Origin of the sequence: Plastoroseomonas hellenica (assembly GCF_018129085.1) — a bacterium.
Lineage (GTDB): Bacteria > Pseudomonadota > Alphaproteobacteria > Acetobacterales > Acetobacteraceae > Plastoroseomonas > Plastoroseomonas hellenica.
This window is the reverse complement of the sequence record NZ_JAAGBB010000007.1, coordinates 1-109987: the sequence shown is the minus strand read 5'-3', so window position 1 is coordinate 109987 and position 109987 is coordinate 1. Positions and strand designations below refer to the sequence as shown.

General features: G+C 69.9%; 108 protein-coding genes, 1 tRNA gene and 1 pseudogene (2 of these 110 running past the window's edge). 59 read left to right on the top strand and 51 right to left on the bottom strand.

The window, feature by feature from the left end; genetic code table 11:
• Positions 1-2, bottom strand: partial view of a beta/alpha barrel domain-containing protein gene (locus GXW71_RS07875; RefSeq protein WP_211851870.1) — a 2-nt sliver only. The gene continues 1165 nt to the left of window position 1, outside the view; only 2 of the gene's 1167 nt are visible here; the start codon is cut by the window's left edge — 2 of its three bases fall inside, at positions 1-2; its stop codon lies beyond the left edge, outside the window.
• On the bottom strand, positions 1-1375 hold the 5' portion of the coding sequence (locus GXW71_RS07870) for a class II 3-deoxy-7-phosphoheptulonate synthase (protein ID WP_211851869.1). 2 nt of this gene lie to the left of the window's left edge; only the first 1375 of its 1377 coding nucleotides appear in the window; its start codon is at positions 1373-1375; its stop codon straddles the left edge of the window (only 1 of its three bases is visible, at position 1). Before GXW71_RS07870 ends, GXW71_RS07875 begins: the two co-directional genes overlap by 4 nt.
• A gap of 51 nt (positions 1376-1426) precedes the next feature.
• Positions 1427-2827 carry a glutathione-disulfide reductase gene (gene gorA / locus GXW71_RS07865; RefSeq protein WP_211851868.1) on the bottom strand — a complete coding sequence of 467 codons (1401 nt, stop codon included), beginning with the start codon at positions 2825-2827 and terminating at the stop codon, positions 1427-1429.
• 104 nt (positions 2828-2931) lie between these two features.
• Between gorA and GXW71_RS07860 the strand changes: the two genes are divergently transcribed.
• Both GXW71_RS07860 and GXW71_RS07855 read left to right on the top strand, forming a co-directional pair.
• Entirely contained in the window at positions 2932-3711 is a 780-nt protein-coding gene (locus tag GXW71_RS07860; protein WP_211851867.1) for a tetratricopeptide repeat protein, read from the top strand.
• Between the two features lie 50 nt (positions 3712-3761).
• Positions 3762-4004, top strand: coding sequence for a hypothetical protein (locus tag GXW71_RS07855; RefSeq protein ID WP_211851866.1), 243 nt, complete (start codon positions 3762-3764; stop codon positions 4002-4004).
• Positions 4005-4049: 45 nt separating this feature from the next.
• Here GXW71_RS07855 and GXW71_RS07850 read toward each other — a convergent pair whose 3' ends face one another.
• Positions 4050-5528, bottom strand: coding sequence for an NAD-dependent succinate-semialdehyde dehydrogenase (locus tag GXW71_RS07850; RefSeq protein ID WP_246526379.1), 1479 nt, complete (start codon positions 5526-5528; stop codon positions 4050-4052).
• Between the two features lie 50 nt (positions 5529-5578).
• Positions 5579-6262: a GntR family transcriptional regulator gene (locus GXW71_RS07845; RefSeq protein ID WP_211851865.1), complete on the bottom strand. Its 684-nt coding sequence runs from the start codon at positions 6260-6262 to the stop codon at positions 5579-5581.
• A gap of 79 nt (positions 6263-6341) precedes the next feature.
• Between GXW71_RS07845 and fahA the strand changes: the two genes are divergently transcribed.
• The 4 genes from fahA (at position 6342) to GXW71_RS07825 (ending at position 9650) form a co-directional block, all read left to right on the top strand.
• Complete coding sequence (gene fahA, locus GXW71_RS07840; protein ID WP_211851864.1) at positions 6342-7640, top strand: fumarylacetoacetase; 1299 nt, start codon at positions 6342-6344, stop codon at positions 7638-7640.
• A 25-nt stretch (positions 7641-7665) separates the two neighbouring features.
• Positions 7666-8454, top strand: a complete 789-nt coding sequence (locus GXW71_RS07835) for a cyclase family protein (protein WP_211851863.1) — start codon at positions 7666-7668, stop codon at positions 8452-8454.
• Positions 8455-8459: 5 nt separating this feature from the next.
• Positions 8460-9404: a Bug family tripartite tricarboxylate transporter substrate binding protein gene (locus GXW71_RS07830; protein ID WP_211851862.1), complete on the top strand. Its 945-nt coding sequence runs from the start codon at positions 8460-8462 to the stop codon at positions 9402-9404.
• A 93-nt stretch (positions 9405-9497) separates the two neighbouring features.
• Positions 9498-9650: a DUF3309 family protein gene (locus tag GXW71_RS07825; RefSeq protein WP_211851861.1), complete on the top strand. Its 153-nt coding sequence runs from the start codon at positions 9498-9500 to the stop codon at positions 9648-9650.
• Between the two features lie 121 nt (positions 9651-9771).
• Here the strand turns inward: GXW71_RS07825 and glmS are convergent, their stop codons facing one another.
• Positions 9772-11595: a glutamine--fructose-6-phosphate transaminase (isomerizing) gene (gene glmS / locus GXW71_RS07820; RefSeq protein ID WP_211851860.1), complete on the bottom strand. Its 1824-nt coding sequence runs from the start codon at positions 11593-11595 to the stop codon at positions 9772-9774.
• 3 nt (positions 11596-11598) lie between these two features.
• Entirely contained in the window at positions 11599-12900 is a 1302-nt protein-coding gene (gene glmU / locus GXW71_RS07815) for a bifunctional UDP-N-acetylglucosamine diphosphorylase/glucosamine-1-phosphate N-acetyltransferase GlmU (RefSeq protein ID WP_211851859.1), read from the bottom strand.
• A gap of 116 nt (positions 12901-13016) precedes the next feature.
• Between glmU and GXW71_RS07810 the strand changes: the two genes are divergently transcribed.
• Positions 13017-13670 carry an HAD-IA family hydrolase gene (locus GXW71_RS07810; protein ID WP_211851858.1) on the top strand — a complete coding sequence of 218 codons (654 nt, stop codon included), beginning with the start codon at positions 13017-13019 and terminating at the stop codon, positions 13668-13670.
• On the opposite strand, the gene GXW71_RS07805 is transcribed toward GXW71_RS07810, so the two are convergent.
• The gene (locus tag GXW71_RS07805; protein ID WP_211851857.1) at positions 13657-14451 is read right to left on the bottom strand and encodes a DUF3108 domain-containing protein; all 795 of its coding nucleotides are present in this window, start codon (positions 14449-14451) and stop codon (positions 13657-13659) included. The genes GXW71_RS07810 and GXW71_RS07805 overlap by 14 nt on opposite strands.
• 78 nt (positions 14452-14529) lie before the next feature.
• Here GXW71_RS07805 and GXW71_RS07800 point away from each other — a divergent pair.
• The 3 genes from GXW71_RS07800 (at position 14530) to GXW71_RS07790 (ending at position 17013) form a co-directional block, all read left to right on the top strand.
• A tRNA-Val gene (locus GXW71_RS07800) sits at positions 14530-14604 on the top strand.
• 142 nt (positions 14605-14746) lie between these two features.
• Positions 14747-16408, top strand: coding sequence for a Na/Pi cotransporter family protein (locus GXW71_RS07795; RefSeq protein ID WP_211851856.1), 1662 nt, complete (start codon positions 14747-14749; stop codon positions 16406-16408).
• A gap of 50 nt (positions 16409-16458) precedes the next feature.
• On the top strand, positions 16459-17013 hold the full coding sequence (locus GXW71_RS07790; RefSeq protein ID WP_211851855.1) for an HD domain-containing protein: 555 nt from the start codon (positions 16459-16461) through the stop codon (positions 17011-17013).
• An 11-nt stretch (positions 17014-17024) separates the two neighbouring features.
• Here the strand turns inward: GXW71_RS07790 and GXW71_RS07785 are convergent, their stop codons facing one another.
• The 3 genes from GXW71_RS07785 to GXW71_RS07775 form a co-directional block, all read right to left on the bottom strand.
• Positions 17025-17324 (bottom strand): DUF1330 domain-containing protein, encoded by a 300-nt coding sequence (locus GXW71_RS07785; protein WP_211851854.1) that lies wholly within the window; start codon positions 17322-17324, stop codon positions 17025-17027.
• Positions 17325-17434: 110 nt separating this feature from the next.
• The gene (locus GXW71_RS07780; protein WP_211851853.1) at positions 17435-18046 is read right to left on the bottom strand and encodes an EF-hand domain-containing protein; all 612 of its coding nucleotides are present in this window, start codon (positions 18044-18046) and stop codon (positions 17435-17437) included.
• Positions 18047-18150: 104 nt separating this feature from the next.
• Positions 18151-19539, bottom strand: a complete 1389-nt coding sequence (locus GXW71_RS07775) for a M20 family metallopeptidase (RefSeq protein ID WP_211851852.1) — start codon at positions 19537-19539, stop codon at positions 18151-18153.
• A gap of 149 nt (positions 19540-19688) precedes the next feature.
• Here GXW71_RS07775 and GXW71_RS07770 point away from each other — a divergent pair, with 149 nt between their 5' ends.
• The gene (locus GXW71_RS07770) at positions 19689-19985 is read left to right on the top strand and encodes a hypothetical protein (RefSeq protein ID WP_211851851.1); all 297 of its coding nucleotides are present in this window, start codon (positions 19689-19691) and stop codon (positions 19983-19985) included.
• On the opposite strand, the gene GXW71_RS07765 is transcribed toward GXW71_RS07770, so the two are convergent.
• Positions 19942-21096 (bottom strand): acyl-CoA dehydrogenase family protein, encoded by a 1155-nt coding sequence (locus GXW71_RS07765; protein WP_211851850.1) that lies wholly within the window; start codon positions 21094-21096, stop codon positions 19942-19944. The genes GXW71_RS07770 and GXW71_RS07765 overlap by 44 nt on opposite strands.
• A gap of 43 nt (positions 21097-21139) precedes the next feature.
• Positions 21140-24538, bottom strand: a complete 3399-nt coding sequence (locus GXW71_RS07760; RefSeq protein WP_211851849.1) for an indolepyruvate ferredoxin oxidoreductase family protein — start codon at positions 24536-24538, stop codon at positions 21140-21142.
• Between the two features lie 254 nt (positions 24539-24792).
• On the opposite strand from GXW71_RS07760, the gene GXW71_RS07755 reads away from it, so the two are divergent.
• The 4 genes from GXW71_RS07755 (at position 24793) to GXW71_RS07740 (ending at position 28496) form a co-directional block, all read left to right on the top strand.
• Positions 24793-26019, top strand: a complete 1227-nt coding sequence (locus GXW71_RS07755) for a cupin domain-containing protein (RefSeq protein ID WP_211851848.1) — start codon at positions 24793-24795, stop codon at positions 26017-26019.
• 48 nt (positions 26020-26067) lie between these two features.
• Positions 26068-26523, top strand: a complete 456-nt coding sequence (locus GXW71_RS07750; RefSeq protein ID WP_211851847.1) for an Lrp/AsnC family transcriptional regulator — start codon at positions 26068-26070, stop codon at positions 26521-26523.
• Positions 26524-26799: 276 nt separating this feature from the next.
• Entirely contained in the window at positions 26800-27768 is a 969-nt protein-coding gene (pdxA, locus tag GXW71_RS07745; RefSeq protein ID WP_211851846.1) for a 4-hydroxythreonine-4-phosphate dehydrogenase PdxA, read from the top strand.
• Entirely contained in the window at positions 27765-28496 is a 732-nt protein-coding gene (locus tag GXW71_RS07740; protein WP_211851845.1) for a pyridoxine 5'-phosphate synthase, read from the top strand. Before pdxA ends, GXW71_RS07740 begins: the two co-directional genes overlap by 4 nt.
• Here the strand turns inward: GXW71_RS07740 and GXW71_RS07735 are convergent.
• Both GXW71_RS07735 and GXW71_RS07730 read right to left on the bottom strand, forming a co-directional pair.
• Positions 28493-28879 carry a VOC family protein gene (locus GXW71_RS07735; RefSeq protein WP_211851844.1) on the bottom strand — a complete coding sequence of 129 codons (387 nt, stop codon included), beginning with the start codon at positions 28877-28879 and terminating at the stop codon, positions 28493-28495. The two genes, GXW71_RS07740 and GXW71_RS07735, sit on opposite strands and share 4 nt — an antisense overlap.
• Positions 28880-28892: 13 nt before the next feature.
• Positions 28893-29858: a Bug family tripartite tricarboxylate transporter substrate binding protein gene (locus GXW71_RS07730; protein WP_211851843.1), complete on the bottom strand. Its 966-nt coding sequence runs from the start codon at positions 29856-29858 to the stop codon at positions 28893-28895.
• 107 nt (positions 29859-29965) lie between these two features.
• Here GXW71_RS07730 and GXW71_RS07725 point away from each other — a divergent pair, with 107 nt between their 5' ends.
• The 14 genes from GXW71_RS07725 (at position 29966) to GXW71_RS07660 (ending at position 42908) form a co-directional block, all read left to right on the top strand.
• Positions 29966-30685, top strand: coding sequence for a lytic transglycosylase domain-containing protein (locus tag GXW71_RS07725; RefSeq protein WP_211851842.1), 720 nt, complete (start codon positions 29966-29968; stop codon positions 30683-30685).
• Positions 30686-30687: 2 nt separating this feature from the next.
• Positions 30688-31212: an A24 family peptidase gene (locus GXW71_RS07720; RefSeq protein ID WP_211851841.1), complete on the top strand. Its 525-nt coding sequence runs from the start codon at positions 30688-30690 to the stop codon at positions 31210-31212.
• Positions 31213-31462: 250 nt separating this feature from the next.
• The gene (locus GXW71_RS07715) at positions 31463-31636 is read left to right on the top strand and encodes a Flp family type IVb pilin (RefSeq protein WP_211851840.1); all 174 of its coding nucleotides are present in this window, start codon (positions 31463-31465) and stop codon (positions 31634-31636) included.
• A gap of 88 nt (positions 31637-31724) precedes the next feature.
• Positions 31725-32627, top strand: a complete 903-nt coding sequence (cpaB, locus tag GXW71_RS07710; protein WP_211851839.1) for a Flp pilus assembly protein CpaB — start codon at positions 31725-31727, stop codon at positions 32625-32627.
• Complete coding sequence (locus GXW71_RS07705) at positions 32627-34084, top strand: type II and III secretion system protein family protein (protein WP_211851838.1); 1458 nt, start codon at positions 32627-32629, stop codon at positions 34082-34084. The genes cpaB and GXW71_RS07705 overlap by 1 nt, the downstream gene beginning before the upstream one ends.
• Positions 34081-34368 (top strand): hypothetical protein, encoded by a 288-nt coding sequence (locus GXW71_RS07700; protein ID WP_211851837.1) that lies wholly within the window; start codon positions 34081-34083, stop codon positions 34366-34368. The genes GXW71_RS07705 and GXW71_RS07700 overlap by 4 nt, the downstream gene beginning before the upstream one ends.
• Positions 34368-35579: an AAA family ATPase gene (locus GXW71_RS07695; protein WP_211851836.1), complete on the top strand. Its 1212-nt coding sequence runs from the start codon at positions 34368-34370 to the stop codon at positions 35577-35579. The genes GXW71_RS07700 and GXW71_RS07695 overlap by 1 nt, the downstream gene beginning before the upstream one ends.
• Entirely contained in the window at positions 35576-36997 is a 1422-nt protein-coding gene (locus tag GXW71_RS07690; RefSeq protein WP_367617265.1) for a CpaF family protein, read from the top strand. The genes GXW71_RS07695 and GXW71_RS07690 overlap by 4 nt, the downstream gene beginning before the upstream one ends.
• Complete coding sequence (locus GXW71_RS07685) at positions 36997-37965, top strand: type II secretion system F family protein (protein WP_211851835.1); 969 nt, start codon at positions 36997-36999, stop codon at positions 37963-37965. The genes GXW71_RS07690 and GXW71_RS07685 overlap by 1 nt, the downstream gene beginning before the upstream one ends.
• Positions 37962-38879 carry a type II secretion system F family protein gene (locus tag GXW71_RS35375; protein ID WP_211851834.1) on the top strand — a complete coding sequence of 306 codons (918 nt, stop codon included), beginning with the start codon at positions 37962-37964 and terminating at the stop codon, positions 38877-38879. Before GXW71_RS07685 ends, GXW71_RS35375 begins: the two co-directional genes overlap by 4 nt.
• Positions 38880-38884: 5 nt before the next feature.
• Positions 38885-39409, top strand: coding sequence for a TadE/TadG family type IV pilus assembly protein (locus tag GXW71_RS07675; RefSeq protein ID WP_211851833.1), 525 nt, complete (start codon positions 38885-38887; stop codon positions 39407-39409).
• Positions 39396-39983: a TadE/TadG family type IV pilus assembly protein gene (locus GXW71_RS07670; protein WP_211851832.1), complete on the top strand. Its 588-nt coding sequence runs from the start codon at positions 39396-39398 to the stop codon at positions 39981-39983. The genes GXW71_RS07675 and GXW71_RS07670 overlap by 14 nt, the downstream gene beginning before the upstream one ends.
• Positions 39980-41887, top strand: coding sequence for a TadE/TadG family type IV pilus assembly protein (locus GXW71_RS07665; protein WP_211851831.1), 1908 nt, complete (start codon positions 39980-39982; stop codon positions 41885-41887). The genes GXW71_RS07670 and GXW71_RS07665 overlap by 4 nt, the downstream gene beginning before the upstream one ends.
• Positions 41888-41945: 58 nt before the next feature.
• Positions 41946-42908: a tetratricopeptide repeat protein gene (locus tag GXW71_RS07660; protein ID WP_211851830.1), complete on the top strand. Its 963-nt coding sequence runs from the start codon at positions 41946-41948 to the stop codon at positions 42906-42908.
• A 72-nt stretch (positions 42909-42980) separates the two neighbouring features.
• Here GXW71_RS07660 and rutA read toward each other — a convergent pair whose 3' ends face one another.
• Both rutA and GXW71_RS07650 read right to left on the bottom strand, forming a co-directional pair.
• Positions 42981-44057 (bottom strand): pyrimidine utilization protein A, encoded by a 1077-nt coding sequence (gene rutA, locus GXW71_RS07655; RefSeq protein WP_211851829.1) that lies wholly within the window; start codon positions 44055-44057, stop codon positions 42981-42983.
• Positions 44058-44304: 247 nt separating this feature from the next.
• Positions 44305-45894: an ABC transporter substrate-binding protein gene (locus GXW71_RS07650; protein WP_211851828.1), complete on the bottom strand. Its 1590-nt coding sequence runs from the start codon at positions 45892-45894 to the stop codon at positions 44305-44307.
• 141 nt (positions 45895-46035) lie between these two features.
• Between GXW71_RS07650 and GXW71_RS07645 the strand changes: the two genes are divergently transcribed.
• The 3 genes from GXW71_RS07645 to GXW71_RS07635 all read left to right on the top strand — a co-directional run bounded on the left by GXW71_RS07645 (position 46036) and on the right by GXW71_RS07635 (position 48829).
• The gene (locus GXW71_RS07645; RefSeq protein WP_246526378.1) at positions 46036-46461 is read left to right on the top strand and encodes a GtrA family protein; all 426 of its coding nucleotides are present in this window, start codon (positions 46036-46038) and stop codon (positions 46459-46461) included.
• A 45-nt stretch (positions 46462-46506) separates the two neighbouring features.
• A complete protein-coding gene (locus GXW71_RS07640) occupies positions 46507-47472 on the top strand; it encodes a glycosyltransferase (protein ID WP_211851826.1) in 966 nt (321 codons plus the stop codon).
• A gap of 115 nt (positions 47473-47587) precedes the next feature.
• Entirely contained in the window at positions 47588-48829 is a 1242-nt protein-coding gene (locus tag GXW71_RS07635) for a TCR/Tet family MFS transporter (protein ID WP_211851825.1), read from the top strand.
• Positions 48830-48871: 42 nt separating this feature from the next.
• On the opposite strand, the gene GXW71_RS07630 is transcribed toward GXW71_RS07635, so the two are convergent.
• The 16 genes from GXW71_RS07630 to GXW71_RS07555 form a co-directional block, all read right to left on the bottom strand.
• Positions 48872-50158 carry an ArgE/DapE family deacylase gene (locus GXW71_RS07630; protein ID WP_211851824.1) on the bottom strand — a complete coding sequence of 429 codons (1287 nt, stop codon included), beginning with the start codon at positions 50156-50158 and terminating at the stop codon, positions 48872-48874.
• Positions 50159-50304: 146 nt separating this feature from the next.
• Entirely contained in the window at positions 50305-51864 is a 1560-nt protein-coding gene (locus tag GXW71_RS07625; protein ID WP_211851823.1) for an ABC transporter substrate-binding protein, read from the bottom strand.
• Positions 51865-51913: 49 nt separating this feature from the next.
• The gene (locus GXW71_RS07620) at positions 51914-53188 is read right to left on the bottom strand and encodes an RNA polymerase sigma factor (protein WP_211851822.1); all 1275 of its coding nucleotides are present in this window, start codon (positions 53186-53188) and stop codon (positions 51914-51916) included.
• On the bottom strand, positions 53185-53559 hold the full coding sequence (locus GXW71_RS07615) for a YciI family protein (protein WP_211851821.1): 375 nt from the start codon (positions 53557-53559) through the stop codon (positions 53185-53187). Before GXW71_RS07615 ends, GXW71_RS07620 begins: the two co-directional genes overlap by 4 nt.
• A gap of 189 nt (positions 53560-53748) precedes the next feature.
• Positions 53749-54102, bottom strand: a complete 354-nt coding sequence (locus GXW71_RS07610) for an ArsC family reductase (RefSeq protein WP_211851944.1) — start codon at positions 54100-54102, stop codon at positions 53749-53751.
• Between the two features lie 5 nt (positions 54103-54107).
• On the bottom strand, positions 54108-54635 hold the full coding sequence (locus GXW71_RS07605) for a DUF1993 domain-containing protein (protein ID WP_211851820.1): 528 nt from the start codon (positions 54633-54635) through the stop codon (positions 54108-54110).
• A gap of 81 nt (positions 54636-54716) precedes the next feature.
• Complete coding sequence (locus GXW71_RS07600) at positions 54717-55574, bottom strand: alpha/beta fold hydrolase (protein ID WP_211851819.1); 858 nt, start codon at positions 55572-55574, stop codon at positions 54717-54719.
• A 114-nt stretch (positions 55575-55688) separates the two neighbouring features.
• Positions 55689-58988: an efflux RND transporter permease subunit gene (locus GXW71_RS07595; RefSeq protein WP_211851818.1), complete on the bottom strand. Its 3300-nt coding sequence runs from the start codon at positions 58986-58988 to the stop codon at positions 55689-55691.
• 9 nt (positions 58989-58997) lie between these two features.
• Positions 58998-60275, bottom strand: coding sequence for an efflux RND transporter periplasmic adaptor subunit (locus tag GXW71_RS07590; protein ID WP_211851817.1), 1278 nt, complete (start codon positions 60273-60275; stop codon positions 58998-59000).
• Complete coding sequence (locus GXW71_RS07585) at positions 60272-61609, bottom strand: TolC family protein (protein WP_211851816.1); 1338 nt, start codon at positions 61607-61609, stop codon at positions 60272-60274. The genes GXW71_RS07590 and GXW71_RS07585 overlap by 4 nt, the downstream gene beginning before the upstream one ends.
• Positions 61610-61677: 68 nt before the next feature.
• Complete coding sequence (locus GXW71_RS07580) at positions 61678-62058, bottom strand: hypothetical protein (protein WP_211851815.1); 381 nt, start codon at positions 62056-62058, stop codon at positions 61678-61680.
• 12 nt (positions 62059-62070) lie between these two features.
• The gene (locus GXW71_RS07575; protein ID WP_211851814.1) at positions 62071-62505 is read right to left on the bottom strand and encodes a hypothetical protein; all 435 of its coding nucleotides are present in this window, start codon (positions 62503-62505) and stop codon (positions 62071-62073) included.
• Between the two features lie 106 nt (positions 62506-62611).
• A complete protein-coding gene (locus tag GXW71_RS07570; protein ID WP_211851813.1) occupies positions 62612-62806 on the bottom strand; it encodes a hypothetical protein in 195 nt (64 codons plus the stop codon).
• A 312-nt stretch (positions 62807-63118) separates the two neighbouring features.
• Positions 63119-64144, bottom strand: a complete 1026-nt coding sequence (locus tag GXW71_RS07565; RefSeq protein ID WP_211851812.1) for an amino acid ABC transporter substrate-binding protein — start codon at positions 64142-64144, stop codon at positions 63119-63121.
• A 30-nt stretch (positions 64145-64174) separates the two neighbouring features.
• Entirely contained in the window at positions 64175-66061 is a 1887-nt protein-coding gene (locus GXW71_RS07560; RefSeq protein ID WP_211851811.1) for a TRAP transporter permease, read from the bottom strand.
• Positions 66061-67050, bottom strand: coding sequence for a TAXI family TRAP transporter solute-binding subunit (locus GXW71_RS07555; RefSeq protein WP_211851810.1), 990 nt, complete (start codon positions 67048-67050; stop codon positions 66061-66063). The genes GXW71_RS07560 and GXW71_RS07555 overlap by 1 nt, the downstream gene beginning before the upstream one ends.
• A gap of 230 nt (positions 67051-67280) precedes the next feature.
• Here GXW71_RS07555 and GXW71_RS07550 point away from each other — a divergent pair, with 230 nt between their 5' ends.
• Together GXW71_RS07550 and GXW71_RS07545 are read left to right on the top strand one after the other, a co-directional pair.
• Positions 67281-68306 (top strand): YeiH family protein, encoded by a 1026-nt coding sequence (locus GXW71_RS07550; RefSeq protein ID WP_211851809.1) that lies wholly within the window; start codon positions 67281-67283, stop codon positions 68304-68306.
• Positions 68306-69700, top strand: coding sequence for an MFS transporter (locus tag GXW71_RS07545; protein WP_211851808.1), 1395 nt, complete (start codon positions 68306-68308; stop codon positions 69698-69700). Before GXW71_RS07550 ends, GXW71_RS07545 begins: the two co-directional genes overlap by 1 nt.
• A gap of 21 nt (positions 69701-69721) precedes the next feature.
• On the opposite strand, the gene pdxY is transcribed toward GXW71_RS07545, so the two are convergent.
• Entirely contained in the window at positions 69722-70576 is an 855-nt protein-coding gene (pdxY, locus tag GXW71_RS07540) for a pyridoxal kinase PdxY (protein ID WP_211851807.1), read from the bottom strand.
• Positions 70577-70741: 165 nt separating this feature from the next.
• Between pdxY and GXW71_RS07535 the strand changes: the two genes are divergently transcribed.
• From GXW71_RS07535 to GXW71_RS07505, 7 genes are all read left to right on the top strand, one after another.
• Complete coding sequence (locus GXW71_RS07535) at positions 70742-72049, top strand: ABC transporter substrate-binding protein (RefSeq protein ID WP_211851806.1); 1308 nt, start codon at positions 70742-70744, stop codon at positions 72047-72049.
• Positions 72050-72195: 146 nt separating this feature from the next.
• A complete protein-coding gene (locus tag GXW71_RS07530; RefSeq protein ID WP_211851805.1) occupies positions 72196-73131 on the top strand; it encodes a branched-chain amino acid ABC transporter permease in 936 nt (311 codons plus the stop codon).
• Positions 73128-74063 (top strand): branched-chain amino acid ABC transporter permease, encoded by a 936-nt coding sequence (locus tag GXW71_RS07525; protein WP_211851804.1) that lies wholly within the window; start codon positions 73128-73130, stop codon positions 74061-74063. Before GXW71_RS07530 ends, GXW71_RS07525 begins: the two co-directional genes overlap by 4 nt.
• The gene (locus GXW71_RS07520; protein ID WP_246526377.1) at positions 74060-74881 is read left to right on the top strand and encodes an ABC transporter ATP-binding protein; all 822 of its coding nucleotides are present in this window, start codon (positions 74060-74062) and stop codon (positions 74879-74881) included. Before GXW71_RS07525 ends, GXW71_RS07520 begins: the two co-directional genes overlap by 4 nt.
• Positions 74874-75530: an ABC transporter ATP-binding protein gene (locus GXW71_RS07515; RefSeq protein ID WP_211851803.1), complete on the top strand. Its 657-nt coding sequence runs from the start codon at positions 74874-74876 to the stop codon at positions 75528-75530. Before GXW71_RS07520 ends, GXW71_RS07515 begins: the two co-directional genes overlap by 8 nt.
• 109 nt (positions 75531-75639) lie before the next feature.
• Positions 75640-75870, top strand: coding sequence for a 50S ribosomal protein L31 (gene rpmE / locus GXW71_RS07510; RefSeq protein WP_211851802.1), 231 nt, complete (start codon positions 75640-75642; stop codon positions 75868-75870).
• A 250-nt stretch (positions 75871-76120) separates the two neighbouring features.
• A complete protein-coding gene (locus tag GXW71_RS07505; RefSeq protein ID WP_211851801.1) occupies positions 76121-77176 on the top strand; it encodes an LLM class flavin-dependent oxidoreductase in 1056 nt (351 codons plus the stop codon).
• 17 nt (positions 77177-77193) lie between these two features.
• Here the strand turns inward: GXW71_RS07505 and GXW71_RS07500 are convergent, their stop codons facing one another.
• Positions 77194-78171: a Bug family tripartite tricarboxylate transporter substrate binding protein gene (locus tag GXW71_RS07500; protein WP_211851800.1), complete on the bottom strand. Its 978-nt coding sequence runs from the start codon at positions 78169-78171 to the stop codon at positions 77194-77196.
• Between the two features lie 279 nt (positions 78172-78450).
• On the opposite strand from GXW71_RS07500, the gene GXW71_RS07495 reads away from it, so the two are divergent.
• Complete coding sequence (locus tag GXW71_RS07495; RefSeq protein ID WP_211851799.1) at positions 78451-78921, top strand: Hsp20 family protein; 471 nt, start codon at positions 78451-78453, stop codon at positions 78919-78921.
• A gap of 39 nt (positions 78922-78960) precedes the next feature.
• Here GXW71_RS07495 and GXW71_RS07490 read toward each other — a convergent pair whose 3' ends face one another.
• Entirely contained in the window at positions 78961-79155 is a 195-nt protein-coding gene (locus tag GXW71_RS07490; protein ID WP_211851798.1) for a DUF1192 family protein, read from the bottom strand.
• A gap of 168 nt (positions 79156-79323) precedes the next feature.
• On the opposite strand from GXW71_RS07490, the gene GXW71_RS07485 reads away from it, so the two are divergent.
• Entirely contained in the window at positions 79324-79887 is a 564-nt protein-coding gene (locus tag GXW71_RS07485) for a DUF1013 domain-containing protein (protein WP_211851797.1), read from the top strand.
• 35 nt (positions 79888-79922) lie between these two features.
• Here the strand turns inward: GXW71_RS07485 and GXW71_RS07480 are convergent, their stop codons facing one another.
• Positions 79923-80096 carry a YdcH family protein gene (locus GXW71_RS07480; RefSeq protein WP_211851796.1) on the bottom strand — a complete coding sequence of 58 codons (174 nt, stop codon included), beginning with the start codon at positions 80094-80096 and terminating at the stop codon, positions 79923-79925.
• 184 nt (positions 80097-80280) lie between these two features.
• Between GXW71_RS07480 and GXW71_RS07475 the strand changes: the two genes are divergently transcribed.
• The 5 genes from GXW71_RS07475 (at position 80281) to GXW71_RS07455 (ending at position 84807) form a co-directional block, all read left to right on the top strand.
• Complete coding sequence (locus GXW71_RS07475) at positions 80281-80481, top strand: YdcH family protein (RefSeq protein ID WP_211851795.1); 201 nt, start codon at positions 80281-80283, stop codon at positions 80479-80481.
• A gap of 153 nt (positions 80482-80634) precedes the next feature.
• A complete protein-coding gene (gene purE / locus GXW71_RS07470) occupies positions 80635-81129 on the top strand; it encodes a 5-(carboxyamino)imidazole ribonucleotide mutase (RefSeq protein WP_211851794.1) in 495 nt (164 codons plus the stop codon).
• Positions 81126-82244, top strand: a complete 1119-nt coding sequence (locus GXW71_RS07465) for a 5-(carboxyamino)imidazole ribonucleotide synthase (protein WP_211851793.1) — start codon at positions 81126-81128, stop codon at positions 82242-82244. Before purE ends, GXW71_RS07465 begins: the two co-directional genes overlap by 4 nt.
• A 211-nt stretch (positions 82245-82455) precedes the next feature.
• Positions 82456-83481 carry an OmpA family protein gene (locus GXW71_RS07460; RefSeq protein ID WP_211851792.1) on the top strand — a complete coding sequence of 342 codons (1026 nt, stop codon included), beginning with the start codon at positions 82456-82458 and terminating at the stop codon, positions 83479-83481.
• A gap of 201 nt (positions 83482-83682) precedes the next feature.
• Positions 83683-84807 carry an OmpA family protein gene (locus GXW71_RS07455; RefSeq protein WP_211851791.1) on the top strand — a complete coding sequence of 375 codons (1125 nt, stop codon included), beginning with the start codon at positions 83683-83685 and terminating at the stop codon, positions 84805-84807.
• Between the two features lie 154 nt (positions 84808-84961).
• On the opposite strand, the gene GXW71_RS07450 is transcribed toward GXW71_RS07455, so the two are convergent.
• The 3 genes from GXW71_RS07450 to def form a co-directional block, all read right to left on the bottom strand.
• Positions 84962-85465, bottom strand: coding sequence for a hypothetical protein (locus tag GXW71_RS07450; RefSeq protein ID WP_211851790.1), 504 nt, complete (start codon positions 85463-85465; stop codon positions 84962-84964).
• Between the two features lie 162 nt (positions 85466-85627).
• Positions 85628-86206 carry a COQ9 family protein gene (locus GXW71_RS07445; protein ID WP_211851789.1) on the bottom strand — a complete coding sequence of 193 codons (579 nt, stop codon included), beginning with the start codon at positions 86204-86206 and terminating at the stop codon, positions 85628-85630.
• Positions 86206-86727 (bottom strand): peptide deformylase, encoded by a 522-nt coding sequence (def, locus tag GXW71_RS07440; protein WP_211851788.1) that lies wholly within the window; start codon positions 86725-86727, stop codon positions 86206-86208. Before def ends, GXW71_RS07445 begins: the two co-directional genes overlap by 1 nt.
• Before the next feature lie 301 nt (positions 86728-87028).
• On the opposite strand from def, the gene rpsU reads away from it, so the two are divergent.
• The 3 genes from rpsU to GXW71_RS07425 all read left to right on the top strand — a co-directional run bounded on the left by rpsU (position 87029) and on the right by GXW71_RS07425 (position 89463).
• Positions 87029-87232: a 30S ribosomal protein S21 gene (rpsU, locus tag GXW71_RS07435; protein ID WP_007006360.1), complete on the top strand. Its 204-nt coding sequence runs from the start codon at positions 87029-87031 to the stop codon at positions 87230-87232.
• Positions 87233-87462: 230 nt separating this feature from the next.
• Positions 87463-88683, top strand: coding sequence for a putative bifunctional diguanylate cyclase/phosphodiesterase (locus tag GXW71_RS07430; RefSeq protein WP_211851787.1), 1221 nt, complete (start codon positions 87463-87465; stop codon positions 88681-88683).
• 69 nt (positions 88684-88752) lie between these two features.
• Complete coding sequence (locus GXW71_RS07425) at positions 88753-89463, top strand: isochorismatase family protein (RefSeq protein ID WP_211851786.1); 711 nt, start codon at positions 88753-88755, stop codon at positions 89461-89463.
• 24 nt (positions 89464-89487) lie between these two features.
• On the opposite strand, the gene aqpZ is transcribed toward GXW71_RS07425, so the two are convergent.
• The 6 genes from aqpZ to GXW71_RS07395 form a co-directional block, all read right to left on the bottom strand.
• Positions 89488-90249 (bottom strand): aquaporin Z, encoded by a 762-nt coding sequence (gene aqpZ / locus GXW71_RS07420; RefSeq protein ID WP_246526376.1) that lies wholly within the window; start codon positions 90247-90249, stop codon positions 89488-89490.
• 220 nt (positions 90250-90469) lie between these two features.
• The gene (locus tag GXW71_RS07415; protein ID WP_211851784.1) at positions 90470-91879 is read right to left on the bottom strand and encodes an NAD(P)(+) transhydrogenase (Re/Si-specific) subunit beta; all 1410 of its coding nucleotides are present in this window, start codon (positions 91877-91879) and stop codon (positions 90470-90472) included.
• Between the two features lie 6 nt (positions 91880-91885).
• Complete coding sequence (locus GXW71_RS07410; RefSeq protein ID WP_211851783.1) at positions 91886-92278, bottom strand: proton-translocating transhydrogenase family protein; 393 nt, start codon at positions 92276-92278, stop codon at positions 91886-91888.
• Positions 92279-92290: 12 nt separating this feature from the next.
• Entirely contained in the window at positions 92291-93448 is a 1158-nt protein-coding gene (locus GXW71_RS07405; protein ID WP_211851782.1) for a Re/Si-specific NAD(P)(+) transhydrogenase subunit alpha, read from the bottom strand.
• A 174-nt stretch (positions 93449-93622) separates the two neighbouring features.
• Entirely contained in the window at positions 93623-94993 is a 1371-nt protein-coding gene (locus GXW71_RS07400; protein WP_367617264.1) for an ABC1 kinase family protein, read from the bottom strand.
• Entirely contained in the window at positions 94986-96890 is a 1905-nt protein-coding gene (locus tag GXW71_RS07395) for a M3 family oligoendopeptidase (protein ID WP_211851781.1), read from the bottom strand. The genes GXW71_RS07400 and GXW71_RS07395 overlap by 8 nt, the downstream gene beginning before the upstream one ends.
• A 113-nt stretch (positions 96891-97003) precedes the next feature.
• Here GXW71_RS07395 and GXW71_RS07390 point away from each other — a divergent pair, with 113 nt between their 5' ends.
• The 5 genes from GXW71_RS07390 to GXW71_RS07370 all read left to right on the top strand — a co-directional run bounded on the left by GXW71_RS07390 (position 97004) and on the right by GXW71_RS07370 (position 102911).
• Positions 97004-98737, top strand: a complete 1734-nt coding sequence (locus GXW71_RS07390) for an AMP-dependent synthetase/ligase (RefSeq protein WP_211851780.1) — start codon at positions 97004-97006, stop codon at positions 98735-98737.
• 336 nt (positions 98738-99073) lie between these two features.
• Entirely contained in the window at positions 99074-100456 is a 1383-nt protein-coding gene (locus GXW71_RS07385) for a CoA transferase (protein ID WP_211851779.1), read from the top strand.
• Positions 100457-100497: 41 nt separating this feature from the next.
• On the top strand, positions 100498-100680 hold the full coding sequence (locus GXW71_RS07380; protein WP_211851778.1) for a hypothetical protein: 183 nt from the start codon (positions 100498-100500) through the stop codon (positions 100678-100680).
• A 6-nt stretch (positions 100681-100686) separates the two neighbouring features.
• Entirely contained in the window at positions 100687-101019 is a 333-nt protein-coding gene (locus GXW71_RS07375; protein WP_211851777.1) for a hypothetical protein, read from the top strand.
• A 98-nt stretch (positions 101020-101117) separates the two neighbouring features.
• Positions 101118-102911, top strand: a complete 1794-nt coding sequence (locus GXW71_RS07370) for a putative bifunctional diguanylate cyclase/phosphodiesterase (protein WP_211851776.1) — start codon at positions 101118-101120, stop codon at positions 102909-102911.
• Between the two features lie 47 nt (positions 102912-102958).
• On the opposite strand, the gene GXW71_RS07365 is transcribed toward GXW71_RS07370, so the two are convergent.
• Both GXW71_RS07365 and GXW71_RS07360 read right to left on the bottom strand, forming a co-directional pair.
• Positions 102959-103228: a DUF2312 domain-containing protein gene (locus tag GXW71_RS07365; protein WP_211851775.1), complete on the bottom strand. Its 270-nt coding sequence runs from the start codon at positions 103226-103228 to the stop codon at positions 102959-102961.
• A 53-nt stretch (positions 103229-103281) separates the two neighbouring features.
• Complete coding sequence (locus GXW71_RS07360) at positions 103282-103587, bottom strand: DUF1244 domain-containing protein (RefSeq protein WP_211851774.1); 306 nt, start codon at positions 103585-103587, stop codon at positions 103282-103284.
• A gap of 143 nt (positions 103588-103730) precedes the next feature.
• Here GXW71_RS07360 and GXW71_RS07355 point away from each other — a divergent pair, with 143 nt between their 5' ends.
• Together GXW71_RS07355 and pyk are read left to right on the top strand one after the other, a co-directional pair.
• Positions 103731-105014 (top strand): glycerate kinase type-2 family protein, encoded by a 1284-nt coding sequence (locus GXW71_RS07355; RefSeq protein WP_211851773.1) that lies wholly within the window; start codon positions 103731-103733, stop codon positions 105012-105014.
• Between the two features lie 320 nt (positions 105015-105334).
• Positions 105335-106768, top strand: coding sequence for a pyruvate kinase (pyk, locus tag GXW71_RS07350; protein ID WP_211851941.1), 1434 nt, complete (start codon positions 105335-105337; stop codon positions 106766-106768).
• Between the two features lie 16 nt (positions 106769-106784).
• Here pyk and GXW71_RS07345 read toward each other — a convergent pair whose 3' ends face one another.
• The 3 genes from GXW71_RS07345 to GXW71_RS07335 all read right to left on the bottom strand — a co-directional run bounded on the left by GXW71_RS07345 (position 106785) and on the right by GXW71_RS07335 (position 109061).
• On the bottom strand, positions 106785-107042 hold the full coding sequence (locus GXW71_RS07345; protein WP_211851772.1) for a hypothetical protein: 258 nt from the start codon (positions 107040-107042) through the stop codon (positions 106785-106787).
• Positions 107043-107136: 94 nt separating this feature from the next.
• On the bottom strand, positions 107137-108219 hold the full coding sequence (gene ada, locus GXW71_RS07340) for a bifunctional DNA-binding transcriptional regulator/O6-methylguanine-DNA methyltransferase Ada (protein ID WP_211851771.1): 1083 nt from the start codon (positions 108217-108219) through the stop codon (positions 107137-107139).
• A gap of 254 nt (positions 108220-108473) precedes the next feature.
• Positions 108474-109061, bottom strand: a complete 588-nt coding sequence (locus GXW71_RS07335) for a tetratricopeptide repeat protein (RefSeq protein ID WP_211851770.1) — start codon at positions 109059-109061, stop codon at positions 108474-108476.
• A gap of 225 nt (positions 109062-109286) precedes the next feature.
• Between GXW71_RS07335 and GXW71_RS07330 the strand changes: the two are divergent.
• Positions 109287-109987 (top strand): annotated as a pseudogene (locus tag GXW71_RS07330) (hypothetical protein); the annotation flags it as partial.

Below are 109987 nucleotides of genomic sequence, written 5' to 3'. Positions count from 1 at the left end.
ATTGCGCAGCGACCGCCGGTGCGGTCCCCGGCACGCGCCGGGCCTTCAGCTCCTCCGCGATCAGGAAGGCGAGCTCCAGCGACTGCTCCGCATTCAGGCGCGGATCACAGAAGGTCGCGTAATTCGCGGAGAGGTCGGCCTCCGTCAGCTTGTGGGCGCCGCCCAGGCATTCGGTAACGTCACTGCCGGTCATCTCGACATGCACGCCGCCGGCGAAGGTGCCCTCCGCCAGATGCGCGTCGAAGAAGCGCCGGACCTCGCCGAGGATCGCGTCGAAGCTGCGGGTCTTGTAACTGCCGACCGTGGTGGTGTTGCCGTGCATCGGATCGCAGAGCCAGACCACCTCCCGCCCGGCGCGCCGCACGGCGCGCAGCAGCGGCGGCAGCTTCGCCTCGACCTTGTCCGCCCCCATGCGGGAGATGAGCGTGAGCCGCCCCTTCTCATTCGCCGGGTTCAGGATCTCGGTCAGGCGCACCAGCTCGTCGGCCTCCATGGTCGGGCCGACCTTCATGCCGATCGGGTTCCGGACGCCGCGCAGGAACTCCACATGCGCGCCCTCCGGCTGCCGGGTGCGGTCGCCGATCCAAAGGAAATGCGCGGAGCAGGCATAGGGGTCGCCGGTCGTGGAATCGACCCGCGTCAGCGCCTGCTCGTAGGGCAGCAGCAGGCTCTCATGCGAGGTGTAGAAATCCGTCTCCCGCACCTGCGGGGCGTCGGACATGCCGCAGGCCTGCATGAAGTTCAGCGTCTCGTCGATCCGGTGCGCCAGGTCGGCGTAGCGGTCGGCCAGCGGGCTGCGGGCGACGAAGCCCAGGTTCCAGCGATGCACCTGGTGCAGGTCGGCATAGCCGCCGGTCGCGAAGGCGCGCAGCAGGTTCAGCGTGCCCGCCGACTGCATATAGGCGAATTCCATCCGCGACGGATCGGGGATGCGCGCCTCCGGCGTGAAGTCCGGGCCGTTGACGATGTCGCCGCGATAAGAAGGCAGCGTCACGCCGTCCTTGGTCTCGGTGTCGGAGGAGCGGGGCTTCGCGAATTGCCCTGCCATGCGGCCGAGCTTCACCACCGGAAGGGAGGCGCCGAAGGTCAGCACGACAGCCATCTGCAGCAGGACGCGGAAGCTGTCGCGAATGGTGTTCGCGGTGAAATCGGCGAAGCCCTCGGCGCAGTCGCCGCCCTGCAGCACGAAGGCCTGACCCTCGCCGGCCCTGGCCAGCGCAGCCTTCAGCCGCCGCGCCTCGCCGGCGAAGACCAGCGGGGGGAAGCGCGCGATTTTGGCCTCCATGGCGGCCAGGGCCGCCATGTCGGGGTAATCCGGCACCTGCCGGATCGGCATCTGCCTCCAACTATCCGGGCTCCAGCCACGCGCAGTCATGGAATATCCAGGCTCCGATCGAAGGGAGGTGACCATAGCCACAGGCCAGGGTCAGGTGGAAGCGCCGGTGCCGGCGGGGCCATGCGGGGCGGGGATGCCAGCCTCCCGCGTCCGTGTCCGCAGCGTCACGAATTCCTCGGCCGCCGTCGGGTGGATGCCGATGGTGCGGTCGAAATCCTCCTTGGTGGCGCCCATGACGACGGCGATGCCGATGCCCTGCATGATCTCGGCGGCATCGTCGCCGAGCATATGCGCGCCCAGCACCCGGCGGGTCTTCTGGTCGACCACGAGCTTCATGGTGGTGCGCCGCGTCCGCTTGCTAATGGTGTGCCGGAGCGGGGTGAAACGGGAGAGATAGATGTCGACCGGGCCGCGGGCGGCGGCTTCCTCCTCCGTCAGTCCCACTGTCGCGATCGGGGGCGAGGAGAAGACCGCGGTCGGCACGTTCTCGTAGCTGGCGCGGCGCGGCGTCTTGCCGAACAGCGTGTCGGCCAGCGCGTGGCCGACAGCGGTCGCCATCGGCGTCAGGTTCAGCCGGTCGGTGACGTCGCCGATCGCGAAGATATGGGGCTGCGAGGTGGCATGCTCCGCATCGACCACCACGGCGCCGGTCGCGCTCACCGTCACGCCGGCCGCCTCGAGCCCCAGCGTCGCGGTGTTCGGCACCCGGCCGGTGGCGAAGAGCACGGTATCGGCAGCGATGACCCGTCCGCTCGAGAGCCGGAGCTGCAGCCCCTCCCCGGCCCGTTCCAGGGCTTCCGGCGTCTCGCCCCGGTGCTGGCGGATGCCGTCCGCCTCCATCGCCTCATCGAGGGCGGCGCGCATATCCTCATCGAAGCCGCGCAGCGGCCGCTCGGCACGGTAGATCAGCTCGACCTCCGAGCCGAGGCCGCGGAAGACGCCGGCGAATTCCACCGCGATGTAGCCTGAACCCACGATCGCGATGCGCTTCGGCAGCGTCTTCAGCAGGAAGACACCATCGGAATCGATGCCGAGATCGGCGCCCGGGATCAGCGGCTTCACGGTCTGCCCACCGGTCGCGATGACGATGCGCTCCGCGGTCACGCGCTTGCCGCCGACATCGAGGGTATGGGGATCGATGAAACTCGCGCGGGCATCGAAGACCGTCGCCCCCGCATTGGTCAGCAGCCGGCTGTAGATGGCGGAAAGCCGCGTCACCTCGGCATCGCGCGCGGCGGCCAGTGCGGCGAAGTCATGCGCGCCCTTGGCGATGTCCCAGCCGAAGGCGCGGGCATCATCCGCCCAGGCGCCGTATTCGGCGGCATTGACCATGATCTTCTTCGGCACGCAGCCGACATTGACGCAGGTGCCGCCCCAGAAGCGCGCCTCCGCCACCGCCACCCGGGCGCCGTATCCCGCGGCGATGCGGCCGCAGCGCACCCCGGCCGAGCCGCCGCCGATGACGAAGAGATCGAAATCATAGGCGGCCATGCTGGGCAGACTCCTGAGGATCGGCGCAGGAGATTGGGGTGCCGACGGCCCGGCGCCAAGCTTGCCTGTTTGCGAACGACTCGCAAACGAGCTATCGGCGACACATGTTCTTCCGCCCCCGCCCCGCCCCGGCGCCGCGCCGCAGCATCTCCTTCGGTGAATTGAGCGCCGCCGGCCCGGACGCCCTGGCCGCCGCCTTCAGCGCCCCGCCCGAGGAGGCCGCACCCTGGGTGGAGGCGGCCGCCAAATACGGCATGGCCAGGGCCCAGACCCTCTGGGGGCAGATGCTGCTGGACGGCCACGGGGTGCCGCAGGACAGGGACGCCGCCTTCTTCTGGTTCGGATCGGCGGCCTGGGCCGGGGAGCCGGAGGGGATGAACATGCTCGGCCGCTGCCATGAGCTGGGCTGGGGGACAGCGATCGACTTCGGGGAGGCCGTCGCCTGGTTCCGCCGCTCCGCCGAGGCCGGCTTCGACTGGGGCCAGTACAACTTCGCCAACATGCTGCTCCGGGGCGACGGCGTGGCGATGGATCGCGCCGCGGCGCTCGGCTGGTATCGCGCTGCAGCCACGCAGGGCCACGCCAAGTCGCTGAACATGGTCGCCCGCTACATGGAGGAAGGCTGGCAGATGCCGCGCGACCCGGAAGGCGCGGTGAAGCTCTATCGGCTGTCGGCCGAGCGCGGCGATTTCCGTGGCCAGTTCAACCTCGGCACTCTGCTGACCACGCTCGGCCGCATCGAGGAGGCCGCGCATTGGTTCCGGGAATCCGCGCGCCTGGCCAATGAGCCCTTCCGGCGCTCCCTGCTCACCCGGCTGGCGGACCGGCCGGAGCCGGAGATCCGGGCTGTGATTGCGGAGGTGGAGGCGATGCTCGCCCCTTGATCGAAACGATATCGATGGTCAGCTTCCGATGAGCGCCACAGGAGACGGCCATGTCCGACACCAGCCCGCCATCGCCCGACGCCGATCCGCCGGCCTCTGACGCCGAGCCTCCGCAGCAGCGGCAGTTCCGGGATTCGCTGTTGGATGCCGCGGGCAACGCGGCGCTGGAGGAGGTGCAAATGCGTATCCGGGAGACTGCACATGACGCGGCCCCGGACCATGCCGGCGATGCTGTTGCGGATTTCGTCAGCGACGCCGTTTCAGTAGTCGCCGACGTGATTTTCCCGAGCTGACCTGCTGGCCGGGACGAGAGGCGCGAGGCCCCTCGCCCCGAACCGTCAGCTCCCGATGCCGCCGAGGGCCAGGTACTTCATCTCGATATATTCCTCGATGCCGTGGCTGCTGCCTTCGCGGCCGAGGCCGGATTGCTTGAAGCCGCCGAACGGCACCTCGGCCGTCGAGATGATGCCTTCGTTGATACCGACGATGCCGTATTCCAGCGCCTCCGCCACGCGGAAGATCCGGCCGACGTCGCGGGCGTAGAAATAGGAGGCGAGGCCGAATTCGGTGTCATTGGCGAGTGCAATCGCCTCCGCTTCCGTCTTGAAGCGGAACAGCGGCGCCACCGGGCCGAAGGTCTCCTCGCGGAAGATCTGCGCGTCATGCGGCACGTTGGCGAGCACGGTCGGCTGGAAGAAATTGCCGCCGCGATCGTGGCGCTTGCCGCCGGTGACGACATTGGCGCCGCGCTTCAGCGCATCGGCGATGTGCTCCTCGACCTTGGTCACCGCATCGGCGTTGATCAGCGGGCCCTGGGTGACGCCATCCTCCATGCCGTTGCCAACCTTGAGCGCCTCGACCGCGACCTTCAGCTTGGCGGCGAAAGCGTCATAGACGCCGTCCTGCACCAGGATGCGGTTGGCGCAGACGCAGGTCTGGCCGGTGTTGCGGTACTTGGACGCCATGGCGCCCAGCACCGCCTGGTCGAGGTCGGCATCGTCGAAGACGATGAAGGGCGCATTGCCGCCGAGCTCCATCGAGGTCTTCTTGATGGTCTCCGCGCATTGCGCCAGCAGCACGCGGCCGACCTCGGTCGAGCCGGTGAAGGAGAGCTTGCGGATGATCGGGTTGGAGGTGAGCTCGCGCCCCGTCTCGCCGGAGGGCCCGGTGATGACGTTGCAGACGCCCTTCGGCATGCCGGCGCGTTCCGCGAGCACGGCGATCGCCAGCGCGCTGAACGGCGTCTGGGACGCCGGGCGGATCACGCCGGTGCAGCCTGCGGCCCAGCCGGGGCCGGCCTTGCGGGTGATCATGGCGGAGGGGAAGTTCCAGGGCGTGATCGCCGCGAAGACGCCGATCGGCTCCTTCGTCACCAGGATGCGGCGGCCCTTGGCGTTCTGCGGAATGGTCTCGCCATAGACGCGCTTGCCCTCCTCGGCGAACCACTCGATGAAGCTCGCGGAATAGACCACCTCGCCCTTCGCTTCCGCGAGCGGCTTGCCCTGCTCGGCGGTCATGATGGCCGCGAGGTCGTCGGCATTGGCGAGCATCAGGTCGTTCAGGCGGCGCAGGATGGCGCCGCGCTCCTTCGCCAGCATCGCGCGCCAGGCCGGCCAGGCCGCATTCGCGGCTTCGATCGCGCGGCGGGTCTCGACGGCGCTGAGCGCCGGGACGTGGCCGATCACCTCACCGGTCGCCGGGTTCTTCACGGCAAGCGTCTTGCCGCTGTCCGCCTGCACCCATTGCCCGTCGATGTAGTTGGCCTGCCGGAAGAGATCGGGATCCTTCAGCGGCAGCTTCGTTGTGGCATCGAGCATGGCGTCCTCCTGGTCTTGCGAGAGGAAGATAGGCGCCGCACCGCCTGCTGTCAGCCGGGTGCGGCGTCGAAGACTCGCAGCACCGCGTCCGCCGTGGTGCCGATATGCAGCGCCAGCGCGGCCGGCGCCCGTTCGGCGTCCCGCGCCAGGGTGAGCTGCATCAGCTCCTCGTGCACCGCGACGGCGCGGTCCGCGAACAGGCCCGCACTCTTCAATACGCGGCGATAGCGGGTCTTCTGCTCATAGAGCGCGTCGCAGAAAGCCTTCACCGCGACCAGCGGACAGGCGGCGATGAGCGCGCGGTGGAAGCGGTGGTGCTTCGCCTCATAGGCATCGAGCCAGGCCTCGCTCGAGGAGACGCGGCGCTCCAGCTCTCGCTTCAGCAAATGGAAGCTGGCGACGATCTCATCCTCCCAGGCGGCGTCGCCATGCTGCATCGCGAGGCGCAGCGCCTCCGGCTCCACGAGTTGGCGGGATTGCGTGATGTCGAGCAGATGCGCGCGCGTCACCGGCGGCACCGAAAAGCCGCGCTGTCCCTCCGACACCACAACGCCCTGCGCGGCCAGGCGCGACAGCGCCTCCCGCAGCGGGGTCGCGCCGATGTTGTAGCGGTCGGCCAGCATGCGCAGCCGCAGCGGGGTCGCCGGCGGCAGGATTCCAGCCAGGATGTCGGCCCGCAGCAGCCGGGCGGCCGCCTCGGTGGCGGTCGCCGGGTCGCCCATCGGCTCGGGCATGCAGACTCCCTATCGACAATTCCAATGAAATATATTTTTCTGCCTTCAACACGTCAAACATCTTCGAGGAACGTCTCCGATGCGCGATGCCGCGACCGACGCCACGCATGACCCGTCGCTCCGTTCCTGGGTCGCGGCCGCGAATGCGCCGGGGACGGATTTCCCGATCCAGAACCTGCCCTTCGGCATCTTCTCGACCCCCGGCACCGCCCCTCGGGCCGGGGTCGCGATCGGGGATGCGATCCTCGACCTCGCCGCGGCGCGAGAGGCCGGGCTGTTCGAAGGCGCGGCGGCCGAAGCCGCCGCCGCCGCGGGCCCGACGCTCAATCCCCTGATGGCGCTCGGCAACCGCGCCGCCGCCGCGCTGCGCGCGCGGCTATCGGCACTGCTGCGGGAGGGTGCGGTGCCGCTGCCGCATCTGGTACCGATGGCGGCAGCCGAGATGCACCTGCCCGCCGCGGTCGGCGCCTTCACCGACTTCTTCACCTCCTACGACCACACGCTGCGCGGCGGCCGCGCCACCCGTCCCGACAATCCGCTGCCGCCGGCCTTCCGCTGGCTGCCGATCGCCTATAACAGCCGCGCCTCCTCGCTCCGCGTCTCCGGGGAGGCGGTGCGCCGGCCGCTCGGCATCCGTGGCGAGCGCGGCGGCGGCGCCAATTTCGGCCCCTGCACCGCGCTCGACTTCGAGCTGGAATTCGCGGCCTTCATCGGCCCCGGCAACGCGATTGGGGAGCCGATCCCGCTCGGCCGCGCGCCCGACCACCTCTTCGGCTATTGCCTGCTGAACGACTGGTCGGCGCGTGACATCCAGCGCTTCGAGAGCATGCCGCTCGGCCCCTTCCTCTCGAAATCCCTCTCGACCACGATCTCGCCCTGGGTGGTGATGGCGGCGGCGCTGGCGCCCTTCCGCTGCGCGGCGGCGGTGCGGCCGGAAGGGGATCCGGCGCCCCTGCCCCACCTCTCGGACCCCTTCGACCAGGCATCCGGGCATTTCGACATCGCCATGGAGGCCTGGCTGAAGCCCGCCGGCGCCGCGCGCGCCGAGCGCATCGTCGCGACCAATTTCCGGCACATGTACTGGACGCTCGGCCAGATGCTGACGCATCACGCCAGCAATGGCTGCAACCTGCGGCCCGGCGACCTGATCGCCAGCGGCACCGTCTCCGGCCCCGAGGATCACGAACGCGCCTGCCTCTTCGAGATCACGCTCGGCAACAACCCGCTCCGCCTCGCCGACGGCACCGAGCGGATGTTCCTGGAGGATGGCGACGAGGTCACCTTCCGCGCCCGCGCCGAGCGCCCGGGCTTCGTCGGCATCGGCTTCGGCGAATGCCGCGGCACCGTCCTGCCCGCCCCGGAATGGCCCCAGGCCTGAACCATCAAAGAGGGAACGTCACCACATGGCCCGCCGCATCATCGACATCTCGGTCGCCCTGAAGGCTGGCATCGCGAGCGACCCGCCGCGCATGCTGCCGGAGATCGAGTATCACGACCACCACATGACCGCGCCGATGATGGCGCAGGAATTCGGCATCGCGATCGACCAGCTTCCGGGTGGTGAATACGCCGCCGTGGAGCGCGTGCATATCAGCACCCACAACGGCACCCATCTCGACGCGCCCTACCACTTCTTCAGCCGCATGAACGAGCGGACGGTGCCGGGCGGCGAACCCTCCTGGCGGATCGACGAGGTGCCGCTCGACTGGTGCTTCCAGCCTGGCGTCAAGCTCGACTTCCGGCATTTCGAGGATGGCTATGTCGCCACACCCGGCGATGTGGAGGCCGAGCTCAAGCGCATCGGACACACGCTGAGCCCGCTCGAGATCGTGGTCGTCAACACCCGCGCCGGCAGCCGCTACGGCGAGGCGGACTACATCCACGCCGGCTGCGGCGTCGGGAAGGCAGCGACGCTCTGGCTGCTGGAGCGCGGCGTGCGCGTCACCGGCACCGATGGTTGGAGCTGGGACGCGCCCTTCTCCCACACCAAGCGCCAGGTGCAGGCGACCGGCGACGCGTCGCTGATCTGGGAAGGCCATCGCGCCGGGCGTGAGATCGGCTACTGCCACATGGAGAAGCTCAGCAACCTCGAAAGCCTGCCCGCGGACGGCTTCACGGTCGCCTGCTTCCCGGTGAAGGTGCATCGCGGCTCCGCCGGCTGGACCCGCGCCGTCGCGATCCTGGAGGAGTGAGAGCCATGCGCCGATTGCTCCTCGCCGCCGCGCTGTCACTCGCGGCCACGCTGCCGGCAGGCGCCTACCCCGATCGGCCGATCACGCTCGTGCTGCCTTATTCACCGGGCAGTGCCGCCGATGGCTATGCCCGGGCACTCGGCGAGCATTTCCAGCGCGTGCTCGGGCAGCCGATGGTAGTCACCAACCGCGATGGCGGTTCCGGCGTGGTCGGCATGCGCTCGGTGGCGCTGAGCGCGCCGGACGGGCATACGCTCGGACTGACTCCAATGACCGCAATCGTCGTGCAGCCGCATCTGCTGCGCAACGCCGGCATCGGGCCGAACAGCTTCGCGCCGGTCTGCGGCACCAACGAAAACATCCTCGGCGCGGTGGTCAGGGCCGACAGTCCGATCCGCGACTTGCCGGGGCTGGTCGCGGAAGGGCGGCGGCGCTCCCTCACCTTCGGCAGCGCCGGCCCGAACTCGCTGCCGCAACTCGCCATCTGGCGGGTGCAGCGCGCGACCGGTGTCGAATTCACCCATGTCCCCTATCGCGGCGACCCGCCGCATCTGAATGAGCTGCTCGGCGGGCGGCTCGACTTCTCCTCGACCGTGGTCGCCTCGGCGAGCGAGCTGGTGGACAGTGGAAGGCTACGATTGATCGCCGTCTTCTCCACGCACCGGCACCCCGCCTACCCGGATGTCCCGACCGCGCGCGAGCAGGGCATCGATGCCGAGCAGCTCAGTCAGGTCGGCATCTATGCCCCGCACGGCACGCCGGAGCCAGTGCTGAACCAGCTCGAGGCGGCCTGCCGCAGTGGCGTCGACGACCCACAATTCCGCCGGGTGGCGGAGACCGGGCGGGTGGTGGTGAACTTCATGCCACGCGCCGAATTCACCGCCATGGTGCGCAGCGAATTCGGGAATTATGCGCGCATCCTGCGCGAGCTCGGCGTGCAGCCGGAGTGAAAGCTGGCAGGAGGGCTGCAACCAAAGCGACAATTCCGCCGTTCCGTCTCCGCGCCGGCACCTGGCCGGAGGAACGGAACGCGGAGGCGCCGGATGGGCACCATCCTGATCATCATCCTGATCCTGCTGCTGATCGGCGCCCTGCCGGCCTGGCCTTATAGCCGCGGCTGGGGGCCGTATCCCTCCGGCGGCCTCGGGCTGATCCTGCTGATCATCATCGTGTTGCTCTTGATGGGCAGGATCTGATCGCCCCAGAGCAGATCGCCGGAGGGCGGAATCGCCCGGAGGCGTGAATCTGCTCGCCAAGATAAACGCCAGAGCGGTTGAAACGAGCACAGCGAAGTGGAAACCGCTCTGGGATGGGCCGTCACTCGACGGTGACGCTCTTCGCGAGGTTCCGCGGCTGGTCGACGTCGGTGCCCTTCAGCACCGCGACGTGATAGGCGAGCAACTGCACCGGCATCGCATGCAGGATCGGCGCGACGAAGGGATCGACGGTCGGCAGCTCGATCACATGCTTCGCGAAGCGCCGCAGCGCCGGCGCACCCAGCGCATCGGTGAAGGCCATGATGCGGCCGCCGCGCGCCGCTGCCTCCTGCAGGTTGCTCGCGGTCTTCTCGAAGAGCGGGCCGGAGGGGCAGAGCGCGATCACGGGCACCGCGGGATCGATCAGCGCGATCGGGCCATGCTTCATCTCGCCGGCGGCATAGCCCTCGGCGTGGATGTAGCTGATCTCCTTGAGCTTCAGTGCACCTTCCATGGCGATCGGGAAGAGGTTGCCGCGGCCGAGGAACAGCACGTCCCGCGCCTGCGCCACTTCCTCCGCCAGCGCGTGGATGGTGGCGCCATCCTCCAGCAGCACGGCGGCGTGGCCCGGCAGCTCCAGCAGCGCGGCGGTCAGCGCTGCCTCCCGCACCGCATCGATCGTGCCGCGCGCCCGCGCCATGCCGATCGCCAGACACGCCAGCACCGAAAGCTGCGCCGTGAAGGCCTTGGTGGAGGCGACGCCGATCTCCGGCCCCGCCACAGTCAGCAGCGCGGCATCGCTCTCCCGCGCCATGCTGCTCTCATCGACATTGACCACGGCGAGCACGCTCTGCCCGCCGGCCCTCAGCAGCCGGAGCGCCGCCAGCGTATCCGCGGTCTCGCCGCTCTGGCTGACCAGCAGCGCGGCGCCGCCTTCGGCCAGCGGCGGGTCGCGGTAGCGGAGTTCGGAGGCGACATCCGCCTCCACCGGGATGCGCGCCAGCCCCTCGATCCAGTAGCGGCCGACGAGGCCGGCGAGGAAGGCGGAGCCGCAGGCGGTGACGGTCAGGCGCGGCACGATCGCGGGATTGAAAGGCAGCGGCGGCAGCGCGACCGCCCGCGTCGCCGGGTCGACATATTGCCGCAGCGTCTCCCCGATCACGACCGGATGCTCGTGCAGCTCCTTCTCCATGAAGTGGCGGTAATTGCCCTTGCCGGTCGCGGCGCCGGAGAAGGCGGTGACCTTGATCGCCCGCTGCACGGGGTGATCCTTCGCGTCGAAGAACTGCGCGCCCCCATCATCGACGACAGCCCAGTCGCCCTCCTCCAGATAGGCGATGCGGCGGGTCATCGGCGCGAGCGCCAACGCGTCGGAGCCGATGAACATCTCGCCCTCGCCATAGCCGATCGCGAGCGGCGCGCCCTGGCGGGCGGCGATCAGCTTGCGGCCGTGGCCGGCGAAAATCATGGCCAGCGCGAAGGCGCCATGCGCGCGCTTCAGTGCGGCGGAAGCAGCTTCCTCCGGCGTCGCCCCTTCGGTGAGCGCCTGGTCGAGCAGGCGGGCGAAGGTCTCGGTGTCGGTCTCGGTCTCGAAGACCTGGCCCTTTGCCTCCAGCTCATCGCGCAGCGCGGCGTGGTTCTCGATGATGCCGTTGTGCACGACGGAGACGCGGGCGGTACCGTGCGGGTGCGCGTTGCGCTCGGTCGGCGCGCCATGCGTCGCCCAGCGGGTATGGCCGATGCCGGTGGTGCCGGGCAGCGGCTGCTGATCGAGGATGGTGGCGAGGTTGGTGAGCTTCCCTTCGGCGCGGCGGCGATCGATATGGCCGTTCACCAGCGTCGCGATTCCGGCGCTGTCATAGCCGCGGTATTCCAGACGGCGCAGCGCCTCCAGCAGACGGGGCGCCGCATCCTCACGCCCGACGACGCCCACGATTCCGCACATGCGCTACTTCCCCTTCCCCCGAAAACCCCGCCCCGGCTTCGTCACCTGGCGGCCGCGCGCGATCGCCAGCGCATCGGCCGGCACATCCTCGGTGATGACGCTGCCCGCCGCGACCAATGCACGCGCGCCGACCTTGACTGGCGCCACCAGCGCCGTGTCGCTGCCGATGAAGGCGCCCTCGCCGATCTCGGTGCGATGCTTGGCGATGCCGTCGTAATTGCAGGTGATGGTGCCGGCACCGATATTGGCGTCGGCACCGATGGTGGCATCCCCGAGATAGCTGAGGTGGTTCGCCTTGGCGCCTTCGCCCAGCGTCGCCGCCTTCAGCTCTACGAAGTTGCCGACATGGGCGCGTGCTTCAACGACCGTGCCTGGCCGGAGCCGCGCATAGGGACCGATGATCGCGTCCCGCTCGACCCGCGCGCCTTCGAGATGCGAGAAGGCGCGGATCTCCGCCCCTTCGGCCACCGTCACGCCGGGGCCGAACACCACATGCGGGCCGATCACCACATCCGGTGCCAGCACCGTGTCGGCGGCGAGGAAGACCGTCTCCGGCGCCTGCATCGTCACGCCGGCCTCGAAGGCCGCGGCGCGCAGCCGCGCCTGCATCGCGGCCTCCGCCTCCGCGAGTTCGGCGCGGGAATTGATGCCGCGCAGCTCGGCCTCCGGCGCCTCGACGGCGACCGCACGTTCGCCATCCTGCCGGGCCAGCGCCACCACGTCGGTCAGATAATACTCGCCCTTGGCATTGTCGTTGCTGACAGCGCGCAGCCAGCGCAGCAGCGATTCGGCTTCCGCGCAGACGACGCCGGCATTGCAGAGGCCGACGGCGCGCTCCGCCGCCGTCGCATCGGCCCATTCGACGACCCTGGTAATATCGCCATTCGCGTCGGTCAGCACACGGCCATAGCGCGCGGGGTCGGCCGGGCGCATCGCGAGCAGCGCGAGGCCCGCCTGCCGCCGTGCCGCGACCAGGCGCTCCAAGGTCGCCCGGGTGATGAGTGGATTGTCGGCATAGAGCACCGCCGCGTCGCCGGCGAAGCCGTCCAGCAGCGGCGCCGCCTGCAGCGCGGCGTGGCCGGTGCCGAGGCGTTCATGCTGCACCACCGTCGCATGCGGCGCGGCGACCTTCTCGAGCGCCACCATCTCCGGCCCCACCACCACCACGATACGATCGAAGAGGCCTTCGCAGGCAGCGATGAGATGGGCGAGCATCGGCCGGCCGGCGATGGCGTGCAGCGCCTTCGGGCGGCTGGACTTCATGCGGGTGCCGAGGCCGGCGGCAAGGATGATGGCGGCGCGCATGGGCACCGCGTAGCGCCTGGGGCCGCGCCGGGGCAAGCTTGGTGCCCGTCACTTCGCATTGCAGCAGATGACGCGGCATAAGAGGCCGTTCCAATCGCCAAGGGTCCGCCAGCGCCATGCCCCCTATCCTTCTGCTCGACCTCGACGGCACCCTGGTGGACAGCGTCCCCGACCTGCTGGCCGCGCTCGATCGCCTGCTGGTGCCGCTGGGGGCCACGCCCTTCACCCGGGCGGAGGTCACCGCCATGGTCGGCGACGGCGTGCCGGCCCTGGTCAGCCGCGCCTTCGCTGCCCGTGCCATGCGCGAACCGCCCGAAGCCGCCGCCGCCTTCCTGGCCGACTACACCCCGCGCGCCGCCGAGCTCACCCGCCCCTTTCCCGGCATCGCCGCGATGCTGGGGGCGCTCAGTGATGCGGGCTGGCGCCTCGCGGTCTGCACCAACAAGCCGGAAGCGCCGGCCCGTGCCCTGCTCGGCAGCCTGGGCCTGGCGCCGCATCTCGCCGCGATTGGCGGCGGCGACAGCTTCCCGGTGAAGAAGCCCGACCCGCGCCACCTGCTGGCGACGCTGGAGGCGGCCGGCGGCCGGGCCGAGGCCGCGGTCATGCTCGGCGACCACGCCAACGACATCGACGCCGCCCGCGGCGCCGGCATCCCCGCGATCTTCGCTGGCTGGGGCTACGGCCCGCGCACCATGGCGGCCGATGCACCGGTCGCCGAGACGCCGGAGTCGGTGCCGGCGCTGGCCGGAGCGCTGCTCACGGCGCGGTGACCGGCGGCGTCGCGACGCCCTCCAGCTCGGCGCGCGCGGTGCCGAACCAGCGCGTGTCGAACTCCAGTCGCACCGGCACCGGCGGCAGAAAGGGGCTGACGGTGCCGAGCCAGGCGGTGCCGCCGAAGGGCCGCGCCGCATCGCCGCGCGGATCGCCGTTGCGGAAGCCGGCGACCACCCGCCCCTCGAAACCGCAGCGGAGCACCGTGCCGTCGAAACGGATCGAACGAACGGTCAGGCGCTCAACGCCTTCCGTCCGGCTGCGCCAGGCCTGCAGGCGCCGTCCATCGAAGGTGCTGGCGCGGGCATCACAACTGCCTTCCATCCCCGCCAGACGCATCATCCTAGCGAGCGCCGAGAGCGCATCGACGCTGCCGGGCAGCATCGCCTCCGGCACCGCCTCGCGCTCCACTTCGTTCGGAGGCTCGACCCGGCGCAGCAGCGGCCGACGGCCATCGAAATCGATATGCACATGCCGCGGCTCGCCCCGCAGCGTGCCGTCGGCGCGGTAGCGGCGGGGCACCGGCTCCGGCCCGCGCCAGCCGCCCTCGACCATCGTGACCTGGGTGCTGCGCGCGAAGAGCGCGGCCGCGCCCACGGTGCGGGTCGTCGCCTCGATCCGGTAACGATCATCCCCGAGATCGAGCCGTGCCGTCACCTCCATGATGCGAAGGCCTGCCGCATAAACCGTGTAGGTCAGGTCGACCGGCGCCGCCTCCGGCCGGCCGGGCAGCGTCAGCAGCAGCGTGGCGAGGAGGCGCTTGCGCATGGCGGTGGGCATGGAAGCACACTTGTCGAACGCCAGTCCCGCTCCCGCTTGACACCTCCTGGTGAGCGCCCTATCCGTCGCGGCCCCAGCGGGTGCGTAGCTCAGCGGGAGAGCATCGCCTTCACACGGCGAGGGTCACAGGTTCAATCCCTGTCGCACCCACCACTGGGATCCGCCGCGATCCCAGGGCAGCCGGAACCGGCCGCCGACATTTCGACAATTGTAGAAATTGTGGCTTGCCGGCAGCGCCCTTGCGCCCAAAGTTGATTTTCTTGGGCCCATTCGCCCGCAGGAGGATCTGCCGGAGATGGCGATGTCCGTGGCGCTGGTCGGCTTGGCCGGCGCGATCGCTTTGCTGCTCTGGGGCACGCATATGGTGCAGACCGGCGTGCAGCGTGCCTTCGGGCCGCGGCTGCGCTCGGCGCTGGGCCATGCACTGCGCAACCGGTTGCGCGCCGTCCTGGTCGGCGCCGGCGTCACCGCGGTCCTGCAGAGCAGCACCGCGACCGGGCTGATGGTCACCGGCTTCGCCGCCAGCGGCCTGGTGGAGCTGGTGCCGGCCCTCGCTGTGATGCTCGGTGCCAATATCGGCACCACGCTGATCGTCCAGCTCCTCTCCTTCGATGTCGCCGCCTTCGCGCCGGCGCTGGTGCTGATCGGCCTTATCCTCTTCCGCCGCGACGCCAGCCCGCTGCTGCACGACCTCGGCCGCGTCTTCATCGGCCTCGGGCTCATGCTGATGGCGCTGCATCAGATGCTGGGCATGCTGGCCACCTATGAGGACGCGCCCGGGCTCAGGGCGCTGCTCGGCGCCATCGCCTCGGTGCCGCTGCTCGACCTGCTGCTCGCGGCCATCGTCACCTGGGCGGTGCATTCCAGCGTCGCTGTGGTGCTGCTGGTCATGTCGCTCGCCGCCCGCGGCATCATCCCGATGGAGACCGCGATCGCCTTCACCCTCGGCGCCAATCTCGGCACCGCCATCAACCCGGTGATCGAGGGTGTCACCAGCCAGGATCCGGCCGCCAGACGCCTGCCGGTCGGCAACCTGCTGATCCGCACGATCGGCGCCGGCATCGCGCTGATGGCGCTGCCCTGGCTCGCGCGGCTGGCGGAAACCATCATCGCCGATCCCGGCCGCGCCGTGGCGGATTTCCACACCCTCTTCAACCTCGCCCTGGCAGCGCTGTTCTTCCCCCTGCTCACCCCCTTCAGCCGGCTGCTGCGCTGGCTGCTGCCGGCGCGCGCCGATCCGGCGGATCCTGCGCGGCCGCTCTACCTCGATCGCTCAGCGCGGGAGACGCCGATCGTCGCACTCGGCGGCGCGGCGCGAGAGGCGCTGCGCCTGGCCGATGTGCTGGAGGAGATGCTGCGCGGCGCCCGCGACGCGCTGTCCAAGGGCGACCGGAAGCAGATCGGGGAGACCAGGCGCCTCGACGATGTGCTGGACAGCCTCAACACCGCGATCAAGGCCTACCTGACCTCGATCGATACGGAGGAGCTGGGCGAGGCCGACCACCGGCGGCTGCACGCCATCCTGGCCTTTGCCATGAACATGGAGCAGGCGGGCGATGTCGTGGACCTCAACCTGCTGCCGCATGCCGCGAAGCGCCTGAAGCGCGGCCTTGCCTTTTCCAGCCATGGCGAGGCGGAGCTGATCGCGCTGCTCGACCGTCTCATCGCCAATCTGCGCGCCGCCGCCTCCCTCTTCATGACCGAGGATCCGCGGGCGGCGCGGCTGCTCGCTGCCGAGAAGGTCGCCTTCCGGGAAGCCGAGGGCGTGGCGACCGAAGCGCATTTCGCGCGACTACGCGCCGGGCGGCTGGATTCGGCGCAGACCAGCGCGCTGCATCTCGACCTGCTGCGCGACATGAAGCTGATCAACTCGCACATTATCGCGGCCGCCGCCTATCCGGTGCTGGAGCGCAACGGGGAGCTGCTGCCGAGCCGCATCGCCGCCCCGGGCGCCTGAGGCAGGCGACGATGGACGCCGCCTGCCCGGGGCGACTAGCCTCGCGCTCCATGACCGACCCACGCCTTGCCGAGATCGAGCATCTGCTGACCCACCGCGCCGACGGGCTTTATGGCCTGCACGCCGTGACCCAGCGCGAGCATGCGCTGCAGGCGGCCTGGTCGGCGGAGCAGGCCGGGCATCCGGCGCCGCTGATCGTCGCCTGCCTGCTGCACGATATCGGCCATCTGGTCCACGACCTCGGGGAGAACCCGGCGGCGGAGGGTGTCGATGACCGGCACGAGGCGCTGGGCGATGCCTATCTGCGCCGGCATTTCGGGCCGGAGGTGACCGAGCCGGTGCGGCTGCATGTCGCCGCGAAGCGCTATCTCTGCGCAACCGAGGAAGGCTACTTCGATCGCCTGGCGCCGGATTCGGTGCTCAGCCTCTCACTCCAGGGCGGGCCGATGAGCCCGGCAGAGGTTGCGGCCTTCCGTGCCCTGCCGCAGGCCGAGGCGGCGGTGATCCTTCGCCGCTATGACGAGGAAGCGAAGGTGGAAGGGCTCGAGACCCCATCCGTCGCGCATTTCATGCCGCTGGTCGCGGCCTGCCTGCGCCCGGCCTGAGCCGGCGCGGCCTACCCGACCTCGCTGATACCGTCGACGAGAATGAGGTTGCGGCTCAGGGCCTCGTCGCGGACAGCGAGGGCGGATGCGTATTCGGGCGACCGGTACCAGGCCCGCGCCCGTTCGAGATCCGGGAACTCGACCACGACGACGGCGTGGGGCGCCCAATCCCCTTCCAGAGGCTCGATCGGACCGCCGCGCACCAGGTAGCGGCCGCCATGCCGCGCGATCGAAGCGGCGGCACGGGCGCGATAGATTCGGAAGGCTTCCGGATCTTTGGCGGTGACGTCGGAGATGAGATAGGCGGGCATGGCATCCGGCTCCCGTGGGCGAGCCGTTGATGTGTGTCGCCGCAGCCGGCCGTGAACCCGATGGTATGAAGGCTGCGCCCGGCCGAAGCCGGGCGCAGTACGTCAGAGGATCAGCGGGCCGGCTGCGCGGGCGTCGCCGGGGCGGCCGGAGCGCCCTCCCCCCGATGCCGCGGCATCGGCGCCGGGCGGCCGCCGCGCAGTACCTCCTCGCGGGTCAGGGCGCCGTCGGTGTTCGCGTCCGCCACCCGGAACAGGGCCTGGGCGACCGGGAGCAGTTCCTCCATGGTCACGCGGCCATCCGCATTGGTGTCCACGAAGCGGAAGCCGCGCTCCACATTGGCGCGCATACGCTCCAGCATCTCCGGCCGCGGTGCCGGCCGGCCGGCGGGGCGGCGCGACTGCATATAGGCCATGAACTCGTCGACGGTGACGCCGCCGTCCCGGTTCTGGTCCACTTCCGCGAAGCGGGCCTGCAGCCAGGCACGGCCTTCGTCGAGCGTCACCCGGCCGTCATTGTTGGCATCGGCGCGGGCGAAGGCCTCGCCCAGCGCGAAGCCACCCATGCCGCCCCGCCGGCCGCGGTCATGGCCATGCTCTCCGCGGCCGTGCTCCCCTGCGCCGCGCTCGGCGGGCGGCGGAGGCGCTGGCTGCGCGATCGCGGCGCCGGCCAGCCCAAGCCCCAACACGCCCGCGAGAACCGCGATCTTTCCTGACTTCTGCATTCGTCTTCTCCTGTCATCTGCGACGATGACGACAGGGTGACGGCGGGCTGTAACAGGCCGATTGCGCGCGCCCCAGCAGGGCGCGACGAATCGTAACCAAACCCTCAGGAAACGGGCTTTTCGCCAAGATCCCACCACATTCCGGCGAAGGCGAGCAGCCCCTCACGCGCCGGGGCGACCAGCAGGTGCTCGTCCGGCCCGTGCTGCTTGCAGCCATTGTAGCTGTGCGGCACCCAGACCAGCGGCACACCGAGATGGTCGATGAAGACATCCCCCGGCAGCCCGCCCGAGGAGTTCGGGATGATCTGCACGGGCTTGCCGAGCGTCTTTTGCATGCTGGCCTGCGCCCAGCGCACCCAGGGATGATCAGGATCGGTGCGGCTCGCGGGCATGCGGACGAAGGAATTCTCGACGGCGACCTCCGGGAAGCCGGCGGCATCGAGATGGGCACGGATGGCCGCCGTGAAGCCGGCCGGATCGCTATCGACGGTGTAGCGGATCTGGCAATGCGCGCGGGCATCGGGTGCCACCGCGTTCACCGGGTTCTCCGGCCGGCCGCTGACCATCGCGAGCACGATCAGGCTGTTCCAGCCATAGATCTTCTCGGCCGAGGAGAGGCCGGGCTCGCCCCACCCGGCATCGATGGTCGCGGCATCGGCGCCGCCGCCGACTGGGCAACCATCCAGAACGGTGCGCACGGAATTCGGCAGGCTCGGCGGCAGGATGCCGCGCACCAGCACGCGGCCGTTGCGGTCCATCATGCTGGCGATCGCATGCGCCAGGATCACCGCGGGATCGCGCGTCAGCCCGCCCCAATGGCCGGAATGCACGCCGCCGTCGCGGAACTTGACCACCAGGTCGAAATGGAAGGTGCCGCGGGTGCCGGTCGCGATGGTCGGCATCGCCGGCTCGACCCGCGGCCCATCGGAGGCGATCAGCACGTCGGCCGCCAGCAGCCCGGCATTCTCCGCCACGAATTCCTTGAGGCCCTTGGAGCCGCGCTCCTCCGCCGTCTCGATCACCAGCTTCACGTTGAAGCCGAGCTTGCCGCCGCGCTCGGCGATCACCGCTTCCAGCGCCGCCATGTTGAGCGCGTGCTGGCCCTTGTTGTCGGCGGTGCCGCGGCCGTACCAGCGATCGCCTTCCTCGGTCAGTGCCCAGGGCTTCAGCCCGGCGCGCCACTGGTCCTCCAGCCCGCGCACGGTGTCGCCATGGCCGTAGAGCACGACGGTCTTGAAGGCCGGATCCTCGATGCGGATGCCGGTCAGGATCGGGCCGAAGCCGGGCAGCGGGTTCGGGTGGATCACGGTCTCGAAGCCGAGGCGCTGGGCCCAGGGGGCGATGCCCTCTTCGAGGTACTGCGTCAGGGCAGCTTCGGCGCCCGCTTCCTGGGAGGTGGAGGGGATGGCGACGAGGTCGCCGAGAAGCGCCTTGAAGTGGCCCTGGTCGAAGAAGATCGCGGCGCGGTCGAGCGCGCCCTGCCGGCTGGCCATGCGGAACTGTCCATCACTGGTGGTCGAAGGGCGCGGAGCATGGGCGCGACGGCGCCCTGGGTCCAGCCGGAGCGAGCGGCTTTCCGCTCTGGACAAGAGAACAAAACTGGAACATGACTCCCCGCCTTCTGCCAGCCAGGAGGTCCAGAATGGCCGACCCCGCACCCCCTCCGCAGATCGACGACAAGGTCCTGCGGAGCATGATGAACCTCATCGTCAATGCCGTGCAGGTGCATCGCCTGTCGCTGGACGAAGCTTGCGGTCGGGCCTGGGGATACGCCCACGCCTATCATGCCTGGCTGCCCGCGGAAGTCATCGACGCCGCCATCCGCCACTGCTGCGCAGAGCTGCCGCCGCTCGCGCCGCGCCATCCCGCGACCGCTGGCGCGCCCTGGCGTCCGGCTATCGCCGCCCGAGCATCTGGCGCGCGACGATCACCCGCATGATCTCGTTCGTGCCCTCCAGGATCCGGTGCACCCGGAGGTCGCGCACCAGCTTCTCGATCCCGTAATCGGCCAGGTAGCCGTAGCCGCCGAGGAGCTGCAGCGCCTCGTCCGCCACGCGGTGGCCGGTATCGGTCACGAAGCGCTTGGCCATGGCGCAGAAGGTGGCCGCGTCCGGCGCCCCGGCATCGAGCTTCGCCGCGGCGCGCCACAGCAGGGCGCGGCAGGCCTCCAGCTCCGTCCGCATATCGGCCAGGCGGAACTGGGTCGCCTGGAAATCGGCGACCGCCTTCCCGAAGGCTCGCCGTTCCTGCACATAGGCCAATCCTCGCTCGAGCGCCGCTTCGGCGCCGCCGAGCGAGCAGGCGGCGATGTTGATCCGGCCGCCATCGAGCCCGGCCATCGCGAAGCGGAACCCCTGCCCTTCCTCGCCCAGCAAAGCGGTGACCGGCACGCGCGCATCGGAAAAAACCATCGAACGCGTCGGCTGGGCATTCCAGCCCATCTTCTTCTCATTGGCGCCGAAGCTGAGGCCCGGCGTGTCCTTCGGGATCAGTAGCGCGGAGACGCCGCCCGGCCCCTCGCCGCCCGTCCGCACCATCGTGAGATAAAGGTCGGAGACGCCGGCGCCGGAGATGAACTGCTTGGCGCCGTTCAGCACGTAGTGGTCGCCATCCCGCCGCGCCCGCGTCGTGAGCGCTGCCGCGTCGCTGCCGGAGCCCGGCTCGGTCAGGGCATAGCTCGCGATCCGGGTCATCGCGATCAGATCCGGCAGATGCGCAGCGCGCTGCGCGTCATCGCCGAAGCGGTCGATCATCCAGGCGACCATGTTGTGGATCGAGAGAAAGGCGGAGATGGTCGGGCATCCCGTCGCCAGCGCCTCGAACACCACCGCGGCGTCGAGGCGGGTCAGACCCGCGCCGCCACTCTCCTCCCGCACATAGAGGGCGGCCATGCCGAGCGCCGCCGCCTGGCGCATCTCCTCGACCGGGAAATGGCGGCGCTGGTCCCAATCCTCTGCGCTCGGCGCCAGCACGTCGCGCGCAAAGGCGCGAGCGACGTCCTGCAATGCGCGGGTGTCCTCCGACAGGTCGAAGCCGGCATCTCTCGGCATGGCGTTCCTCCTGCCCCAGTCTGCGCCGGCCGCGGCGCCGGCGCTACTCGGCCGCGAGCGCCGGCGGGGTGCGGGCGGCCTCGGCGAGTGCGGCGATGCGCGGGCGGGCCTCGGCCAGGTTCTTCGCCTTGATCGGACCGTAGCCGCGGATGGCATCCCAGGCCGAGATCCAGGCGAGCAGGTCGGCCTCCGGCACATGGTGCGCCAGCAGGTCTTCCAGCCCGGCGCGGAACTCGCCCGGCAGGGCACGCTCCGTCCGGCGCTCCTCGGTGCGGCCGAAGGGGTCGAGCCAGGTGCCGCGCAGCAGCTTGCCATGCCGCAGCAGCCCCATGGCGCGCAGCATCCAGGGGCCGAACGCGCGCTTCACCGGCCGCCCGGTGGCCGGGTCTACCTTGGCCAGGATCGGCGGCGCCAGATGCATCACGATGCGCCTGGTGCCGGTGAAGTCGCGCCTGAGCCCGGCCTGCCAAGCGGTATCGGCATGCAGCCGCGCCACTTCGTACTCGTCCTTGTAGGCCATCAGACGATGGAGCTGATGCGCAATGGCGCGCGTCACCGCTTCCGATGCCACGCCCCGGACCTTCGCGACGAAGCCCTCATAGTCAGCAGCGTAGCGCGCGCTCTGATAGGCGGTGAGGTCGGCCACGCGATGCGCGATCAGCGCGTCGAGGGTCTGCGGCGCGGCGGGCGCCTTCGGCTCCTCCAGCGCCACGGCGCGGCCCTGCGCAAAGGCCGCCTTGTTGCGTGCGACGGCGGTGCCGTTCAGCTCCAGCGCCCGCTCGATGGCGGCGGCGGAGAGCGGCAGCAGCCCGCGCTGGAAGGCGACGCCCAGCAGGAAGACATTGACGAAGATCGCATCGCCGAGGTCGTCCAGGACGCGCTGCGTCGCATCCAGCGTCACCATCTCCCGCACCGCGCGGGCCAGGCTGTCGCGCATGCCGGCGGCGTCGTAGCGGGTGTCGGTGTTGCGCACGAACTGCGCGGTCGGCGCCAGCGCCACATTCACCACCGCCGCGCTGCGGTCGTTCGCCAGCAACGGACGGGCGTTGAGCCCATGCGCCACCACCATGTCGGCGGCGATCATCAGGTCGGTCTGGCCTTGGCCGATGCGCGGGCCGCGCAGCGTTTCCGGCGCCGCACCCTCCGCCCCGATGCGGAGCTGGGCATAGACGCCGCCGCCCTTCTGCGCGAGGCCGAGCTGGTCGATCGAGCGGACCGGCCGGCCTTCCAGATGCGCGGCCTCCGCCAGGATCGCGGAGAGCGCCGTCACCCCTTGCCCGCCAACGCCCGCCAGCAGGATGTTCCAGGCACCGTCACGCAGCGCCGGAGCGACGGGCTCCGGCAGCGCACCCGGCATGATGGGCGCCGCCGCCTTGGCAGGTTCGGCACCTTCCAGGCTGACGAAGCTCGGGCAGAAGCCGTCGAGGCAGGAGAAATCCTGGTTGCAGGCGCTCTGGTCGATCTGGCGCTTGCGGCCGAATGCCGTCTCCAGCGGCTCCACCGCCAGGCAGTTCGAGGCGCGGGAACAATCGCCGCAATCCTCGCAGACCCGCGGATTGATGACGACGCGCTTGGTCGCCTTGGGTGCGGTGCCGCGCTTGCGGTGGCGCCGCCGCTCCGTCGCGCATTCCTGGTCGTAGAGGATGGCGGTGACGCCCTTCATCTCCCGGAGCTCGCGCTGGATGGCGTCGAGGCGGGAGCGGTGGTCGAAGGTGACGCCGGCCGGGATCATGGGGTCGCCGCGGTGCCGGTCGGGATCATCGGCGACGATCGCGATGCGCTCCACGCCCTCGGCACGGAGCTGGGCCGCGACCCGCGGCACGCTGGTATCGGCTTCCGGCGTCTGGCCACCGGTCATCGCGACGGCGCCGTTGATCAGGATCTTGAAGGTGATGTTCTCGCCGGAGGCGATCGCCGCGCGGATCGCGAGGCTGCCGGAATGGGCATAGGTGCCGTCGCCCATATTGGCGAAGATGTGCTTGTCCTCGACGAAGGGCGCCATGCCGATCCAGGGCGTGCCCTCGGCACCCATCTGGGTGAAGAACTCCGCCTGCCGGTCCATGCGGGTGACGAGGAAATGGCAGCCGATGCCGGCCAGCGCGTGGCTGCCTTCCGGCACCCGGGTCGAGGTGTTGTGCGGGCAGCCCGGGCAGAAATAGGGATCGCGCAGATGGATCGGCGCCACGGCACCGGCCGCCAGCGCATCCAGGTCGGCGATGCGGCTCGCCAGGCGTTCGGTCTTCAGCGCCGGCGGCAGCCGCGCCTCCAGCACGCGGAGGATCTGCGCGGCATCGAGCTCGCCGAGGTCCGACAGCAGCGGGCGGCCTTCCGGCATCGCCTTGCCGGCGATGCGCGGGCGGTCCGGCAGGTGGTACAGCGCCTCTCGGAGTTGCGGCTCGATGACGGCGCGGCGATCCTCGACCACCAGCACCTCCTCGAGCCCGCGCGCGAAGCCGCGCGCTGCTTCGGCATCAAGCGGCCAGGCGAGGCCCACCTTCCAGAGCCGGAGCCCGGCATCGCGCGCCATGGCATCGTCGATGCCCGCATCCATCAGCGCCTGGCGCAGCACCGCATAGGCCTTGCCGCGCGCCGCAATCCCGAAGCGGGCATCGGGCGGGTCGATCACCATGCGATCGATGCCATTGCCGCGCGCGAAGGCCAGCGCATGCGGGATCCGGTAGTGGCGGTGCCGCCGTTCCTGCGCGACCCAGTGATCGCCGATGCGGATATGCAGCCCGTCCGGCGAAGCCTCCAGCCCGCGCGGCGGCAGGGTCGCGAATCGCGCGGCATCGATGCGGACGGAAGCGGCCGCATCCATGGTGTCGGCCACGCATTTCAGCCCGACCCAGAGCCCCGCGAAGCGGCTCATCGCGATGCCCTTGAGGCCGTATTCCAGCACCTCCGCCACATCGGCGGGATCGAGCATCGGCATCTCGAGGTCGATGAAGGCGTGCTCGGAGCCGGAGGTGACGGTGGAGGATTTGGCGGAAGGATCGTCGCCGGCCAGTGCGATGACGCCGCCAAGCGGCGCCGTCCCCGCCGAATTCGCGTGCCGCAGCGCGTCGCCGCTGCGATCCAGCCCCGGTGCCTTGCCGTACCAGATGCCGAAGACGCCCTGATACTTCGCGCGCTCCCGGAGCCCCGGCATCTGGCTGCCCCAGACCGCGGTCGCCGCGAGATCCTCGTTCAGCCCGGGCCGCACGACGATGTTGTGCTCGGCCAGCCGCGCCGCCTGCTTCGCCAATTCCTTGTCATAGCCGCCGAGCGGCGAACCTCGGTAGCCCGCGATGAAACCCGCAGTGTCGAGGCCGGCGGCCTGGTCCATCTCGCGTTGCAGCAGGGGAAGCCGGACCAGGGCCTGGATGCCGGTCAGCAGCACGGGCGCGTCGCGCACGTCCCACCGTTCCTCAAGCGTCGCCTCCGGGCGTTGGATGTTGCCCATCGCGCTGTCCCTCCTGGGCGGTGTGAAGCACCGTCCCTCCGCGGCGGCAGAGCGCCGCCTTTGCGGAGACGATACGCCCGCCCAGCCAGCGAAGTTTCCCGAATTCTGTTTTGCAGCGCCGAAGAAACAGAAGAAGATTCTGCCAGACAGGCGTTCCCCGGTACGAGCTTCGCGCGTCACCCCACCTCGGAAAGCGGGGCCGGATTGCCTCCCGGCAATGACAGCGCCGCCGCCATCCGCTTAGTGTCGCCGTCATGCAGATGACCTTGGCCGACCTCCTCTCTCCGATGACCACGGAGCGCTTCTTCGCGGAGTACTACGACCGCCAGCCCCTGCTCGTGCGAGGTGGGGCGGAGAAGTTCGCGCAGGTGATCTCCTGGCGGCAGATCAACCGCCTGCTGGACATGACTCATATCTGGTCGAGCGCCAGCTTCCGCATGGTGATGGACAACGCCACCGTGCCGCCGGAGAAGTTCTGCCTGCGCGCCCAGGGCCGCGACGGCCAGCCGGTTCTGCAGCCGAACGCCCGCCTGGTGCAGGAATGGATCAAGCGCGGCGCCAGCGCTGTCATGAACGACGTGGACAGTCTGACGCCGGGCCTCGCTGCCGTCTCCGCGGCGCTGGAGGGGGCCGGGCTCGGCAAGGCCCAGGCGAATATCTACATCTCCTGGCAGGACCACCCGGCCTTCGCCACGCATTACGACACGCATGACGTCTGGGCGGTGCAGGTCGAAGGCGAGAAGAGCTGGAACATCTGGGAAGGCCGCGCCGAATGGCCGATCCCGCACCCGGTCTTCCGCGGCCAGCCGCAGGCGCATCATGACCAGGCGCGGGGCAAGCTGCGCGAGCGCATCCTGATGAAGACCGGCGACCTGCTCTATCTGCCGCGCGGCTGGTACCACGACGCGCTGGCCGAGGCTTCCGCCAGCGTCCACGTCACCTATGGCGTGCATGCGCCGCTCGGGATGGACGTGATGAACATCCTGCTGGAGCGGGCGCTGCACGACACCACCTTCCGCCAGCCGCTGCCGCGCCAGGATGGCAGCGCGCCGGCGCAATTCGCGCTCTCGACCCGGATCGGGCAGCTCGGGCAACGCCTGGCGGAGCTCTGCCGCGACCCCAAAGTCATGGAGGTGATCCGGGGCTTCATCGCCGACTACCATTATGACCGCGGCGGCTTCGACCTGCTGGCGGCGCGCGGCATCGCACCCGCTGTCGCCCCGGTCGCTGCCAATGGCGCCGACGCCGTCGTGTTCCGGGTGCTGGCGCAAGGCGCGAAGCCGGTGCGGCGCGGTGCCGAATGGGCCCTGAAGACGCCTCAGGGCGCGCTCGCCCTCGATGCGGCCGAGGCCGAGGCGGCCGGCTGGGTGCTGGCACGGAACGACGTGACCGAACCGGAGCTCGCCGCCGCGCATCCCGGGGCGGCGGCCGGCGCGCTGCTCCGGAAGCTGGCCGATGGCGGGCTGCTGTTGCCGACGTGAGCCCCAATTCCGGTTGAGCCCAGCGCCATCACGGAAGAAGCTGCCGTGATGGACGCCACCGACCGCCGAATCCTCCGCGCGCTCTCCAACCAGGCCCGGCAGACCAATGCCGAGCTGGCGGAGAGCGTCGGTCTCTCGCCCTCCCCCTGCTGGACGCGGGTGAAGCGGCTGGAGCAGGCCGGGGTGATCCAGGGCTATCACGCGCTACTGGACCAGGCGGCGCTCGGCATGCCGGACACCGTCTTCCTCGAGATCCAGATGGAGAAGCACGACGACACCATCCTGCACCGCTTCGAGGAAGCGGTCGCGGAGATGCCGGAGGTGCTGGAGGCCTGGCTGGTCAGCGGCGAATACGACTACGTGCTGAAGGTCGCGGTCGGCGGCACCGCGGGCTACGAGAAGCTGCTGCGCGAGAAGATCTATCGCCTCCCCGGCATCCGCCACACGCGTTCGAGCTTCACGCTCCGCCTGCTCAAGAGGCGGTTCTCACCTGAGCCGGGATGAGAGGGCAGGCGGAGCATTTTTCCTTGTCCTCAAACGCCGGCGCCGGCATCCGCCGGCTTGGCTTGCGCGCTGTCAGGGCGCGTTGGCGACAACGGTCGGTCGCGCGCGGGGCCGCATTCGCGGCCCCGGAGCATCGGCTTCGCCTCGCTCCGCAGGAACCGGTGGCGGCCTACAGCCGCGGAGGCGCGGTAGGAGGGCCTGCCCTACGAAGCCTCGGCGAAGGAGGGTGCGGCCGCGGGTGTGCTGGCCATCGTATCTGGTTTAAACACGCCGATCATGATCCCACTCGCACTCACCATGGGCGAGCCCGCCGGTATCGGGCTCGAGGTCACGGGCGGCGCCTGGACGGCTCTGCGCATGGACGGCCCGGCCTTCTTCCTGATCGGCGATGCGGATGCGGTGCATGGCGTGCCGGTGCGGCGGATCGCGGTGCCGGAAGAGGCGACCGGAAGCTTCGCCGAGGCGCTCCCCGTGCTGCATCGCCCGCTGCCGACGCCAGCGGTGCCCGGCCGAATCGACGCCGCGCATGCACCCGCGGTGATCGCGTCCATCGAGGAAGCGGTGGCGCTGGCCCGCCTCGGTCGCGCCAGTGGCGTGGTGACCAATCCGATCCAGAAATCCTCGCTCTATGCCGCGGGCTTCCGCCACCCCGGCCACACCGAGTTCCTGGGCGAAATCGCAGGCACCGGCCTACCGCCGGTGATGATGCTCGCCTCGCCCATGCTGCGCGTGGTGCCGGTGACGGTGCATGAGCCGCTGGCCGCCGCCATCGCCCGGCTGACGCCGGCGCTGATCGCGGAGCATGCCCGCATCACCCATGCCGCGCTGATCCGCGACTTCGGCATTGCCCGCCCGCGCCTCGCGGTCGCCGGGCTCAATCCGCATGCCGGCGAGGCCGGCACGCTCGGGCGCGAGGATATCGAGATCGTCGCCCCCGCGGTCGCCATGCTGCTTGCGGAGGGCATCGATGCGCGCGGCCCGATGCCGCCCGACACGCTGTTCACCGCCAAGGCGCGCCCCGGCTATGACGTCGCGATCTGCCTCTACCACGACCAGGCGCTGATCCCGATCAAGGCGCTCGACATGGATGGCGGCGTCAACGTCACGCTCGGCCTTTCCATCGTGCGCACCAGCCCGGACCACGGCACCGCGCTCGACATCGCGGGCCGCGGCATTGCCGATCCCTCCTCCCTCATCGCCGCCATCCGGCTCGCCGCCGAGATCGCCCGGAATCGCATGCCATGACGCCGCTCCTGCTCTCCGTGAATATCGACCACGTCGCGACGCTCAGGAATGCGCGCGGCGGCATTCATCCCTGCCCTGTCGCGGCCGCGCAGCTCGCCATCGCCTCGGGTGCCGACGGCATCACCCTGCATCTGCGCGAGGACCGGCGCCACATCCGCGACGGCGACCTGGAGCGCATCGCCGCCGAGGTCGCGGCGCCGCTCAACTTCGAGATGGCGGCGACCGAGGAGATGATCGGCTTCGCCGAGCGCCTGCGCCCGCATGCCTGCTGCATCGTGCCGGAGAAGCGCGCCGAGCTCACCACGGAAGGCGGGCTCGATGTGATCCGCGCCGGCGCGCCGCTCGCCGCCAGCGTCGCGCGGCTGCGAGCGGCCGGCGTGCGTGTGTCGATCTTCGTCGAAGCCGACCGCGCCCAGATCGAGGCGGCGGCCGCGATCGGGGCTGAGGTCGTCGAGCTGCACACCGGTGCCTATGCCGATGCCGCGCCCGATGCCCGCGCGCCGCATCTCGCACGGCTCGCCGCAGGAGCAAAGGTCGCGGCGGCCGCCGGCCTGATCTGCCATGCCGGCCATGGCCTCGCCTATGACAGCGTCGGCGCTGTCGCCGCCTTCCCGGAGGTCTCCGAGGTCAGCATCGGCCATTTCCTGATCGGCCAGGCGGTCTTCGAAGGCCTGCCCGCCGTCATCGCCCGCTTCAAGGCGCTGATCGCGGAGGCAAGACAGGGTTAGCCGCCGCGATGCACGACATGGAGCTTGTTGCCCTCGGGGTCGCGCAGATAGGCGCCGTAGTAGTCAGGCGCGTAATGCGGCCGTAGCCCTGGCGCCCCTTCGTCGCTGCCGCCGGCGGCGAGGCCCGCTTCATGCACGGCGTCGACCGCCGCGCGGTCCGGCGCGGTGAAGGCGGTCATGGTGCCGTTGCCGGGCGTTGCGGGATGGCCATCATGCGGGCGGGTGACGAAGAAGGTCGGGCCATCCTTCTCCCGCCGCCAGGCGGCATGGCCGAATTCCTCGCTGGTCATGACCCGTCGAATGCCGAGCGGCGCCAGCACCCGGTCATAGAAGGCGATCAGCGCCGCGAGATCCCGCGCGCCGATGGTGACATGGCTGAACATCGGACCTCCTTTCCTATTCCGGCTCGATCCCTGCCGCGCGCGCCAGCTCGCGCCAGGTGGCGATCTCGCGTGCGATGAAACTGCCGAATTCCTGTGGCGTCGAGCTCCCCGGCTCGAAGCCGAGATCGGCCAGGCGCGCCGCGGTGTCCGGCCGGTCCCAGACGCGGCGGATGGTTGCGTTCAGCCCCGCCGCGATCTCGGGCGGCAACCGCGGCGGTGCGATGACGCCTGCCCAGGAGGCGATGTCGAAGCCCGGCACCCCGGCCTCATGCAGGGACGGCACCTCCGGCAGCAGCCGGCTGCGCAGCCGCGTGGTCTGCCCGAGGGCCCGCAGCTTGCCGGCGCGCATATGCGGACCGGCGGCGGGAAGATCGACAACCATGCCGCTGACCCTGCCGCCGATCACATCCGTCATCGCCGGCGGCGTGCTGCGATAGGGCACGTGCAGCAGGTCGACGCCGGCGAGCCGCGCCAGGGTCGCGCCCGCCATGATGCCGGTGCCATTGCCCGAGGCGTAGCTGAGCTGCCCTGGCCGGGCGCGTGCCAACGTCAGGAAGCCGGCAAGATCGGTCGCCGGCACGGATTCTCCGATGACGAAGGCGAAGATGTAGTTGCCGGCCCGCATGATCGGGGTGCAGTCGGCGATGGGATCGTAGTCGAGGTGCCGCATCAGGGTCGGGTTGGCGGCGTGCGGGGTGTTGGTGGTCATCATCAGCGTGTGCCCGTCGGGCGCCGCGCGGGCATTGGCGACCGCGGCGATGGAGCCATTGGCGCCGGCGCGATTGTCCACCACCACGCGCTGGCCCCATTCGCCTTCCAGGAGGTTCGCCAGGATGCGGGAGATGGCGTCGGTGCCGGAGCCGGCGCCGAAGGGCACCAGCAGGGTGACGGGGCGGCTCGGCTTCCACTCGCCCTGAGCATGGACGATGGCTGGGGCCGCGGCGGCGGCGGCGAGCAGGGCACGGCGCGGGATGGGCATGACGTCCTCCTCCTCTTCCTTATCGGATCTTAACCGCAGCCTCCCCGAGCGACGGCCAGGCTGTCCACAGGCTTTCATTCCGTGCGCGCACAGCGTATGCGCCGAGGATGGCCGTCTTCGCCGCCCTGCTTGTCGCCTCGCTGGCCGCGCTGCTGGCCGCACCCGGCGCGGCGCTGGCGCAGGAGGATCCCTGGGGCCTCTGCCGCCCGGCGATCGAGCGTGCCTCGGCGGAGGCAGGCATCCCGGCAGGGCTGATGATGGCAATCGCCCGCGTCGAGAGCGGACGGCGGGAGCCGCTGAGCGGCCGGATCGAACCCTGGCCCTATGCGATCAATGCCGGCGGCGAAGGCCGCTATGCGGGAAGCCAGGCGGAGGCGGTCGCGCTGGTGCAGGGCTATCTGATCAGCGGCCAGCGCTCGATCGACGTCGGGTGCATGCAGGTGAACCTGGCGCATCACGCGACCGCCTTCGGCAGCCTCACGGAGGCCTTCGATCCCCTGACCAATGCCCGCTACGCGGCGTCCTTCCTGCGGCGGCTGGAGCAGCAGGGCGGCTGGGATGCGGCGGTCGCCCGCTACCACTCCGCGACGCCGGAGCGTGGCGAGCCCTACCGCGCCCGGGTCATGGCGGCGATGGCGGGTTTGCCGATCCCCGGCGGGGTCGCGGCGCCGCCCGCCCGCACCCCGGATCCGCATGTGATCGTGCTCTCCCCGGCGGCGTCGCAGGTCCGGGTCGAAGTGCTGGGCCGCCGGCGGAGCGAGGCGCCAACACCGGCGCAGCCACCGCCCATGCGGGGGCGCGTGATCCTGATCGTCCGGCCCCGCTGAGCATGCAGGCCTGGCTTTCCGACCCGGCGCTCTGGGTTCCCATGCTGCTGGCATTGGCGCTGCTGGGCTTCGCGGCGCTGCACGACCTCGCGGCGCGGATCATCCCGGACTGGGTATCGCTGGCGCTGCTGCCGATCGGGTTTTGGCTGCGGATCTGGCAGGGCGGCGCGCTCTGGGCGCTGGTAGCGCTGCTGCTGGTGTTCGCAGCCGCGGTGCTGGTCTGGCGCCTGGGCGCGCTGGGCGGCGGCGACGTGAAGCTGCTGAGCGCCGCAACGCCGCTGCTGCCGCCTTCGGAAGTGCCGACCCTGCTGGTGGCGGTGGCGCTGGCAGGCGGAGCGCTGGCGCTGCTCTATCTCCTACTGCGGCCGCTGCTGCGCGGCAGGGAAGCAGGCGCTCGCCCGCGCGGATTGCTGGCGCGGGTCGGGCGTATCGAGCGCTGGCGGATCGGGCGCGGCGGGCCGCTGCCCTATGGCATCGCGATCGCCGCCGGCGCGGCGTGGGCGATGCTCGGAAGCAGCGGCTTCTAAGCGAGCACAGCGCTCATCTGCTTAGCGCGTATACCGATTTTCAATGTCTTGCCTCCTAGGTTGGCCGTCAGAGCCCGAAAACACCGGAACTCCCCCAGTCGGTTCTTCATGGGCAGCCGGTTCTTTCGGAGCGCGGACGGCTGAGTGCGCCTCTCCGGGACGCATTCGGTCCGCACGCCTCGCAGGATGCGGGCGGACAGGCTTCCCGGGGATCGCGCCGCCGCCGGCGGCTTTCTAAAGAGGATATGCCATGCAGCTCGTTTCCATGCTTCGCGGTGCGCTGAAGGATCGCAAGGGCGTCACCGCCCTGGAGTACGGCCTGATCGCGGCCCTGATCGCTGTCGTGATCGTCGTCTCTGTGACCGCTCTCGGCCCCCGGCTCTCCAACACCTTCAACGCCATCGCCAACGCGCTTCCCGCCTAACGCTCACTGACCACCACAGCGGCACTGGCGAGACGATCGCCGGTGCCGCCGTTCCATGGCGCCTCAGGCGCCACCTGAGGAGCACGCCATGCTGCGCGCCTTGCTGTTCGTCATGATGGCGCTCGGCTTCATCGGCATGGGCGCCGTTGCCTGGATCGGCCTGCGTCCGCCGCCGGCCCAACAGCAGCAGCAGGACGCCCAGGCGCTTGCACCCACTGTGGTCCCGGAGGCTCCGCCCCCCCCGCCGCAGCGCGTCTCGGTGCTGGTCGCAGCGCGCAATCTCCGTGCGGGAGCCCTGCTGCGCAACGAAGACCTGGTGGCCCGGATGGTCCTTGCTTCCGAGATGCCTGCAGACGCCCGTCAGGAAGGGCGCGAGAGCCGCACCGCAATTCAAGGTGCGCTAATTCGTCGCGGGCTGCGCGAAGGCGAGCCCGTGCTCGACTCTGATATCGTGATGCCTGGCGACCGGGGTTACCTGGCGGCCGCCCTCGGCCCCGACATGCGTGCCATCCCGATCGCGGTCGACCAGATTAGCGGCGCGGCCGGGCTCATCTGGCCGGGAGACCGCGTCGACGTGGTGCTGACTCAGCAGCTTCCATCCAACGACAGCGTACCGCTGACCCGTCGCATGGCCGGCGAAACCATCGTCAACGACGTCCGCGTCATAGCCGTGGATCAGAACCTCGTGCAAGGCGCGCTGTCCGAAGGCGGCGACGGCGGCTTCCGTCCAGCACGCGTCATCACCCTCGAAGTCACGGTCCCCCAGGCGGAGCGCCTGTCGGTGGCGCGCCGCCTCGGCGTGTTGTCGCTCCTGGTCCGGCCGGTGCAGGACGCCATCCCGACGGACGCCGTAGCCGTGCCCGTGCCTGGCGGCGTTGTCTGGGGCGGCGATGCTTCCGCCGCGCTGCGTCAGGGCCAGAACACGCTGGCGCCGGCAACGACCATGCAGATCTTCCGGGGACGCGACGAGCGACAGGAGGTGCGCTTCTGATGCGCCGAACGCAATTCACCCTGGTGGCCCTGCTGCTGATCCCGCCGGGCGCTGCCCTGGCGCAGGCGCCATTGACGCCCGTGCCGCAGGCTTCAGCCTCGCCGACGCTGCAACCGGTAACGCCGCCACAGCCGGTCGTCGATGCTCGCACGCTGCTGATGCGCCCCGGCCAACCCGTCGCGATCGAAGCCGGCATCGGGCGCGTCCTGCAATTGCCGCGCGCTGCGGCCAGCGTCTTCGCCGCCGATCCACAGATCGCCGAGGTCCGTGCCGCAAGCCCGACCACGTTGTTCCTGTTCGGCGCCGGCCCGGGCCGCACCACGGTTGCGGCGCTTGACGCGCAAGGTGCGCCGATCGCGCAGTTCGAGGTCACCGTCCGCCCCTCGGCCTATGGCGCCGGCGAGGCGCAGGCCGCAATCGCGCGCGTCATGCCCGGCCGCCGCGTCCGTGCCGAGACGCGGGGCGACGGGATCGCGCTCTTTGGCGAGGTGACCAGCGCCGCCGAAGCCGAGCAGGCGCAACGCATCGCCCGCGGCTATGTGCAGGGCAACCAGACCGTGGACAACCGGCTGACCGTGCTCGGCCAGACCCAAGTCAACCTCCGCGTCCGTATTGCCGAGGTCTCGCGTCAGGTGACGCGGGAGTTCGGCATCAACTGGACGGCGCTCGGCAACACTGGGCGCTGGGCTCTCGGCGGCGCGACCTCGACCGCCATCAGCACTGCCGGCACCGTCGCCGGCACCCTCGCCGGGAGCTTCCGCAGCGGCGGCTTCTCGCTCGACGCCGTCGTCGATGCGCTGGCGCAGGATCAGCTCGCGACTATGCTTGCCGAGCCCAACCTGACGGCGATGAGCGGCGAAACGGCGAGCTTCCTCGTCGGCGGAGAGTATCCGATCCCCGTCGCCGGTGGCGGCAACAACAACAATACGGTCACCGTCACCTACCGCAGCTTCGGCGTCTCATTGGCATTCGTGCCAACCGTCCTGAGCCAGGGCCGAATTTCCCTCCGTGTTCGCCCGGAAGTCAGCGAGATCAGCGATGTCGGCGCCTTCACGATCAGCAACGGGACTAGCGGCACTGGCATCACCGTGCCTGGGCTGACGGTGCGCCGCGCGGAGACGACCGTCGAGCTCGGGAGCGGCCAGAGCTTTGCGATCGCCGGCCTCCTCTCCGATTCGACACGACGCACCAACCGCGGCCTGCCATGGCTTGGCGAAATCCCGATCCTCGGCGCTCTCTTCCGTTCCGATCGCTACCAGCGCAACGAGACCGAGTTGGTGATCATCGTAACTCCCTACATCGTCCGCCCGGTGAGCGATCCCAATTCTCTGCGCGAGCCGACTGCAAGCGCTCCACCGGCCGATGACGTCGATCGCTGGCTCCTCCTCCGCCAGGTGGCACGAGCGCGCGGCACGCCGCCTGCCATTCCTGGCGACGCCGGGTTCGCCCTACCATGAGTCGCGCTGTCACCTGGTCCCGCGCAGCCCTTGCGCTGGCATTGCTGACCGCCTCGGGCTGTGCCGTCGACCCCTTTGCGCGGGAGGGCGTCTGGCGTCCCAGTGCCGTCAACGAGACCAATCTCCGTGCCATGGTCGCCGATCCGCGTGACCTCCAGCAGGGGGTCGGGGAGCCCGGGGCCAATGGCGCTGCCGCTGCCGCAGCGGTGCAGCGCCTGCTGGAAGACCGCGTGCGGCCGCTGCCGGCCGTCAGCACCGCGGGGGCCGGCGGGAGCAGCAACTGATGCCACCGCCTTCGGAAGCCGCTGCCGCCCCTTCCCTCACCCGCACCGATCGGAAGCGCATCGTCTGCTTCACAACGGACCCTGCGACCGAAGCGGCACTGCGCGATGGCTTCTCGGATCCGGCGCAGGAGCCGCCGGATGTGCGGCGCGGTGACATCGTCGCGGCCATCGCTGCATTGCGCCGCATGCCGACGCCGCATGTGCTGTTGGTGGACGTTTCCGGCCACGCACAACCCCTCGCCGCGCTCGACGACCTGTCGCATGTGGTCGAGCCCGACGTCCAGGTTCTGGTGATCGGCGACCGGCAGGATCTCGGCTTCTATCGGCATCTCACGCGCGGCCTCGGCATCGCGGACTACCTCTACAAGCCGATCTCGGCGACGATGGTCGCCGAGGCCTTCGCCCCCCTGGTCTCCAAGCGGCGAACGGTCGAGCCGATGGCGCGGGGTGGCCGGATGATCGCGATCACCGGGGCCCGTGGCGGCGCCGGCGCCTCCACCGTCGCCGTCAACCTCGCCTGGTATCTGGCGAACGCGGCGCAGCGGCACACCATCCTGCTTGATGCCGATCTCCATCGCGGCACCGGGGCGCTACTGCTCGGTACCCAGACTGGGAGCGGCCTACGCGCCGCGCTTGAATTTCCCGATCGCGTCGATGAGCTCTTCATCGAGCGCAGCGCTCAGTTCGTCAGCGAGCGCCTGCACGTCCTCGCCGGCGAGGAATCGCTCGAGGACCAGCCAGGATTCACCTCCGGTGCGACGCAGCGCCTCGTCGGCACGCTGCGCCGACGCTATAACTACATCGTCGCCGACGTGCCCTTCCGGAACGAGGCATTCAGCCGCGAACTCTGTGACCTTGCACAGCAGCGCGTGGTCGTCATGGAGCCGCAGCTCGCCGCGTTGCGCGACGCGCTGCGGCTGATGCGCCTGCCCGTCGGCAGCGGCCAGGTGCACAGACCGTTGCTGGTGCTGAACCGCGGGCGCCGCAAGGGTGTGCTGTCAATCAAGCAGGTGAGCGAGACGCTGGGGCAGCCGCCGGATGTCATCATCCCGGAAGGGGCCTCCCGCCTGGAATCGGCCGAGACGATGGGGGAACCGGCGGTCGCGAAGAGCGGCGCCTTCCGAGCGGCGATCACGCAGCTCGCGCATGCCTGTGGCGCCGTGAGTGCCGCGCCGAAGCGCCGCGGCCTGTTCGGATTGTTCCGTAAGTGATCGGCGCCGTTACCCCCATCTTCGGCCGGCGCCGTTCGGACACCGACGCGGAGACCGAGCCACAGGCGATATCCGAGCCGGTGCCCGCCCGCCGGTCGGGTGCCGAAGCGTCCACCACCGAAGTCGCGGCCCCGGCGGCTGACCCGGTGCAAGCGGCCGGAACCTCGCTCTCCGCTCTGCGGGCCATCTGTCTCTCCCGCATGGACCCGTCGAGCGTCGCGGGCTTGCCGCCCGATCGCTTGGCGAGCGAGCTGGAGCGCTTGGTGGCGGCCATTGCCTCCGAACAACGGCTGCAGCTCAACGCCCGCGAACAGCGCCAGCTCGCGCTCGATCTGGTGGACGACATGCTGGGCCTCGGCCCCCTGGAGCCGTTGCTCGAGGACGAGTCCATCACGGACATCATGGTGAACGGACCGCACCGCGTCTTCGTCGAGCAGCGTGGCAAGCTGACACTCAGCCAGGTGCAGTTCCGCGACCTGCAGCACGTGGCCAATGTCGCGCAGCGCATCGCCGCCGCCGTCGGCCGCCGGGTGGACGAGGCGAGCCCGATGGTCGACGCGCGGCTTGCAGACGGCAGCCGCGTCAACATCGTCTTCCCACCACTCGCCCTTGACGGCCCCAGCATCTCGATCCGCAAATTCGCCCGTCGGCGGATCGGCTTCGAACAGTTGGTGGGATTCGGCTCGATGACGCGCCAAGTCGCGCGGCTTCTGCAGATCGCGGCGAAATGCCGGCTCAACGTCATCATCTCGGGCGGCACCGGGTCAGGCAAGACCACCTTGTTGAATGCTATGAGTCAGCTCATCGATCCGACCGAGCGCATCGTGACGATCGAGGATGCGGCCGAGCTTCAGCTCCAGCAGCCGCATGTGGTCAGGCTGGAGACGCGGCCACCCTCGCTCGAAGGCAAGGGGGAGATCACCCAGCGCGACCTGGTCCGCAATGCGCTGCGCATGCGTCCGGACCGCATCATCCTCGGCGAGTGCCGTGGGCCAGAGGCCTTCGACATGCTCCAGGCCATGAACACCGGCCATGACGGCAGCATGAGCACGATCCACGCCAACACCTCCCGCGACGCGCTGATCCGCATCGAGAACATGGTGCTGATGGGCAGCTTCGGCCTGCCATCCAAGGCGATCCGCACCCAGGTCGCGAGTGCCATCGACCTGATCGTGCAGGTGGAGCGCCAGCGCGACGGCGGCCGCCGCCTGATCCAATTGACTGAGCTGGTCGGCATGGAAGGCGACGTCTTCACGCTGAACGACATCGCGTTGCTGGAGCAGCTCGGGGAAAGCGAGAACGGTCGCCTTCGTACCCGCTACAAGATCAGCGCCGCGCGGCCGAGCTTCGATGAGCGCCTGGCCTATTTCGGGCAGTCCGAAGCCTGGGCACAGACCTTGCTGGACATCGCTTCCTGATGTCCGGCAGTTCCCGCGGCATGCTGCTCCTGGCGGCGGGGATCGGCTGCGTCCTGCTGATGGCATTCTGCGTCTGGGCGCTCAATGCGATCACCCGGCAGGACAAGGTGGCGGCCCGCATCGCCGTCGCGGTCGGCCGCCAGCCGGGCAAGGTGCGCCACATCCTGCCGGTCGGCGCCATCACGCAACTCGCGCCGAGCCGGAAGACTCTCGCGCAGGCGACAACCAGCTTCTTCGGTGTCGACCTGCGCCGTTCGGATGAATATCCGATGCGATGGTGGCTGGTGATTCTGGTGATGCTGCCGCTGGCTCGGGCCATGGCCGGCCTGGCCGCCCTGCTGGCCGATGACCTCCTGGTCCTCGCGACGCCCGCGGTCTGGGTCATGCTGTCCCGCAGCTTCTTCGGTTGGGCTGAGGAGCGCCGGCGCCACATCCTGTTCCGACAGTTTCCGGATGCGCTGGCGATGATTGTCCGCGCGGTCCGAGTGGGCATCCCGATCACCGGCGCCATTGCCGCGGCTGCCCGGGAAAGCCCGCAGCCAACGGCACGGGAGTTCCAGGCGATGACCGACCGGCTCGCGATCGGCATGCAGCTTCAGGAAGCGCTGAACGAAACCGCGATGCGTAACGGCGTCACCGAGTACCGCTTCTTTGCGACCGCCTTGTCGCTGCAGGCGCGCACCGGCGGATCACCGACCGAAGCGCTCGAAAATTTGGCCGACGTAATCCGCCGTCGCGTGGCGTTGCAGGAGCGTGGCCGGGCGCTCGCCAGCCAGGCACGCGCCAGCGCCATCGTCCTGGTGGGCTTGCCGATCGTGATCGCACTGCTGCTGACGGTGATCAACTTCGACTACATATCGCTGCTGTTCACCGACCCGATGGGCCGCAGCATCCTGGCGACGGCAATCGTCCTGCTCAGCATCGGCATGTACACGATGCGGGTGATGATCAGGAAGTCGCTGTCGTGACGCCGGACCTGCTGCTCCTCCTCGGCATCCTGGCGGTGTTGTTCATCACGACCGTCATGCTGATGCTGCGCGGCATGACGCAGCGGCAGCGGGTCGCACAGCGGCTGCGCAGCATCAAGCCGGGTGCGGAGCGCGTGCTGACACTCTCGCCGGCAAGTGCCGCGCTCGGTCGCGTCGAGGGGCTGGGTGCTTCCGTCGTGCGGGGTCGCCTGCTGTCACCGTCGACGCTGGAAGGGCTGGAGCAGACCTTGCGGGCCGCCGGCTTCCGTGGGGAGCGCGCGCTCGGTCTCTTCGTCGGCGCGAAGATCATGCTCCTGCTGGCGACCCCCCTCGCCTTCGCACTGGGCTGCTATCTGCTGGAGCTCGATGAAACCGGCATGCTCATTGGCGCCATGGTCGGGGGCGCGATCGGCCTCCTGGCGCCGGACTTTATCGCTTCACGCCTGCGCGCCCGCTACCTGGCGCGACTGGAACGAGGGTTGCCGGATGGGCTGGATCTATTGGTGATCTGCGCCGAAGCGGGCCTCGCGCTGCAGCCTGCGATGCAACGGGTGGTGGATGAGATCGCCGGCGTCTTTCCGCAGGTCGCCGCCGAATTCCGGCTGACCTTGCATGAGCTTCGCGTCCTGACTGACCGGCGGGAGGCGCTGACCCGCATGGGCAAGCGCACCCGCGTCATAGCGCTGCAGCGCCTGGCGCAGACCCTCATCCAGAGCATCCAGTACGGGACGCCCATGTCGCAGGCGCTCCGCATGCTGGCAGCCGAGCTACGGCAGGAGCAGTTGCTGCGGTTCGAGGCACGGGCCGCGCGGCTGCCGGTGCTGCTGACATTGCCAATGGTCGCCTTCATCCTGCCGACCTTGTTCTTGGTGGTCGGCGGGCCGGCCGCGGTGCAGGTCATGCGCCTGTGGTAGCGGCCATGCCATCGCATCATGGGCAGCGACTGCTCGACCGCCTCCGGCGCGACAGAAGGGGCGTATCGATCGTCGAATTCGCAGTGATCGCGAATGTCGTCCTCGTGCTGCTGCTGATTGGCTTCGAGGCGGCGTTCCAGATGGTCATCAGCACCGCTCTCGACCACGGCGCGCGCGAGGCCAGCCGCACGGCGGCACTCGGACCAGTCGGCGGCGTGACCAGCCGCGATGCGGTATTGGCGCGCGTGCTGACCCGCGCCGGTCTGCCACTCGGCGCCTGGGGCACTGCCAGCATCACCGCGGAGCGCTTCACGGATTATGCGGCGCTTGCGAGCTCGGGCGCGCTGCCGGCTGGGAATCTCTGCAACGGCGGCGGTACGCAGACAACCAGCACCGGCGTCAGCGGCGGCATCATTCGCTATTGCATCCATTATGACGCGCGCGGCTTCACCCCTTTGGCACGCATGTTCCTGGCGTCAGGGCTCTTTCAGCATCGGACTTTCTTCGTGGTGCAGAATGAGCCGTATTGAAGGTCGAGGGCTCGGCTGCCGCGGTACCGCCTCGGTGGAGTTGGCGCTGGTGGCGCTGATGCTGGTGCTGCTGTTGCTGGGCCTGGTGGACCTTGTGCTGCAGATGCGCGCCATCTATCGCGTCGAACGCATGGCCGGGGAGATCGCGAACGCCATCGCGCAGCTCGATCCGGTGACGAGGAGCGGGATCAACGCCATCCTCGCCGCCGCCCCTTCGATCGGTGGGCGCAATATCGCGATCACGAACACTGTCGGCAATGACGGGGCGATCTACGTCGCCGCCTTCGGTAACGAGAACGGCAGCAACAAGCGCCTCTGGGGGCTGAACAACTATACCAGCGGCAGTCCACCGACGGCTGTCGCGACCCGCCTTGGCAGCAGCACATCACCGTTGCCGGGCGGCGTCATCGTGCCGAGTGGCGTGCAGCTTCTTGCCGTCGAAGTCGTGTCCCAGCGGGTGCGTTGGACCTTCCCGGCCACCCAGGCGCTCATCGGCGGCTCCGCACCGGCAATACTCTATGCCGTGGCCGTGGCACGTCCGCGCACCGCCACCCTTGCGGCAACGCTGCCATGACGCTCGGGAGGTTCCGAGGCGATCGGCGGGGCAATGTCGCCATTCTGACTGCCCTCATCGCAGTCGTGCTGTTCGGTTCCGCCGGCCTTGCCATCGACGCCACGCGTGCCTGGATGCTGCGGTCGCGCCTGGCCACGTCACTGGATGCCGCGGCGCTCACCGCGGCGCGCGGCTATTCGGCCGGCATGGCGACGGGCCCGACGAGCGATCTGGGCAAGCAGGCCTGCGCCGTGTTCTGGGCCAATTTCGGCGTCTCCAGCACCACGAACCCTTGCGGGACGACGAATGAAGGCCGTGGCTTCCTGCGTGCCATGTCCACGAACCCGGCAATCTCGGTCGGCGCCGAGAACGTGCTCACGGTCACCGCGACCGCACGGCTCGATACCACATTCATGCGGCTGCTTGGCATAGACCGGGTCGTGACGACCACCGCATCCGCCGCGATCCGTACCGTCACTTCGCTCGAGATCGCACTCGCGCTGGACGTGACGGCGTCGATGTATCCGGTTGGCAATAACGACAAAATCGGCGCCCTGCGCACAGCAGCGACGAACTTCGTCACCGCGATCTATGGCAGCCAGGAAACTCGCGAGAATACCTGGGTGTCGATCACGCCCTATACGACGCATGTCAACATCGGTACCGCATCTTACGCGCAGGCTATGGTCACTGCCGCGTCACGGGCGCAGTTCGATGGCCTCTACGATAGCCGTGGCACTGCGGTGTCCTGGCTGGGCTGCATCGAAGCCCGCTGGCGCCAGATTGGCGGTAGCACCTATGGCGACCTGACCGACGTTCCGCCGAATTCAACCGACCCCAACACTATGTTCCGCGCCTGGTTCTACCCAACCACGCTCAACAACGCCTCGACGCCGGAGTCTCTGTATTCGAGGACAGTGAACGGCACGACATACTACTATCCCGGTGACAATGACTGGCGCTCCTACATCCCCGGCAACTCCGCGGTGAACGGGCGTGCCATCAACGAGTGGGCACTCAATCAAAACACGACCCGGCCCGGCGCACCGCAGGGCGGTGCCACCCAGAATCCTCTCGACATCACCGGGCCGCATCTGGGTTGCCTTCTTGAGCCGCGCTATGTGGTGTTACCGCTGACGGCCGGACGCACGACCCTGATCAACCGCATCAACGGGCTCGAGGCGGAGCCCTGGCAATGGCACCGCTACAGGACAGGGACGCAATCCATCACCCATGGCGGCACGGTCATTCATCTGGGCCTGCAAATGGCCTGGCTGACGATCAGCCCGCGATGGACCGATCTCTGGGGATTGCCGCGCACGCCCAACAACCGGACCTTGCCGTTGACCGCGGACGTCGCCGGCCAGAAGGTCATCGTGCTAATGACCGACGGCAACAACGAATTCTACCCCAATGTCAGGACCTGGTACTCGGACAGCGACCGGCCTGACCGTGGTGCACCCGCCGGCTGCGAGGACAACACCACGGCGAGGACGCCGCGCCACCCGCTAGTATGCAACCCATTCTACCGCGACAGTAGAGACCAGAAAGTCTTCGTGTACCGGACAGCAAACGACACCGGCTACGGCCCCTATGGCCGGTTAAGCACCGGCGGCCTCGTCAACATTGGAACAGGCCAGACGGTTAACGTACTCAATTTCGGTACCGACGGTGACAACATCCAGGATGATGCTGTCCTTGCGCTGAACGACCGCCTAAGGCGGCTCTGCACCAACATCAAGAACGGCGGCGTCCGCATCTACACTGTCGGCTTCGCGATCGGCAGCAACAGCACCGCGAATGATCTGCTGCGCGATTGCGCGAATACGCCGCAGGATTACTTCCTCGCCTCAGACGCCGCCACCCTCAACGCCGCCTTCGTGGAGATCGCGAACCGCGTCGGCCGCGTGCGGCTGGTGCGATAGCCTGATCGGCAGGATCGGGTTGTTGACCCGCCTGAAACGAATCCCGAAGACTGGCCCCATGAAGGACACGCCCGGCGAGTCGCGCCTTCCCTTCGGGTGGGGCGCCCGCAGCCTGCTGCCAGCCATGGCGCTCGCGGCCCTGGCGCTGATGGGCTGCGCCGAGCAGCGCCCGCGCGGCACGCTGAGCGAGGCGGCGCGGCTTCGCCTGACCGAGGCGATGGACCGCAACAACCCTGCCGCACCCGATGCCGCCTCGCTCGCCGTGCTGCGCGATACTGCAGCGCGCAATCCTTCCGACATCCAGGCCCAGGAACGGCTGGCCCAGGGGGCGCTCGCCGCCGGCTTCCCGGCCGAGGCCGCGACCGCCCTGCGCCGCGCGCTCGCGGTCTCGGGCCCCGTGCAGTCCCGTCTCCTGGAACTCGGCCGCGCCGAGATCCGGGCAGGAAATGCCACCGGCGCCATCGAGGCCTATCGCCAGGCCCAAGCCGCAGGCCCGCCCAACCCGGCGATCTTCGGCGGCCTTGGCCTTGCCTATGACATGGCGGGTGATTCGGCCTCGGCGGAGGAAGCCCATCGCCGCGCCGTCGCCATGGCACCGCAGGACTGGACGCTCCGCGGCAATCTGGCGCTGTCGCTGCTCTTCGCCGGCCGCGCCCCGGAAGGAGTGCGGGCGCTGAGTGCCGCGGAAAGCGACAATGCCGCACCGCGGCGCGCACGCCACAACCTGGCCCTGCTGCTGACCGCCGATGGCCAGATGGCCCGCGCCGTCCGGGTGCTGCGGATGGACATGGGCCCGGCCGAAGCCGATGCCATGGCCCGCGATTTCCAGGCCTTCGCGCAATGGGTGGGCACGGTGCGGTCACCGCCGACCCGACTGCTGCCGAGCGTCGAGCCCGTCGTGCCGGCGTCGCCAGCCACCGATCCCGCGACGCCGGCAGCAACGCCTGCCAGCGGCAGCCCGGGCATGGATCCGGCCGCGAACCCGGGCGACGCGCGGCCACGGCGCGGCCGCCGCTCCTAAGCGCCGGCGCGGCCACGCGATGAACCGGGCCTGCGACACGCCCAGGGCTGAGCGCCCGCCCAGCAATCCGCCCTATGCCGCCATGACGTGCCGGCGGCATTCCATCAGCGGCTGGATGCGTCGGCCGAAGACATCCATGCCGGTGATGAAGTCATCGAAGGTCAGCATGATGCCTTTCACCCCCGGCATCGCCGCCGCCTCGTCCAGCATGCGCGCGACATTGGCGTAGGATCCGACGATCGTGCCCATGTTGAAATTGATCGGCGAAGCCGAGCGCAGGAAGGATGCCGCCATCGAGGTCTGGTCGATGGCCGGGTCCTCGGCCGCCTTGCCCAGCAGATGCGCCAGCGCCTGCTTGTCGGCACCCTGGTTGTAGAGGTCCCATTTCGCCATCGCCGCCGCATCGGTGTCATCGGCGATCACCATGTAGAGCATGTAGCTGCCGACATCGCGGCCGGTCTTCTCCGCATGCGCCAGCATGCGCGCCGGCACCGCGGCGGCGCGCGTCGGTTCGTTCACGCCTTCGCCCAGCGCGAAGTTGAAGTCGCAATACTGCGCGGCGAATTCCATGCCGCGATCGCTCTGCCCCGCGGAGACCAGCTTGATCGGCCGGCTGGGGCGCGGGCTGAGCTTGCAGGCATCCATCTGGAAATACTCGCCCTTGAAGTCGGAATGCCCGCTCTCCCAGAGCTCGCGCATGATGCGCACATATTCGGTGCTGTAGTCGTAGCGCTTCCCAAAATGCGCATCGCCCGGCCAGAGCCCCATCTGGCTGTATTCGATCTTGTGCCAGCCGGAGACGATGTTCACGCCGAAGCGGCCGCCGGAGATGCTGTCGATCGTGCTCGCCATCCGAGCCACGATGGCCGGCGGAATGGTCAGCACAGCGGTCGAGGCATAGAGACGGATGCGGCTGGTGACCGAAGCGAGCCCGGCCATCAGGGTGAAGCTCTCCAGCCCGTGATCCCAGAATTCGGTCTCGCCCCCGAAGCCGTGCAGCTTGATCATCGAAAGGGCAAAGTCGAAGCCATAGCCCTCCGCCTTCTGCACCACCTGCTTGTTCAGCTCGAAGCTCGGCATGTATTGCGGCGAGGTCGCCGAGATGATCCAGCCATTGTTGTTGATGGGAATGAAGACGCCGATATCCATCGGTTGACCCCTCCAGCACACGGTTGCCGCGAACCGGAAAGAAGCAATGCGCATGCCAGAGTCATTGTGAGGCCTCAGGCGCCGGCGCGCGCATCCGCGCGCTTGGCTTCCGCGCTGTCAGGGCGCGCTGGCGGCGGCTGTCGGTCGCGCGCGGGGCCGCGTTCGCGGCCCCGGAGCACCGCTTCGCTCGCTCCGCAGAAACCAGTGGCGGCCTGCGGCCGGTCAAAGCAACCAGCCGCTCTTTGAGTCAGGCCTTCTGGACATTCCAGAACAGGGGTAGGCCCTTCAAGACGCCGGTGATGCCGCGGCGATAGGCGGTCGCCTGGAAATACTGGCCAAGCGGCAAATACGGCACTTCCTGCAAGGCGGTTTCCTGGATCTGGCGGGCGATCGCCTGCTGCGCCGCGAGGTCCGGCGCCTCGAACCAGGCATTCCGCAGCTCCTCGAGCCGCGGGATGCTCGGCCAGCCGAACCAGGCCTGCTGGCCATGGCCGCGCAGCGACTGGTGGACGCCCGGGTTGAACATGTCGAGCCCGGACCAGAAGGTGAAGAACATGCTCCACCCGCCGCGGGCCGGCGGCTCCCGGCTGGCGCGGCGCTGCACGACCGTGCCCCAGTCGGTCGAGATCAGCTCCACATTCACCCCGGCGCGGGTCAGCATGTCGTTGCCGACCTGGGCCAGCGCATTCAGGCTCGGGAAGTCGGAGGCAGCGATCAGCACCACCCGTTCGCCGTTGTAGCCGCCGGCGGCGAGATCGCGCTTCACCTTGTCCATGTCGCGCGGGCTGGTCAGCACCTCCATCCCCGCGTCATTGGCCATCGGCGTGTCGGGCGGGAAGATGCCGATCTCCTCCCGCCAGAGGCTGCGGTCGGTGCCGATCACCGCGGTCATGTAGTCGGCCTGATTGACCGCACCGAGCAGCGCGCGCCGCACGCCCGGCTTGTCGAAGGGCGCATGCAAATGGTTGAAGCGCCCGATCGCCATCAGGCCGGTCGGGTCCGGGATCTCCAGCACGATGTTGCGATTGCGGCGGAGCACCGGCTGCAGGTCGCCGGTCGGCTGCTCCCACCAATCCACCTCACCATTCTGCAACGCGGCGGAAGCGGTGGCCGCATCCGGCGTCACCTGCCATTCGACACGATCGACATGGACCCGCTTCGGGCCGGCGGTCCAGGAGGGGTTGCCCTCGGGACGCGGTACATAACCTTCGAAGCGCTGATAGACCACGCGGGCGCCAGGCACCCGTTCATTGGCGACGAAGCGGAACGGACCGCTGCCGATAACCTCGGTGATTGGCCGCGCCGGATCGGTGTTCGCGATGCGCTCCGGCATGATGAAGCAGACCGGCGTGGAGGGTTTGCCCAGCGCCTCGAACAGCATCGGGAAGGGCCGCTTGAAGCGGAACAGGATGGTACTGTCATCCGGCGCCGACAGCTCGTCGAGCTGCGAGGTCATGACCTGGCCGAGCGCATCACGGGCCGCCCAGCGCTTGATGGAGGCAACCGCATCCCGCGCCCGCACCGGCTCATTGTCATGGAAGCGCAGGCCGCTCCGCAGCTTCAGGGTGACCCGCTTGCCGCCATCCTCGACGGTGTGCCCCTCCACCATCTGCGGCTGCGCCTTGTAGTCCTCGTCGAAGCCGTAGAGCGTGTCCCAGACCAGATAGCCGTGGTGGCGCGTGACATAGGCGGTGGTGACGATCGGATCGACCACCGCCAGGTCGGCCTGGGGGATGAACTTCAGCACCCGCGGGGCGCCCTGCGTCAGGCCAGGCCGTGGCAGGCCGGTGGCAAAGGCGGTGGCGGCCGCCCCGGCCAGAAGGTCGCGACGCTGCATTGGATATCGTCTCCCGTCACCAGCCGGCACCGGGCCCTGTTCCCGGCGTCCGCCCCCCAGCATCGCCATCGCCCCGGCGCCGCGCAAGGGCGATGGCCAGGCGCGTATCAAACGGCATCGAATCACGCTATGCACGGCCCGATGATTGCGACCCTGGTCCGCTTGGCCCCGGAATTCCTGCGCTTCGGCGTGGTCGGCCTGGCCGGCTTCGCGGTGGATACAGTGGTGCTCTATGCGGCGCTGGCGCTCGGCGCCGGGCCCTATCTCGGCCGGGTGCCGAGCTACCTGGCCGCCGCGACCACGACTTTCCTGCTGAACCGGGTCTGGACCTTCCGCCACCGGCGCGGTGCCGCGCCGGCGCATCGGCAGTGGCTGGCCTTCCTGGTGCTCAACCTGCTGGGCTTCGCGCTGAATTACGGTACCTATGCGGTGCTGGTCGCTTTCGTGCCGCTGGTGGCGGCGCATCCGGTCATCGGCGTCTTCGCCGGCGCACTCGCGGGCATGACCAGCAACTTCCTGCTCTCCCGCCGCCTGGTCTTCCGGCCCGACGCGGAACCGGCGTCTTGATGCTGCCATCGTCCTCGGGCTTCCCTGGCCGGTAGAGGAACGCCGATGCCCCACAAGGATGCCGCAGCCAGCCCCGCGCCCCCGCACGGCACAGCACCGCGCGTGGCGGTGCTGATCCCCTGCTACAACGAGGCGGTGGCGATCCCCCGCGTCGTCGCCGGCTTCCGCGCGGCGCTGCCGGACGCGACCATCTATGTCTATGACAACAACTCCAGGGACGGCACGCGGGATGCCGCCGCTGCCGCCGGCGCCGTGGTCCGCGGCGAAAGCCTGCAGGGCAAGGGCAATGTCGTCCGCCGGATGTTCGCCGACATCGAAGCCGATATCTACGTCCTGGTCGACGGCGACGACACCTATGACGCCGCCGCCGCCCCCGCGATGGTGCGGCTGCTGCGGGAGGAGCGGCTGGACATGGTGACCGGCATCCGCGTCACCGAGATCGAGGCCGCCTATCGCCCCGGGCATCGCCTCGGCAACCTGATGCTCACTGGCATGGTGCGGCTGATCTTCGGCGACCGCATCACCGACATGCTCTCCGGCTACCGCGCCTTCTCGCGCCGCTTCGTGAAGAGTTTCCCCGCCCTGGCGCATGGCTTCGAGACGGAGACGGAATTCACCGTCCATGCGCTGGAGCTGCGCCTGCCGGTCGGTGAGTTGAAGACCGCCTATCGTGACCGGCCGCCAGGCTCCGTCTCGAAGCTGAGCACCTTCCGCGACGGCTGGCGCATCCTGCGCACCATCGTCTTCCTCGTGCAGCGGGAACGACCCTTCGCCTTCTTCGGCATCACGGCGGTGCTGCTCGGTGCCCTCGGCATCATCCTGTTCCTGCCGGTGCTCGATGAATATCTGCGCACCGGCCTGGTGCCGCGCCTGCCGACCGCGGTGCTTTCCGCGGTGCTGGTGCTGGCGGGCTTCCTGTCGCTGGTCTGCGGCCTGGTGCTGGACACCGTGACGCGCGGGCGGCGCGAAGCCAAGCGCATCGCCTATCTGGCACTGCCCGGTCCGGATTGAGATCCGCGCCCTTGATCGGGGCGCCGCTTCACGTTGCGGTGGCGGCCGGGGCGGGCCGGTTCCGGCGGTGCCCTCCTTCGTCTAAGGCTGCGCCTCCCTGCAGCCGCCGCGACGCATGTCCTCCCTCTCCCCGTCCCATCGCAAGGCGGCCATCGCCTTCATCGTCGTGACCGCCGCGCTCGACATCCTGGCCATGGGGATCATCATCCCCGTGCTGCCGGCCCTGATCGAAGGCTTCGTCGGATCCAACGCGGATGCGGGCTGGTGGAACGGCATCTTCGTGGCGATCTGGGCGCTGATGCAGTTCGTCGCGTCGCCGGTGATCGGGTCGTTGTCGGACCGCTACGGGCGCCGGCCCGTCATCCTGCTCTCGACCGCGGGCCTTGCCGTCGACTGGGTGCTGATGGCGGTGGCGCCGAACCTCTGGTGGCTCGCGGTCGGACGCATCCTGGGCGGCCTGACCTCCGCCAGCTTCACCGTCGTCTATGCCTATATGGCCGACATCACCCCGCCGGAGCAGCGGGCGCGGGGCTACGGCCTGATCGGAGCGGCCTTCTCCGGTGGCTTCGTGCTGGGGCCCGTCATCGGCGGCCTGGTCGGGACGATCGATCCGCGCGCGCCTTTCTGGGCGGCGGCGGCGATGAGCGGCATCGCCTTCCTCTATGGCTGGCTGATCCTGCCGGAATCGCTCGCGCCAGAGCACCGGATGGCGTTCCGCTGGCACCGCGCCAATCCCTTCGGCGCTATGGCCCTGCTGCGCCGGCACCAGGAGCTCACGGGTCTTGCCGCTGTCAACTTCCTGCTCCACTTCGCCCACCACGTGTTCTCGGCCGTCTTCGTGCTCTATGCCGGCTACCGCTTCGGCTGGGGGCCGTGGCAGGTCGGCATCCTGCTGGCCCTGGTCGGCACCCTCGACATGATCGTCCAGGGCGTCGTGGTCGGGCCGGCTGTGAAGCGCTTCGGTGACCGGGGCGTGATGATCTTCGGCCTCTTCGCCGGCGCGCTCGGCATCGCCCTGATGGGTGCTGCCGTCGATGGGCTGATGTTCACGCTCGCGATGCTCCCCAACGCTCTCTGGGGCCTCGCCATGCCGACCCTGCAATCGCTCATGACACGCCGCGTCTCGTCGAGCGAGCAGGGCCAGCTCCAGGGCGCCAACATGAGCGTGGCGTCCGTCGCGGGCGTGGCGTCGCCGCTGTTCTTCGGCTGGATCTATTCCATCTCGGTCGGTGATGCCGCGATCTTCCCGCATCCCGGGGCGGCGCTGTTCATCGCCGCCGGCGTCCTGCTGGCCGCTGCCCTGGCCGGCTGGGTCACCGCGCGCCGGGCGGAGCGCGACGAGGATGCCTCCGGCTGAGAATCGCCCCGGGAGGGAAGTATCCTCCCGGGATCTCGCGATTCAGCCGCGCTCCACCACGCCGCACCAATCGGCGATGAAGCTCGCGATCGTCAGGGTGCAGCGGCGCAGATCCTCGATCGAGGTGCGTTCGTCGAAGCCGTGATTGCCCTCCCCCTTCGGGCCGTAGCAAAGCGCCGGGGTCGCGAAGTAGCGGCCATAGTAGCGGGTGTCGTTCACCGCCGTGCTGCGGCGCTCCCCCATCGGCGCGCCATGCACGGTCTGGTGGGCGGCACGCAGCACCGCCTCCGCCTCCGTCCCTTCCTCCAGCACGAAACCATCGGCCTGGAAGCCGTGCCAGACGATCTCGGGCGGGTTGTTGGCGAGGAAATTGTCGGCCCCTGCCGCCGCCTTCACCGTGCGCTCCACACCCGCCATCGCATCGGCGACCGAGGTCGAGGGCAACAGGCCGATGCGGCAATCGACCTCGCACCAGGATGGCGTGCTGCTGGCCCAATCGCCGCCGCGGATGATGCCGGGGTTGAACTTGATCGGATCCTTGATCGCCGCATAGAGCGGGTCGGACGCCGCGTCCCGGTTCACCGCCTTGGTGTGCTCGATCAGCGCGTTGATCAACACATAGGCGGACATGATGGCGTTGGAGCCGCTCTGCGCCACCGCGACATGCACCGGCACGCCGCGCACGCGCAGGCGGAACCAGATGGTGCCGGTATGGGCGCGGGTCAGGGTGTGCCCGGTCGGCTCCGGGATCAGGCAGGCCTCGGCGCGGTAGCCGCGCAGCAGGGTGGAAAGCGCGCCATTGCCGGTGCTCTCCTCCTCGGTGACGGTCTGCAGGTAGACGTCGGCGGCCGGCGCGAGGCCGGCACTGCGCAACGCGTCCATCGCGAAGACCATGGAGGAGACGCCGGCCTTCATGTCGTTGGCGCCGCGCCCATAGAGCCAGCCGTCACGGATCGTCGCGGCATAGGGCGGATAGGTCCACATGTCGGCCGGCCCTTCCGGCACCACGTCGATATGGCCCTGCAGGATCAGGCTGCGGCCGGTCGGGTTCGGCGCGCGATGGGTGGCGACGACCTGCACTGAACCGGCCGGGTCGACATCGACCATCGGCGCGCCCTTCTCATGCGCGGGAAGCGGCACATCGGCGAGGGTATAGCGGTCCACCGCATAGCCGCGGCCAGCGAATTCGCGCGCCATCCAGTCCTGCAGCGGCGCTTCCTGCCCGCGGAGCGAGGGGAAACGCACGAGGTCCTGGAGGAAGGCGACGTGTTTTTCGAAGTTCGCGTCGACCGCGGTGGAGAGACGGGCGAGCAGGGCGGCATCGGGCATCGGGCTAACCTTCCTGGACAGATGAAACGGGGATGTGCTGACGGGCCGGTCGCTTGACCGGTCCGAGGCCGCGAATGCGGCCCGCCGGTAGTCCGGCGAAGCCAAGCGGGCCGGATGGCCCGCGCCCGGCGTTTGAGGGCATCTGACTAGTCCGCAGGAGTGGCGAAAAGGGCGTTGGTGTACCAGGAGGGCGAGGCGTCGTAGCGCACGCGCGCGCGCAGACCCGCCCAATTGACCTTCAGGTAGAAGAGCGGGATCACCGCCCCGTCCTCGATCGCGGCGTGCATGGATTGCGCGACCAGCGCGTTGCGGCGCGGCGTGTCCATGGTGCGCAGCGCCTCGATCAGCGGCCCGTCCACCGCGGGGTTGGTATAGTGCTGGCGGTTGAAGGGGCCGAGGCCGGCCGCCGGGCTCCGCGTCGCCACCACCTGCTGCAGCGTCACCGCCGCGAGGTTCGAGGCATAGGTGGTCATGAACAGCGCGAAGTCGCGGTTGGTCGCACGGCTGAAGAAATTGGCGGTCGGCAACGTCTCCACCCGGGTCTCGACGCCGATGCGGGTGAAGCTCTGCGCGATCGCCTGCAGCACCGCGACGTCGCCCGGGAACCAGCCGGTCGGGCCATGGATCGTCAGGCGGAAGCCTTCGGGATAGCCGGCCTCGGCCAGCAACTGCCGCGCCCGGCCGGCATCCATGGCGATGGGTCGCATGTCGGTGGCGCGGCCGAGTGCGACGGGTGGCGCGAATTGCTCCGCGGGCGTCCCCTGCCCTTCCAGCACGCGATCGACGATCGCCTGGCGGTTCATCGACAGCGACAGCGCCTGCCGCACCCGCCGGTCGCGCAGCGGGTTGCGCTCCAGCGGGCGGCCCTGGCGGTCGGTGACGTAGGGCGCCTGGTCGCGCACCGCATCGGGGAAGAGATAGGCGGTGCCGTTGCTGTCGGCGGTGAAGATCGCCAGCCTGGGATCGGCGGCGAGGCGCGTGACATCCTGGGTCGGCACGCTGTCGATCAGGTCCACGTCGCCCGCCAGCAGCGCCGCGACGCGGGATGCGGGGTTCGGCACGAAGCGCATCCGCACCTGCTCCCAGGGCTGCGGCCCGCCCCAGAAATCGGGATTGCGCGCTGCCTCGAAGCGGTTGCCTTGCTCATAGGCCACGAAGCGATAGGCGCCGGTGCCGATCATCGCACGGCCGCTGTTGAAATCCGCGGTCGACGCGTTGTCGTGCAGGCGACGGGACAGGATCAGCACCGCCGTCAGCTCCGCATCCAGCAGCGGCGTCGGCTCCCGCGTCGTGATGCGGATGGTGCGGGGATCGACCACGGTGACACCGGTCACCGTGCGCACGGTGGACGCGAAGGACCCCGGGCTGTTCGGGACATTCGGCAAGCGCTCGAAGGAGAAGGCGATATCCTCCGGCGCCAGCGGTGTGCCGTCATGGAAGCGCACGCCCTCCCGCAGCCGGAATTCCCAGGTGGTGTCGTCGATCGCACGCCAGGATTCCGCGAGGCGCGGCACGATGCGCCCGCTGGTGTCGAAATCGACCAGCCCGTCGAAGACATGGCGCAGGATGGCGTTGTTGCTGTTGGCACGGTGGAAATGCGGATCCATCGCGGTCGGCGCCGATTGCGCGGCGATGGTCAGGGTCCGTTGCGCCTCTGCGATGCCCGGCAATGCAAAAAAGGCGCAGGCAAGCAGCAGACGACGCATCGGGATCCTCCTGGCAAGGACCGGAGCCTCCTTGCCTTCGCGGCGAAGGTCAACCCGCGCCGCGCGTCTCCCCCTCCGCGCAATCTGCCATCAGGCGATCGAGCTGGCGCCGGATATGCGCGGCCTCGGCGGAGCTGCGCGCCAGCGCGATTGCCTGACCGAAGGCGGCGCGCGCTTCGGCATGGTGGCCGAGCTGCAGCAGGAAGGCGCCACGCGCGCCGTGAAAATAGAAATAGGCGGAGAGGCGCTGCGCCAGCGGCTCGATCATCGTGAGCGCCGCCGCAGGACCGCGCAGCTTGGCGACCGCGACCGCGCGGTTCAGCGTCACGATCGGCGAAGGCTGCAGCCGCTCCAGCATCGCATAGAGCAGGTCGATCTGCGCCCAGTCGGTCTCGGCCGCGGTCGCCGCCCGCGCGTGCAGCGCCGCGATCGCGGCCTGAACCTGATAGGCGCCGGGCTGCGCATGGCGCATCGCCTTTTCGATCAGCGCCAGCCCCTCGGCGATCAGCGCAGGGTTCCAGAGGCGTCGATCCTGCTCCTCCAGCAGGATCGGCTCGCCGGCGGCGTCGAAGCGTGCGGCGCTGCGCGCCTGCTGCAGCAGCATCAGGGCCAGCAGCCCCATGATCTCGGGCTCGGCGGGGAAGAGACGCAGCAGCAGCCGCGCCAGGCGGATCGCCTCCTCGCTCAGCAGCGCGCGCGCCGCGACGGTCTCGGCGGTGACCGAATAACCCTCGTTGAAGACCAGGTAGAGCATCGCGGCGACGGCGCCGAGCCGCTCCGCCCGCTCCACCGCACCGGGCGGGCCGAAGGGAACCCCAGCCTCCGCGACGCGCGCCTTGGCGCGGGTGATGCGCTGCTCCATCGCCGCATCGCCAACCAGGAAAGCGCGTGCGATGCGCGGAACCGAGAGGCCGGAGACCACGCGGAGCGCGAGTGCGATCTGCTGGGTCGCAGGCAGCCGCGGATGGCAGCAGACGAAGAGCAGCCGCAGCACGTCGTCCCGGTAATGCGACCCGTCGAGGCGATCGGCCATGTCGGCCTCGGCGTCCTCCAGATCGGAGAGCGCCTCCTCCTCGTCCGGCAGCGGCACGTCACGGCGGCGCCTGCGGGTCGCGTCGATCCCGACATTGCGCCCGACGAAGATCAGCCAGGCCACGGCATCCCGTGGCGGCCCATTGCGCGGCCAATCGCGAAGCGCGCGCAGGCTCGCCTCCTGGAAGGCCTCCTCGGCAATGTCCAGATCCCGGAAATAACGCAGCAGGGCCGCGACCGCCTGGGGCCGCGCCGCGGCGAGCGTCGGGCCGAGCCAGGCGGCGTCGCTCATGACGGCACGCCCTTCGGAAAGAACAGCGCGACCGGCCGGATCTCATAGGACCCCATGCCGGGATTGGCTTCGGCGAGCTCCCGCGCGACATCGAGTGCTGCTTCGAGCGACGGGCATTCGATCATGTAAAAGCCGAGAAGCTGTTCCTTGGTCTCGGCGAAGGGGCCGTCAATGACCAGCGGCTCCTCGCCTCCCTTGCGGAGCGTGGTCGCCGCGGTCGTCGGCAGCAGCCGGGCCACCGGGCCGAGCCGGCCCTCGATGGCCAGGCGCTTCTGGACGACGTGGAGGCGGGCCATCACGGCCTCGTCCTCCTCCTTCGTCCAGGCGCCGACGACGTCCTCGTCGTTGTAGCAAAGGATGGCGTAGAGCATTGCGGGTCCCTCGTCCCTCTGTCCCAGGACGCGGGAGGATGCCCGTTGCCGACGGCGGCCGCGAAAAAAATTGGCGCGACGCTGCCGGTATGGCGATCAGGCCAATGCTCTCAGCGGCCTCGGCGCCAAGGCGTGATGATTTAGGGCCGGTTCGGCCAGATCCGAAGCGCGCATGGTGTGGGAGGGCGATCAGCCCTTGAAGGCCGCCGTGTACAGCTCCGGCTTGAAGCCGACGAGCAGCCGGCCGCCGATATCCAGCACCGGCCGCTTGATCATCGAGGGCTGGGCGAGCATGAGCGTGATCGCCTTCGCCTCCGTCAGCCCGTCCTGATCCTCGTCCGGCAGCTTGCGGAACGTCGTGCCGGCGCGGTTGAGCAGTACCTGCCAGCCGACCGCCTTCGCCCAGGTCGCGAGTTGGTCGCGCGCGATCCCCTGAGCCTTGTAGTCGTGGAAAGCATAGGTGACGCCGTGCCCCTCGAGCCAGGCACGCGCCTTCTTCATCGTGTCGCAGTTCTTGATCCCGTAGATCGTGACCGCCACCATCCCCATCACGCCGTCGCTCCCGGCGGCAGGTCCCGCCCGAGGAAATCCATCTTCCCGACATCGAGCCCGTTATGGCGCAGGATCAGATAGACCGCGGCGACGTGGAAATGGAAATTCGGCAGCGCGAAGTGGAACAGGTAGGACGGGCCGGTGAACTGCACCTCCTTCCCCGCGAGCTTCAGCGTGACGGTCCGCCCGGCGCCGGCATCCACCTGCTCCGCCGGGACGCTTTCGATGAAGGCGACGGTCTTGGCGATGCGCTCCCGGAGCTCGGCGAAGCTCGCCTCGGTATCGGCGTAGCGGGGGATCTCGATCCCGGCCAGCCGCGCGACGGCACCCTTGGCGGTGTCCGATGCGATCTGGACCTGCCGCGGCAGCGCGAACATGTCCGGCGCCAGCCGCGCCTGCAGCAGCGCCGCCGGATCGATCTTGCGGGCCTCCGCATAGGCTTCCGCCTTCTCCAGGATTTTCGAGAGATTGCCGAACATGCGGAGGAAGGCCGGGACGGAGGCCTGGTACAGGGAAAAGGTCATGGGAACCTCTGGGTGCTGGGCGACGCCAACGGTCGCGGTTGACCCGGTTATGGACCCGATCTGGGAGACTGTCGAAGCGGCTCAGGCCGGATATTTGGCAATGTGTTCCAGCAGCAAGGCGCTGACCCGCTCCGGCATCTGGTCGGGGGCGTAGTGGCCGACGCCCGGCAGTTCCACGAAGCTGTAGGGCGCCGCGACGAAGTCGCCCGTCCCTTCCGCGGCCATGCGGCCGACCGTGTCGTCCTTGTCGCCCCAGACGAAGAGCGTCGGCACCGTCACCGGCCCTGTCGGGCGATGCCCAGGGCCGCGTGCACGATACCAGGCGAGCGCCGCCTCCATCGCTTCCGTGTTGCCGATCACCGAGAGATGCTTCTCGACCGCCGCCGGCGGCACCCCGTTCAGGGCATGCCGCGTGCGCAGCCATTGCGCGTCGTCGGCCAGCAGCTTCGGCACCGCATCGGGCTCCAAGAATCCCTTGTGGTGGCGGGAGCGGTGCGGCTGCTCGGGGTCATCGCGCATGGCGCGCGTGAAGGCGGCGGGATGCGGGCGCGACATCATGCTGAGCGTGGCCAGGCGCTCCGGCGTGCGATCCGCGATCTCCCAGGAGAGGCTGCCGCCCCAGTCATGGCCGACCAGGTGGAAACGCCGCCCGCCATGGCCGAGCGCTTCGACCAGGTCCATCGCGTCCTGGATCATGTGTCCGATGCGGTACTGCTCCAGATCGGCGGGATCGGGCCGGGCGCCGGCGGAATAGCCGCGCTGGTTCGGCGCCGCGGCGAAATAGCCCGCCTGCCCCAACGCCTCCACCTGCGCATCCCAGAGGTGGCGGGAGACGCCGAAGCCGTGCAGCATCAGCACCAGCGGTGCGGCCGGATCGCCAGCCACCGAGACATCGAAGACGAAGCCCGGCCTGGTTTCGACCTTGCGCAAGGCGACCATTGATCGGCTCCGTTCCAGCGTTTCCCCGGTGCGGGCACGAGAGCACCGGCCGCTGCCGGGATCAAGCCACCGCCGAGCCCTTGGAACCATCATCCGGATTGCAGCTGATCCCCGTCACTTTGCAAGGGCCGGGCTGCGCGCCGGCGCCTCGCTGCGCCCGGCCGGCGGCGCGGGCGCCTCGTCCGGGGTCTCGCCGTCATCGCCGGGCGGCAGCACCGTCCGGCTTCCGAAGCGCGCATAGAGCGCAGGCAGCACCAGCAGGGTCAGCACCGTGGCGCTGATCAGCCCGCCGATCACCACCGTCGCCAGCGGCTTCTGCACCTCGGCGCCGGTGCCGGTCGCGATCGCCATGGGCACGAAGCCGAGCGAGGCGACGAGTGCCGTCATCACCACCGGCCGCAGCCGGGTCATCGCGCCTTCCAGGATCGCCTCCCGCTGCGCCATGCCCTCCGCCATCAACTGGCGGATGCGCGTCACCATCACCAGCCCATTCAGCACCGCGACGCCCGAAAGTGCGATGAAGCCGACCGCCGCGGTTACCGAGAAGGGCATGCCCCGCAGCCAGAGCGCGAGGATGCCGCCCGACAGCGCCAGCGGCACGCCGCTATAGACCAGCACCGCGTCGCGCAGCGAGCCGAGCGCGCCATAGAGCAGCGCAAGGATCGCCGCGAAGACCACCGGGACCACGATCATCAGCCGCTGCCGTGCCGCCGCCAGGTTCTCGAACTGGCCGCCCCATTCGATCCAGTATCCGGTCGGAAGCTGGACCTCCGCGGCGACGCGGGCCTGCACCTCCGCGACCAGGGAACCGATGTCGCGGCCACGGGCATTGGCCTGGACCACCACCCGCCGCTTGCCATTCTCGCGGCTCACCTGGTTCGGCCCCTCGGTAAAGGCGAAGCTGGCGACATCGCGCAACGGCACCGACCGCGTGCCGCCGCCGGGGGTGGCCGTGCCGCGCAGCGGCACCGGCAGGTTGCGCAACGCCTCCAGATCGCCGCGCACCGCATCCGGCAGCCGCACCACCATCTGGAAGCGGCGATCGCCTTCAAAGACCAGCCCGGCGGCGCGGCCACCGATTGCGATCGCCACCACCTCCTGCACATCGGCGATCGCTAGGCCGCGGCGAGCCGCCGCCTCCCGATCGATCCGGATATCGAGGAAGGGCAGCCCGCTCGCCTGCTCCACCCGGACATCGGCGGCACCCTCGATGCCGCGCAGGATCGCCGCGATGCGGTTGGCCGCGGCCAGCATCGGCTCGAACTCGTCCCCGAACACCTTGACCGCGAGATCGCTGCGCACGCCCGCGATCAGCTCGTTGAAACGCATCTGAATGGGCTGGGTGAACTCATAGGCATGGCCGGGAACGCGGTTCACGGCCTCGCCGATACGCCGCACCAGCGCCTCCGTCGTCATCGAGGGATCCGGCCAGGCCGCTCTCGGGCGCAGCATGATGAAGGTATCGGAGACATTGGGCGGCATCGGATCGGTCGCAACCTCTGCCGTGCCTGTCTTGGAGAAGACATAGGCGACCTCCGGGAAGCGCGAGACCACCCGCTCGACCTGCGTCTGCATGGCCTGCGACTGGCTGAGCGAGGTGCTCGGAATCCGCAACGCATGCATCGCCAGGTTGCGCTCATCGAGGGTTGGGATGAATTCCTGGCCGAGGCGGGTGAAGAGCGCGAGGGACAGGCCGAAGAGCAGCGCCGCACCCAGGATGAAAGGCATCGGCATCCGGGCCGAGCGCCGCAATGCCGGCGCATAGCTGCGCTTGATGCCGCGGACCAGCCAGTTCTCCTCCTCCTTCACCCGGCCGGTAATGGCGATGGCAATCGCTGCCGGCACGAAGGTGAGCGACATGACGAAGGCGCCGGCGAGCGCGATCATGACCGTCAGCGCCATCGGCGCGAACATCTTCTCCTCGATGCCGGTGAAGGAGAGCATCGGCACATAGACCAGGATGATGATGGCCTGGCCGAAGACCGAGGGGCGGACCATCTCCACCGCGGAGTTCGTGACGGTCCGCAGGCGCTCGCGCTTCGTCAGCGTTCGTCCGAGGTGCTGCTGCTGCTCGGCCACGTGGCGGAGGCTGTTCTCCGCGATGATGACGGCGCCGTCTACGATCAGGCCGAAATCCAGCGCGCCGAGGCTCATCAGATTGGCGCTCAGCCCGGCCTCCAGCATGCCGGTCGTGGTCAGCAGCATGGTGATCGGGATGACCGCGGCGGTGATCAGGGCGGTGCGGATATTGCCGAGCATCAGGAAGAGCACAGCGATGACCAGCAGCGCGCCTTCGGCCAGGTTCTTGCCGACGGTCTGGATGGTCGCATCGACGAGCACCGTCCGGTCGAGCACGGTGCGCGCCATGATCCCGGGCGGCAGCGCGCGCTGGATGTCGCGCATCTTCGCATCCACCGCGGCCGCGACGGTCCGGCTGTTGCCACCGATCAGCATCAGTGCGGTGCCGACCACAACTTCCTCGCCATTGCGGCTGGCGCTGCCGACCCGCATCTCCTGGCCCTGCACCACGGTCGCGACATCGCGGATCCGGATCGGCACGCCCTCCCGTGTCGCGATCACGACGTCGCGGATCTGCTCGAACGAGGTGATCCGGGCCTCGGAGCGCACGACATAGCCTTCCCCGTTGCGGTCGAGGTACCCGGCGCCGATGCTGGCATTGTTGCGCTCCAGCGCCTCCGTCAGATCACGGAAGGTGAAGCCGAAGCCGAGCAGCCGCTGCGGGTCGGGGCGGATCTGATATTGCTTCACATAGCCGCCGATGCCGTCGACGCCGGCGACGCCGGGCACGTTGCGGATCTGCGGACGCACCACCCAGTCCTGCACCGTACGCAGGTAGGCGAGCCGCTGGGCCGTGTCGGTCAGGCGCGCGCCTTCCGGGGTCAGGTAGCTGCCGTCGGACTGCCAGCCGGCCTGGCCGTCCCGCGCTGCGGGGCGCGCGGGGTCGCCCTCTGGGGCATACTCCACGGTCCACATGAAGACCTCGCCGAGGCCGGTGCTGACCGGCCCCATGCGCGGCTCGGCGCCGGGCGGCAGGCTTTCCTCCGCATCCCGCAGCCGCTCCGCCACCTGCTGGCGGGCAAAGTAGATATCCGTCCCGTCGCGGAAGACGGCGGTGACCTGGGAGAAGCCGTTGCGCGACATCGACCGGGTGGATTCAAGGCCCGGAATGCCGGCGAGCGCAGTCTCCACCGGGAAGGTGACCTGCTTCTCGATCTGCTCCGGCGACAGCGCCGGCGCCACCGTGTTGACCTGCACCTGGACGTTGGTGATGTCGGGCACCGCGTCGATCGGCAGGCGCTGCAGGCCCCAGGCGCCGAAGGCGGCGGCTGCGAGGGTGAGGAAGACCACCAGCCAGCGGCGGCGGATGGATGCTTCGATGATGCGTTCGATCATGGCTGGGACCTAATGCGCGTGACCGTGCGCGGCCTCGGCCTTGCCGATCTCCGCCTTCAGCACGAAGGTGTTGCTGATCGCGATCCTCTCACCGGCGTCGAGCCCGAAGACGATCTCCGCGACCTGCTCGTCACGGCGGCCGACCACGACCTCGCGACGCTCGAAGCCCTGTTCGGTACGCACGAAGACCACGGTCTCCGCCCCCATGGTCTGCAGGGCCGCCTGCGGGACGAGGATCTCAACTTCCTGCTCCTCGGTCGCGATGGCGGCCGTGACGAAGCTGCCGGGACGCCAGACCCCGGACGGGTTCGGCAACTCGGCAACGACGCGCGCCGTGCGCGTCTCGGTGTCGAGGACCGGGCTCGCGAAGATGATCCTGCCCTCGCCGGCCGGTTCCGCGTCCTGCCGCCTGATGACGACCGCCTGCCCTTCGCGGATGTCTCCCACCTCGCCGCCGGGCACCGCCATCTCCACCCAGACAGTGGAGAGATCGGCCACGACGAAAGCGAGCGTGTCGGCCGCCACCGCAGCACCGAGGTCGAGACGCCGTTCGGTCACGCGTCCGGCGATCGGTGACCGGATCTCCTGCCGACGCAGGGACGCGATGGGCTGCTGCGGCAGCGCCTCGATCTCTTCGGCAGATAGGCCCAATGCGGCGAGCTTCGCCCGTGCGAGATCGAGGCGGATACGGGCTTCCTCGGCTTCGGTCTGCGCCTTCAGGAGATCCTGTTCAGCGGAAACCCGCCTTTCGAACAGCCTGCGTTCGCGCTCGGCCGTGTTGCGCGCGAGCGCCTCGGTCCGCAGCATCGCGAGGTAGTCGGCCTTGGCCTCGGCGATCTCCCGGCTTTCGACGACCGCGAGGACATCGCCCGCCGCCAGGCTGTCCCCGAGGCGCCGCCGGAGCTCGACGACCGTGCCGGTGACCCGGGCAGCCACGCGGGCCAGCCGGTCCGCGTTCGGGGCAATGGTCCCGGGGACGGCAACCCGCCGCGCGATGGATCCGCCACCGACCGGGCCGACCCCGATGCCCGCGGCGCTGATCTGCTCCTCCGTCAGGCTGATCGCGCCTTCTGTCTCGCCTTCCGCATGCGCCTCGCCGGGCCCATGATTGTGGCCATGGCCGGCAGCTTCTCGAGCAGGGGCGCGACCAGGCGGCTCTGCCGCCACCGACCCGCGGAGAAAGGCGGCGACCGATCGCGTCGTCTCGAACAACGGGGTCACCGCGCCGCCAAGCACGAAGCCGGCCGCTGCGACCGTGGTCGCCAGAAGAAGGGCCTTGGCGCTCATCGCCGGTCTCCCGCGCTCTGGGTTGGCAGGTTCGGGACGCCGGCGAGGCGATCGGCCTCGGCCCGGCGCATATGGAATTCCCGCAGCGCCTCATTAAGCTGCCCGCGCGCCTCGAAGAGGGTCCGCTGCGCGTCGAGAACCTCGAGGAAGGCGAAGCGGCCCTCCTGGTAGCCGGCGCGTGCGAAGCCAAAGGCCTGCTCTGCCGCCGGGAGCACGCTGCGCCGCAGGCCGTTCGCCTCGCGCCAGGCGATCGCGAGCTGTGCCCGCGCCTGGCCGAGCGAGGTGGCGATCGTCCGGCGGGCATTGTCCGCGGCGAATTCCGCCTGGCTGAGCTGCGCGCCGGCCCGGGCGATGCCGCCCTGGTTGCGGTCGAAGACCGGCAAGGGCACCGAGAGGCTCAGCAGCATCGCCGTGTCATGGGTCTCGCGGTAGCGCCGGACGCCGAGCCCCAGCGTGACATCCGGGACCGCGCGGCGCCGCTCCAGCTCCAGCGCCGCCTGGGCGCGTTGGAGAGCATCGTTCCAGCGCGCGAAATCCGGATTGGCCCCAGCCTCCTCCGGCTGCGGTGCGCCCGCGCCGTCCGGGGCCGAGCCGATCTGGTCGAACCAGCGATCCGACCGGCTGAGCTCCACGGCGTCCGCAGCGAGCAGTGTCGCCAGCACGCGCAGCGCCAACTCGGCCATGCGTTCCGCCCGCTGGCGACCCAACTCAGCCGTCGAAAGCACGACCTCCGCGCGCCGCTCCTGCAAGACAGCGTCGCGGCCTGCCTGGACCCGCTCCCGGGCGGTCCGGAGCGTCTCCTGCGCAAGGCGGGCACGCTCGGCTTCGATCGCGACCGCCCGCCGCGCCGCGATGGCATCGGCCAGGGCCTTGCGCACGTCACGAACCAGATCGAGGCGGGCGGCCAGCAGTTCGCGCTCCGCCAAAGCAACTTCGCTCTGGGCGACGCCGACGCGGGCAGCGCGCTGCCCGCCGACCTCAAGCCTCTGCCGGAGCTCCGCCGTTGTCTCCAGGCTTCGGGCCCCGCGGTACTGCCCGGTTCCCGCAGCGTTCTCGGCCGTCACGCTGAGTTCGGGGTTCGGCAATAGACCGGCCTGGCGCAGCTCGCCGCGTGCCGCTCGGGTTGCCGCTTCCGCAGAACCGACCAATGGCGAGCGGCGGAGGGCGAGGTCCACGGCCTCGTCCGGCGAACTGACCCTGACCATGCCGCCACGCGCAGGGGCCGGCGAGGCTGCGGCGCCGCGCTGCCTGGGCCGGTCATCAGCCTGGGCGACGCCACTGGGCATCGCCGCTGCCATGGTGGCGGCAGCGACCACAACTATGAGAAATCGCATGATATCCTGCTCTGACGTCACCACAGCAGCGGCGCGCGGGCGCGCGTCCGCTCAGGCAAGGCGATGCGTCAGGTACAGGGAGGCCGGCTGGGCGGCGCTGCAGAGCGCGAGTGCAGCGGGTGTTCAGGCAGCGGCAGCATGCCGCCAATCGATCCGGCGGCGAAGGTCAGCTCGTAGGGCTCGGGATCACCGCCCATGACGGCGTGGCAATGGCAGGACAGCATATGCGACGCGTCCGGCGGCCCCGGATCGCCGGAGGTGCCATTCTCGGCGGCCTGCGTCAGCAGCAGCTCGACCTTGGGGGCACTGTCGCCGGCGCCCGGCAAGGTTGGGGCATCCGCCAGGACCGGGGTCGCGGACAGCATCATGAAAACCAACGCCACGACCAGCGCCACCGCCCGGCGGATCCGGGCCAGGCGCAGCGCTGGCAGAAGGCGTGGAAGCGTCATCGGCCCGATTGGCTAGCGGGCGACGTCAAGGCTGTAGCGCGCCCTGCCGATCTCTGCCCCGCTCGTCTCGCGCAGGGTCACTGTCGCCCGAAAGCGACCATCGACCCGGAAATCAACGCGACCGGCGAGCCGGTTCTCACCGGCGGGCCGCAGCTCCAGCGTCCGTTGCTGATTGCCGCTGGCCAGCACCTGGGCCGAGGCGACGAGCCTGGACGCATCCACCGGGCGATCCGCTTCGTCGAGCACATGCAGGGTCACATCCGCGCCGCGGACGACGAGCTCCGCTTCGTAGCGGCCGATCCTCTGCGCCTGCCCGCCGTGATGGGCATGCGTATGCCCATGGCCCGAGCCCTGTGCCTGTGCGGTGCCCGCCCGCGCGGCGATCAGGGCGGCGATCGGCAGGCTTGCGAGGGCGTGCCGCCGTGACATCCGCGGGATGACAGTCATTCCCACTCCATCCTCCGAAGGCTTCGCGCGGTCATATGACATGGAAGACACCTATCGGAAAGCTGCGACCAGGCGCACGGCGATCGCCCTCGGGAAACCTCCGCGCTCACTCGCCATTCGCGTTGTTGTATTGCGCGGCCAGATGCTTGCCGAAGGAAGCATCCGACGGCACCAGGTTCTCCGGCAGGACGAAATGGCTGCACTGGTAGCCGCCGGCAGCGGCTGGAACGGCCGCCTCCCGCGCCTCGGCGGCAGCGACACCCGAGGCGATCAGCATCGCCGCGACGAGCAAGCGCTTCATTCTTCTCGTTCCTTCTGTTCGACATCCGGCTCGCCGACCCAAGAATGCATCACATCCCGGTCGGCGATGCGGAGGTAAGCCAAACGAACAGAAGTCAAAAGACATTGAAACTTTTTGTCATCTTTGCGCGTCAGTATAACATATCCAGCATTTCAATATAACATTCCAAGTATTTGAAACCACGCGGTGGCGGCTCTATCGAAGAGTACATACCTCAATTGAGGTCCCGCACCCGTCGATGCGCCTGGGCGCCTCTTGCGATAGGTCGCTGAAGCGCGGGGTCCGCCAGGCAGCGCGGCTCCTCGCCACCGTTCAGCGGATCGGCATCGCGTACATCAGCCCGCCCCGGGTCCAGAGCTCGTTGATGCCACGCGGCAGCGCGATCGGCGTATTCGGGCCGAAATGACGGTCATAGATCTCGCCGTAATTGCCCATCGCGCGAATGGCATTATAGGCCCAGCGCCGGTCGAGCCCCATCATTGGCCCATGATCGCCGGCATTGCCGAGCAGCCGCCGGATCGCCGGATTGGCGCTCTGCAGCATCTGCTCGGCATTGGCCTGGGTGACGCCGAGCTCCTCCGCCTCGATCAGCGCGAAGACGGTCCAGCGCACGATGTCGAACCACTGGTCGTCGCCGTGACGGACGGCGGGCGCCAGAGGCTCCTTGCTGATGCGGTCGTTGAGGACGACGTGGTCATCGCGGTTCGGCAGCGCCGCGCGCATGCCGGCGAGTTGGGAGGCATCGGTCGAGAAGGCGTCGCAGCGGCCGGCGACATAGGCGTTGCGGGTCTCGTCGTTCTGCTCGAAGATCAAGGGCTGGATGCGGACATTGTGGCTGCGCGCCCAGTCGGCGAGGTTCAGCTCGCTGGTGCTGCCGCTGGTGACGCAGACGGTGGCGCCGTCGAGCTGCGCCGCGCGCTCCACATTGGCGCTGCGGCGGACCAGGAAGCCCTGGCCGTCAAAAAAATTCACGGCGGTGAAGTTCAGGCCATTGGCGGTGTCGCGCACATGCGTCCAGGTGGTGCTACGCGCCAGCAGGTCGATCTGGCCGGATTGCAGCGCCGGCAGCCGCGCCTGGGACGTCAGCACGATGAAGCGCACCTTGTTGACATCACCCAGCGCGGCGGCGGCGACGGCGCGGCAGGTATCGGCATCGAGGCCGCGATAGACGCCCTGGCTGTCCATGATGCCGAAGCCCGGCGCGCCCGGATGCGCCCCGCAGACCAGCACGTCGCGCTGGCGAACGGCGGCGAGCGTCGGGCCGGGCTGCACGGCCTGGGCTGTGGCTTCGCCCACGAACGGCAACGCCAGCAGCGCGCCGAGCAGGAACCTGAGCATGATTGTGTTTTCTCCCCGTGGCGTGCCGTCTCAGGCGATGCGGCGCTTTGGCGCGCGAACGGTCTGCCAGGCACTCACCAGCACCAGAACGCCGATCCCGATCGCGAGCCTGGCGCCGTCCGGCAACTGGTGCGCGAAGGCGGTCGCCAGGCCGGCCGCGCCCATCATCACCCGCAGCAGGACACCGAGCGGGGCCAGCAGGAAGCCGGCATAGGCGCTGGTCACCAGGGTCAGTGCCGCGACCTGCAGCAGAACGGCGCTGACGATCTCGACCAGGCTGCCATGCAGCATGATGCCGGGGTCGTAGATGAAGGCGAAGCCGACCGTGAAGCCGGCGATGCCGAAGCGCGTCGCATGCACGCTGGTGATGGTGGGACTGGCTCCGGCGATCGCCGCCGCGGCGAAGGCGGCGGCCGCGACCGGCGGCGTCGCATCGGCGATGACGGCAAAATAGAACAGGAAGAGGTGCGCCGGCAGCATGTCGACGCCGAGCGCGATGAGCTGCGGCACGCCGATCGCGGCGGCGATGATGTAGGAAGGCGTGGTCGGGATGCCGAGGCCGAGCACCAGCACGGTGATCGCCAGCAACACCAGCAGCAGACCGAGTTGGCCGCCCGCCAGCTCCTTGATGATGCCGCCGAAGGCGACGACCATGCCGGTCGCGGTCAGCGCCGAGACCACGATGCCGGCACCGGCGATCGAGACCGCGAGCGGCGCCATGGTCAGCCCGGCATTGGCCAGCGCATCGAAGATCGCACGCGGCGACATGCGCGTCCGCCGCCGCAGCATGGCAATGCCGATCATCCCCATGGTGGCGCAGAAGGCCGCGAAATTGCCGCTCCAGCGCTCGCCCATCAGCCAGACCAGTGCCACGATCGGCAGGATCAGGTGGAGATCGGCCAGGATTTCGCGCAGCGCCGGAATCTCCGAGGCCGGCATCGGCTTCATGCCGGCGCGTTTCGCCTCGAAATGCACGGCGGCAAGGATCGCGAAGTAATAGAGAACGGCGCCGAGAGCGGCTGCGACGATGATCTCGCTGTAGGGGATATTGGTGATCTCGGCCATCACGAAGGCAGCGGCGCCCATCACCGGCGGCATCAGCGCGCCGCCGACCGACGCGGCGCTTTCGATCCCGCCCGCGACCGCCGGGCTGTAGCCGATGCGCTTCATCAGCGGGATCGTCATCGCGCCTGTCGTGATGACGTTGGAGACGGAGCTGCCGCTCATGGTCCCGAACAGGCCGGAGGTGACGACCGCGACCTTGGCCGGGCCGCCGGTGAAGCGTCCGGCGGCGATGGCGCCGAAATTGGAGAACAGCCGCCCGGTGCCGCTGCCCTGCATGAAGGCGCCGAAGATGATGAAGACCGCGATGGTGGTCGCGACGATGCCGGTCAGCGGGCCATAGACACCGCCCGCCGTCGGCACCAGCCAGGCGCTCTCGACGATCTCGGACAGGGTGAAGTCGCGGGTGTTCAGCACGCCGGGCAAATGATGCCCCCACCACATATAGGCGAGGCAGCCCACCACCATCCAGGCGAGCCCCGGCTCCACCGCGCGCCGCGTCGCCTCCAGCAGCGTGATGATGCAGATGATGCCGAGCGCCATCATCTGCGGCGTGAAGGGATCGACGTATTCCATGCGGTCGCTGACCGCATCGGCATACCAGAGCACCCAAGCATGCGGCACCGCGGCGATGATCGCCCAGAGCCAGTCGAAGACGCTCGGCCAGCGCGCCGGCGACCGGCCGGGAAAGGCCGGATAGAGCAGGAACAGCGGCGGCACGAAGATCAGCAGGTGGAAGCCGCGCATGGTGATGGGTTCGGGGAAGCCATAGCCCCCGAAATAGAGATGCACCGCGGCGGCACCCGCCATCAGCGCGAGGATGGCGTAGCGCAGCCCGCTCGGCAGCTCCCGCATCAGGCCGGCATCACGCCGGCCTCGCGGAAGGCCCTGGTGGCACCGGGATGCAGCGGCAGGCCTTGATAGCGCCAGGAGACCGCCGGATCCCAGGCCCCCATGCTCGGATGGATGGTCACCAGGCGCTGGCCCTTGTTGCGGATCAGGGTGCGGGTGACGCGATAGGCGATGTCGTCGGGCAGGGTCTCGTGCACCATGATGACGCTGTCCATCGTCGTCACCGGCACATCCGCCGACTGCAATTGCGGGTAGGTGCCGGCCGGGATGATGCCCTGGCTATAGGCATAGGTCTGTTCCAAATGGTCGCGCACATCCTGCGGGAAGGCGACCAGGCGGGTCGGGCGCCGCCCCTGGGAGACCTCGGTCAGCATCGCGGCGGGCTTGGCCAGCGCCACGTAGATATAGTCGACCTGGCCATCGCCATAGGCGGCGGCGATGTCGTTGTAGCTCGCGCTCAGGTAGCGGCCACCCTCGGCGCGAACTTTGTCCGGCGAGGTGCCGAGAAAGCGCATCGCGCGCTGCAGGGTCATCTCGTCGGTCGAGGAGCGCTGCGCGGTGCCGAGGCGCAGGCCGCGCTGGGTCAGGATGGCGCGCATATCCTCCGGCCCCGCATCGGCGCGGCGGAGGAAATTGTGCTCGGTCGGGCTGTAGCCGCTGCCGAGGCAGCGCAGCCGCTCGTGCTTCTGGTTGTAGGGGTCCTCGCCCTTGGCGGCGGCGGCCGCGAAAGCATCGATCCCCCAGCCCATCTGGCTCTGCCCGTTGTTCACGCGCGTGGAGTTGGCGAGGCCGCCACCGGGGACGACGCGGATCTGGATATCCGGATTCTCGTCCTTGATCAGGGCGGAGACGCCGGCCGCCATGGTGTACCAGCCGCCGCCGAGCGAGCCCGCGACCCATTCATAGGTCTGCTGGGCGGCGGCGGAGCGGATGAAGGGCATGGCCAGGGCCGAGCCCAGGACCACGCGACGGGTCGCCTTGGGTTGGAACATGCCGGAAGCCCCCTGTTCACCTGGAGCAGCTCCGGTTCGGGCGGAATTCCGCGAACCGGTGAAGATGCTCGTCAAAACGAATGCCCAGGGCGGCCGTGACGCGCTGCATGGCGCCGCCCCCCTGGCGGCCCGATCATGGACGGGTTGCAAGTCCCAGGGCAATGGCGCGGGTTGACGGAATCGGCGGGTGGGGCGAGCGTCCGCCTGTTTCTTGGACATATCCCTGCCTCATGGCTGCACCTTCCGGCGCCGCGGCGCCTGCTCCGCTCCTCCTGCGCCTGCGCAGCCTCGCCCCAGGGCTCGCCATTGCCTTCGTCATCGCCGAGATCGCCATCCTGCTCCGCGCCCAATCGGGTATCGCGGCGCTCAACCCGGTGGTCGTGGCGCTGGTGATCGGCATCGCGATCCGCACGGCGATCGGGGCGCGGCCGGCGCTGACCCCCGGCATCGCCTATGCCGTACGCCCGGTGCTGCGCGCGGCGATCGTGCTGCTCGGCCTCCAGGTGACGCTGACCCAGCTCATCGGCCTTGGGCCGGGGGCCTTGGCGCTGGCGGTCGCGGTGGTGGCGCTGACCTTGCCGGTCACCGTCTGGCTCGGCGGGTTGCTCGGGGTGGACCGGCAGCTCTCGACCCTGATCGGCACCGGCACCGCGATCTGCGGCGCCTCGGCGATCGTCGCCGCCAACCAGGTGATCCGCGGGCGCGGCGAGGACGTGACCTATGCGCTGGCCGTCATCACCCTCTGCGGCACGGCCGCGATGCTGATCTTCCCGGGGCTCGCCGCGCCGCTCGGCTTCGATGCCGTCGATTACGGCCTCTGGGCCGGGGCGGCGGTGCATGAGGTGGTGCAGGCGGTCGGCGCCGCGGCGGCCGGCGGCGAAGCCGCGTCGCAGAGCGGCACCGTCATGAAGCTCGCCCGCGTCTTCCTGCTGGCACCCGCGCTGCTCGCCCTCGGCTGGTGGGTGGCGCGGTCGGCGCATACCGAGCAGGGCGCGGTGAAGGCGCCGGTGCCCTGGTTCGCCTTCGGCTTCCTGGCGCTCGTGGCGCTGGGCAGCACCGGGCTGGTGCCGCGCGAGGCGGTGGACGCCAGCCGCGTCCTGGTGCCGCTGATGCTCGCCGCCTCGGTCGCGGCGCTCGGGCTCTCGACCGACCTCCGGGCGCTCAGCGCGCGCGGCGTACGGCCGCTGGCGCTCGGCGTGCTGAGCAGCGTCTTCATCGCGACCCTCGCCTGGGCCGGCGTGAAGATGATCGGCTGATGCGCGCCGGCGACCCGCGGCTGACGGCGGCGGTCGTCGCCAGCGCGCTCTTCATGCAGAACCTGGATGGCTCCGCCGTCGCGACGGCGCTGCCGGCGATGGCGCGGGACTTCGGGATGGAGCCGGCCCATCTCGGCGCCGCGGTCACCGCCTACCTGGTTTCGCTCACCGTCTTCATCCCGGCCTCCGGCTGGATCGCCGACCGCTTCGGCGCCAAGCGGATCTTCCTGGTCGCGATCGTGATCTTCACCGCCGCGTCAGCGCTTTGCGGCGCGGCGCAAGGTTTTGGGGAGCTGGTCGGGGCGCGCATCCTGCAGGGCATCGGCGGCGCCATGATGGTGCCGGTCGGGCGCCTCCTGCTGCTGCGCGGGGTGCGCAAGGACGAGCTGATCCAGGCCACCACCTGGCTCACCATGCCGGCGCTGATCGGGCCGGTGATCGGGCCACCGCTCGGCGGCTTCGTCACCGATGCGCTGTCCTGGCGCTGGGTGTTCTGGATCAACATACCCGTCGGCATGATCGGCCTGCTGGCTGCCTGGCGCTTCGTGCCGAAGCCGCTGCCCTCGGCACCGCCGCCGCTCGACGCCCGCGGCCTGGTCTTCGCCGGCCTGGCGCTGGCGCTGTTGATGTTCGGGCTGGAGAATGCCGGGCGCGGCCTGGTCTCCGCCGCGGTCTGGGGCAGCGCCATCGCTGTCGGCTTTGCGATCGGGATCTTGGCGGTGCGGCATGCGCGGCAGGTGGAACAGCCGGCGATCGACCTCTCGCTGCTCCGGATCCCGACCTTCCACGCCTCGGTGGTGGCCGGCACCGTGTTCCGCATCGCCGCCGGCTGCTCCCCCTTCCTGCTGGCGCTGACCTTGCAGACCGGCTTCGGCTGGAGCGCGAGCGAAAGCGGCTCGATCGCCTTCGCGACCGCGGTCGGCGCCTTCGCGATGAAGCCGATGACACGGCCGCTGCTGCGCGCCTTCGGCTTCCGCCGCGTGCTGCTCGGCAATGGCGCGATCGCGGCCGCCGGCCTCGCCGCGGGCGCGCTGTTCACGCCGGCCTGGCCGGGCTACGCGATCTTCGCGGTGCTGGCGGCGGGCGGGCTCTCACGGTCGCTGCAGTTCACCTCCTACAACACGCTGGCCTTCGCCGACCTGCCGGCCGAGAAGCTCTCCGCCGGCACCTCCCTCTACGGCACCGCACAGCAATTGCCGCAGGCGCTCGGCGTCGTGTTGGCCAGCGCCGTGATCACCATCGGCATGGCGATCGGCGGGCGGGACAGCGCCGGGCTGGCGGATTTCGAGCTGGCCTTCGTGGTCGCCGGGCTGGTGGCGCTGCTCTCGGTACCGATGAGCCTGCACCTCTCGCCCGATGCCGGCGCCGAAGTGACCGGGCATCGGCGCGGCTAAGAAACTCCACCCCTGCCCGCGTCACGCCCAACGCGGCGCGAAGATCTGCGACGGTCTGACGAATTCCTCCTGGGCCGCGACGGTCTGGATCTCCCGCGCCCCCGCCGCCGCGGTCGCCGCCAGCACGCCATGGATCGAGGAAGCGCTGGCCGAAAGCGCCTCCGCCACGCCACGCCCGGCGAGCGTGTGGAACAGGAACAGCGCCGCGATCGCATCCCCTGCACCGTTCACCGAAACCGGCAGCAGCGGCATGCGGACGCGCCAGAAACCGCCCCCCTCACCCGCCAGCATCTCGATGGCGTCGGCGGGCGTGTCGTCGATGCGGAGGCTGGTCAACAATACCCGGCGCGGGCCGCGCGCCTGGAGTGCCGCGATGGCGCGCTTGGCATCGGCGAGCGTCGCGATGGCGCCGCCGGTCAGCCATTCCAGCTCGAACTGATTGGGCGTCGCGATCTCGGCGGCCGGCAGCGCATGGTCGCGGAAGAACTCCGGAATACCCTGCCGTACATAGATGCCGCGGTCGACATCGCCGATCACCGGATCGCAGCACCAGATGGCGCTGGGATTGGCGGCCTTGACCCGCGCCGCGGCGTCGAGGATCGCCTCCCCGATCGCGGCGCTGCCCATGTAGCCGGAGAGTATCGCGTTGCAGCGCGTCAGCGCGCCCCGCTCCGCGATGCCCTCGACGCAATCGCGGATGAGCTGCGCATCGAAGACCTGCCCCCGCCAGGCGCCATAGCCGGTGTGGTTCGAGAACTGCACGGTGTTGATCGCCCAAACCTCGGCACCGAGCCGCTGCAGCGGGAACATGGCGCTGGCATTGCCGACATGGCCGTAGGCGACCCAGGACTGGATCGAGAGAATCGAATGCGTCACGCGTGGCCCCCGCCGATGGCGCCACCCGCGGCACCGGGCGGGTGACGCTATGCGTGGCAGGTCAAAGGGTCAATCACGCTGCCCCTTCCCTTTGCGAAGCCATGCCGCCATGCTGCGCGGCGAAGCCCCGCGCACCGCGCAGGGGACAGAGGGAAGGGATGCGTCATGACCGCTGAGATCACCCGGCGCCACGCGCTGCTCGCCGCCGGCTTCGGCGGCGTCCTGCTGCCCCACACGCTGTCGGCGCAGCCGGTCGCCAAGCCCGCGGAACTCAAGGTCGGGATCACCACCTTCCTCTCCGGCCCCGCCTCCGTCTTCGGCGTGCCGGGGCGCCGTGCCGCCGAATGGCTGTTCGACGAGATCAACCGGGCCGGTGGCATCGGCGGCGTGCCGGTGCGCCCCTTCTTCGTGGATGAGGGCCCGGGCACGGAACATCTGGTCGGCGAATTCCGCCGCCTGGTGCAGTCCGAAGGCGTGCATGTGATGTTCGCCTCGATCTCCTCGGGCTCCTGCCTCGCCTGCACGCCGCTCTCGGACGAGTTGCGCAAGACCACCATCCTCTGGGATTGCGGCACCCAGCGCAGCTTCGAAGAAGGGCCCCACCCCTTCGCCTTCCGCACCCAGGGCTATGGCACGCCGGAGGTGCTGGCGCCGCTGCTCTATCTGCTGAAGCACAAGCCGGATTTCCGCTCCATCGCCGTGCTCAACCAGGACTACGCCTGGGGCCGCGATTCCTGGGAGCTCTGGAAGACCGCCATGGACGCGCTGAAGCCCGGCGTCAGGGTGGTCGCCGAAATGTTCCCCCGCTTCAACAGCACCGATTTCTCGACCGAGATCACCCGCCTGCTGGCACTCCGACCCGATGTCGTGCTGACCACCTCCTGGGGCGGCGAGTTGACGACGCTGATCCGCCAGGCGACCGAGCGGCGCCTGCTCGAGCGCAGCCTCTTCGTCATGCCGGTCGGGGAGCCCTCGATGCCGGCGCTGGCGCGCACGATGCCGGCCGGGCACATCATCGGCGCCCGCGGCGACCATTGGATCAACCACCCGGCGCCGCGCGACCGCGCCGCCTTCGATCGTTTCATCGAAGGCTATCGCACCCGCTTCAGCGAGTACCCGATCTATCCGGTGCACCACATGGCGCAGGCGATCTGGGCGCTCCAGGCCGCCTACGCCAAGGCGATCGAGGCCAAGTCCGGCGGCTGGCCGAACGACCAGGAGCTGGCGAATGCCTTCCGCGGCCTCACCTTCCCGACCCCGACCGCGAGCATCACGCTGCGCGAGGACGGCCAGGGGCTGGAGGAGCAGATCGTCGGCCTCTCCTCCTTCACCGAACGTTTCCCCTATGCGGTGCCGGAGAAGATGATCCGCTACCCGGCCGCCGAGATCAGCGCGCCGGTCGGCCAGAAGAGCACCGACTGGCTGAAGACGCTGCGGCCGGGCATGGAAACCCGCGTGGGCGCAGCGCTTTGACGCGCGGCCGCGCGGCGCGGGCACCGATCTGGAACATGACTCGTTCGCTTGGGCTCACGAGCCATGTTCCAGCCCTTGGTTGATCGCGTGATTCAGACTTTTCGGCGATTCCGCCTCAAGTCATCACGCTCCAGAGGCGCTCGCGAATGATCGACTGGTTCCACGAGAACGGCCTGCTCCTCGGCCTGGCACTCCTGGACGGCCTCGCCTATGCGGCGCTCGTCTTCATGGTCGCGGTCGGGTTGAACCTGGTGTTCGGCGTGCTCCGGATTCTGAACGTCGCGCATGGGTCCTTCTATGCGATCGGCGCCTATGCCGCGGCCTCGCTCAGCGCCTTCATCGCAGCGCAGGGCCTGCCGCCTTGGGCGGCGCTGCCGGCGCTGCTGGTGGCGGCGGCGCTGGTCGGCGCGCTGCTCGGCCCACCGATCGAGGCGCTGCTGCTGCGCCGCATCTACTCCGGGGAGCCGGTGATCCAGCTCCTCGTCACCTTCGCGCTGTTCATGATCCTGGAGGATGCGCAGAAGCTGATCTGGGGCGTGCAACCGGTCAGCAATGACGGAGCGATGCGTCTGCTCGGCACGGTGGACGTCCCCTTCGCCGGCGACGTGATCCCCTTCACCGCCTACCAGCTCTTCCTGCTGCCCGCAGTCGCGCTGGCGACGCTGGCGGGGCTCGCCTGGTTCCTGCGCCGCACATTGACCGGGCGGGTGATCGTCGCGGTGACGACCGACCGCGAGGCGGCGACCGCGATGGGGATCGATGCGAAGCGCGTCTTCCTGCTGACCTTCACCGCGGGCGCGATGCTGGCGGCACTCGGCGGCGCGCTCGCTTCGCCGACCACCGCGCTGGTGCCGGGGATCGGGGCGCAGACCATCGTGCTGTCCTTCGCGGTGATCGCAACCGCCGGCCTCGGCCGGATCGAGGGCGCGGCGCTGACCGCGCTGCTGATCGGGCTCGGACGCTCCGTCGCCGTCTATTTCGCGCCGGAGCTGGAAGTGGTCATGCCCTACATCATCATGGTGGCGGTGCTGCTGGTGCGGCCGCAGGGCCTTTTCGGGGCGGCGGAGGCACGGCGGATATGAGACGCGCTGAACCGCTGCTGGCGCTGGCGGGGGCCGCCGCGCTGGTCGGCATCGCCTATGCCGCGCCCTGGCTCCGCTTCGTGCTGACCATCGCGCTGGCCAAGGGCCTGGCGGTGCTCGGCATCCTGCTGCTGCTGAAGGCGGGGCAAGTGAGCTTCGGGCACGCCATGTATGCCGCCGTCGGCGCCTATGTGGTCGCCTTCGCAGCCCCCGGCATGGGCGAGGCGCTGGTGCTGCTGCCGCTGGCGACCGGCATCGCGGGGCTGCTCGGGCTCGTGGTCGGGCTGTTCATCACCCGCTACCGCGAGATCTTCTTCTCCATGCTGAACCTGGCGATCAGCATGGTGCTCTATTCGATGCTGGAGAAGTTCTACGCCATCACCAAGGGCACCGATGGCATCCGCGTGGCGCCTGTCACCTTCGCTGGGCTCTCACCGGAGCGGGAGAGCGCCGAATGGGCGATGTTCGCCATCGCGCTGCTGCTGGCCTTCGGCTTCGGCATCGTCGCGCGCCTCTACCTCGCCTCGCCGATGGGGCAGGCGCTCGCCGGCATCAAGACGCGGGAGACCCGACTGGAGTTCATGGGCGTGCCGGCCCGGCATGTGCTGCTCTCGGCCTATGTGTTCTCGGCGGTGATGGCGGGGGCGGCGGGCGCCATCATCGCCATGACGACGCGGCATGTGACGCCGCTGCTCGCCTATTGGACCACATCGGGGGAGCTCGTCTTCATCGCCATCCTGGGCGGTGCCGGCGGCGTGCTGGGGCCTTTCCTCGGCGCCGCCGCCTATGAGCTGATCCGGGTGCATGCGGCGGCAGCCTTCGCCGATCTCTGGCAGCTCACGCTTGGCATCGCGCTGCTGCTGGTGATCCTCTTCGCGCCGGGCGGGCTCTGGGGCGTGCTGGCGCGGCTGTTCCGGCGGGTGCGGGCATGAGTGCGTCCGATGATCGAAGCGCCGAAGGGCGCGAAGGGCTGAATCGGCCGCCGCCCGATCAGGGCGTGATGCTGGAGGCGCGCGGGCTGCGGCTGGCCTTCGGGGGCGTGCGCGCGGCTGATGGCATCGACCTTTCGGTGATGCGGGGCGAGTTCCTCGCGATCATCGGCCCGAATGGCGCCGGCAAGACCACCTTCATCAACATGACGACCGGCTATCTGCGCCCGCAGGCCGGCAGCATCCATCATGAGGGAGAGAGGATCACCGGCCTCTCGCCGCGCGCCATCGTCCGCCGCGGCATCGCGCGCAGCTTTCAGCTTCCCCAGCTCTTCACCGAGCACACGGTGCTGGAGAATGCGGCGCTCGCCATCGCCGCCCGCCTCGGCATCTGGTCGCCGCTGGCGCCATTGCTGCGGCGGGAGATCCGCGAGGAGGCGCGGGAGCTGCTGGCCCGATTCGGCCTCTCGGCGATCGAGGAGAGCCGCGCCGACACCCTGAACGAGGGCGCACGCAAGCTTGCCGACATCGCCATGGCGGTGGCGCTGAAGCCGCGGCTGCTGCTGATGGACGAGCCCACCTCCGGCGTCGCGGCATCCGAGAAGATGGCGGTGGTCGAGACGCTCGCCCGGGTGCTGCGGGATGCCGCGGTGACCGCGGTCTTCGTCGAGCACGACATGGATGTGGTGGCGCGCTTCGCCGACCGGGTGGCCGTGTGGTCGCAGGGGCGGATCGTGGCCCTCGGGCCGCCCGCCACGGTGCTGTCGGATCCGGAGGTGCAGCGGGAGGTGATCGGCGTATCGGGGGCCATCCATGCTTGAGCTCGACGGCGTCTCGGTCGCCATCGCCGGCGCGCCGGTGCTGCGCCGGGTGTCGCTGCAGGTGCCGCCCGGCGGGCGCGTCGCGCTCATTGGGCGGAACGGCGCCGGCAAGACCACGACGCTCCGCGCGCTGATGGGCCTGCTGGCGCCCGGCGAAGGCCGGATCCTGATCGGCGGCGAGGATGCGACTTCGGTGCCCGCGCATCACCGCGCCCGTCTCGGCATCGGCTACGCGCCGGAGGAGCGGCGGCTGTTCGGGACCTTCTCCGTGCGCGAGAACATCCTGCTGCCGGCCGAGGTGCTGGGCCTGCCGGGGCCAGAGGCGGCGCGGCGGCTGGAGCTGATCTTCACCCTGCTGCCGGAGCTGAAGGACCTCGCCCCCCGTCGCGCGGGCGGGCTTTCGGGCGGCCAGGGCAAGATGGTGGCGCTCGGCCGGGCGCTGATGGTGGGCACCCGCGCGGTGCTGCTGGACGAGCCCTTCCAGGGCCTCGCCCCGGTCCTTGCCCAGCGCTACGCGGAGGCGCTGAAGCGCCTCAGGGACGCCCTGCCTGGCCTCGCGATCCTGATCACCGAAAGCAACCCGGAGCTGCTGCGACCGCTGGTGGAGGCGACCTTGGAGATCGAGCGCGGGGAGATCGGGGCCGGCTGAAGGCCCCGCCCCGGCCCAAAGGTTGCACCCCTGGGCCGCTTCCCCTATACGCGCGGGCTTCGCGGCCGGTCGGCATCGGCGGCGCCCAGGACATATTGAGAGCATCGCGATGAAGCCCGACATCCATCCGGACTACCACGAGATCACGGTCGTCATGACCGATGGCTTCGAGTTCAAGACCCGCTCCTGCGCCGGCAAGGCGGGCGACACCATTCGTCTCGACATCGATCCCAAGTCGCACCCGGCCTGGACCGGCCAGCAGCGCGTGATCGACACCGGCGGCCAGATCGCGAAGTTCAACAAGAAGTTCGCCAGCATCGGGGTTCGCAAGAAGGCCTGAAAGGCCTTCTTGCTGAGTCTTTTTTAGGTCTCAGGCGCCGGCGGCCGCATCCGCGGCCTTGGCTTGCGCGCTGTCACGGTGCGCCCGGCGCGCCGGTTGGTCGCGCGCGGGCCGCATTCGCGGCCTCGGCCTGCGTCGGCTGACGCCTCGCAGTCCGGCCTTTCGGGTGGCGGCCTGCGGCCGCGGGTCGCGCTGACCCTTGGGATGGCACCCTTCCTGCTTGGTCTCCGGCTCAGCCGGAGACCATTGTATGGAAATCGCACTCTTCAACCTGATGTCGCTGCACCGCGCCGATGAGGCGCCGGCCGCCGTCCTTGGCATGACGGTCGAGAAGGTGCGGCTCGCCGAGGAGCTCGGCTTCGATGGCGCCTGGTTCGCCGAGCACCACTTCACCAGCGCCTCGGTCTGCCCCTCGCCCCTGATGATGGTCGCGCATTGCGCGGCGGTGACGAAGCGCCTCCGCCTAGGCCCGGCGGTCGTGGTGCTGCCGCTGCACCACCCGCTCCGCGTCGTGCAGGAGGTCGGGATGCTGCAGGCGTTGACCGGCGGCCGCATCCAGCTCGGCATCGGCACCGGCCATCAGCCGCATGAGTTCCGCACCTTCGGCGTGCCGATCGCCGAGCGGGTGGGCATCCTGGACGAATCCTGGGACATCATCGAACGCGGCCTCACCACCGGGCAGGTCGGCCATGAGGGCCGCCATTACCGCATCCCGGAAGCGCCACTGGCCGCCTTCCCCGGCCGCATGCCGCCGCTCTTCCTGGCCGGCGGCACGCCGGCGCTGATCCAGCGCGCGGCGCGCGCCGGCGGCGCGCTCTTCATCAGCCAGGGCCATCGCCGCGCCGCCGGCGCTCTGCCGATGCGCGACAAGCTGCTGGCCGCGCTGGACGCCGGCGGGCTGCCCGCAATGGCGCTCCGCCTCGCCCTGCAGCGCTACGTCTTCGTCACCGACGATCCCGCCGAGAAGCGCCAGGCCGCCGAGGGCCTGCTGCGCCTGGCGCGCACCACGCTCTCGCTCCGCGACGAGGTGCCGCCGCGCGACGGCCCGATGATGCGCTCCGTCCCCTTCGATGGTGAACCGACGATCGAATGGCTGCTGGCGAACGGCGCGATCGGCCCCGCCGAGACAGTGGCCGAACGCCTGGCCGAGGACATCCGGGTGCTCTCGCCGGCGCATCTCAGCCTCTACATGGGCTTCACCGGCCTGCCCGCGCCGCGTGTGCTCGCGGCGCTGGAGCGCTTCGGCGAACGCGTGCTGCCGGTGCTGCGCGGCCTCGACGCCGCGCCGCGGCGCCTCGCCTCCTGACAGGATGCGGGCGCCGCCTATTGCTGCCGCGCGCCCGACCGCTCCACCACGCCCGCCCAATGCGGGATATCCGCCGCCAGCCGCGTGCGCATCTCCTCGGGCCCACCCAGCATCATGGTGAAACCCATCGCCTCCATGCGGCTCCTGATCTCCGGCGTGTCGGTCACGCGGCGGATCTCGGCATGCAGCCGGTCGATGATCGGGCGTGGCGTGCGCGCCGGTACCACGATGCCGTACCAGGTGGTGCTGACGAATCCGGGCATGTCGCAGGCTTCCGCGATGGTCGGCACCTCCGGCAAAGTCGCGACCCGCTGCGCCGAGGTGATGCCGAGCAGCCGGACGCGCCCGAGCCGCCAATCATCCAGAACGGGCCCCGACTGGTAGAAGAACAGGTCCGCATCGCCCTGATAGAGCGCGGTCATCGCGAAAGGCCCGCCGCGATAGGGCACGTGCACCATGTTGATGCTGGCGGCCGTCGCGAATTGCGCGGCCGCCAGATGGGTCGAGGCACCGATGCCGCTGCTCGCGTAGTTCAGCCTGCCCGGCGCGTCCCTTGCGGCGCCGATCAGGGCCCGGCAATCCGTGAATTGCGGGCGCTTCTCGGTGCTGGTCACCAGCACGTTCGGCACCTCGAACAGCGTCATCACCGGCGCCAGGTCGGTCTGGGTGTCGATCGGCATCTGCGGCAGCACCGCGCGGTTGATCGCGAGCATCGCGGACGTCGCGGCCAGGACCGTATGGCCGTCCGGCGCGGCGCGCGCCGTCGCTTCCATCGCGATGTTGCCGGATGCGCCGCTGCGCGCCTCGACCACCGCCGGCACGCCGAGTGCCGCCGAGAGCTGGTTCTGGATCAAGCGCCAGTAGATGTCGGCCTGGGTACCGGCGGGAAAGCCGCCCAGCAGCAGGACGGGGCGCCCCGGGGTCGGGAATGATTGCGCCCAGGCGGCGGGCGCGGCCAGCAGCAGCGCCGCGGCCAGCAGGATCCGGCTTCGCATCTTCAACCTCTTCGGTCGGTTCTTGTCGAAGCCGCGTGCCAGGCGCCCGATCGCGGCCGGTTCGCCGCGCGCCATTCTGGTTCAGTAGCGTTTGGCACGCTGATGGATCAAGGCCGAAGGCATCTTGAAGGCGCTGACGACGACGCCCAACTCATGCCCGCCGACGATGCCCAAAGGGGTCGACGGTCCGGGGCTGACGGCCCGGGTTGCCCGGATACGGGGGCCCAACGACGGATGCTCCGGCGTGCAATGGACCTTGCTGAAGCAGGAGGTTCCCCGATGAACGCGATCGATTTCTCCCCTCTCTTCCGTTCCGCCATCGGCTTCGACCGCTTGGCGCGCCTCATGGAAAGCGCCCGCGCCGCCGCCGACGGCCCGGCCTACCCGCCCTACAACATCGAGCGGACGGCCGAGGACGAGTACACCCTGACCATGGCCATCGCGGGCTTCGGCCCCGAGGACATCGAGATCACCACTCTCGAGAACACGCTGACCGTGGCCGGCCGGGCCAAGGAGGCCGAGGCGAACCGCCGCTACCTGCACCGCGGTATCGCGGGCCGCGCTTTCGAGCGTCGCTTCGTGCTCGCCGACCACATCCAGGTGACCGGCGCCTCGCTGGAGAACGGCTTGCTGCAGCTCTCCCTGAAGCGGGAGGTGCCGGAGGCCAAGAAGCCGCGGCGCATCGCGGTGGGCAACGCGCCCTCGGCGCAGCTCGCGAACGACACGACCGAGGCTGCTGCGGCGGCGTAATGCCGATGGAACGGGGCCCGGGGGAATTCCCTCCGGGCCCTATTCCTTGCGGAAGAAGGCTTCGGCCGCGCCTTTCTGTGCCTGTCGCGCAGCGATCGCCGCCTCGGCACGGGCGATTTCCTGCCGTAGTGCCACGATATGGGCTTCGAGGTCCGAGACCGACCAGCCCTCGAAAGAGGGTGGCACGAAGCCCCGCGCCGGGCGCGGGCGTTCCTCTTCTTCGAAAAGCGCCATTCTGCATTCCCTTCGGCCGTTGACGTCTTCGGGCTTTGACCGGCCCCGTCGCGCCCCTTATACCGCGCCACGACCCACTTCATTCCTATTGACGAGCATCGTCATCGCCAGCCCGATCGGCCGGCCGTGATCTGCTCCAGGGGGGCTTCCCCCCGCGATGAGGTTCGCATGCCGACGCCGCTGATGCCCAAAGCCACCGCCGTGTGGCTGATCGAGAAGACTTCCCTGACCTTCGAGCAGGTGGCCGATTTCGTCGGCATGCACCCGCTGGAAGTGCAGGCGATTGCTGATGGCGAGGTCGCACAGGGCATCGTGGGCTACGATCCGGTGACGAACGGGCAGTTGACGCGGGAGGAGATCGCGCGCTGCGAGGCCGATCCCTCGACCCGGCTGCATCTGCTGGAAACGGCGCTGCCGCCGACCAAGCAGCGCGGCAAGGGCGCCCGCTATACGCCGGTCGCCAAGCGCAACGACCGCCCGGACGGCATCGCCTGGCTGCTGCGCAACTATCCTCATCTGGGTGAAGCGGTGATCGCCAAGCTCCTCGGCACGACCAAGGAGACGATCATCAAGGTGCGGGACCGCACCCATTGGAACAGCGCGAACATCAAGCCGCGCGATCCGGTGATCCTGGGCCTCTGCACCCAGAGCGATCTCAATGCTGCCGTTGCGGCCGCCGGGGAACGCCCGGCGCATCTGCCGCCGCCCTCGGCCGAGGATGACGCCGCCTGAGGCGACCCCTCCCCGGCTTCGGTCGGCGTCTCAGATCAATGAGGCCGGTGTCGCAGACGTTCCATCTCTTCCTTGAGGCGGAGTTTTTCGAGCTTCAACCGGTGCAGTTCGCCCGTATCGGGTGCCGGCCGCTGGCCTTCGTCGGTGATGCGGCGCTCCAGCGCGGCATGGCGGGTTTCCAAGGTGGAGAGTCGAGCCTCTGTGGGCATGCGGCAGGGATCCTCCGTCCTTCCTGACCGGCCCGGGAAATACCGGGCCGCCTCTCGGCGGGTCGCCACACAGGGCCGCGATCGGCCATGCTGGAGGCCCGCGCGAGGTTCATGGTAAGCCGGTGGCCGCTCCGGTTGCACGTGTTTCCCGCAGGAAGTTGATCCGGAGACAGATTGGGCGCCGATGATCGAAGACCGCGATTCCATGCTCCGCCGGCTGCACGAGATGCGGAGTGAACACCGTGATCTCGATACGGTGATCGCACGCATGGAAATGCAGCCGGTGGATCAGATCCAGTTGCAGCGTCTGAAGAAGCGCAAGCTGAAGCTCAAGGACGACATCACGCGCCTGGAAAGCGGGTTGTTGCCGGATATTATTGCGTGATTCAGGCCTCAGGCGCCGGCGCCGGCATCCGCCGGCTTGGCTCGCCGCACTCGCGGCGGGCCGCATTCGCGGCCTCGGGGCATCGGCTTCGCCTCGCCGCCGCTGAAACGGGTGGCGGCCTGCGGCCGCGGGATCAGGACTAGGAATATCGGAATGGACGCTCCGCTGGTCGGCATTATCATGGGCAGCCGATCCGATTACGAGACGATGCGGCATGCCGAGGAAGCGCTGCGCGCCCTCGAAGTGCCCTTCGAATGCCTGGTGGTCTCCGCCCACCGCACGCCGGACCGCATGATCGCCTATGCGAAGGGCGCGGCCGGACGAGGGCTCCGGGTCATCATCGCCGGCGCCGGCGGCGCCGCGCACCTGCCCGGCATGGTCGCCAGCATGACCCGCCTGCCGGTGCTGGGGGTTCCGGTCGAGAGCCACGCGCTGCGCGGGCAGGACAGCCTGCTCTCCATCGTGCAGATGCCGGCCGGCATCCCGGTGGGCACATTGGCGATCGGCAAGGCGGGGGCGACCAATGCCGGCCTGCTGGCGGCCGCCATCCTGGCGACTACCGACCCGGCGCTGGCCGGCCGGCTGGAGGCGCATCGCGCCCGACAGACCGCCTCCGTACCCGAGGCACCGCAGGATCCGACGCCTTGACCCCGCTGCCCCCGAACGCCGTCATCGGCATCCTGGGCGGCGGCCAGCTTGGCCGCATGTCGGCGCTGGCCGCCGCCCGGCTCGGCTATCGCTGCCATGTCTTCGCGCCGGAGCCGGACTCGCCGGGCATGCAGGTCGCGGCGGCGCGAACCGTTGCCGACTATCTCGACGAGGCCGCCCTGGTGCGCTTTGCCGCCACGGTCGATGTCGTCACCTTCGAGTTCGAGAACGTGCCGGCGCGGACGCTGGAGGTGCTGGAGCCCCTCGCCCCCTGCCGGCCGGGGATCAAGGCGCTCGGCATCTGCCAGGACCGGATCGTGGAAAAGCGCTTCCTGGAGGCCGCCGGGGTGCCGGTCGCCCCCTGGCGGCCGGTGGCAAGCCTCGAAGAGTTGCAGGCAGCGGTCGCGGCCCTCGGCTTGCCAGCGGTGCTGAAGACCACCCGGCTTGGCTATGACGGGCGCGGCCAGGCCGTGCTGCGGCAACCAGGGGACCTGGAGCCGGCCTGGCAGCGGCTCGCCCCCCGGCCGCTGATCCTGGAAGGCTTCGTGCCCTTCGCGGCCGAGGTCTCGGCGATCGCGGCGCGCGGCGCCGATGGCGCCGTCGCGGTCTACGACATCGCCGAGAATCGGCACCACCGGCATATCCTGGACCTCAGCTTCGCCCCGGCGCGGGTGCCGGAGGCGGTTGCCGCCGCCGCCCGGACCCATGTGACGCGGGTCGCGGAGGCGCTCGAGCTGGTGGGCGTGGCGGCGCTGGAGCTGTTCCTGCTGCCCGACGGCCGGCTGATCGGCAACGAGATCGCCCCGCGCCCCCACAATTCCGGGCATTGGACAATGGATGCCTGCGCCGCGAGCCAGTTCGATCAGCATATCCGGGCGGTGGCCGGGCTGCCCTTGGCGCCGGCCGAGCGGTGTCACGATGCGGTGATGCGCAACTTGGTCGGGCCCGAGGGCATGGCGCGCTGGCCGGCGCTCACCGGAATGGCCGATGTCGTGCCGCATCTCTATGGCAAGGCGGAAGCCCGGGAAGGCCGCAAAATGGGCCATGCGACGCGGCTTTTACCGCTCGGCGCCCTGGGCGGGATGACGGATGGAACGGCGATCGGGGGTTTGTAGCCCTGCGTTACGCTTCGTCGGGCTCTGTGGCCAAATTGCCAGCACCCCCTGTGTCTTTTCCGCCACAGAGGCCTGGAAACGCCAGGACATAGGCTGACCTTTCCGGCGAAGCAGTGTTAGGGTGCCGTCACGCAGTGCAGGACTCGGTGTGCTCAAGTGAGCGGACGGTTCTCAATGCGAATGAATGCACGTTGAACGTGAGGAGAGAGGGATGAGCCTCAAAAAGGCCCTTCTGGCTGCGACGGTCCTGTCGCTGCCGATTGCTGCCCAGGCCCAGCCGGTTACCGGTATCTATGTCGGTGCCGGCGCCGGTGGAAACTATCTGCATTCCACCAAGGACAACGGCGTCGAGATCAGCACCGATATCGGTTATATCGGCGTGCTGAGCGTCGGCTACGGGTTCGGCAACGGTCTGCGCCTCGAGGTGGAAGGCAGCTTCCGCTCGAACGAGGGCGACCGGGCGGATATCCGTATTCCCGGCCTCACCAGCCGCGCCAACCTGAGCGGCAATGTCCGCTCCTACGGCGCCATGGTGAACGCGATCTACGAGTTCTCGCTCGGCCCGGTGCAGCCCTATGTCGGCGCCGGTGTGGGTTACATCTGGCAGGATGTCGACCTGCGCGGCCGGGGCCCTGGCTCCACGCTGCGTCTGGATGACACCGACGGCGCCTTCGGCTTCCAGGGCATCGCCGGCTTGGCCTTCCCGATCCCCGCGGTTCCGGGCCTGGCGATCACCGCCGAGTACCGGTTCCTGGGCACGACGGGCCACGAGTATCGGGTCGCCGGCTTGCCGGGCAACCGCTACGAGATGGACAACTACAACCACTCGATCCTGGCCGGTATCCGTTACAACTTCGGCCAGGTCGCGGCAGCCGCCCCGGCCCCGGCGCCGGTGCCGCAGGCGACGGCCCGCACCTACCTGGTCTTCTTTGACTGGGATCGTGCGGACCTGACCGACCGTGCCCGCCAGATCATTGCCGAGGCGGCCGCTGCCGCCCCGTCCGTGAACACGACGCGCATCGAAGTGGCCGGCCACGCCGACCGTTCGGGCACGCCGGCCTACAACCAGCGCCTGTCCGAGCGCCGCGCGAACAACGTGGCGGCCGAGCTGGTGCGCCGCGGCATCGCCCGCAACCTGATCGCGATCAGCGCCTTCGGCGAGACCCGCCCGCTGGTGCCGACCGCCGACGGTGTGCGCGAGCCGCAGAACCGCCGCGTCGAGATCGTCCTGCGCTAATCGCGCAGTACGTCTCAGCAGCGAGACTACGAAGGGGCGTCCGGGAAACCGGACGCCCTTTTCGTTGCGCCATCGTTGGGCAGGTCACCAGTTCCTTACCGGTTACGATCCCAAAGCTTCCGGAGCCCTTCAGCTCGCGCTATGGTGCGCTGCGGCGCTTGCCCGACTCCAGGGGCGCCTGCTCATGGTCGGAAGACATAGATGCGTCGTGTCGCGTTCCTTCTTGCAGTCGGCCTGTCCGTGCCGGGCCTCGCCGATGCGCAGGTGCTGCAGCCGAGTGATGCGGTCACCGGGCCCTATGTGGCGGGCGGCCTCGGGCTGAACCTACTGCCTGACACCCGGGCCGCGACCCAGAGCGATGCCGCGCAGCAATTGCGCAACCTCGGCATCTATCAGAACGGCTCCGTGTCCTTCGATCCCGGCTTTGCCGGCGTCCTGAGCCTCGGTTGGGGCTTCGGCAACGGGTTGCGGGCCGAAGTGGAAGGCAATTTCCGCCGCAACGATCTGGAAGGTGCCGGCGGTTTCACCGGTGCCGGCCGCCTGAGCATCGGCGGGCAGCAGGACACCTACGGGGTGATGGCCAATCTGCTGCTCGACCTCGGCAGCTTCGGCCCAGTGGTGCCCTATGTCGGTGCCGGCCTCGGCTACGCGGTGACGGATTGGCGGAACATGCGCCTGACCGGCAGCGCCGCCGGCGTTCGGCTGCACGCCACCGGCACCGATGGACGCTTTGCCTTCCAGGGCATCGCCGGCTTCGCCTTCCCGCTGGATTTCCTGCCAGGCGCCGCGCTCACTGCGGAGTACCGCTTCTTCGGGACCCTCGGCCCGAACCTGCCGATACGGGCGGAGAACGCCGCCACCGGCGCAAGGCTGGCCGGCGGCAGCATCGAGACCGACAACTACAACCACTCCGTACTGCTCGGCATCCGCTATGCCTTCAACGGCGTGCCGCCTGCCCCGCCCCCGGCGCCACCGGCGCCCGCGCCCTCCGCGGTGCGGACCTTCCTCGTCTTTTTCGACTGGGATCGCGCCGACCTGACGGAGCGCGCGCGCCAGATCATCGCCGAAGCCGCGCTGAACGCCCGCCGCGCCGGCGGCAGCACGCGGATCGAGGTCGCCGGCCATGCCGACCGCTCCGGCACGCCGGAATACAATCAGCGGCTGTCGCAGCGCCGTGCGGATCAGGTGGCGGGGGAGTTGGTGCGCAACGGTGTCGACCGCGGCGATATCGCGATCACCGCCTTCGGCGAGACGCGGCCGCTGGTGGCAACCGCCGATGGCGTGCGCGAGCCGCAGAACCGGCGCGTGGAGATCGTACTGCGCTAGGACAGATGCGTTCGCTGCCGCTCACGCACCATGCTCCGGCACTTCGTTTGATCGCGTGATTCAGACTTTCGGCGATTCCGCCTCTGTTATCACGCTCTGATCGCCGACTTCAGCACGCGCACGACAAGGGGGCCTCGCGGCCCCCTTTCTCGTATCAGCGCGCGCGGCGGGCCGGACGGGTTGCGCGCGCCGGGCGCGCCGGTGTCGCCGCACAGGCATCCGGGCTCATGGTCGTCACGATGTTGCGCTCGACCGTGAGCCGGGCGAGCTGGTCACTCGTGCCGCCCATCACCTGCTGGTAGAGCGCGGCATTGTCGCGGCAGAGGAACGCCTCGGAGCGCGCCGCATCCTGATCATGCGCGTTGGCGAGCTCGGTCGAGTACATGTCGAAGCGGCGCACGCCCTGCGCGCCATAGGCGCGGCGGAAATACGTGACCGAGGTGCGGTAGGCGCCGGTCAGCTCGCCGCGGTGACGCTCGACGAAGGTGCGGTAGTTGTCATCCTGGCGGCAGCGGATGGCGACGACCGCCAGATGGCTCTGCAAGGCATGCAGCTCGAGTGCGGTGCGCTCGGCCGGCTGCGCGCAGGTGTCGGCGATGGCGGGCGCGGCGACCGCGAGGGCCGCGGCGCCGGCGAGCAGGATATGGGCGAACTTCATGCGACCCGATCTCTCCGAGGAATGACCGCCGTCTTATACACGCTCCGGCACCGTTCAGGAAGCATGCGGGATTCCGATCGATCCTTTTTGTTACAAGGATTTGGCGCCGCAACCGGCCAAACAGGTAGAGGATGGAATGACCCGATACGCGGCTTTGGTTGATCAGGCCGGCTTCGGGCGCGACAGCCGGGCCAGCCCGGCCAATTGCCGGTCGAGGAAGGCTGCCGTCGCCGCCTGATCCGGATCCTCGTCCTGCAACCAGAAAGCCAAAGTCGCGGCATAGACGGCGCTCAGCGTCGCGCGGCGCGTGTACCAGGAAAAATCGGCGGAGCTGTCGCCCGCGGCATGCCAGATGGCGCTGGCGGTGCGTGCCGCGCCACGGGCGGCGACCGGCAGGTTCCAGGGCAGCGCCAGCCGTGCCAGGGCCCGGCGCACCGCTTCGCGGTGCGGCGCCGCCTGTTCCAGCCGCAGCAGGATGAGGCGGCGGATGCGCGCGGGCGTCCGAAGCGCGGCGATATCCTCCCGCACCGCGGCTTCTTCCATCTCGCGATCGGCGAGGTCGAGCCAGGCCTCGATGGCGCCGATCGGGCCGGTCGGGAACAGCCAGGCCTCGCTCTCGGGGTCCTCGCCGATCGCGCGCAGCCCGGCCTGCAGTGCAATGCGGGTCCAGCCGAGCCTCGGCACCAGCGGCAAGGCGGCGCGAATCGCGGCGTCGCGCTCGGGGCTGCGCTCCACCGTCATCACTCGGCCTCCTGCGCGCGTGCAGCGTCGGCGGCGGCGCGGGCCAATTCCTCGGTAAAGCCGATCCGGCTGAGGTCGGTCATGCGGGACAGATAGAGGATGCCGTCCAGGTGGTCGTTCTCGTGCTGGATCACGCGGGCGCCGAGCCCTTCCGATTCCCCTTCCAGCAGCCGCCCTTCCAGGTCGAAGCCGCGGAAGCGGATGCGGCGGGCCCGCGGCACGGCACCGCGAATTCCGGGAATGGAGAGGCAACCCTCCCAGGCTTCCTCGATCTCCTCCCCCACCGCCGCGACCTCCGGGTTGATGAGCGCGACCGGATTGCCCGCGCCCGAGCGCCAAAGGAAAAGGCGCAAAGGCACATGCACCTGAGGTGCGGCCAGGCCGATGCCACCGGCGTCGTTCATGGTCTCGGCCATGTCGGCGACCAGGCGCCGGATCTCCGGCGCGGTCGGGTCCGGCACAGGGTCGGCGCGCCGGAGCAGCACGGGATGCCCCATGCGGGCGATCTTGAGGAGGGCCATGGCGGCGTCCGGAAGCCTCGGTCACAGTGCTGCTTCGCATGTAGAGCTTGAGAGTCCGCTTGGAAATGGATGCGGGGCGGTCTGTCGGGTCTTTTCCGTGCCTGCCGCGCCGGCCCGCCTCCGCCCCATTCCCCAGCGGACTCCGGAGGGGCTTTGCGCGAGGGCTTCCGGCGCGGCACGGCTTTATGCTAGACACCGCTTTCCCACGATTGAGCGGGCTCCACCTTGGCCAAGGCCGGGCGGACTGCCCGCCCTTTCGCGCTTGTCATTTCACCCGCAAACCGCAAGGAGGTTATGCCGCGTGCAGGTCGTCGTTCGTGACAACAATATCGATCAGGCGCTGAAGGCGCTGAAGAAGAAGCTGCAGCGTGAAGGCGTCTTCCGCGAGATGAAGCTCCGCCGCCACTACGAGAAGCCCTCCGAGCGCCGTGCGCGCGAGGCCGCCGAGGCTGTCCGCCGCGCCCGCAAGGTCGAGCGCAAGCGCCTGGAGCGCGAGGGCTTCTGAAGCCCGCTGCCCCGCGCCCTGGGCGCGGGGGCTGCTGCCACCGGATCCGGTGTTGATGACGCGGCGCGGGGATAGCCCCCGCGGTCCGCGTTTTTGCGTTGGCCGCACCTGGGCCCGGCGGACTTCACATTTCGGAAATACGGCCTGCGCCACAAGGGACTGCCTTACGGCGCGGAGCGCTAATGCCTGACCAGAGCGGCTTTGACGGGCGTGATCCGGCATCGTCAGACATGACGCTCCGGCGGGCCTGGGCGGTAACGTCACCGGCCTCCTTCTCCCTTCCGGCCTGGCTCGGCGAAGGCGCCGCCCGAATCGGCCGCGACGACATCACGGGCCTTGTCGACCGGCGCGGCTTCGGCATGGCGCTGACCGCCGCGGAGGCGCTGGTCGCGCAGCATGCCTGGCCGGGCTATGCCGTGCTGGCGCTCGATCTCGATCGCTTCAAGGCCGTGAATGACCGGCTGGGACACGCGGCAGGGGACCTCCTGCTGCGCGCCGCCGCCAGCCGCATCGCACGCGGCTTGCGCGGCGGCGACCTGGCGGCGCGCATTGGCGGGGACGAGTTCGCCGTGCTGCTGGCATCGCCGGTCACGGACGAGGTCGCCGGGGCCGTCGCATCGCGGCTGATCGACATGCTGGGACATCCCTTCATGCTGGGCGGCCGGACGGCGCTGATCGGCGCCAGCGCCGGCATCGCCCGGAGCGATGCGGCGGAGCAGCACGGCGCCGCGCTGCTGCGGCGGGCCGATCTCGCCCTGGTGCAGGCCAAGGCCGAAGGCCGCGCCCGATGGCGGGCCTTCGATGCCGGGATGCAGAGCCGCGTGGCGGCGCATCGCACGCTTGAGAATGATCTGCGCGACGCCGTGGTCCGTGGCGAGCTACGGCTGCGCTATCGGCCGTGGCATGACGCGGCCGGTACCCTCCGCGGCCAGGAAGCGCTGTTGGGCTGGGAGCGGCCGGGCCATGGGCTGCTGCAGCCGGCCGATTTCCTGCCGCTCGCCGAGGAGGCGGGGCTGGCGGGGCCGATCGGCGCCTGGATGCTTGCCACCGCCTGCCGGGATGCCATGCGCTGGTCCGACACCTCCTTGACGCTCACGGTCCGCGTCACTCAGGCGCAGCTCCTGGGCAGTGCGCTGGTCGCGGACGCGACGCGGGCGCTGCACGCCAGCGGCCTGCCGCCGGAGCGGCTGGAGATCGGCGTCGCCGAGGCCGCGCTGATGCGGGACGCCGACCTGGCCCTGCCGCAATTGCGGGCGCTGCGGGAGGGTCGCGTCCGCGTGGCGCTCTGCGACTTCGGCGCCGGGCATGGCTCCCTGAGGCTGCTCCGCGCCTTTCCGTTCAGCCGGACGACGATCGATAGCGGGCTCGCACAGGCCTTGGCGGGCGATCCGGCCGGCAAGGCGCTGTTGCATGCCCTCACGCTCATGGGCGGCGTCCAGGCCACCGATTGAGGGGTTGGCATGGGGGTTGCTGCCTTCGGGCACCCTGATACGTCAGGGTATCCCGATCGGAGCCTCGCCATGACCCGCACCGTTACCCTGCCTGCCCGGCCCGAGCCGCTCACCGTCGCCGTCGAGGAGACGGCGCTGATCATCGTGGACATGCAGAACGCCTACTGCTCGAAGGGCGGCTATCTCGATCTGGTGGGCTTCGACGTGTCCGGCGCCGCGCCGGTGATCGCGGAGGCGGCGCGCATCGCGGCCGCCTGCCGTGAAGCCGGGGTTCCCGTGATCTATCTCCAGAACGGCTTCGCGCCGGACCAGCGGGAGGTGGGCGGGCCGGCGGCGCCGGTCTGGCACAAGTCGAATGCGCTGAAGTTCATGCGCGCGAACGAGGCCTATGCCGGCAAGCTGATCACCCATGGCACCTGGGATTATGCGATCGTGTCCGAGCTGACGCCGGAGCCGGACGATATCCTGGTGCCGAAATCCCGCTATTCCGGCTTCGCCGGCACGGCGCTGGAGCAGATCCTGCAGGCCCGGCGGATCCGCACCCTGCTGGTCTGCGGGGTCGCCACCAATGTCTGCGTCGAGAGCACCATCCGCGACGCCTACCACCGCGAATTCTTCCCGGTGATGCTGACCGACGCGACCATGGCGGCGGGCCCCGGCGCGCAGGCGGCGACGGAATTCAACGTCGCCACCTTCTTCGGCTGGCTCAGCAGCGGCGCCGAGCTGCGCGCCGCGCTGATGCGCAACAGCCTTGAGCAGATCGACGGAAGGCCGCTCTAAAGAAGAGGGGCGGACCGTCGCCCCTCAGGCGGGTTCGCGGACAGATTCACTCCGTCGGGCGTTCCGCTCTGCGGCGATCTGCTCCGCGCGGGCCTCGTCGCTGCCATCGAGGAAGCGGGCAACCACGCCGGCGACGATCGCGCCCACCAGCGGCGCCACCCAGAACAGCCAGAGCTGCTGCAGCGCCCAACCGCCGACGAAAAGCGCGGGGCCGGTGCTGCGCGCCGGATTCACCGAGGTGTTGGTGACGGGGATGCTGATGAGATGGATCAGCACCAGCGCGAGGCCGATGGCAAGGCCCGCGAAACCCGGAGAGGCACGCACCGAGGTGGAGCCCAGGATCACCAGCAGGAAGAAGAAGGTCAGCACCGCCTCGGTGATGAAACCAGACACCATCGAATAGCCGCCCGGCGAATGCTCCGCGAAGCCGTTGGCGGCGAAGCCCGAGGCGACCAGGTCAAACCCGGCCTTGCCGCCGGCGATGCTGGCCAGCACCGCGGCGCCGGCGATGGCGCCCAGGACCTGCGCCACGATGTAGGGAATGGCCTGCCCGGCCGGGAAGCGGCCGCCCGCCACCAGCCCGACGGTCACCGCGGGGTTGAAATGGCCGCCCGAGATCGGACCGAAAGCATAGGCTCCGGTCACCACCGTGAGGCCGAAGGCCAGTGCGACGCCAGCAAAGCCAATGCCGAGCTGCGGAAAGGCTGCCGCCAGCACCGCGCTGCCGCAGCCGCCAAGAACCAGCCAGAGCGTGCCGAGGAATTCGGCAGTGAGCTTCCGTGACAAAGACGCCTCCGAAAAAATTAACGGAGCGATATAACTGCGGCCTTCCGCGTCGCTGTCGCACAATTCGGCGCGATCTGCGCTTTTTCTTCCAGTTGTGTTGCAACCATTCCTGGTGATGCCCGGAAACTCTACAGTCCAGCGGCAGTGCGCAACCGGGGGTGCAGCCACGAAAAAGGGGGCCGAGGCCCCCTTTTCCTTCATCAGTGCGGCCGGCGCAGGCTCAGCGCTGGAGCGCCTGCACGATCTCCTGTGTCACCTTCTTGGCGTCACCGAACAGCATCATGGTGTTCGGACGGAAGAACAGTTCATTGTCGACGCCGGCATAGCCGCTGGCCATGCCGCGCTTGACGAAGAACACCGTCTTGGCGCGCTCCACGTCCAGGATCGGCATGCCGTAGATCGGGCTCGCCTTGTCGGTCTTCGCCGCCGGGTTGGTCACGTCATTGGCCCCGATCACATAGGCGACGTCGGCTTCGGCGAATTCGGGGTTGATCTCCTCGAGCTCCTTCACCTCGTCATAGGGGACGTTCGCCTCGGCCAGCAGCACGTTCATGTGGCCGGGCATGCGGCCCGCGACCGGGTGGATGGCGTAGGAGACCTCCGCCCCCTCCTTCTTCAGGAGGTCCGCCATCTCGCGCAGCACCTGCTGGGCCTGGGCAACGGCCATGCCGTAGCCGGGCACCACGATGATCTTCTGCGCGTTCTTCATGATGTAGGCGGCATCCTCCGGGCTGCCGGCCTTCACCGGCACGCGATCGCCGGCCGCGGCATCGCCCGCCGCCGCCGTCCCGCCCGTGGTGCCGAAGCCGCCGAGCAGCACGTTGATGATGCTGCGGTTCATGCCCTTGCACATGATGTAGGACAGGATCGCGCCCGAGGCGCCGACCAGCGCGCCGGTCACCACCAGCAGGATATTGCCGACGGTGAAGCCGATGCCCGCCGCCGCCCAGCCGGAATAGCTGTTCAGCATCGAGACGACGACCGGCATGTCGGCGCCGCCGATCGGGATGATCAGCAGGAAGCCGAGTGCGAAGGCGAGCAGCGCGATCAGCCAGAACAGCACGGCGTTGCCGGTCGCGACGAAGGCGATCACCAGCACCAGCAGCAGGATGCCGAGGCCGAGGTTCAGCCAGTGCTGGCCCTGGAACAGGATCGGCGCACCGGACATGCGCCCGTCGAGCTTGGCGAAGGCGATCACCGAGCCCGAGAAGGTCACGGCGCCGATCGCGAGGCCGAGCGACATCTCGACCAGCGATCCGCCATGGATATGGCCGTAGGTGCCGATCCCGAAGCTCTCGGGCGCGTAGAAGGCGGCAGCCGCGACGAAAACCGCGGCCATGCCGACCAGGGAGTGGAAGGCCGCGACGAGCTGGGGCAGCGCCGTCATCTGGATGCGGCTGGCCACGAAGACGCCGATCGAGCCGCCGATCACGAGGCCGGCGATCACCAGCGCGATGCCGCCGCCGCCCATGCCGGGATGCAGCAGCGTCGCCAGGATGGCGATTGCCATGCCGATCATGCCGAAGACATTGCCGCGGCGGGAGGTCTCGGGGTGGCTCAGCCCGCGCAGCGCCAGGATGAAGAGGACCGAGGCGACGAGGTAGGCGAGCGTCGAAAGCGTGGTCGCCATGGCGCGTCAGCCCTTCTTCCGGAACATCGCGAGCATGCGGCGGGTGACCGTGAAGCCGCCGAAGATGTTCACCGAGGCGAGGGTGACCGCCAGGAAGCCAAAGATCTTGGCGGCGATGCCGTCGGAGAGGCCGGTCGCGAGGATCGCGCCCACCACGATGACGGAGGAGATCGCGTTGGTGACGCCCATCAGCGGCGAATGCAGCGCGGGCGTCACGCTCCACACCACGTAGTAGCCGACGAAGCAGGCCATCAGGAAGATGGTCAGCAGATAGAGGAAGGGCTCGGCGGCCGCGGCGATCGGGGCCGCCGCCTCGGCGGCGCGGCGCGCCGCTTCGGCGAGATCGAGCGCGCGGTTGGCCGCCGCCGTCGCCTGGTTGGCGAGGTCAGTCGCGTTCATTCTTGATCTCCCTCAGGCCGCCGCGGCGGGCGCGAATTGCGGGTGCACGACGGCGCCGGCGCGGGTCAGCGCGGTGCCCTTCACGATGTCGTCCTCGGGCGAAAGCTTCGGCGCCTGCGCCTCCTTGTCCCAGAAGGTGGTCAGGAACGTGAGCAGGTTGCGCGCATAGAGTGCCGAGGCCGCCGCCGGAATCCGCCCCGGCCAATTGCGGTAGCCGAGGACGGTCACGCCATTCGCCGTGATCACCGCATCGCCCGGCACGGTCGCCGCGACATTGCCGCCGGCATCGGACGCGATGTCCACGATCACGCTGCCGGGCTTCATGGAGGCGACCATCTCCGCCGTCACCAGGGTCGGTGCGCGGCGGCCTTGCACCAGCGCGGTGGTGACGACGACGTCCTGCTTGGCGATATGGGTTGCCACCACCTCGGCCTGCTTGGCGTAGAAAGCGGGCGAGAGCTGTTTGGCGTAGCCGCCGGCGGTCTGAGCAGCGCGGCTCTCCTCATCCTCGTAGCCGACGAAGCTGGCGCCGAGGGACTTGATCTCCTCCTTCGCGGCGGGGCGCACATCGGTGGCGCTGACCCGGCCGCCGAGGCGGCGCGCGGTCGCGATCGCCTGCAGCCCGGCGACGCCGGCGCCCATGATAAAGACATTCGCCGCCGGGATGGTGCCGGCCGCGGTCATCAGCATCGGGAAGCCGCGGTCGAAGGTCGTCGCCGCCTCGACCACCGCGCGGTAGCCGGCGAGGTTCGCCTGGGAGGAGAGCACGTCCATCGACTGCGCGCGGGTGATACGCGGCAACAGCTCCATCGCATGCGCCTCGATGCCGCGCTCGGCATAGGCCGCCGCGGCGGCGGCATCGGCGCCGAGGGTACCGATCAGGATGGCCCCGCGCGGGATCAGGGACAGCTCATCGACCTCCCCTTCCCCGGCGCCGAGGGGTGCGCGCACCTTCAGCACGATGCCGGCGCCGGCGAGCGCCGCGGCGGCATCGGGCGCGATCTCCGCTCCCGCTTCGGCATAGGCGGCATCGATGAAGCCGGAGGTGCGGCCGGCGCCGGCCTCCACCGCAACCGTGGTGCCGAGGCCGATGAGCTTCTTCACCGTCTCCGGCGTCGCGGCGACGCGGGTCTCGCCCGCCCGCCGCTCCTTGAGCACCGCAACCCGCATCCGACATCACCCCCTGGCTAGGGAACCTTGTTACGCGAAGCCGGGGTGGCACCAAGCACAAGGGCCGTCCGGCGGCAAGCGCGGAGGCGTGACCCCGGCGCGCGGCGCCAGGACCGAGCCGCCTGTCGACACCGAAGCGCCCCTCCGACGGGGGGCCGGTCCCGCCGGGACCGATCAGCCGGCTGCGGCCGGAACCCCCGCTTCCGCCAGCGCCGCCACCTGGCGCTCCGCGAGGGTGTCCTCGGAGAAATCCGCGACCAGCTCCTGGAACAGCCGGTGCCAATTCACCTCCGCCCGCAGACGCAGGAAGACGCTGCCGAGGCCGATCGCGGCGCGATCCATCAGCGGGAATTCGCGCGGCACCCGCACCGGCCCTGTCCGCTGCAGGCCCTCATGCACCTTCTCCGCGATCTTGCGGCCATAGGCGAGGTCCGGACTCTCCTGGATCGGCCGCACGCGGTCGTCGAGCAGCGGTTCGTAGAGGAACTGCGCCCAGAGGCTCAGCACTTCCCGCGTCTCGCGCTTCAGGTCGCCGAAGCCCCAGATGCGGTAGGCCTCGGCCGCCTTGTCGTCGTCGCCGTCGCGCACTGCCTCGTAGAGCATGATGACACCGCCCACGAAACGCGGCGGGAAGACGCGGATGGTGCCGTAATCCAGCAGGTTGATGCCGAAGCCGTCATTCTCCGGCGCATCGGCATGGACCTGGTAATTGCCGAGATGCGGGTCGCCATGGATGATGCCGTAGCGGTAGAACGGCACGTACCAGGCGCGGAACAGGGCGCGCGCATAAGCGTTGCGCTCCTCAAGCGGCGCATCCTCCTCGAGCCGCGCCTGGATGGGACGGCCTTCGAGCCAGGTCATGGTCAGCAGCCGCTCCGTGGTCAGCGCCTCGACCGGCCGGGGCACGCGCACGCCGGGGACGCCGGCGAGCATCGCGCCATAGAGCCGCATCTGCGCGGCCTCCCGCATATAGTCGAGTTCCTCGCGCAGACGCTCGGCGAGCTCGGCATAGACATCCTCGTGCTGGAGGGTGCTGTCCATGCGCTTGTAGACATTCATCGCGAGCCTGAGCTGCCTGAGATCGGCATCCACCACGCTCGCCATGTCCGGGTATTGCAGCTTGCAGGCGACATCGGTGCCATCCGGCAGCCGCGCGCGATGCACCTGGCCGAGCGAAGCGGCCGCCGCCGCCACCTGCCCGAACTCCGCGTAGCGGGACTGCCATGCGGGCCCGAGCTCGGACTGCATGCGCCGGCGCACGAAGGCCCAGCCCATCGGCGGCGCATTGGCCTGCAAGGTCGCGAGCTCGCGCGCGTATTCCTCCGGCAACATGCCGGGTACGGTCGAGAGGAACTGCGCCACCTTCATCATCGGGCCCTTGAGCCCGCCGAGGATGGTCTTCAGGTCCTCCGCATGCGCCGCCTTGTCGGTCTTGATGCCGAGGAAGCGCTGCCCCGCGACCCGCGCCGCGATGCCGCCGACGGCGCCCGAGGTGCGCGCCATCCGGCGGATCTCGCCGAAGAGGCCGCTGCGCTCCTCAGCCACCGTCGGACGCCAACTCGTCGATGAAGCCCGAGATCACGTCGAGCCCCTTCATCCAGAAGGATGGGTCCGACGCATCCAGGCCGAAGGGCGCCAGCAGCTCCTGGTGGCGGAGCGTGCCGCCGGCGCGAAGCATGTCGAGGTACTTCGCCTGGAAATTCGGCACGGTGCCCTCGTGGTAGACGCCATAGAGCGCGTTCACCAGGCAATCCCCGAAGGCATAGGCGTAGACATAGAAGGGCGAGTGGATGAAGTGCGGGATATACGCCCAGTAGACGCTGTAGTCGGGCGTGAACTCGAAGGCCGGGCCGAGGCTCTCGGTCTGGATCTGCATCCAGATCTCGCCGATGCGCTCGTGGCTGAGCTCGCCCTTGCGGCGCTCCTCGTGCAGCAGGGTCTCGAAGCGGTAGAAGGCGATCTGGCGGACCACCGTGTTCAGCATGTCCTCGACCTTGCCGGCCAGCATCAGCCGCCGCCGCTTCGGATCCTGCTCGGCATCGAGCACGGCGCGGAAGGTCAGCATCTCGCCGAAGACAGAGGCGGTCTCGGCCAAGGTCAGGGGCGTCGAGGACATCAGGTAGCCCTGCTCCGCCGCCAGCACCTGGTGCACGCCATGGCCGAGCTCATGGGCGAGCGTCATCACGTCGCGCGCGCGACCGTGGTAGTTCAGCAGCAGATAGGGATGCGCCGAGGGCACCGTCGGATGCGCGAAGGCGCCGGAAGCCTTTCCCGGCCGCAGCGCCGCATCGATCCAGGGCTTGTCGAAGAAGCGCCTGCCGATCGCCGCGAGATCCGGGCTGAAGGCGGCGTAGCTGGTCAGCACCCGCTCGGTCGCCGCATCCCAGGGGATCAGCGCATCATCCTCATCCGGCAGCGGCGCGTTGCGGTCCCAGTGCTGCAGCTTCTCGAGCCCAAGCCACTTGGCCTTCATCGCGTAGTAGCGGTGCGACAGGCGCGGATAGCTGTCCCGCACCGCGGTGACGAGGGCATCGACCACCTCGTCCTCGACCATGTTGGCGCGATTGCGGGAGGAGCCGGGGCGCGGATAGCGGCGCCAGCCGTCCACGATCTCCTTGTCCTTGGCCAGCGTGTTGGTGATCAGCGAGAACAGGCGCACCCGATCGCCGAAAGCGGCCGAGACGCCCTCCGCCGCCGCCGCGCGCACCGCACGGTCGCGGTCCGACAGCTTGTTGAGCGCGGCCGAGACCGTCTGCTCCTCGCCGGCCACCGCCACCTTCATGGTGGCGACGGTCTCGTCGAACAGGCGGTTCCAGGCGCTCCTGCCCGTCACCTCCTTCTCGTGCAGCAGCTTCTCGGCCTCGTCGGAGAGCTGGTGCGGGCGGAAGACGCGCAGGTCGCGCAGCCAGGGCTGCCAGCGCGCCAGCGCCGCGCTGCCGGCGAGCTTGCCCTCGAGTGCCGCATCCTCCAGCCGGTTCAGCTCCAGCGTGAAGAAGATCATGCGCGAGGAGATCGTGGTGATCCGCTCCTGCATGGACTGGTAGAAGCGCCCGTTCGCGGCGTCCTGCGCATCGCCGGAGAAGATGAGCTGCGCGTAGCTGATGGCGCGGCCCAGCACCTCCTCCATCCGCTCGTATTCCGCGATCGCGGCGGCCAGCGCATCGCCCGTGAGGGTCGCGAGCTTGCCGGCATGGGCGGCCTCGAAGGCACGCGCCTCGGCCTCCACCCGGTCGAGATCGGCCTTCAGGCGCGGATCGTCCGGCGCGGCATAGAGGTCGGAGAGGTCCCAGACCGGAAGCGGTGGCTGCGCGTCGCCGGCGGCGTCGAGCGGGGAACGGGTGAGGCGGGGCGCGGAATGCTGGGTCACGAGTTCCATATAGAGCGCTGAGCGCCGCGGCCAAGCTGCCGTGACGGCCGGTGCCGGCCCGGCGCGGATTGTCATCCGCCCGCCACCCGCCGGATTTGTTACGAGGGCGGAATTCGCCCCTCGGCCGAATTCCGCCCCGCCACGATCTGCTCTAGACGGCGCCGTCCGGGAAACGTCACGGGGACGACATGCCTTATTCGCGGGGCGACTGGCCCACCCTGCCGGCCATGATGCTGGCGCGCGCCCGGGCCTGGGGGCCGAAGCCGCTGTTCCGTTATTGGCGGGGCAGCGCCTGGCAACGGCTGTCCTGGGGCGAATTCGCCCAGCAGGTGGCGGCCCTCGCCGGATTCCTCCGCGCCCAGGGCGTGGCGCCGGGCGACCGGGTGCTGCTGGTGTCCGAGAACCGGCCGGAATTCCCCGTCTCCGACACCGCGATCATGGCGATCGGCGCGGTGACGGTGCCGACCTACACCACCAACACCACCGCCGACCACGCCCATATCAAGGGCGATTCCGGCGCGCGTGCCGCCATCGTCTCTAACCGCCGCCTGGCCGAGCGGGTGCTGGAGGCAGCGGCCGCGACTGGCGGGCTCGACCTGCTGATCGTGATGGAAGATCCGCCACAGACCGAAGGTATCGCTACCTTCCATTGGGCCGAGGCGATCGCGGTGCCGGGCGATCCCCTGATGCTGGAGGCGGAGGCCGAGCAGGCCTCCCGCGAATCCCTCGCCTGCCTGATCTACACCTCCGGCACCGGCGGGCAGCCCAAGGGGGTGATGCTGCCGCACCGGGCGCTGCTGGCCAATCGGGACGGCGTGATCCCGCTGGCCCAGCGCCTTGGCTTCGACGGCAAGCCCTACCTCTCCTTCCTCCCGCTCTCGCACAGCTACGAGCATACGGTGGGCGGCTTCCTGCTGCCTTCGGTCGGGATGGAAGTGGTCTATTCGCGCGGTGCCGACCGCCTGGCGCAGGAATTCACCGAGATCGCGCCCGCCGTCGTCACCGCGGTGCCGCGCCTCTTCGAGGTGCTGCGCGCGCGCATGCTGGCCCAGGTCGAGAAGGATGGCGGGCTGAAGCGGCACCTGTTCGAGCGCACGCTGACGCTCGGGCTGCGGCGCCTGGACGGGCCGCCGCTCGGCCTGATCGAGCGCGTCCAGGATGCGATCCTGGACCGGCTGGTGCGCAGCAAGGTCAGGGCGCGCTTCGGCGGGCGGCTGCAGGCGCTGGTCTCGGGCGGCGCGCGGCTCGACCCGGAGCTCGGTGGCTTCTTCATCGCGCTCGGCCTGCCGGTGCTGCAGGGCTACGGCCAGAGCGAAGCGGGCCCGGTCATCAGCGTCAACCTGCCCTGGGCGAACCGGCGGGAGACGGTGGGGCCGCCGCTTGCCGGCGTCGAGGCCCGGATCGCCCCGGATGGCGAGGTGCTGGTGCGCGGCGACCTGGTCATGCTTGGCTACTGGGGCGCCCCGGCGGCGACCGAGGCGGCGCTGCAGGCGCTGCCGGGCGATCCAGATCCGCGGCCCTGGCTGCACACCGGCGATGTCGGCGCGCTGGATGATGGCTATCTCCGCATCACCGACCGCAAGCGCGACTTCATCAAGACGCTGGGTGGCGACATGGTGAGCCCGGCCAAGGTCGAGGGCCTGCTGATGGCGGAACCCGAGATCGCCCAGGCCGTCATCGCCGGCGAGGGCAGGTCCGCGATCGTCGCGCTGGTGGTCCCGACCGAGGGGCAGGAGAGCAGCGTCGCCGCCGCGATCGAGCGCGTGAACACCCGGCTTTCGACCATCGAGCGCATCCGCCGCTTCGCCGCCGTCTCCCCCTTCACAGTGGAGGACGGCACCCTGACGCCGACCATGAAGGTCAAGCGCCGCATCGTCCTGGACCGCAACGCGCCGCTGGTCGAGAGCCTGCAGAAGGCTTGATTTGTCCTCAATCGCCGGCGCCGGCATCGCCGGCTTGGCTTCCGCGCTGTCAGGGCGCGCCGGCGGGTAAGGTCAGTCGCGCGCGGGGCCGCGTTCGCGGCCCCGGGGCATCGCTGCGCTCGCCCCGCAGAAGCCGATGGCGGCCTCCGGCCGCGGGGATGACCCCGGCTTGGCACGGCGACGTCGGACGGGTCAGGCGGCCGAACCGCACACGCCGCTCGACACCGCGGCGCGCGACGCTCGCAGGCCTCCTGCCTGCCAGCGCCGGCCCTGCCCTTGCCCTCCCCTGCGCAAGGGGGGAGCATGCGCGAGACTGGACAGGGTGAGGAAGCACGGATGGACGCGCTCGCAGGGCTATGGCGGCAGGCGGGGCTCGATGCCCGCGCGCTGGATGCGGTGACGCTGACCGGCGCCGACCCGATCCTGCCCTCCGGCTTCAAGGTCGGAACCGCGGCGCAGGCGACCATCGCCGCGTCGGGCCTGGCCGCCGCCGAGATCCATCGCCGCCGCGGCGGCCCCGCCCAGCGCGTCTCCGTCGCCATGCGCGACGCCGCCATCGAGTTCCGCTCCGAGCATTACTGCGCGGTGAACGGCCAGACCCGTGGCGATGGCTGGGACAGCATCGCCGGCCTCTACCCGACCGGGGATGGCGGCTTCGTCCGCCTGCACACCAATTTTCCGCATCACCGCGCCGGCGTGCTGAAGCTGCTCGGCTGCGCCGGCGAGCGCGAAGCGGTTGCCGCCGCGCTGATGCAATGGGACGCGGTCGCTTTCGAGACCGCCGCCGCCGAGGCCGGCATGGCGGTCTCCGCCGCGCGCGACTTCGCCGCCTGGGACGCGCATCCGCAGGGACAGGCGGTCGCCACTTTGCCGCCGCTGGTGATCGAGCGCATCGGCGACGCACCGCCGCGCCCGCTGCCGCCGCTGGCCGAGCGCCCGCTCGCCGGCATCCGCGTGCTGGACCTGACGCGGGTGATCGCGGGGCCGGTCGCCGGCCGGACGCTGGCCGCCCATGGCGCCGACGTGCTGCACGTCACTGCGCCGCACCTGCCGAGCCTGACCGCGCTCGTCATCGACACTGGCCGCGGCAAGCGCTGCGCCGCGCTCGACCTCCGCGACCCCGACCAGAAGGCGCGCATGGAAGGGCTGGCGCGCGGCGCGGATGTCTTCCTGCAGGGCTACCGCCCGGGGGCGCTGGCCGGGCTCGGATTCGGGCCCGAGCAACTCGCCGCGATGAACCCGGGCATCGTCTGCGTCTCGCTCTCCGCCTATGGCCACCGCGGGCCCTGGGCCGGGCGGCACGGCTTCGATTCGCTGACCCAGACCGCGACCGGCATCAACTGGGCCGAGGCGCGGGCTGCCGGCGAGGTGAAGCCGCGGGTGCTGCCCTGCCAGGTGCTGGACCATGGCTCCGGCTACCTGCTGGCGCTCGGCGCCATGGCGGCGCTGATGCGGCGCGCAGAGGAAGGCGGGTCCTGGCTGGTGCGGGTCTGCCTCGCCGGCACCGGCCACTGGATGCGCGGCCTCGGCCCGCAGCCCGACGGCATGGCGACGCCGGATATCGGGGAGGATCAGGTCCATGACCGGCTGGAGGAGAGCCGGAGCGGCTTCGGTCCGCTGGTCGCGGTGAAGCACGCGGCGGTGCTGGAGCGGACGCCCGCGCATTGGGCGCTGCCGTCGATGCCGCTCGGCAGCCACACTGCGGAATGGGCATCCTGACGGTCGTTGAAGCGCCCGCCCCGCCTGCCTATCATCCAGGCATGAGCAGCAGCCTGAAGACGCAAGCCGCCCGCCCCGCACCGAAGCGGCCCGCCGCTTCGAAGAAGGCGGTCAGCGCCCGGCGCAGGGTGCCGACGGATGCCGAGCTCCGCGCCGAGATCCGGCGCCTGAAGCGCGCCATCGACGCCAATCTCGACGAGATCGAACGCAATCTGAAGCTCTGATCCGCCGTGGGCCTGCTGGCGGATATCGCGACGCTCTTCGCCTCGGTGCATCGGCTGACCGAGGCCGAGAAGGCGCTGTCGCGCCATGGCGCCGAGATGCGCGCGGCACATGAGGCGCTGCGGGCCGAGATCGCCGGCCTGTCGGAACGCATCGCCCGCATCGAGCAGCGCCTCGACGACCAGGCGGGGGTGACCGCGGCGACGGCGCGGGAAGCCGCCTCCGGCGCCGTGGCCGGGGCGCTCGCCGCGCTCGGCGAGAGGCTGGTCCGGCTGGAGCTGGCGGCTCCGCCGCCGGCATCGCGGCGGGGCCGCGCCCTGCCGCCGCCCGCAGAGGAGTGAGCCGGCCCGCGATCCGGCCCGCCCTCCGGAAATCTAACGCTTTTCTAATCCGTATCCGGCACTCTGACGGTTGATCCCGGGACAGGGAGAGCACGGGAATGGCGAGCGAAGGGAGCGAGCGGCGGCAGCGAGCGCGCCCGGCCTTGTCGCTGCGGCCCCCGCAGCCGCTCCCCACACCCCCGGCCGACCCGGCCGCGCTTTCCACGGCCGATCTCGAGACCCGCATGCTCAGGCTGGAGACCGCGCTCGAGCGCATGTCGCATGGGGTCTGCTTCTTCGACGGCCAGCAACGCCTGATCCTCGCCAACCAGCGCTATGCGGAGCTCTACGACCTGGCGCCGGAGAGCATCCGGCCGGGCATGATGCTGCGGGAGGTCATCGACCTCCGCTTCCAGGCCGGCAGCTTCCCGGAAATGACCCCGGAGGAATACTGGGTCTGGCGCAAGGAAGTCGCCACCCGCAACGAGCCCTCCGAGAGCGTGGTCGAGATGCGGAACGGCCGGACCATCGTCATCAAGCATCAGCCCATGCCGGATGGCGGCTGGGTCGCGACGCATGAGGACATCACGGAGCAGCAGCGCAGCGCCGCGCGGATCGCCCATATGGCGCATCACGACGCCCTCACCGGCCTCGCGAACCGGGTGCTGTTCCGCCAGGCGCTCGAGGATGCCTGCATGCCGGGTGCCGCCGAGGCGGGACCTGCCCTGCTCTGCATCGACCTCGACCGGTTCAAGCACGTCAACGACACGCTCGGGCATCTCCATGGCGATCTCCTGCTGCGGGCGGTCGCCGGGCGGCTGCAGTCACTGGCGGTGGAGGGCGACACCATCGCCCGGCTGGGCGGGGACGAATTCGCCATCATCCGCAGGCGGTCGGGCGCATCCGATGCCGCCGACCTCGCCCGAAGCATCATCGATGCCCTCGGCCAGTGCTTCGAGCTGGATGGCAACCGTGCCAACATCGGCGCGAGCGTCGGCATCGCGCTGGCATCCGGCGACGGCCCGGGCCCGGATGCGCTGCTCCATGATGCCGATGTCGCCCTCTACCAGGCCAAGGCCGCCGGGCGCGGCTCCTACCGCTTCTTCGAGGCGGAGACGAATCTGCGCATGCAGGTGCGGCACAGCCTGGAGCACGACCTGCACCGGGCGCTCGACGAGGGTGCGCTGGAACTCCACTACCAGCCGCTGGTGGCGGTGCCGGACCGGCAGATCCTTGGCTTCGAGGCCCTGCTCCGTTGGCGGCATCCGGAGCGCGGCATGATCATGCCGCAGACCTTCATCCCGCTGGCGGAAGCCGCCGGCCTGATCGTGCCGATCGGCGATTGGGCGATCCGCACCGCCTGCGCAGAGCTCGCCAGCCTCCCCGGCCGGCCGAAGCTGTCGGTCAACGTCTCCCCCCTGCAGCTCACAGCCCGCTTCCCGGCCAGCGTCGCCGCGGCCCTGAAGGCCGCCGGCCTCGAGCCCGCGCGGCTCGAGCTCGAGATCACGGAGACCGCGATGCTGCGAGAGACGGAGGCGACGCTGACCGTCCTGCACGGCCTGCGCAACCTTGGCGTCGGCATCGCCATGGATGATTTCGGAACCGGCTTCTCCTCGCTCAGCGCCCTGAAGCGCTTCCCGTTCACCCGGGTCAAGATCGACCAGGTCTTCGTCCGCAACCTGGGCGAGGTGCCGGAAAGCGCGTCCCTGCTCCGGGCGATCGTCGAGCTCTGCAAGGTGCTGCGGATGGCGACCACCACCGAAGGCATCGAGACGGAGGAGCAGTTCGCAGCCGTCGCCGCGAGCGGCAGCACGGAGGCGCAGGGCTACCTGTTCGGCCGTCCAATGCCGATCCGCCAGGCCACGCTGCTCCTGGAGCGTGATGACTTGAGGCCGACGGGCCGAAAACTCTGAATCACGAGGTCAGGCAAAAGACCGGCCGCAGGCGGGCCAGGCTCGACCTACATCCCGAGCGCGCGGCGGTAGAGGTCGAGCAGCGTCTCCATCTCCTCCACATCGGCCGGCTCCTGCTTGCGGATGCGGATCACCTGCCGGATCACCTTCACGTCGAAGCCGGCGCTCTTGGCCTCGGCATAGATGTCCTTGATGTCGTCGCCGAGGGCCTTGCGCTCCTCCTCCAGACGCTCGATGCGCTCGATGATCGAGCGCAGCCGGTCGGCCGCGATGCCGCCGACGTCGCTATCCTGGTTCTTCTCGGCGGTCTCGGACATGGGGCTACTCCTCGAAGCTGGGGGCGCGGGTCTAGCCCGGCGCGGCCCCCGGCTCAATGCCCGTGCCCGGATTTGGCGAAGGCGGCCTTCTGGTCCGGGCTGGCCTCCTTCTGATGCTTCGCCTGCCATTCCTTGTAAGGCATGCCGTAGACGATCTCCCGCGCCTCCGGGTCGGTCAGCGGCACGGACCGCGCCTCGGCCGCTTCCCGGTACCAGCGCGACAGGCAGTTCCGGCAGAAGCCCGCGAGGTTCATCAGATCGATGTTCTGCACATCGCTCCGTTCCCTGAGGTGCTCGACCAGGCGACGGAAGGCGGCGGCTTCCAGTTCGGTGCGGGTGGCTGCGTCGATCTCGGGCATGGGCGGGCTCTCCCTTGTGCGTTGAGCGGCCGATTCAGGCCTCCGGGCCATTCGGCCCTCCGGCCATCGGGCGCTTTTCGTCGGGCGATAGATGGTCCACGGCGCGGCGCTTCGCCATAGTGGCACCGAACACGGAGGAAGCGATGGGGTGGAGTGACGAGGCGGCGCGGGCGGTGCTGGGGCGGGTCTTCGATGCCGCGGTGAAGGCGGCCGATCCGCGTGCCGTGCTGGCGGTCCACCTGCCGGAGAAGCCCGCGGGCGGCCGCGTCATCGTGCTTGGCGCCGGGAAATCGGCGGCGCTGATGGCCCAGGCGGTCGAAGCGGCCTGGCCGGACCTGCCGCTCTCCGGCCTTGTCGTCACCCGCTACGGCCATGCGGTGCCGACGGAGCGGATCGAAGTCGCGGAATCCTCCCACCCCGTCCCAGACGAGGCCGGCGCCGCTGCCGCGGCGCGCCTGCTGGCGCTCGCAGGGGAGGCACGCGAAGGCGACCTGGTGCTGTTCCTGGTCTCGGGCGGCGGGTCGTCGCTGATCACCCTGCCGGCGCCGGGGCTGACGCTCGAGGAGCTGAAGGCGGTGAACCGCGCCCTGCTCGCCTCCGGTGCCACCATCCATGAGATGAACGTGATCCGCCGCCATCTCTCGGCGATCTCAGGCGGGCGGCTGGCGGCGGCGGCGCATCCGGCTGTCGTGGTGACGCTCGCGATCTCGGACGTGCCCGGCGATGACCCGGCGGTCATCGCCTCCGGCCCTACCGTCCCCGATCCCTCGACCTTCGCGGAGGCACGCGCCCTGGTCGCGCATTACCGCATGGCGCTGCCGCCGGCCGCTGCGGCCCATCTCGCCGCGGCGGCCGAGGAGACGCCGAAGCCCGGCGACCCACGCCTCGGCACCCCCGACTACCGCTTCATCGCGACGCCGCAGATGGCGCTGCTGGCCGCGGCCACGGAGGCCCGCGCCTCCGGCCTCACGCCGCTGATCCTGGGCGATGCGCTGGAGGGGGAGGCACGCGGCCTCGGCCTGGCGCTCGCCGGCATCGCGCGGGCGGTCCGCGCGCATGGCCACCCCCTGCCCGCGCCCTGCCTGCTGCTCTCGGGCGGCGAGACCACGGTCACGATCGGCCCGGACGGCGCTGGGCGTGGCGGGCGCAACACCGAATGCCTGCTCGGCCTGGCGGTCGCGCTGGAGGGGATACCCGGCATCTGGGCGCTGATGGGCGACACCGACGGCATCGACGGCACCGAGGATGCGGCAGGCGCCGTCGCGGCGCCGGACAGCCTGGCCCGGGCGCGGGCGGCGGGGCTCGATCCGCGTGCGGTGCTGGCGAAGCATGACAGCTACGGATTGTTCGCCGCGATCGGCGACCTGGTGCGCACCGGGCCGACCCTGACCAATGTCAATGATCTCAGGGCCGTATTGGTAACTTAACAAAAGTAAGAAACAAAACCATCATTGGGGGATTCGCTTATGTCGATTAAGATAAGCCCATGCGCGATCCCTCCCTCCGTGATCCGGCCCTTGAGGCCATCCTCGGCCAGCGCGGCGCGGTCACCCGCATCGCCCAGGGCCTCGGCATCTCCACCGCCGCCGTCTCGCAATGGCGTCGGGTGCCCGACGACCGGGTGCTCGAGGTGGCCCGTATCCTCGGCGTCACGCCCCAGGACGTCCGCCCCGACCTCGCCCCGGAGGATGCCGAACAGGCCGCCCAGAACCCGCGCCCGGCGCCCCGCTTCGAAGGCGTCGCCCGCATGAGCGGTCGCATCCCGATGCGGCGTCACCGCCGCACCAAGATGATCGCGACCCTCGGCCCCGCCTCCTCCACCCCCGAGATCATCGAGCGCCTCTACCGCGCCGGCGCCGACGTCTTCCGCCTCAACTTCTCCCACGGCTCCCATGAGGACCACGCGGCCCGCATCGCCATCATCCGGGAGGTGGAAGCCAAGGTTGGCCGCCCGATCGGCATCCTGGCCGACGTCCAGGGCCCGAAGCTCCGCGTCGGCCGCTTCGCCGGCAGCCGCGTGCATCTGCAGACCGGCAAGCCCTTCCGCCTCGATCTCAATCCGACGCCGGGCGATGCGACCCGGGTGCAGCTTCCGCATCCCGAGATCATCAGTGCGGCGCAGATCGGCACCACCCTGCTGCTGGATGACGGCAAGCTCCGGCTCCGCGTCCTCCGCAAGCGGGAGGATCACCTGGAAACCGAGGTGGTGGTCGGCGGCCCCCTCTCCGACCGCAAGGGCGTCAATGTCCCGGACGTGGTGCTGCCGATCCCGGCGCTGACCGTGAAGGACCGCGAGGACCTGGCCTTCGTGCTGGAGCAGGGCGTCGAATATATCGGCCTCTCCTTCGTGCAGCGACCGGAGGACGTGGCCGAGGCCCAGGCGATCGCCGCCGGCCGCGCCTGGATCATGGTGAAGATGGAGAAGCCGCAGGCGGTCGAGAATCTCGACGGCATCCTGGCCCTGGCCGATTGCGTGATGGTCGCGCGCGGCGATCTTGGCGTCGAATGCCCGCCGGAGGAGGTGCCGCTGATCCAGAAGCGCATCGTCCGCGCCGCGCGCGCCCTCGGCAAGCCGGTGGTGGTCGCGACCCAGATGCTGGAGAGCATGATCACCGCCCCGGCGCCGACCCGCGCCGAAGCCTCGGACGTTGCGACCGCGGTGTTCGACGGCGCCGACGCGGTGATGCTCTCGGCCGAGACCGCCGCCGGCCAGTACCCTTATGAGGCGGTCAACATGATGGACCGCATCGTCGCCCGGGTGGAGCAGGACCCGGATTGGCGCGCCCAGACCGATGCGCGCCGGCCGGTGCCGGAGCATTCCTCGGCCGGCGCGATCGCGACCGCGGCGCGCCAGGTGGCGGATACCATCGGCGCGGAGGCGATCGCGACCTTCTCCTCGACCGGCTCCACCACGCTCCGCGTTGCGCGGGAACGCCCGGCCTCGCCGATCCTCGGCCTGACCGCGAGCGAGACGACGGCGCGGCGCATGGCGGTGATCTGGGGCGTCCACCCGCTGGTGGTGAACGAGATCCATTCGATGACGGAGATGGTCGCCCGCGCCTGCCGGGCTGCCCAGGCGGAAGGCTTCGCCACCGCGGGCGACGAGGTGGTGGTGACGGCGGGCGTGCCCTTCGGCACGCCGGGCACCACCAACGCGCTCCGCGTCGCGACCGTGAAGTAGTCCCGCTCCGGGCTGATCAACTGGGCGAACGGCCGAAGGTCATGCGCCAGTAGCCGATCGTGCAGGCGATCCACTGCGGCATGTTGGGCGCGGTCTGTAGGGAGGCCACGGATCCCGCCAGTTCCTCGGCGGTCGCGCCCAGCGATGGAGCGCCGGAGGCGCGCATCACCTTGGCACCGAGCGCGGCGCATTGGCCGGCCCGCATTTCCATCAGCAGCGGCACCGCAAACACCACGCCGGCCGCCACGAGAAGCCACAGGATAATCCGGCCCATTCTTCGCCCTTGCATGTGACTGGCTGCGTCTCAGCCTAGAGCAGATCTCGGTGTGCCGGAATCACGTGACCGGGTGCCGATGCCGCAATCCTGATCAGGCGGCCGCTTTGCCCGCCGCCTGCCGCTCCTTCGCCAGCAGCTCGCGCTTGCGCTCGACGCCCCAGCGGTAGCCGGTCAGGTCGCCATTCTTGCCGACCACCCGATGGCAGGGAATCGCGAGGCCGACCGGGTTGCGGGCGCAGGCGCGCGCCACCGCGCGGGTCGCATCCGGCCGGCCGAGGCTGGCCGCGAATTCGGCATAATGCCGGGTCTCGCCGAAGGGGATGCGAGCCAGCCCCTCCCAGACCTGGCGCTGGAAGGCGGTGCCGCGCAGGTCGAGCGGCAGCGCGAGCGCCGCCCGCGGCTCCTCGATGAAGGCAACCACCTGCTGCACGATGGCAGCGAGCGCGGCATCGGCGGGCTCGATCCGGGCGCGAGGGAAGCGCGACGCCAGATCGCCGCGCAGCGCGTCCTCTCCCTCCCCGAAGCCGATGAAGCAGACGCCCTTGCCGGTGGCGCCGACCAGCAACGGGCCGAGCGCGCTCTCGGCGAGCGACACGCGGATCACCTCGCCCTCCCCGCCCCGCCGCGCAGCACCCGGCGTCATGCCCAGCACCCGGGAGGGCTGCTCATAGACGCGGCTCTCGCTGCCATAACCCGCCCCGGCCACGGCATCGACGACGCGGGCACCCTCCGCCAGGGCGGCGGAGAGGCGGCGGGCGCGCACGCTCTCGGCATAGCTGCGCGGCGTCACGCCGGTGATGTCGCGGAACATGCGCAGGAAATGATGCTTGGCGTATCCGGCATGGGCGGCGAGGCGCTCGAGGCCGGGCATCGCCTCCTCCTGCTCGATCAGGTCGCAGGCGGCGGCGACGGCGGCGGCATGCAGCGCGGCACGTTCGCCCTTCGGGTCGCAGCGGCGGCAAGCGCGGAAGCCGGCGGCTTCGGCAGCCGGCACATCGGCGAAGAAACGGGTGTTCTTCCGGAGCGGCGGGCGCGAGGGGCAGCCAGGCCGGCAGAAGACGCCCTGGGTCGTCACCGCATAGAGAAAGGGTGCCAGCGGCGGCGCCGGGTCACGGGCCAGCACGGCCCGCCAGCGGGCTTCGTCGGTATCGAGGGGAAGAAGGGCGTCAGGCATGGCCTCTTGTCGCATCCGGCCGCTCCCGGAAACCATCTGAGCGTTGCTTTCGTACGGGATATGGGGCCGGCCGGCCCGGTGCGCAGACCAAACCCCGCGGCCGCAGGCCGCCACCCGTTTCGGCGGCGGCGAGGCGGAGCCGATGCCCCGAGGCCGCGAACGCGGCCCGCGCGCGGCCGACCGCACCCACCGGTGCTCCGCCGACAGCGCGAAAGCCAAGCAGCCGGAGGCTGCGCCGGCGCCTGAGGCCAATATTACGTGGCGTCCCCTTCGGCCTTGCGGCGCAGCTCCCGCAGGCGCTGTTCGCCGCCGCGCAGCTTGGGGTGGAGGGCGAGAGCCGCCTGGAAACTGCGCAGCGCCGCCGCCGCGTCGCCCCGCTCCTCCTGGATCTGGGAGAGGGTGATCAGAGCGGGGAAATGGCGCGGCTCCAGCCGCAGCGCCTCCCGGAGGTCGCGCGCGGCCGCCTCGGTGTCGCCGCCCGTCGCATAGGCCTGGGCCCTGAGGTTCCAGAGCTCCGCCGCCCCCGGTTCCAGGGTGATGGCGGCGTCGAAATCCTCCAGCGCCTCCTCCGGCGCGCGGGCCTGCATGTTGCGCAGCCCGCGGCGGATCAGCAGCGCCACGGCCGCGGTCACGTTCTCCTGCCAGAGGGTCCGGATGCGGGCTTCGACCAGGGCTGCCCCGGCCTCGTCCGGGGCGTCGCGCAGCGCCTCGAACAGGCGGTCGAGCTCCTGCTGCCGGCTCTCGGCCGCCGAAGCCCGCGGCGCCGGGGACGGCGCCTGGCGGGGTGCCTGGGCCAAGGCGGCAGGCGAGGCGAGCAGCAGGAACAGCAGGGTGCGGCGCATGCGCCGATGTTCCGCCCGGGGCCGGCCCCGGCGCAAGCCCGGCAAGCGGCGGAGCCGATCAGACCTCGCGGCGCGGCGCTGGAGCGCGTGATTCACGCCGCCCGGCTCAGCGTGCAGGACCTCGGCACCGACCTCGCGCAGCCTGCCACAGTCCCGCCGCCATTCCAGGGTCAGCATGAGGCCTCGGCGGCAATCAGCTCAGCAATGTGGTCGGAGGATCGGGGCATGCGTGACGCCTTGGCTGTCTCCCGTCGCGGGCTGCTCGTCGGCGCGGCGCTGGGGCTGGCCGGCTCGGCGCGTGGTGCGGTGCCCGATGCCGCGCTGCTGGTTGGGCCGGGGCCAGAGGATGCAGCGAGCTTCCGCTGGCTGCAGCGGCTCGGCGCCGGGTTGGGGCGCGCCCTGCCGCAGGCGACGGCGTTCCGGGTGCAGGCGGTGGGTGGGGCCGACGGCGTCACCGCGGCCAACCGCTTCGCGACCGAGGCGGAACCGGATGGCCGCTCCCTCCTCGCCTTCGCGCCGGGAGCGGCGCAGGCGCGGCTGATCGGGGATGGACGCGCGAAATACGATTGCGGCACCTGGCTCGCGGTCTGCGGCGGCACGCAGCCGGCGGCGCTGCTGGTGCGGCGGCAGCCGGCGCCGGGCGTCGCACTACGCGTCGCGACGCCCGGCGCCGAGGCGCCGGAGACCGCCGCGATGCTGGCGCTCGACCTGCTCGGGCGGCCGGCCACGCCGGTTCTGACACCGACACCGGAGGCTGCCTTCGCGTCCGGTGCTGCCGATGCCTTCCTGGCCAGCGGCCCTGCCCTCGCGGCCCGCGCCCGCGCGCTCGACGCCGAGATCGCCTTCGCGGCGGAGCCCGGCGGCGGCGGGCGCGACCCCCTGCTGCCCGAGGTGCCGGTGCTGCCCGAGCTCCGCGCCGAGCTGCC

What these genes read in the sequence shown, in the direction of transcription:
- GXW71_RS07565 (WP_211851812.1), bottom strand. Translation starts at nt 64,144, where the DNA reads ATGCTCAGGTTCCTGCTCGGCGCGCTGCTGGCGTTGCCGTTCGTGGGC.
- GXW71_RS07790 (WP_211851855.1), top strand. Translation starts at nt 16,459, where the DNA reads ATGACCGACCCACGCCTTGCCGAGATCGAGCATCTGCTGACCCACCGC.
- GXW71_RS07550 (WP_211851809.1), top strand. Translation starts at nt 67,281, where the DNA reads ATGGCTGCACCTTCCGGCGCCGCGGCGCCTGCTCCGCTCCTCCTGCGC.
- GXW71_RS07610 (WP_211851944.1), bottom strand. Translation starts at nt 54,102, where the DNA reads ATGGTGGCGGTCACGATCTACGGGATCAAGAACTGCGACACGATGAAG.
- GXW71_RS07625 (WP_211851823.1), bottom strand. Translation starts at nt 51,864, where the DNA reads ATGCGTCGTCTGCTGCTTGCCTGCGCCTTTTTTGCATTGCCGGGCATC.
- GXW71_RS07425 (WP_211851786.1), top strand. Translation starts at nt 88,753, where the DNA reads ATGACCCGCACCGTTACCCTGCCTGCCCGGCCCGAGCCGCTCACCGTC.
- GXW71_RS07660 (WP_211851830.1), top strand. Translation starts at nt 41,946, where the DNA reads ATGAAGGACACGCCCGGCGAGTCGCGCCTTCCCTTCGGGTGGGGCGCC.
- GXW71_RS07355 (WP_211851773.1), top strand. Translation starts at nt 103,731, where the DNA reads ATGGGGTGGAGTGACGAGGCGGCGCGGGCGGTGCTGGGGCGGGTCTTC.
- pdxA (WP_211851846.1), top strand. Translation starts at nt 26,800, where the DNA reads ATGATCCCACTCGCACTCACCATGGGCGAGCCCGCCGGTATCGGGCTC.
- GXW71_RS07490 (WP_211851798.1), bottom strand. Translation starts at nt 79,155, where the DNA reads ATGGCGCTTTTCGAAGAAGAGGAACGCCCGCGCCCGGCGCGGGGCTTC.
- GXW71_RS07430 (WP_211851787.1), top strand. Translation starts at nt 87,463, where the DNA reads ATGACGCTCCGGCGGGCCTGGGCGGTAACGTCACCGGCCTCCTTCTCC.
- GXW71_RS07390 (WP_211851780.1), top strand. Translation starts at nt 97,004, where the DNA reads ATGCCTTATTCGCGGGGCGACTGGCCCACCCTGCCGGCCATGATGCTG.
- GXW71_RS07620 (WP_211851822.1), bottom strand. Translation starts at nt 53,188, where the DNA reads ATGAGCGACGCCGCCTGGCTCGGCCCGACGCTCGCCGCGGCGCGGCCC.
- GXW71_RS07590 (WP_211851817.1), bottom strand. Translation starts at nt 60,275, where the DNA reads ATGAGCGCCAAGGCCCTTCTTCTGGCGACCACGGTCGCAGCGGCCGGC.
- GXW71_RS07760 (WP_211851849.1), bottom strand. Translation starts at nt 24,538, where the DNA reads ATGGGCAACATCCAACGCCCGGAGGCGACGCTTGAGGAACGGTGGGAC.
- GXW71_RS07765 (WP_211851850.1), bottom strand. Translation starts at nt 21,096, where the DNA reads ATGCCGAGAGATGCCGGCTTCGACCTGTCGGAGGACACCCGCGCATTG.
- GXW71_RS07455 (WP_211851791.1), top strand. Translation starts at nt 83,683, where the DNA reads ATGCGTCGTGTCGCGTTCCTTCTTGCAGTCGGCCTGTCCGTGCCGGGC.
- gorA (WP_211851868.1), bottom strand. Translation starts at nt 2,827, where the DNA reads ATGGCCGCCTATGATTTCGATCTCTTCGTCATCGGCGGCGGCTCGGCC.
- GXW71_RS07785 (WP_211851854.1), bottom strand. Translation starts at nt 17,324, where the DNA reads ATGCCCGCCTATCTCATCTCCGACGTCACCGCCAAAGATCCGGAAGCC.
- GXW71_RS07830 (WP_211851862.1), top strand. Translation starts at nt 8,460, where the DNA reads ATGCGCCGATTGCTCCTCGCCGCCGCGCTGTCACTCGCGGCCACGCTG.
- GXW71_RS07545 (WP_211851808.1), top strand. Translation starts at nt 68,306, where the DNA reads ATGCGCGCCGGCGACCCGCGGCTGACGGCGGCGGTCGTCGCCAGCGCG.
- GXW71_RS07520 (WP_246526377.1), top strand. Translation starts at nt 74,060, where the DNA reads ATGAGTGCGTCCGATGATCGAAGCGCCGAAGGGCGCGAAGGGCTGAAT.
- GXW71_RS07780 (WP_211851853.1), bottom strand. Translation starts at nt 18,046, where the DNA reads ATGCAGAAGTCAGGAAAGATCGCGGTTCTCGCGGGCGTGTTGGGGCTT.
- glmU (WP_211851859.1), bottom strand. Translation starts at nt 12,900, where the DNA reads ATGCGCGCCGCCATCATCCTTGCCGCCGGCCTCGGCACCCGCATGAAG.
- GXW71_RS07860 (WP_211851867.1), top strand. Translation starts at nt 2,932, where the DNA reads ATGTTCTTCCGCCCCCGCCCCGCCCCGGCGCCGCGCCGCAGCATCTCC.
- GXW71_RS07750 (WP_211851847.1), top strand. Translation starts at nt 26,068, where the DNA reads ATGGACGCCACCGACCGCCGAATCCTCCGCGCGCTCTCCAACCAGGCC.
- purE (WP_211851794.1), top strand. Translation starts at nt 80,635, where the DNA reads ATGGACGCTCCGCTGGTCGGCATTATCATGGGCAGCCGATCCGATTAC.
- GXW71_RS07735 (WP_211851844.1), bottom strand. Translation starts at nt 28,879, where the DNA reads ATGTTCAGCCATGTCACCATCGGCGCGCGGGATCTCGCGGCGCTGATC.
- GXW71_RS07365 (WP_211851775.1), bottom strand. Translation starts at nt 103,228, where the DNA reads ATGTCCGAGACCGCCGAGAAGAACCAGGATAGCGACGTCGGCGGCATC.
- GXW71_RS07360 (WP_211851774.1), bottom strand. Translation starts at nt 103,587, where the DNA reads ATGCCCGAGATCGACGCAGCCACCCGCACCGAACTGGAAGCCGCCGCC.
- GXW71_RS07580 (WP_211851815.1), bottom strand. Translation starts at nt 62,058, where the DNA reads ATGACGCTTCCACGCCTTCTGCCAGCGCTGCGCCTGGCCCGGATCCGC.
- GXW71_RS07675 (WP_211851833.1), top strand. Translation starts at nt 38,885, where the DNA reads ATGCCATCGCATCATGGGCAGCGACTGCTCGACCGCCTCCGGCGCGAC.
- GXW71_RS07810 (WP_211851858.1), top strand. Translation starts at nt 13,017, where the DNA reads ATGCCCCCTATCCTTCTGCTCGACCTCGACGGCACCCTGGTGGACAGC.
- GXW71_RS07525 (WP_211851804.1), top strand. Translation starts at nt 73,128, where the DNA reads ATGAGACGCGCTGAACCGCTGCTGGCGCTGGCGGGGGCCGCCGCGCTG.
- rpmE (WP_211851802.1), top strand. Translation starts at nt 75,640, where the DNA reads ATGAAGCCCGACATCCATCCGGACTACCACGAGATCACGGTCGTCATG.
- GXW71_RS07640 (WP_211851826.1), top strand. Translation starts at nt 46,507, where the DNA reads ATGCCCCACAAGGATGCCGCAGCCAGCCCCGCGCCCCCGCACGGCACA.
- cpaB (WP_211851839.1), top strand. Translation starts at nt 31,725, where the DNA reads ATGCTGCGCGCCTTGCTGTTCGTCATGATGGCGCTCGGCTTCATCGGC.
- GXW71_RS07685 (WP_211851835.1), top strand. Translation starts at nt 36,997, where the DNA reads ATGTCCGGCAGTTCCCGCGGCATGCTGCTCCTGGCGGCGGGGATCGGC.
- GXW71_RS07795 (WP_211851856.1), top strand. Translation starts at nt 14,747, where the DNA reads ATGGCGATGTCCGTGGCGCTGGTCGGCTTGGCCGGCGCGATCGCTTTG.
- GXW71_RS07775 (WP_211851852.1), bottom strand. Translation starts at nt 19,539, where the DNA reads ATGGCCAGCCGGCAGGGCGCGCTCGACCGCGCCGCGATCTTCTTCGAC.
- GXW71_RS07475 (WP_211851795.1), top strand. Translation starts at nt 80,281, where the DNA reads ATGATCGAAGACCGCGATTCCATGCTCCGCCGGCTGCACGAGATGCGG.
- GXW71_RS07395 (WP_211851781.1), bottom strand. Translation starts at nt 96,890, where the DNA reads ATGACAATCCGCGCCGGGCCGGCACCGGCCGTCACGGCAGCTTGGCCG.
- GXW71_RS07445 (WP_211851789.1), bottom strand. Translation starts at nt 86,206, where the DNA reads ATGACGGTGGAGCGCAGCCCCGAGCGCGACGCCGCGATTCGCGCCGCC.
- GXW71_RS07560 (WP_211851811.1), bottom strand. Translation starts at nt 66,061, where the DNA reads ATGCGGGAGCTGCCGAGCGGGCTGCGCTACGCCATCCTCGCGCTGATG.
- GXW71_RS07480 (WP_211851796.1), bottom strand. Translation starts at nt 80,096, where the DNA reads ATGCCCACAGAGGCTCGACTCTCCACCTTGGAAACCCGCCATGCCGCG.
- GXW71_RS07715 (WP_211851840.1), top strand. Translation starts at nt 31,463, where the DNA reads ATGCAGCTCGTTTCCATGCTTCGCGGTGCGCTGAAGGATCGCAAGGGC.
- GXW71_RS07630 (WP_211851824.1), bottom strand. Translation starts at nt 50,158, where the DNA reads ATGCCCGATGCCGCCCTGCTCGCCCGTCTCTCCACCGCGGTCGACGCG.
- GXW71_RS07755 (WP_211851848.1), top strand. Translation starts at nt 24,793, where the DNA reads ATGCAGATGACCTTGGCCGACCTCCTCTCTCCGATGACCACGGAGCGC.
- GXW71_RS07585 (WP_211851816.1), bottom strand. Translation starts at nt 61,609, where the DNA reads ATGCGATTTCTCATAGTTGTGGTCGCTGCCGCCACCATGGCAGCGGCG.
- pyk (WP_211851941.1), top strand. Translation starts at nt 105,335, where the DNA reads ATGAGCGGTCGCATCCCGATGCGGCGTCACCGCCGCACCAAGATGATC.
- GXW71_RS07600 (WP_211851819.1), bottom strand. Translation starts at nt 55,574, where the DNA reads ATGGTCGCCTTGCGCAAGGTCGAAACCAGGCCGGGCTTCGTCTTCGAT.
- GXW71_RS07415 (WP_211851784.1), bottom strand. Translation starts at nt 91,879, where the DNA reads ATGGCGACCACGCTTTCGACGCTCGCCTACCTCGTCGCCTCGGTCCTC.
- GXW71_RS07845 (WP_211851865.1), bottom strand. Translation starts at nt 6,262, where the DNA reads ATGCCCGAGCCGATGGGCGACCCGGCGACCGCCACCGAGGCGGCCGCC.
- GXW71_RS07705 (WP_211851838.1), top strand. Translation starts at nt 32,627, where the DNA reads ATGCGCCGAACGCAATTCACCCTGGTGGCCCTGCTGCTGATCCCGCCG.
- GXW71_RS07460 (WP_211851792.1), top strand. Translation starts at nt 82,456, where the DNA reads ATGAGCCTCAAAAAGGCCCTTCTGGCTGCGACGGTCCTGTCGCTGCCG.
- GXW71_RS07695 (WP_211851836.1), top strand. Translation starts at nt 34,368, where the DNA reads ATGCCACCGCCTTCGGAAGCCGCTGCCGCCCCTTCCCTCACCCGCACC.
- GXW71_RS07500 (WP_211851800.1), bottom strand. Translation starts at nt 78,171, where the DNA reads ATGCGAAGCCGGATCCTGCTGGCCGCGGCGCTGCTGCTGGCCGCGCCC.
- GXW71_RS07700 (WP_211851837.1), top strand. Translation starts at nt 34,081, where the DNA reads ATGAGTCGCGCTGTCACCTGGTCCCGCGCAGCCCTTGCGCTGGCATTG.
- GXW71_RS07595 (WP_211851818.1), bottom strand. Translation starts at nt 58,988, where the DNA reads ATGATCGAACGCATCATCGAAGCATCCATCCGCCGCCGCTGGCTGGTG.
- GXW71_RS07535 (WP_211851806.1), top strand. Translation starts at nt 70,742, where the DNA reads ATGACCGCTGAGATCACCCGGCGCCACGCGCTGCTCGCCGCCGGCTTC.
- GXW71_RS07505 (WP_211851801.1), top strand. Translation starts at nt 76,121, where the DNA reads ATGGAAATCGCACTCTTCAACCTGATGTCGCTGCACCGCGCCGATGAG.
- glmS (WP_211851860.1), bottom strand. Translation starts at nt 11,595, where the DNA reads ATGTGCGGAATCGTGGGCGTCGTCGGGCGTGAGGATGCGGCGCCCCGT.
- GXW71_RS07530 (WP_211851805.1), top strand. Translation starts at nt 72,196, where the DNA reads ATGATCGACTGGTTCCACGAGAACGGCCTGCTCCTCGGCCTGGCACTC.
- GXW71_RS07725 (WP_211851842.1), top strand. Translation starts at nt 29,966, where the DNA reads ATGGCCGTCTTCGCCGCCCTGCTTGTCGCCTCGCTGGCCGCGCTGCTG.
- GXW71_RS07835 (WP_211851863.1), top strand. Translation starts at nt 7,666, where the DNA reads ATGGCCCGCCGCATCATCGACATCTCGGTCGCCCTGAAGGCTGGCATC.
- GXW71_RS07380 (WP_211851778.1), top strand. Translation starts at nt 100,498, where the DNA reads ATGAGCAGCAGCCTGAAGACGCAAGCCGCCCGCCCCGCACCGAAGCGG.
- GXW71_RS07805 (WP_211851857.1), bottom strand. Translation starts at nt 14,451, where the DNA reads ATGCCCACCGCCATGCGCAAGCGCCTCCTCGCCACGCTGCTGCTGACG.
- GXW71_RS07495 (WP_211851799.1), top strand. Translation starts at nt 78,451, where the DNA reads ATGAACGCGATCGATTTCTCCCCTCTCTTCCGTTCCGCCATCGGCTTC.
- GXW71_RS07405 (WP_211851782.1), bottom strand. Translation starts at nt 93,448, where the DNA reads ATGCGGGTTGCGGTGCTCAAGGAGCGGCGGGCGGGCGAGACCCGCGTC.
- GXW71_RS07645 (WP_246526378.1), top strand. Translation starts at nt 46,036, where the DNA reads ATGATTGCGACCCTGGTCCGCTTGGCCCCGGAATTCCTGCGCTTCGGC.
- GXW71_RS07825 (WP_211851861.1), top strand. Translation starts at nt 9,498, where the DNA reads ATGGGCACCATCCTGATCATCATCCTGATCCTGCTGCTGATCGGCGCC.
- GXW71_RS07650 (WP_211851828.1), bottom strand. Translation starts at nt 45,894, where the DNA reads ATGCAGCGTCGCGACCTTCTGGCCGGGGCGGCCGCCACCGCCTTTGCC.
- GXW71_RS07515 (WP_211851803.1), top strand. Translation starts at nt 74,874, where the DNA reads ATGCTTGAGCTCGACGGCGTCTCGGTCGCCATCGCCGGCGCGCCGGTG.
- GXW71_RS07575 (WP_211851814.1), bottom strand. Translation starts at nt 62,505, where the DNA reads ATGACTGTCATCCCGCGGATGTCACGGCGGCACGCCCTCGCAAGCCTG.
- GXW71_RS07855 (WP_211851866.1), top strand. Translation starts at nt 3,762, where the DNA reads ATGTCCGACACCAGCCCGCCATCGCCCGACGCCGATCCGCCGGCCTCT.
- GXW71_RS07345 (WP_211851772.1), bottom strand. Translation starts at nt 107,042, where the DNA reads ATGGGCCGGATTATCCTGTGGCTTCTCGTGGCGGCCGGCGTGGTGTTT.
- GXW71_RS07605 (WP_211851820.1), bottom strand. Translation starts at nt 54,635, where the DNA reads ATGACCTTTTCCCTGTACCAGGCCTCCGTCCCGGCCTTCCTCCGCATG.
- GXW71_RS07555 (WP_211851810.1), bottom strand. Translation starts at nt 67,050, where the DNA reads ATGTTCCAACCCAAGGCGACCCGTCGCGTGGTCCTGGGCTCGGCCCTG.
- GXW71_RS07335 (WP_211851770.1), bottom strand. Translation starts at nt 109,061, where the DNA reads ATGCGCCGCACCCTGCTGTTCCTGCTGCTCGCCTCGCCTGCCGCCTTG.
- GXW71_RS07770 (WP_211851851.1), top strand. Translation starts at nt 19,689, where the DNA reads ATGGCCGACCCCGCACCCCCTCCGCAGATCGACGACAAGGTCCTGCGG.
- def (WP_211851788.1), bottom strand. Translation starts at nt 86,727, where the DNA reads ATGGCCCTCCTCAAGATCGCCCGCATGGGGCATCCCGTGCTGCTCCGG.
- GXW71_RS07635 (WP_211851825.1), top strand. Translation starts at nt 47,588, where the DNA reads ATGTCCTCCCTCTCCCCGTCCCATCGCAAGGCGGCCATCGCCTTCATC.
- GXW71_RS07570 (WP_211851813.1), bottom strand. Translation starts at nt 62,806, where the DNA reads ATGAAGCGCTTGCTCGTCGCGGCGATGCTGATCGCCTCGGGTGTCGCT.
- GXW71_RS07670 (WP_211851832.1), top strand. Translation starts at nt 39,396, where the DNA reads ATGAGCCGTATTGAAGGTCGAGGGCTCGGCTGCCGCGGTACCGCCTCG.
- fahA (WP_211851864.1), top strand. Translation starts at nt 6,342, where the DNA reads ATGCGCGATGCCGCGACCGACGCCACGCATGACCCGTCGCTCCGTTCC.
- GXW71_RS07615 (WP_211851821.1), bottom strand. Translation starts at nt 53,559, where the DNA reads ATGCTCTACGCCATCCTTTGCTACAACGACGAGGACGTCGTCGGCGCC.
- ada (WP_211851771.1), bottom strand. Translation starts at nt 108,219, where the DNA reads ATGCCTGACGCCCTTCTTCCCCTCGATACCGACGAAGCCCGCTGGCGG.
- GXW71_RS07730 (WP_211851843.1), bottom strand. Translation starts at nt 29,858, where the DNA reads ATGCCCATCCCGCGCCGTGCCCTGCTCGCCGCCGCCGCCGCGGCCCCA.
- GXW71_RS07720 (WP_211851841.1), top strand. Translation starts at nt 30,688, where the DNA reads ATGCAGGCCTGGCTTTCCGACCCGGCGCTCTGGGTTCCCATGCTGCTG.
- GXW71_RS07740 (WP_211851845.1), top strand. Translation starts at nt 27,765, where the DNA reads ATGACGCCGCTCCTGCTCTCCGTGAATATCGACCACGTCGCGACGCTC.
- GXW71_RS07370 (WP_211851776.1), top strand. Translation starts at nt 101,118, where the DNA reads ATGGCGAGCGAAGGGAGCGAGCGGCGGCAGCGAGCGCGCCCGGCCTTG.
- GXW71_RS07410 (WP_211851783.1), bottom strand. Translation starts at nt 92,278, where the DNA reads ATGAACGCGACTGACCTCGCCAACCAGGCGACGGCGGCGGCCAACCGC.
- GXW71_RS07485 (WP_211851797.1), top strand. Translation starts at nt 79,324, where the DNA reads ATGCCGACGCCGCTGATGCCCAAAGCCACCGCCGTGTGGCTGATCGAG.
- GXW71_RS07665 (WP_211851831.1), top strand. Translation starts at nt 39,980, where the DNA reads ATGACGCTCGGGAGGTTCCGAGGCGATCGGCGGGGCAATGTCGCCATT.
- GXW71_RS07385 (WP_211851779.1), top strand. Translation starts at nt 99,074, where the DNA reads ATGGACGCGCTCGCAGGGCTATGGCGGCAGGCGGGGCTCGATGCCCGC.
- GXW71_RS07450 (WP_211851790.1), bottom strand. Translation starts at nt 85,465, where the DNA reads ATGAAGTTCGCCCATATCCTGCTCGCCGGCGCCGCGGCCCTCGCGGTC.
- GXW71_RS07850 (WP_246526379.1), bottom strand. Translation starts at nt 5,528, where the DNA reads ATGCTCGATGCCACAACGAAGCTGCCGCTGAAGGATCCCGATCTCTTC.
- rutA (WP_211851829.1), bottom strand. Translation starts at nt 44,057, where the DNA reads ATGGATATCGGCGTCTTCATTCCCATCAACAACAATGGCTGGATCATC.